This window comes from Candidatus Edwardsbacteria bacterium RifOxyA12_full_54_48 (genome assembly GCA_001777915.1).
In the GTDB taxonomy this organism is placed as follows: domain Bacteria; phylum Edwardsbacteria; class AC1; order AC1; family EtOH8; genus UBA2226.
Map to the genome: position 1 here is coordinate 57672 of MFFN01000005.1, position 115343 is coordinate 173014.

The following is a 115343-nucleotide window of genomic DNA, read 5'->3' on the forward strand; positions in this document are numbered from 1 at the left end:
CTATGGAGCGGCAGCCGGGCCATTGTCGAGCTGGGATTCAATCAGCGGGTCGACCAACGCGACAGGAATAATACAAGCATGGTTGCCAGCCTGAATTTGAAATTCAACCTTTCGAAAAAATACTTGCTGGACCTCTCCTGGTGGAACGAGAACAATATCGCCCAGGATACCGGCTTCTTCTACCTGCGCGACAGGTCGCGGCTGGGCCTTTTCGTCACCAGAAGGATCGACATCTCCGGCAACGATCTGGAGGGGTTGGTGTTTCTGGACGCCAACAAGAATGGCTTTCAGGACGCCGGGGAATTCGGATTGCCCGGGATAATCTTGAATCTTTCCAACGGCAGAAAGACCATCACCGATGCCAGGGGAAAATACTCCTTCACCAATATCAACAGCAGCAACCCAACCGTTAAAATAGACATGGCAAGCCTTTCGGCCGAATATAACATCATCGGCGCCGGAGAGAAGCAGGCTTCCCTGGGGGGCTGGCGGTCCACCCTGGTCAATTTTACCGTTTCGGCCCTGGGTGGGATCAAAGGGCGGGTATTTGTGGATAACAACAATAACGGGGTCTTTGACGGAGACGATTACGGAATGTCCGGGGTTATGGTCATAATACAGCCCTCCAACACTGCCGCAATTTCCAACGGTGGCGGCATGTTCCGCATCACCAATGCTCCCACCGGCCAGCAGACACTGAACATTGATCTCAACAGTATTCCACCGGATTACGAGCTAAAAAGCCAGCCTTCCAGATCGATAAACATCAAACAGGGGGAGATATCCAACCACCTGGAATTTGCCGTGGTAAAAAAGATCCGTCCGGTAAAGAAAGTGGTGTTCGGCGGTGTGAGCACGGTCAAGATAAATACTTCTCCAAGAGCAGAAGCGGCACCCAGGTCCGCTGGAAGCGAAAAACAAGCAGCCAGGGCCCCAAAACAGCAGGATAGAGTTACCATTAAAGCCAAAGAACCACCACCGTCCAAGCTGTCAGCCACTGAAATTGATGCCCTGTATAAGGAAGGTACGAAGCTATACAGCTCCGGGGATTATCAGGGGGCCTTAAAGATCTGGCAGAAAATATTGGCGGCAGATCCCGGACACAGCCAGGCAAAAAGAAATCTGGAAAAAACCCGACAAAAATTGGATGCCTTGAAAAAAGCCAAGGGATAAAATCAAAAATAGAGAAAGCGGCTCTATCTGGAGATAGAGCCGCTTTTTATGTGCAAAATTTTAACAAAAATTGCAAAATATCATAGTACTGGGAGTAGTTATTGCATTTGTGATTTGGTATTTAATAAGGTATTACTATCCGCCAGTCTATAGTTTATCATAACTATAATGCTTCCATAGTCTTAAATTGATATCAGCAAATTCCTGATCGTAGGTATGAAATTTGTATGATATGTAGTTAAGTAAACACAGTAAATGACGGGTATTTATGAAAAAGGCAGCACTTTTAATAATATCTTTTGCCCAGATATTTTTTGTAAAGCAAATTCTGGCCACGGATTATTCGGTCATTATAAAATGCCCCGCCTATATATCCGGCCAGGCGACGTCCGGCACCGGGAATCCCTTTGCGGTTCTGGTGGGAATTGTCCCCGATACCACCGGCGAGGATTTTGTGGGCAGATGCCGCATCGGCAGTTCCAGCACCACTGCCGGGAACAACCATTTCCACTGGCAGGACAGCACCGCCTGGGACGGGGGTGTGCGCAATACCTGGGGCGGCGATCTGACGGCATACTACAATTCCAGGCATATTGCCTCCGCCGATTCCGGAGAGACCACCAAGGTCTGGTTCGTCACCAAGTGCGATACCACCCCCCAGTCGCAATACATCCTGGCCAGGATCCGAAGGCTGGTGGATACCACGGTCACCGGTTCAAACCGCGATTCTCCCCGTCAAATTGTGACGGTGATGAACATGACCGCCCAGGGCGCCTGGATGGAAGGCCATGTATACAGCGATCCGTCATATTCTGCGCCACTGGCAAACTATGTGGTGCTGGCTTACCGGGCGGACACCATCGTCGGTTCCTACATCACCGAGAACAACACTATAGTCGAAGGATATGATTCGGGCGACCCCGGTTACGTCATGTTCACTGCCCCGGCCGGGACCATCGATTCCTTCAAGGTCAGGGATATGTCCGATAACCCGGTCAATTTCTACGTAAAAAGCACCCCGCCCTGGACCATCACCGCCGGGGACACCACAAATTTCGACATCCTGCCCAACGTTCCCACCATCGTCTACACCTCGCCGGCAAACAATGCCGCCAATGTTGCGATAAATTCCCCCATTAAGATCGGGTTCAACAAGGCCATCAATCAATCCAGCTTTGCCTATAGCTGTTCCACCGGAACCTCCGGCTGGTCGGTCTCCTGGAACGGCGCCGGCGATACGGCCACCCTGACCCATGCTAACTTCAGCTATGTGACCACCTACAAATTTCAGGTGACTGCGGCCAAGGACCTTTCCAATAACGATCTGGTCCCGGGGCCCAAACCCAACCCCTTCCGCTTTGCCACCCAGCCGGACCCGGCCACCATCCCCCTAAAGATCATCTGCCTGGATGTGGGCCAGGGCGACGCCACCTTGGTGCTTTCGCCCTCCGGAAAATCGCTGTTGTTCGATGCCGGCGAGACCGGCCGGGGGTATGGCAAGATCTGGCCTTTCTTGAGGGACAGCGTGAACCTTCACCACCTGGACTATACGGCGCTCAGCCATTACCACGAGGACCATATCGGCGGAATGGACGAGGTGATCGACAGCCTGGGGGGCCGGGATTCAATCTTAGGCTGGGGATACGACCGCGGCGGAACCTACGCCTCAACCGCCTTCACCGATTACAACACAGCTCTGGGAGCCAAACGGAAGACCATCGGACTGAGCCAGGTGATAGATCTGGGATCCGGGGTAAGCGCCAAATGCGTGGCGGTCAACGGCCAGACCTACGGAGACAACATCTCTCCCTCCGATGAGAACGATTTCGGCGCAGCCCTGCTGATACAATACGGCGGGTTCAGGATGATCGTATCCGGCGACCTGGGAGGATATAATTCGGGCGGGTACAAGGATGTGGAATCAATCCTGGCCCCGGACCTGGGCGGGGTTTCGGTGCTGCATGTCAACCACCACGGCTCGCAATACAGCAGCAATCCCACTTGGATTGCCAGCCTGGATCCCAAGGTCTCGGTCATCTCGGTGGGAAACAACGGCTACGGACATCCCACCCAGCTGGCGTTGGACCGGCTGTGCAGCGATCCCGGGGCGAATAATTATATCTACCAGACGGAGCTGGGATCGGGCGGCACCATTCCGCCGGGCCGGGGGGAAGTGGTGGGCAGCAACATCTGGATAGAGGTGACGGCCGATACCTTTACCGTCAACAGCAGCGACAAATACCCCAATCCGGTGCAGCTTTCATTTTTAACCGCAAGTGCCGATGCCCAAGGCCGGGCTGAGATCAAATGGCGCACCGAGAGCGAAAAAGACTGCGACAGATGGGAGGTTGAACGGACGGAAGATCCTTCCGCCAGTTATGTCAGGATCGGAGAAACGGCCGGGAACGGGACCACCAATCAGCCCTCGGAATATATATTCACAGATCCCCATCAACTGCCAGCGGGGGATTATTATTACCGGATCGCCCAATACGATTTCTCGGGCACGATAACTTATTATGGGCCGGTGAAGTTGCCGCTGGATGGCGGCGGGCTGCTGCCTGCCGAATTTAAACTGGGGAGCAACTATCCCAATCCGTTCAGCCGGGACACCAAAATAAACTATCAGATTCCCGGGGCCGGGCGGGTCAGCCTGGCGGTCTACAACGTGGCCGGACAGTTGGTAAGGACCTTGGTCAATGAAAACCGGGGGAGAGGGAAATATCAGGCGGCCTGGGACGGCAAGGACGGCACCGGGAAGGCTCTTCCCAACGGGGTTTATATGTTCCGGCTGTCGGCCGGAAACGCCAGCGGCTTAAGAAAAGTGATGCTGATAAGGTAGGCCATATCTGTTTTGAAAGGCACCGAGAAATATCGGTGCCTTTTTATTATATAATTTTCCTTGACAGTTTAATTATATTTGACTATACTATAAACGATATAAACCCCTAAAGTGCTAATGAACAATACCTTAAGAATAACGATCGGGCTGGTGTTGACAGCCGCCGTATTGGGTCTTTCCTATTGGGCAATTATGCCTGCCGGAAAGAAGCCCGGGGCTGCCCAGACCGACGAGTTGAAGATCCGCTCCGAGCTGGTGGCCAAGAACCTGGCCCGGGTGGTCTCGGATCCCTTTGCCAACCAAGACGACCTGGCATTATCCGAGATCATTGCCCAGACCAAACAGGATTATTCCGAGGTGGCCGACCTATATCTGATCAATCTCAAGGGCACTGTTGCCGCATCCAGCAACGAGACCGCAGTGGGGGACGAGTTGATCATTCCCTCCGGCATAAAAAAACTGGCCGGGGAATCGGTATTGGTTCAAACTGCGGGGAATCCCAAATCCCCGGACAAGGTGTACTGGGCCGCCGCCCCGGTATTGCTGGGGCGGGAGAGGATCGGCAGCGTCTACCTCCAGCTTAAAGGCAAGGCCAAGACAGCAGGGGCGGTAAAAACCCCGCAGTCCATCTATATCCTGGCCGGCCAGGCCGCAGCCCTGGTGATGATGTTCCTGCTGATGATCTTCGGTCCCAAATCGAAAGCGGCCGAGGTCTCCACCGAAGCCTTCGACAAGCTGGAACAGAAGAAAAAGGACATCGAGAAGGATCTGGAGAACAAGCGCAAGGAGCTGAAAAGGGTGGAGGCCGAGGCCGCCGACCATAACCGCTGGCTGGAGATGTTCCGTTCCGAGGAGAACGACCTGGCCGGCCAGGTCAAGAAGCTGCGCGAGGAACGGGGACAGATGGATAGTCATCTGGATGAGGGACGCAAACAGCTGATAGAATTCGAAACCCTGCTCAGGGAGAAGCAGACCAAACTGGAGGAGGTCAGCAATCATCTGTCGGACCGTATACAGGAGGGCATAGAACTGGATAAGAGACTGGAGCGGGTCCAGCACCAGGAGGCAGAATTGAACCAGCGGATGGTGGAACTCAAGAAGGGTGAGGAGAATCTGGCTCAGTGGCTCAAACAGTCCAAGACCGAGGTGCAGAACCTGGTCCAGTTCATAGCAGAGAAACGGGTGGAGGAGAGCGAACTGGAACAGACCATCGAGGAGAGACAGCGCTTGAACGCCGAGTTAGAGGAACGGGGGCAGCAGTTGCAGTCGCAGATCGCAGAACTGGCCAATGTCTGCGAACAGTGGAGCGCCGAGCATGAAAGGCTCTCCAACGAGGTCTCCGAAAAACAGCAGAACCTGACGGCCATCATGCAGCTGTTGGAAGGCTCCCGGACCAGGTTAGAGAAACTTCAGAAACAGGGATCGGAGGTATCCTCCTGATGAGCGACTATTATTCACTGCTGGGCGTCCGCCGGGAAGCCAGCACCTCTGAGATCACGGCAACCTACCGAAACATCCTGAGGGAAAAATTTCAGGAAGCGGGGTATAGTTTCCTTTTTTCCGATGTCACCCAGGCCTACCGCACCCTGTCCAACCCCCAAAAGCGCAAGGACTATGATCTACTGCTGCAAAAGGTGGTGGGCAGATACATAGTGCAGAATCCCAACAATCCTACACCGGCCGATAAGAAATATCAATCCGGGCTGAATGCCATAGAACAAAAGAGATTCCAGGCAGCGGTTGATTTTTTCACCCAGGCCATAAAAATCGACCCCGAGAAGAGTCATTTTTACAGCCAGCTGGGACTGGCCCTGGGGATGTTCAATGGCCGGCTGGCCGAGGCCGAAAGATACTGCAAAAAGGCCATAGAACTTGAGCCCGACAATCCGGAGCTGTGCTACAACCTGGGTTTTCTCTACCAGAGGCACAACCTGGTGGATGCCGCACAACAGGCCTTTCTGCAGGCCCAGCAGGCCGAGCAGGATCGATGGGGGACCGTATTTAACCCAAGCAACGCGGTGATCGAATTGCAGTGGACCGAAGATGAGGAGAAGCCAGCAAAAGGACCGGAGCCCATCGAAGATGAATTGCCGGGAGATACCGCAGCCCAAGAACCGACGGAGGCGCCGGAATTAGTAGAAGACGAGTTGTCGGAAACAACCGAACCTGCGCCCGCCGACCTGTCCGCTGCAGCGCCAGCGAAGGAGGAAGATCTTCGATCCGCCGGCGGGGCTGAAGATCTGTCGGAGGCGTCAGAGATAGACAAAGAGACTGAAACCATCGAAACGCCGGGGACTGCCCAGGAAAAGCCCACTGAAGACGAAACGATAGACTATTTTGAGGAACCGATAATACTCAATGACGGGCCTTCGATGGAAACTGCAGATACCGAATCATGGGCTGAAGAAATAAAACCCGAAAAAATACCGGAAAACAGAACATCCGAAGCCCCGGCTGTCAGCCTGGAAAATGGCCCAGCAGAGCCGAAAATAACTATTGAGCCAATTCAAGCCGAAGCGCCTGAATCAGGGGATCAGGTCAGCCTGGCCCAGATAATAGACGACGACCATGAGTATCTGTCCACTTCAGAGGTGGATGGTAAAAAGGCGAATGCTCCTGAAATCCTACCAGAGATCGGAAAGGGACCCGCCGGTCCAGAAACTGGATCCCAAAACGATTTGGAGATAGCCTCCAATGCCGTCGATGATGCCGGCCCAGATAGGGAAACCTTAACAGAGCCTGGAGGGGAATCCTCACAAGCAGAGGATCAAGTCGATTACGGGATGGTGGTGGACGATGTTTCACCCCAAGCTGGACCGGCAAAGGATCCTGATCGGGATGACGCCCTGCTCAGGGATCTGGCCTCGTTGGAGGCAGAACTGGCCGGGGTGGATGCTTCCTCCGGCATCGGTTCCGGGGATAACGGGCTTCTTTTGGAGATGAAGGGTCATCGGGAGGTCGGGCAATACCCGTCTACTGATGCCGCCGCATCAGACAAGCCCTGGCTGACATCCCAGGAAAAAATCGAGCCGGAAAGCACCAGTTTGGATGATCTGGAGGATGAAGCCTTAAACCTGCTGCGAGAGTTGGGACTGAATCCCTCTGAATATGCTCCGGATGACAACCAAGAAACGAACCAGGGTGGCGTAAAGGAAGAGGGACAACCGACTGATACCGCGGAGCGGTTCGAATCTAGTGATACCGAAATGGAGCCGGAACATGATGATCTGGAGGAATTGAAGAAGATCGAAGAAATGGAAAGAAAGATGGCCGAGGAACTGGAGCGATTGAAGCGGGAGCGGGAGAAGCTGAAGAAAAAGAAGAAAAAGAAGTAAACTTGTACCGGCAGATGTTCTTTTCGTGCGCATTTAAGCGCAAGGGTGTTGCTTTTTCATATGATGGCATACCCCATCTAAATCCTTAAATGACAAACGGCTGGATAAAACTCCAGCCGTTTGTCATTAGTTAAATTTTTACGCCGAAAGGCTCTTCAATACCATCTGCAGATTATCGGGATCGCCGGACTTGCTCATGGCCTCGTCCAGGGTGATGATATTTTTGCGGCACAGGTTGGCCAGAGACATGTTAAGGGTGGTCATCCCCTGTTTGATGCTGGTCTGGATAAGGCTTTGCAGCTGATAGGTCTTGCCCTCCCGGATCAGGTTCCGGACGGCGCCGGAGCCGGTCATAACCTCGAAGGCGGCCACCCGGCCCTTGCCGTCGGCCCTCTTTACCAGGATCTGGGAGATGACGGCCACGAAGTTCACCGCCACCTGCATTCGTATCTGTTCCTGCTGATGCATGGGGAAGACGTCGATGATGCGGTCCACCGTCTGGACGGCGTCGGTGGTATGCAGGGTGGCCAGCACCAAATGGCCGGTCTCGGCCGCGGTAATGGCCAGGGCGATGGTCTCCAGATCCCGCATCTCGCCGATCAGGATCACATCGGGATCCTGCCGCAAGACGTACTTCAAGGCATCGGCAAAGGTCAGGGTGTCGCGCCCCAGCTCCCGCTGGTTGACGATGGCTTTCTTGTCGCTATGGACGAATTCGATGGGATCCTCAACCGTCATGATATGACAGGGGTCATGGGCGTTGCGGTAATCTATCATGGCAGCCTGGGTGGTGGACTTGCCGCAGCCAGCCGGCCCGGTTATCAGCACCAGGCCGCGGGGCCTCAGGGAGACCTCTTTTACGATGGGGGGAAACCCCAGTTCGTCTATGGTGGGGATCTTCTCGGGGATCAGCCGGAAGACTATCCCCAGGGAGTTGCGCTGCTGGAAAAGGTTGACCCGGAAGCGTCCGGTGCCGGGGAGGTTGTAGGCAAAATCCAATTCCAGCTCCTGGCCGAATCTCTGGGCCTGGGCCGGGGTGATGATGGTCATCAAAAATCTCTTGACGTCATCGGGGCTGATGGATGGCATTTTGCAGGGGGACAGGTCGCCGTTTACCCGGAGCAGGGGCGGGCTGCCCACCTTGATCTGCATGTCGGAGGCCCCCTGTTCGGCCATCATTTTTAACAGGTCGGCAATTTCCATGTCTTAAAAAGCCTTCATCGCTAATTTTTCAAACTCCTGGGGGTTGGTCGACTTGGCCATGGCCTCCTCGATGGTCACCAGGCCCTTTTGGTAGAGCTCCTTGAGGCAGGAATCCAGGGTGTTCATGCCGAACTTTCCCCCGCTCTGGAGGACGCTGAATATCTGGTGGGTCTTGCCCTCCCGGATGATGCTGCGGATGGCAGGCATGCAGACCAGCACCTCATAACCCACCACCCGGCCCTTGCCGTCCACCCGGGGCAGCAGGGTCTGGGAGTAGATGGCCTGGAGGGTGGTGGAGAGTTGCAGCCTGACCTGCTGCTGCTGGCCCGGCGGGAAAACGTCGATGATCCGGTCGATGGTCTGGGCGGCGTCGGCGGTATGCAAAGTGGCCATCACCAAATGGCCGGTCTCGGCCGCGGTAATGGCCAGAGAGATGGTCTCCAGGTCCCGCATCTCGCCCACCAGGATGATATCCGGGTTCTGACGCATCACGTGTTTCAGGGCGTTGGCGAAGGAGTGGGTGTCGATGCCCACCTCGCGCTGGTTGATGCAGGCCTTTTTATCGCGGTGCAGGAACTCGATGGGGTCCTCCACCGTCATGATGTGGCAGGAACGATTCTCGTTGATATAATCTATCATGGCCGCCAGGCTGGTGGATTTCCCGCTGCCGGTGGGTCCGGTCACCAGGACCAGCCCCCGGGGCAGCATGCAGATCTTCTTCATGTTCTGGGGCAGCCCCAGGTCGTCGATGCTTTTTATCAGAAGGGGGATGACCCGGAGGACCGATCCCAGGGACTGCTTCTGGCGGAAGACATTGACCCGGAAACGGGAAACGCCGGGAATGGAGTAGGACATGTCAAGTTGGTGGGTCTTCTCGAAACGCTCCCGGCGTTCCTGGTTCATGATCTCGTAAAGCAGTTCCTGGGTGTCGTCGGGGGTCATCACCGGAAGGCTGGAACGGACCAGCTGGCCATGGATCCGGTATACCGGCGGCTCCCCGGATTTGATATGCAGATCCGAGCCCTGCTGGGTGACCAGCAATCTCAACAGTTCATCTATTTTGGGCATGTTTTCGCATAGTAAATTATCGGCTGAAAACCACTTAGCCGGCATCAAGCTGTCGGCTCAGGTTTAGTTTAACAGACTGTTTTGACAAAGTCAAGAAAAACTTATTGACTTTTAGCATAAATTTGGTATAGTTACTAGATATGGGAAAGCAGGGAAAAGACACCATCATCCTTCCGGCCGACCGGCTGCGGAAAATACTGGGGGCCATGGCCAGCAGCTGGGGCTTTGAGATAGTTTTTCTTGATGCCGGAGACGGCAAAGACAGGCAGCCGGGAGCCAAAAATATCCGGGTTGTCGAACTGGATGATTTCAGGCAGCGGATAGCGCTATCCGGGCCGGCCGAGTTGATGGACCGGATGAACGATGCCATAGTCAAGCTGGCGGACATCATCTCCGAACAGGAGCTGGAGAGCATCTCCCTGACCGAGGAGATAGTGGAGAGGTATCAGCAGCTGTCGCTGTTGTTCGAGATGAGCGACCGGCTGGGGGCGGCCAGGGATAATCAGAGCAGGATGAAGGCCATTCTGGAGACCGCCATAGATGCGGTGGGTGCGGTAGGCGGCTGCCTGTTGATGAAAAACAGCCAGGAACACTGGTGTTGGGTCAATCGGGAAAAAGTGGAGTCCGAAAAACTGGCCCAGCTGGCGGCAGAGACCATAGAACACACAAAAAATTTTGTCGAGGAAAACAGGCATTGCGCCCTGTTGCTCAGGGTCAGCCGGGGAGACATAATCGGTTCCCTGGTGCTGGGCCCCAAAGCAAAGGCCGCCTACCGCTCGGGCGACATAAAGCTCCTGACCACGCTGGGGGCCTATGCTTCCCTGCTTTTGGAGAGCGGTCGGCTTTACGAGGACCTGGAATCCCTGTTCTTCAGCACCATCAAGAGCATGATCGAGGCGGTCGATGCCAAGGATCCCAGCACCAGGGGCCATTCCGAGAGGGTGCGGCGGTACTCCCACATCATAGGCCAGGGCCTGAATTTCGGCCCGGAAGAACTGAAAAGCCTGGAGCTGGCGGCCTTGCTGCATGACGTGGGAAAGATCGGCCTGCCGGACATCATCCTCAACAACGAAAAGGAATACCTGTCCGAGACCCAGTGGGAGCTGGTCAGGATGCATCCCGAGATAGGTGTCTCCATCCTGTCCCATGTGGCCCAGCTGAAATCCATACTGCCGGCCATCGGCCAGCATCACGAGAGGTTCGACGGGCAGGGCTATCCCAACGGCATCGACGGGGAGGATATCACCCTGTTTGCCAGGATCATCGCGGTGGCCGATTCCTTCGACGCCATGACCATGAATCGTACCTACCGCACCCGTTTTTCGCTGGACAAGGCCCTAAAAGAGCTCAGCCAGAATTCCGGCAGCCAATTCGATCCGCAGCTGGTGAAGCTGTTCATAGCCAATATAAAAAAGACGGAGATCAAGCTTGATGGCTGAGAGACAAGACCCTGCCACTCTGCAAAACAAGGTGTTGAGCGAATCCCTGAGGCTGTCACAGGTTTTGTCCGGGGAACCCGGGCCGGCCAAGATATTGCAGGAAGTGGGGCAATCGATCAAGGAGGCTCTGGGATACAAGGTAATAGTCTTAAGCCTTTATGAAAATGATATCGGCGCTTTCAAGCCTCTGTGGATGGAATCGGTGGACCCGGATACAGGCACTGAACTTTTAACCAGCCCCAATCCCCTTATCAGGACCCAGCTTTTAACAGAGGACTTCCTTCGGTCGGGAAGCTATATCATCAAAGCCGATCATCCGGTCTGGGAGGGGATGAAAGCATCCCGTTACCTCCCGGGCCTGGGGGAGGAAGCACTGAACGGAAGCGGGGATGTGATACTGAATCCGATCTTCAGTTCGGGGACTGCCATGATCGGACTGATAATGGTTGTGGTGAAGGATGCTGAAACGGACACCGATCAGGTTGAGTACCTTTCCTATTTTTCCCGATTAGCCGGCTGTGCCTTGGAGAGAGGATTGCTGTATCTGCAACGGGAGGAGAACAGCAATTTCAACCGGATATTGATCCAGACCGTGGAGAAACTGGAAAAGATCAGCGACCCCGGCCATTTTTGGCAGACCATAGCCGAGAATATCGGGACGGCCCTCAAGGGGTTTGAACTGGTGGTTTCGATAGCCAATCAGGAGGGCAGTTATTATGTCCATCCCCTGGTACTGAGGGATGGGAAGCAGATGGATGGGTTGACCTCGGTTGACGGCGCCTGGCTGGACCGGGTGGCCGAACAGGGGCCCCAGACCGAGCTGATCACGGTCCATCCGGAAAAACCAGCAGTGATTAAAATGGGCTGGCCCCTGGAGATAGAAAAAGAATCCCTGGGCGTTTTGACAGTCACCGGTCTCAATTCCGGGGAGATGGACCGGCCCACCGCCGATTTTCTGGGCATGATGGCCACCCAGATCGCTCTGGCCCTGTTCCGGGTGCGTTCCGTAGACGAGTGGACGTCGCGCAAAGAGGTGCTGGAGGCCTATATCAAGAATATCGATGATGCGGTCCTGATAGTAGACTCGATCAAACGAATAGTTTTTGTCAATAACTCCGCCCAGCAGCTGACTGATCTGCGGCAGGGGGGCATCGACAAACTTCCCCTTAACCAAAGCGATAAAGAATGGCTTTCCACCGCCCTGGATGATGTCTCAAAGGGGGTAACCAAAGAAGCCGGAAAAAAGATAATCATCAAGGACAGTTACTGCTCCATTGGGATAAAAGGGTTTTTTGACGAAAAAAAATATACCGGATCCATCATTAAAATCCACAGCCTTAAGCAGGAGGGGCTGGAATATTTCAAAGAACTGGCCGGGATGGTAGCGGCCCTGGAGGACGTGGAGCTGCTTCCCCAGATACTTTTAAAGGCGGTCAGGCATTTCGTGGATTTCGATGCCGGCTCGATATTATTTCGGGAACGGGGCGACAGCTTCAGGTTTTTGGCCAGCCAGGGGACGATGATCGACCACGATCCGGACATGACTTTTAATCTGATTACCGGGTTGGCCGAAGCCGCCATCAATGAGGGGCGCACCCTGGGCTTGGCGGGGAAAGAGGGGTCCCTGGCAGAGGGGCTGGGAATTTCCGGGATGGAAAAACCCCTGGCCGGAGCCCGCTCGGTGCTGGTAACCCCCTTGATATTCAAGGGCCAAAATACCGGATTGATGGTCCTTTCCAAAAAAGATCAGGCCGCCTACCCCGAAACCAACGTGGCCATGATAGATGAATTAAGCACCGGGCTCTCTAAAATATTATGGCAGATAGGAGTAGCCAGCAAGCTTAAGCAGGAAAATGCCCTGCGAACCAAACTGTACGAAATAGGTTTTGCTTCGGGCTCGGTGCTTCAGGTCGGCAGCCTGCTGAACCTGATGATCAGGACCATCGCCAAAGAGCTTAAGATCGACGAGATGGGCATTTATTTTTTCGACGAGGTCCTGGGGGAATGGAACGGCAAAGCCATTCAGTCCACCGGCAAAAACGGCGGTTTTTTGGAATTGATGAAGAGTTCTGGAATAAAGCTGGATTACGAGAGGTTGTCGGAGATCAAGGAGATCACGGCCACGGTCATAGCCCGGGGAGAACCGGAGATAGTTCCCGACCTTAAATCTGACCCCCGTTTTCTGTCAGCCGGGCATTACCAAGGCCTGCGGTCCGGGCTATGGCTGCCGCTGAAGCTGAAGGATAAGCCGATAGGTGCGATCAGCGCCCTGTCCAAGCAGATCAGCTATTTCGGACATGATGATCTGACCCTTCTCCAGGAGCTCTCCCCCTTGGTCACTTTCGCCCTGAGGAGCGCCGTTCTTTACGAGGAGATTCGCCGGGAAGGCAGCCGGGTAGGGGCTATCATAAACTCCATGCCCGAGGGTTTGCTGATGGTGGACTCTCATTTCAAAGTGATCATGAGCAATGAGGGGTTTGAGGGATTGTGGGGTTTGAAGCAGACCATCCGGCCGGGGGCCGCCCTGCAGGAGGGTATTTTATCTTTATTGACAAACAATCTGGCGAACCCCAGGGGTTTGATAGATTTTTTCCAGGATTGCGCCATTTCCACCACCGGTGTGGTCACTCCGGTGGAGTTGGAGCTTAAGAACGGCAAGCACCTGAAGATCAGCTCCTTTCCGGTGGAGGAGCTGGATCGGCCGCGAACCGGCCTGGTGATACTGAGCCAGGACATAACCACCGAACACCAGATCGCCGAACTGAGGCAGGAATTCGTGGGCATGTTATCCCATGATCTGCGAAACCCGCTGGCCGCCATAATTGCCACCCTGGAGCTGGCCCTGGACGGGAGCCTGGGAGAGCTGAACGAAAATCAGAACCAGTTCTTAGGCAACGCCATGAACGACAGCCGGCGGATGCTTGAGATGCTTAATGACTTTCTGGACGGTTATAAATACGATGCCGTTGAGATCAAACTGGAGAAAATAAACTTTGACATCGCCCAGCTGATATCCAAACTGGTGGCCGATTTCTCCCCCCTGGCCCGAGAGCGGAATATCGAGCTTCTACAGGAAACGTCCCCCACTATCACAATTACCGGGGACGAAGGCAAGCTGGCCCGGGTGATATCAAACCTGCTCTCCAATGCGCTGAAATTCACCCCCCGGGGAGGAACCATCATTCTTAAGAGTGCTGAACGTACCGACAGCGTTGAGATCGCCGTCAGCGATACCGGGGAAGGCATTTCCGCCGAGGACAAGGAAAAGGTGTTTGAAAAATTCTACCAGGTTGAGAAACGCCGGCACGGACGGAAGACCGGCACCGGCCTGGGTCTGCCGCTGTGCAAAAAACTGGTTGAGGCCCACGGCGGAAAAATATGGGTGGAGAGCCAGGTGGGGAAGGGCAGCAGATTTATTTTCAGCCTGCCCCGATAATAACCAAGTACAAAATTTCTAAATAAAAGATCAAGAGGTGAGATAATGGCCAAAAAAATCATGGTGGTGGATGATGAACCCTACATTGCCAGGGTGATCAAATTCAAGCTAGAGCAGGAGGGGTATACCGTCATTTCAGCCAATGACGGCCAGAGCGGCCTGCAGAAGATCAAGGAAGAGAAGCCGGACATGGTTTTGTTGGATGTAATGATGCCCGGGCTTTCCGGTTATGAGGTATGTCAAAAGATCAGAGAGGATGCCGAGCTGGCCGGCATTCCAGTGGTAATCCTGACCGCCAAGGGCCAGGAGCGGGACCGGGAGCAGGGGTTATCGATGGGGGCCAGCGACTATATCACCAAACCATTCAGCCCCAACCGGCTTCTGGAACTGGTGAAAAGCATGATAGGGGACGCCAAGCAATAATGTTGCACCTTTTATGGCTTTTATCCCTGCCCTTTGCGGCAATGATGCTTTTTCTGCCGGGAAGCCTGCTCCTGAAGATCTCGGCTTTTAGCGCTGCCTCTTTGCTGGGCGGGTGGGGCCTGATCTTGTTTTCCAGGCAAAAGAAACAGCTCTATGCTTTGCAACAGGCGCAAAGGGAATGCGACGCTCTTAAGGAGAATATCCAAAACCAGCAGCGCATCAGCGGGCAGGAGGTGTCAAAACTAAAGGAGATCGTCGGATCGTCAAAGAAACAACTGGAGGAGGCCAGCAAATACGAGCAGGTATTGAACCAGCAGCCGATCGGCCTGATACTGGCGGATTACGAAGGCAGTATTTTGTTTGCCAATCCCGGCATGGAAGATATTACCGGGTGGACGGCCAAGGATATACTGGGCAAAAACTGGAATAGAGTATTCAAGAATTCCGGGAACGACATTACCGCCAAAATAGAGTCCTGTCTGGCTGATCAGGATAAGGCCGAAAAGGAGCAGGAGACGATCGTGGCCAAGGACGGCAAGGATATCACCATTAATTCCCGGCTCTGGAAATATGATTCGGGAAAGAACCTGGGTTGGGTTTTCATGCCCACCAGCCCGGCGGTGGATTTCAACAAATTAAGGGATGAATTCGTCACCAACATCTCCCACGAATTGCGGACTCCCTTGACGGTGATAAAGGGCTATGCGGAAATTTTGTATGACGAAGCGAAGAAAACCGATCAGCAGAATGCCGAGTTGACGAAAGTGGTGCTGGACGAGAGCGAACGCCTGGCAAACATCCTTGATTCGATTTTGAATTTCCGCTATGCCAGCTCGGGACAGATAGGTTTGAGGAAGGAAAAGGTTGATGTTCTGGGCCTGCTGAATACGGTGGTCAACGACCTGAGCCATAAGGCCCAGAAAAAGAACATTAAAATTATAAAAAAATTCCCGGAGAGCGTTTCCCCGGCCAAGGGAGACATCAATGCCTTAAGATTCGCCTTCAGTCAGATACTGGACAATGCCGTGAAATTCACCAATGAAGGCGGCAGCGTGACCGTTGAAACCGGCGGCTGGCGGCTGGAGGAAGGCCTTTGGAAGATGGAGATAAACTTCATCGACACCGGAGTGGGCATCTCGGCCCAGGATCTGCCGCATATTTTTGAAAAATTCTACCGCACCGACCAAAAGGTGCACACCCTTCAGGGCACGGGCATCGGGCTGTCGCTTTGCAAGGAGATCATAGAGACCAACGGCGGCAGCATAGCCGTGGAAAGCATCGTCGACAAGGGCAGCCATTTCTCGGTAAGCCTGCCGATGTCGGATTAGAGACGGCATATCAGGAGCAACATTTGAAGTCCGGGGCCAGCGTCCCGGATTTTAAAATATCCTTGTCACCGGATGAGAGAATACCAAATCAGGGTCATGATTTCAGAGGATAAAAAAAATAAATTTCGGGAGTTAGTTCCCTTGGGGGCTATCTTTCTGGCGGCTTTCGCGGTCCGGTTAATTTACCTGCTCAAAGTAAAGGACCTGCCTTTCTATATCTTCCCCCTGGGAGATTCCGCGGTATATTACCAGAGAGCCCAGGAAATATTGTCGGGGAAGATACTAAGCCCAGAAGTCCCGTTCCTGGGCTCGGTCTTTTACCCCTATTTCATGTCCGCCATTCTCCTGCTCTCCCGGCACAGCCTTTTTTGGGTGTCCCTGATCCAGATAATCATCGGCAGTCTTACCTGCCTGTTCACCTATCAGCTTTCGCTGAAGCTGTCGAAAAGCAGGATCGCAGCCTTACTATCGGGTTTTACGGCCGCTTTTTACGGGCCCCTGGTTTTCCTAGACGCCGACCTGCTGATGATATCCATCACCGTGATGGCAGTGGCCGGAGGTTTGCTGCTTTTGCTGAAGGCCCGGGAGGATAAAAAAGCCAGATGGGCACTGGCAGCCGGGCTGCTGCTGGGGCTGGCCTGCCTGGACCGGGCCAACCTAATGTTATTCATACCGGTGGCGGCGGCTTGCCTTTACTCCCGTCGGTCAGAGGAAAAATTTAATCCGGCTTTTGCAGCGCTGTTCTTGACGGGACTGCTGGCGGTGATCCTGCCGGTGACCATCAGTAATTCCCTGCATAATAGGGACCTGGTGCTGACTGGTTCCAACCTGGGGGTGAATTTTTACATCGGAAATAACCAGGAGGCCCGGGGGGTTTTTCTGCTGCCGGAAGGGTCCGGTCTGGAGAATTCCGATCTTTACCAAAGCTCCAAGGCGGTTGCCGAAAAGGAGGCCGGGCGGGAACTGAAACCGTCCCAGGTCTCCCGCTATTGGCTGGGGCGGGGGCTGCAGTTCGTCAAGTCCCATCCGCTGGAGGAGGCCCGGCTGATCCTTCGGAAGGGCGGACTGTTCTTCAACGCCTACGAGATACCCAACCACCTAAATTTCTATTTCATTAAAAGAGAATATGCCCCGGTTCTTAACATCGCCTTTTTGGGGTTTTGGCTGATTGGTCCCCTGGCTCTGGCCGGTATATTCTGGCTGATAAGGGGGGGGATCAACCGCGCCGGAATGCTGGGCCTGTTGTTTTTGGCAGCATATCTGATATCCCTGTTGCCATTTTTTATAACCGACCGTTACCGTCTTCCGATAGTGCCGGTGATGATAATATTTGCCTGGGATCTGGTGGCCAGGATGGCCTCCCATCTCCGGCTCCGACATTACAGTGTTTTAGCCGCCCAGCTTTTGACCATAGGGCTGATGGCCCTGTTGGTCAACCTGCCGGTCCAGGAGTTCCCCTACAGTTCTGACCGGATAGAGGTCTCCCGGACTTATCTGGAAAGGGCCATGGCTCAAAAGGACCCCGGGGGGAGCGACATCCGCCGGGCGGTGGAGGGTCTCAAATGGGCCTTGGAATCCTCCCAACCCTTCGATCCTTGGATGGCCCCAGGGCACTTCCATATGGCCCGGGCCTATGCCTACTTGGGATATTATTCCGGTGCTGTTGGGGAGTTGGAGAAATTGAAGCGGCTAAAGGGGGAAAATTCCCCGGCCGATGAGGCTCTACGGCTGGTGCGGGAGGAATATGAGCGCACCGGCGATCTGGTAACGGTCGGAGAGATCCCCCAGACCCCCTTTGAAAGGGCCCGGGAACTGACATCTGCCGGAGACTATCTTGCTGCCATTTCTATCTACCGGGAGATCCTGGAGCGGGACCCATTCCACCTGGGGGCCATCAACCACCTGGGACTGATATTCTATGATCAGGGACAGTACCACCTGGCCCTGGGGGTACTGGACCGGGGCTTGGAAAATCTGCCGGACAGCGAGCTGCTGACTAAAAACATCTGCCAGGTCTACCGCCGAATGGGCCGGGAACAGACAGCCCAGGATATCTGGAAAAGGTTCAGGGAAAGAAACCAGAATACAAATGAAAAATCCTCCGCCATATAAAAGCGCTGCCATTATCGGGGTCTTTCTGACGATCCTCGCGGCAGGCAGCATTGCCGGGGCCGCCGTGGTGGTCAACGAATTCTGCTACCATCCCCACCCCAGCAACGACACCGGACTGGAGTGGATAGAACTTTACAATTCCGACTCCACCGAGCAGGACCTCTCCGGCTGGGACCTGTACCCCTCGCGCAGCCCGCATTTTGTCCTTCCTGCCGGGATCAAGATCGGGCCGCAGTCTTTTATCCTGATATATCTGCGGAGGGATGGCATCAATACCGGCGCCGAGATCTACGAGGGGACTGCCGGCATATCAAGCAACATGACCAACACCAGGGGCTCGATCGCCCTGTTCAGCAACAGCGAAAGGGATTCCATAATCGATTTCGTTGAGTACGGCGATGACAGCATGACCTACGAAGCCACCGCCGCCGCTGCCGGCATCTGGACCAGGGGCGTTTTCCTGGACACCGCCTTATGCAGCAATTCACTAGGGCTTATAAGCGACGGTTCTGATTCCAACCGCAAGGCCGACTGGAAGGAGTTTGTCAGGCCAACTCCCGGGCATACCAATCAGCCCTATCCGGTAGATATCGCTGTTTCAAGCATCCTTGTCTCTCCCGAAAGCATCCTGCCGGAAGGGGAGTTCACCCTTTCGGCCGAGATAGTCAACATGGGGCTGGACACCGCATATCTGCCGGTGATCGAAGTGTTCGAGGACAGGAACGGCGATTCCGTCCGGGATGCCGGCGAAAAACTGTTCGCTTCTTTGTCCTGGGACCTTTTAAGCGACAAGCGCACCGCCCTGGCCCAAATATCCGGGCTGGCCGAGGGACAATACGATCTGGCGGTGGCGGTCCGCTGCAGCAGCGAGAATTACACGGCCAATAATTACCGCAGTATCAGGATATGCGCCGGCAGTCCGGTGGCCATCAACGAGTTCCTGTATTATCCGGTCAGCGGCGCCGCCGAATGGTTAGAGTTATACAACCGTTCCGCCGGCCCAGTTAACATCAAGGGTTGGACGGTGGAGGACAATACCGGAGTTCTCCATACCATCGATCATTACGATCAGTTCATCCAGCCGGGCGGCTATTTGATCCTGACCTCCATAGACAACCAGCCGCTGGCCGGTTGTCTCCGCCTGGTGCCGGACGGCGGGCTGCCGTCGCTGAATGACGACGGGGATGTTTTAAAACTGAGGGATTCACGCCGGGTGCAGGATGACATGGTGCAGTACGACTCCGACTGGGGAAAAAGCCGGGGCAAGGCACTGGAAAGGGTCAACCAGTTTCTGCCCACGAACGCCTCTGCCAGCTGGGGATTGTCCCTGGATCCATTCGGTTCCACTCCCGGCAGGCAGAACAGCATCTACGCGGAAAATAATTGCGGCAATGCCGAGATCTCCGCCGGGCCAAACCCCTTTTCGCCCGACAACGACGGGCATGAGGACCGCACCATTTTCAGCTACCGGCTGCCGTGGAACCAAGGGGTGGTCAATATCTCTGTATTCGACCGGATGGGACGCCGGGTGCGGAGCCTGCTCAGCAATTATAGGTCGGTCAGGGAGGGGAATTACGCCTGGGACGGAAGGGACAATGACGGGAGGAAATGTCCCATGGGGATCTACGTGATCCTGCTGGAGGCCGGGGAGGCTTCCGGGAACGGCACCATCAAGGCAAAGGCCACGGTGGCGTTGGCCGGCAAATTATGATATTATTAATATAAGGATATTATCAAATGAAGGGCATGATCCAGGTTTACACCGGCAACGGAAAGGGCAAGACCACCGCTTCATTGGGGCTGGCCCTGCGGGCCTCGGGACAGAAGAAAAAGATCCTGATGATCCAGTTCATGAAGGGCAAGGTCAACTACGGGGAGCTTCGTTCCGCCAAAAAGCTGCCGGGCTTCACCATAAAACAATTCGGCCGGCCCAGCTTCGTGGACAAGAAGAACCCGGCCCCGGCCGACATCAAAGGGGCGGGCCAGGCGCTGGAGTTTGCCCAAAAATCCTTTGCCTCCGGCAAATATGATATCATCATCCTGGACGAACTGAACGTAGCTTTGGATTTCAATCTTGTTTCTCTCAAAGATGTGCTGGACTTGATAGCTACAAAGCCAGAGAAGGTGGAACTGATCATCACCGGGCGTTATGCCCATCCCAAGGTGATCAAACTGGCCGACCTGGTCTCGGAGGTCAAAGAAGTGAAGCACTATTATATGCAGGGGGTGCCGGCCAGGAAGGGGATAGAGTTTTAATACAAATTGCAAAAATCAAAATTCAAATATAAGTGTCTGAAAAAGGAGTTTCATGGAGAATCTGATCAAAAAAGCCCTGGGACTGGGGACGGTGGATTACCTGGAGATACGGCTGGAGGAGAGGGCCGTCACTTCGGTCAACTATGTGGGGCGGGAGTTGGAGAACGTCGGGGTCAACAACTTCTTCGGCGGCAACGTCCGGGCCCTGCACAAGGGCGGCTGGGGATTCTCCTCGTTCAATTCCCTGGAACAGCTGGACCAAAAGGTGGCCCAGGCTTGCCAGGCGGCCAGGCAGGTGGGCAAGAGCCGGTCCCAGCTGGCCAAGGTCAAGCCGGTTCGGGACCATGTCCGGGTCAGCTTGCCGGACGATCCCCGCAAAATATCGCTGGCCCAGAAAAAAGAGCTGACCGAGAGGTACAACGGCCTGATCATGGACTCGCCGGGCATCATCAGCTCCAACACCCGGTACGAGGACGTCTTCAAAAAGCAGACCTACGCCAACAGCGAGGGCAGCTATATCACCCAGGAAAGGATCTACTGCGGGGCGGCCTTTGCCGCGGTGGCCAAGGAGGGGGCCAACGTCCAGCGGGCCCATGCCTCGGTGGGAGACACCAGGGGATATAACACGGCCCTGGGCCAGGAGCCCAAGGCCGAGCAGGCGGTGCGGGACGCCTTAGGACTGGTCAAGGCGGAAAAGGTCTCCTCCGGTAAATATACGGTGGTGATAGATCCCATAATGTGCGGGGTTTTCGCCCACGAAGCCTTCGGGCACCTGTCCGAGGCCGACGAGATCTACCAGAACAAGGAGCTCCAGAAGCTGATGAAGCTGGAAACCCGTTTCGGCAACGACGACCTGACCATTCTGGACGACGCCACCCTGGTGGGCGAGCGCGGTTTCTACGCCTACGATGAGGAGGGGGTTCCCTCCGGCAAGAACTACCTGGTGAAGGACGGCTTGCTAGTGGGCCGTCTGCACTCCCGGGAGACCGCCGGGATAATGGGCGAGAAGCCCACCGGAAGCTCCCGGGCCATCAGCTACCAGTTCAAGCCCATCATCCGGATGGGCTGCACCTATATCGAGCCCCGGGGCTATGAATTCGAGCGGATGATCGGCGAGATAGAGAATGGACTATACGTGGTGTCGGCCCTGGGGGGTATGACCGAGACCGAGATGTTCACCTTCTCGGCCATGAAGGCCTACCGGATCATAAAGGGCAGGATCGGCCCGATGGTGCGGGACGTCATCCTGACCGGCAACGTCTTCACCACCCTCAAGAACATCGACGCCATCGGCAACGACCTGCAGCTGCACGGGGGCCTGGGGGGCTGCGGCAAGGGCGGGCAGATGCCCCTGCCGGTCTCGGATGGCGGGCCGCATATCAGGATAAAAGACGTAGTGATCGGAGGCAAATAGATGAAGAACATCATCGATACAATACTGTCCAAGTGCCGCAGCAGGGTACAGTCGGCCGAGGTTATAGCCTACCACGGGCAGTCGATGCCGGTGGAGTTCAGGGCCGGCAAGCTGCATTCGGTGGAACACAAGGAGAGTACCGGACTGGGCCTGAGGGTCATAAAAGAAGGTCAGATAGGCTTTTCCTCCACCACCGATCTGTCGAAATTAGACCAGCTGGTGGAAAATGCGGTGGCCAGCGCCGGTTTCGGGCAAAAGGCCTTCTTTGAATTTCCGGGCAAATGCGCCGTGCGCCGGGCCAAAATGTACGATCCCCGGCTGGAAAAGTATTCCTCCGATTCGGCCATCGCCGAGGGAAAGAAGAACATTGAAACACTCAAAGAGAAGGCCCCCAAGCTCAAACTGGATGTCACCCTGCGCAAGGACCTGACAGAGGTCTACATTGCCAACAGCAAAGGGCTGGATGTTTCCTACCGGAAGAGCGGTTTCTCCCACAGCATCTCCGGGATGGCGGTCACCCCCAACGGCCTGCTGTACGTGGGCGACGGCAGAAGCAGCTGCCAGCTGGTCCGGGAGGGGTCCAAGATGACCGGCAAGATCGCCAAACTCTACAGGGAGGCCCAGAAGCCGGCAGCGGTCGCCACCGGCAGCATGCCGGTGATCTTCTCCACCGACGCCGCCTATCTGCTGTGGCTGGCCATAGGGATGGGGGTCAACGGCAAGCAGGTGCAGAAGAAGGCCTCGCCCCTGACCGGCAAGATCGGCCGGAATATCCTGAATAAAAAGATCACCATCACCGACGACCCGGGCTACGAATATGCCGTGGGCTCCTCGCCCTACGACGACGAGGGGGTGTGCACCGCCAAAATGAAACTGTTCAACCAAGGGGTGCTCCAGGGCTTTATTTACGACCTGCAGACCGCTGGGATCCTGGGAGAGAAGTCCACCGGGCACGCCCAGCGGGATTTCAACAGCCTGCCGTCGCCGGGGGTCAGCAACCTGGTGATAAAACCGGGCACTGCCCGGCTGGCCGGGATGATAAAGGACATCAAATCCGGCATCATCGTCTACGATTTTCTGGGGGCCGGGCAGAGCAACCTGCTGGCCGGAGATTTTTCGGCCAATATCGCTTTGGGCTACAAGATAGAGAACGGGAAGATCGCCGGCCGGGTGAAGGACGTGATGATCTCGGGCAATGTTTACCAGATGCTCAAGGACCAGTTGGTGGAGCTGTCCGAGGACCAGGAGATGGTGGTGTCGCGGGGGAGTTTTGTCACCCCGGCGGTGATGTTCAAGGATGTGAATATAGCGGGGAAATAAGAGACCGCCCCTGATGGGGCGACCTAACCCCTGCCCCTTCCCGATGCGGGAAGGGGTTTTTTGTCGGCCAAATTACCGTAGGGGCAATTCATGAATTGCCCCTACCTGCATGCCCGCCCAATGTGTCATTCCCGTGGAAATGGGAATCCAGGATTTATTACCACAAAGCGCACAAAGAACACAGAGAATTTTATTCTGGCAAATAATCATTGCAAGAGAAACATCTAAGGTTGGCAAATTATCGTAGGGACACGATGCATCGTGTCCCTACCAGCATGCCCGGCAGGGTTGACCGCCCCTGGCGGGGCGACCCCTCCCTCGTCCCCTCCCCGCGACGGAGAGGGACCTTTTATGCCCCTTCCCGTAGCGGGAAGGGGTAGGGGTTGGGTCATAATACCACGCCCGGCGGAAACCGGCCCAAAATAAAATAGCAACAAAACCAAGATTCCCCGTTGACTTTTATTAGGGTTTGGATATATCATATGTTAACTTTGTTTGCGGAGATATTATGGAAAACAGGCTTTACTATGGCGACAACCTTGACATTTTACAGCGGCACATAGCCGATGAAAGCGTGGATCTGGTTTATCTTGACCCGCCGTTTAACAGCAATGCCAATTACAACGTGCTTTTTAAGGAGAAGGACGGCAGCCAGGCGGCTTCGCAGATAAGGGCTTTTGAAGACACCTGGTCCTGGGACCAGGAAGATGAGAGCGTTTTTGCCGAAATGGTTACCAAGGGCGGCAAGGTGGCCGATTGTTTGCAGGCCTTTAGAACCTTCATGGGGCCGTGCGACATGCTGGCCTATTTGGTGATGATGGCCCCCAGGCTGGTTGAGTTGAGAAGGGTGATGAAAAGCACGGCCAGTATTTATTTGCATTGTGACCCAAGCGCTTCTCACTATTTGAAAATGCTATTGGATGCTGTCTTCGGGCCTGAAAAATTTCTAAATGAAATAATATGGAAAAGAACAAGTGCACATTCAGGCTCAAAAAGGTGGGGGCCGGTACATGATGTAATTTTATACTATTCTAAAGACAAGGATGTTCTTTGGAATACTATCTATCAGGATTATACGGAAGAATACCTTGAAAACTTTTACAACCATACTGATGAAAAAGGCAGGTATAGGCTTGGGGATTTAACAGGCGCAGGTACACGGACTGGAGATTCTGGAAAGCCTTGGCGTGGTGTAAACCCAACAGAAATTGGTAGACATTGGGGTGTACCTAATAAAGTAATTGAAATCATGCTCGGCAAAAAAGGGCTTGCACTTTCTGTGCAGGAAAAACTAGATGTTCTTGATAAAGAAGGGTTAATATATTGGCCACCGAAGGGTAAAACACCTGCTTTCAAAAGATACCTAAATGAAAATGCTGGTGTACCTATCGTAGATGTAATAACAGATATTAATCCAATAGGGGCACAAGCAACTGAGCGACTTGGTTACCCAACACAAAAACCAGAATCTTTACTGGAACGTATTATTCTGGCTTCCAGCAACGAGGGCGATATTGTACTTGATCCCTTCTGCGGGTGCGGCACAACCATTGCGGCGGCGCAGAAGCTGGGCCGAATTTGGATAGGAATAGATATCACCCATATGGCCATAACCCTGATGAAGAAACGCCTGCTGGACACCTTTGGCGGAGAAGCAAAGTTCAAGGTTTTGGGCGAGCCGACCAGTCTGCCGGATGCGGCGGCTTTGGCCGAGAGCGACCAGTACCAGTTCCAGTGGTGGGCCTTGGGCCTGGTGGACGCCCGTCCGGTGGAGCAGAAGAAAGGCGCCGACAAGGGCATTGACGGCAAGATAGTCTTTCAGGGTGATGCGCCGGGGGTGTTCGAGAATGTGGTGATCTCGGTAAAGGCCGGGCATTTGAACGCCAACCATATAAGGGACCTGCGGGGCGTGGTGGAACGTGAGAAGTCGGCCATTGGGGTGCTGATAGCCATGGAGGAGTTTACCAAGCCCATGCAGACCGAGGCGGCCACGGCGGGGTTTTACGAATCTGCCACCTGGGGCAAGAAATATCCCAAGATACAACTGCTGACCATTGAGGAACTGCTGGCAGGGAAGAAGATTGAGATGCCGCCGATCAAACAGGTGGAGGCGACCTTCAAGAAGGCCGGGAAGGTGAAGGGGGGGAAGGGCAAGCAGTTGAAGATGGTGGATGGGTGAGTTAATGGTGAGGTATAGATATGAATGATAAATATTTAAAAACCGATGATTTTATTCAATATGCAAAATCATTGAATGTTGATGCATCAGAATATCAATTGGAAAAATATGAAGAAATAGGTTTGTTGTATCCTTCGTATCGTGTTGTGTTGCCAATTGATTATGTAAAACAGTGCACAATTTCTTTGCTCAAAAATCCATTAAATTGTAATGTTTATAAAAAATACCAAGAAGCTGATAAGGCAAATAACGTATGTTCGTTTTTTTCTTATTATCCAAAATATTTTTCTACGGCATTAAAATACGGACATCCCTTAGATTATTATTACCAAAATAATAAACACATTGTAAAGCCGTGTAAATCAAATTATAAACCATGGAAGGAGTATGAATTCTATGATTGTGAATATAAATACTACGCCGATATAAAGCAAAAATATGCAGTAAACTATTATGCGGAATGGCAGGTTTTCGTTTTGTACGAATTAAACAAGTATAATTCATATCTTGTAAATGATTGCATTAAACATAAAAGCGGTTATGGGTTCACAATTAAAACGCCATATGTGTCGCGATTTGCTAATATGGCTAAAATGTTAGGTAATGTTTATGATTACATGAACATAATTGATTATTTAACCAGTGTTGTTACTACTGACAAAGCTATGAATTTGTGCTACGCAAAGGTTTACAACGCTGAAATAAAACGGGTGGCTAAAAGAATATATTTGAAACAATGTAAAGACGAATGGGTACGGTTTATACGCAATATTGTTCAATGTCACAAAACTTATGAAGAAAATGAAAAGTATAAATTAGCAACAGAAGTTAAATCTATATTGACAAATACTATTAGGCTGATTGCATTGGCAACGGGCAAGACAATTGTAGAAATAAGCGATTTCTACGAGGGGAAGTTTAAAGGTTCGCGCTATTCTTCATGCATAGATGATGATAAAAGTTTAGTAAGTGTTGGTGCTTTAAGGGAAATATACAAAAAAGAATACAGCCACACAAAAGAAAATATTCTGGATATATTGTTAAACTACTCAAATGGCTATGCACCTTTGGAAAAATATAACAGAAAAGATTTATGTGCAAACCTGGTTGATGATATAATGTTAAAAGGTTATGAATATTTTATTATTTATTTGGCAGAAATTAGAAGTTTATGGAATGACAAACCATTGTATTGGGAAGCTGCTATATGGTCACAATTGAGATCATTTAATACGGCGGCAGAAGCATTAAGTAAAGAGTGGTTTAGTGAGAAGCATTTAAATAATAATATACAAAAAGCCTTCGGCAAAGATTATGACAAATTAGTAAAATCAATATCAAATAGTAAAACTATAACTGATGCTAAAACATTAGATGAATTTAAGGCCAACTATTTTGGGATTATTAAGTACAGTAATGAAAAGCTTAATAACGAAAAATTGCTGTGCAATAGAAATTTAGTTATCATGCATTTGGCACGTAATTATCTTTCGCATAATATCAAAACGGAGGGTACACAGTTAAGGTCAGAAGAATTTGGAACGATATTTGATAGCATAATTTATGCTGTATTATCGCTTTATTGTAAACATCTTTACCCAAGGAATCAGTTAAGCATACATTATCCTGCTCAACGCTGTTAGATAGCATTCCTCTAAGCAAGCACATTACATCGGTAAACGATCATATTTTACCCTATTATTCGAAAAGCCCCCATCGGGGGGCTTTTTTATTTCCCCCCACCCGTCCCAAAAATAATTCCAAAAATCTTCACCCGGGTCATTGACAAAAATTTGACAAAACGACTATTATTAATAAAAGAACCAGGCATAAAATATATGTTAGGTTAAAATACACCGGCAACCGGTAAAATAACACGGGCCAATGCCCCGTAACCGCATTTCACCGCCGCAGGGCCGCATTTTACCGGAACAATGCCAAGTATCACCGTATACCAATGCCCGTTTACCCGGCCGGAAGAACCTGGCACCACCCCGACAGGGCATAACCCCGGTCCACCCCGGCAGGGAACCTTTACCCCGGCGCATTTTACCGGTACAAAAGAATATTTCACCGGAACAATTTGGCGTTTTACCGGAACAAGGGAACGGACCACCTAAACTCCTTCTCCGTATCTGCGGGGCGGGGGGGCGGTCCTAAACCACAAACCACAACATACAAGGAGCCTGTATGCCAGTCAAAACCAGCCGCACTATCGCCGCCCAGCTCAATTCCGCCCAGGTGGCCGTATCCAACGCCCTGGCCGACGCCGGCATGCTTAAACTGCTGGCGGAATACGGCTACACCGCAGCCAGGATCAAGGAGGGCCAAAAACTCTACGAGGCCGCCCGCCTGGCGGTAAACGCCCACAAATCGCTGGTCGGCAGCCAGCAGGACAAGACCGCCAAGGTCAAAAAGGTGACCAAAAAAGCCTACGACGCCTACCAGGCGCTGGCCAAGGTGGCCCGGGCCATCTGGCTAAAGGATAAGGCCCGGCTGGCGGCCCTGGGCTTGCAGGGCAAGATGCCCAAAACCACCGCCGGATTCCTGACTGCGGCCTATATCCTGTTCGACAATGCGGCCAAGGGCGGCCTGGCCGCCGCTTCCAACCCCACCGGCCTGCTGGGTGACTACGGATATACCACGGCCAAGCTGACGGCCGAGCGGGCCAAGATCGCCGAACTGGACAAGATCAACCAGGCTCAGGAGGCGGCCAAGGGCATGGCTCAGGATGCAGCCCGCGCCCAGGACAAGGCATTAAAGGCCCTGGCCGAATGGCTGGCCCGGTTCGTGAAGATCGCCAAGGTGGCGTTAAGGGACCAGAGGGAATATCTGGAGAAGCTGGGGGTGCTGGCCAGGACAGGCAAGACCAAGGCCCAGAGGGCGGCGGCGGCCAAGGCCAGCGCGACTAAGAAGGCCAAGAAATCCGGGGCGTAGGGCTGGCCGTTATTAACCGCAAAATTCACAAAGGGTTTTTATCTGGTCACGAATTACCGTAGGGGCACGACACGCCGTGTCCCTACGGCAGAAAACCGGACCACCGATAACCCCACAGCCTGCGCCCTGCTGCTATCGGGGCAACGGCGGACAAGATGTGTGAAACGATAAAATACCAATAAAAGCAAGATTTCCCGTTGACTTTTATTAGGGTTTGGATGTAATATGTAATTAATATTATTCATAATCATTTTGAAAATAAGGTGCAGTAAATGGATATTATTAGCATAATAAATATTTCTCTGTCATTTGTGACAGTAATAGTTATTATATGGTACACATGTGAAACTAGAAAGATGCAATTACGAATAAAAGAGCAAATTGAACTTTCATTGATACCTATGATTGATATAAGTATTAAAAACAGAGAAATTATAAATGTAGGTCATGGGACCGCAATAAATATAGTTTTTACGGACATTATCGAAGGTGATCATAAAGTTGAATTATTTGATATTCCACAAGCATTATTTTCAAGATGTAGCAAGAATTTTGGATATAATAAAAGACATAATAAGAATATATATGTATATGCTAATAGAATTGACGAGCACCCAATGATTGGACTCGCAACAGATGATATTAGCAATCCTAAAACAATTACTGAAACAAAAATTAGTTTTGAAGATTTGCATAATAAAAGATATGAACAAATATTAAAATACGATTGGAAGACAGATGAAATTAATTTAGGGTATCCAAAATTAATTGATATAGATAAAATATAATTATTCATTATAAAAGCGGCTGGAGTTTTCTCCAGCCGCTACTCGTTTTCCAATATAAAACACACCGGTATCACTTTTACTCTCTTCAGCCCGAACTTCAGCGGCAAAGACATGGCGATGCCCGACGACAAAAGAGCATACTTCGCCGCAGTAGCCCCTGTAAAAATAGGCTATGTAGGCTGAATGCGGTGAGGGATAAAATATCCCTCTCCTAATGCGTTAGGAGAGGGAAGGGTGAGGTCCCCCGGTGGTAACCGGCCCAAAATAAAATAGCAATAAAATGAAAAACCCCGTTGACTTTTTTAGGGGTTTGGATGTATTATCTCTTATTCTTTTCGGATGGCAAGCAACTTAAAATACTGTCAATAAAGCAGGTTCATGTTACTTTTAATTAGCAAGGCTAAATTATTAAAAGGATAATATGTTTATTAGTAATATTCTTGCAAGTTTTATAGCAAATCTAATATTTGGCGCATTGCTATTTCTTGTAGGTTTAATTCCATTTCTTTTAATTAAAAGAGCAAGATTGTTGAATTTTTTCGGTTTATCGAAGCATAAAATGCTGTATGTTTATATTTCTAATATAAGTGTTATTGAAGGCGGCAGCATTGGTGTAGATAATGTACAGCGTTTATATGCGGGCCTTGTGGTAACCTATGGTGAATCACTTTATGCAAATAACTTTATATCACTATTTAATCAAATTATACCAAGTTTGTCAAACCAATATGGTGTATTTAAGTATCTGCTTCTATCTGATATTAGTACAAATATTTATCCTGCGCATCCAAGATTTACAATTCCCAGTAATGGTACTATTGTTTCGATAGGTTCCCCAGGTTATAATTTTGTTTCTGGTTGGATACAAAATACATATCAAAATTCAATAAAATTTTCAGAAAACAATACATCGTTTTTTGTTAATTCTTTGCCAGAATATAGTTCACCACGATGCGGTTTTATACAACGTTTGATTGATAGTTCAAATAATAGACATATTTATTATATTGCCGGCATAAATGAATATTCAACCGTAAATGCTTTTAACTATTTTACAAAAAATTGGAAAACCTTCAATAAAAAGTATTCTTTTTGTCAGTCATTTTTAGTCTTAGTGAAGTTTGAAGATCATAGATCTGAAATTATTTTAGAAAGGAATATTTAAGAACATTAAATAAAAGTGTGTGTTCGCGATGTTTTCAAAAGGGTAGGTACATTATACAATTGGTGTTTTTATTTTTATAAAATTAAAAAACTAATAAGGAATATATTATGGCTTATAGTTTTCCTGTAATTAAATTAACAGCCCCACAAAAGCTTTGGCTTGAAACAAGTGTGGCGTTCTTTTTGAGGGGTGAACCAAATGACCGTATTAAAATGAAGATACACCTATTCGGCAAGTTGGGGGAAGAATTTAATGTAGATGATATAGATGATCGTTTAATTGGTTTTGGCATGGCACCAACAATTTTGGGATTATGGCATGTTGAGCCAAATAATAATTTGTTGCCGCTAACAGATAAAGTTATTAAATGTATACGCAATAATATAATTAAGGATTATGTAAAAAGAAAATATAGTGCAGAGGAAATATCTAATGAATTGGATGTTAATATAGATGATATTGAAATGGTTTTCAATTTGATGGGGTCCTTGCGTGGTTTTTGGGATGGCGCTAGTGGCAATAACATTGGTCGGTATTCCTCAATTGACATTAATCGAGAAGAAACAATAGACAATTATTTAAATTATGTTAATTTAGAGAAAATATATGATAGAAAAGAACAACAAGTAAAAACGAGTACATATAAATTATTAGATGAAGTGTTTAACGAGCAGCCCGTTAAAGAAGAAAAGAATACTGCATTTATAATCATGCAGATAGATAAACAGCAACCCGATTTGGAAGATACATGTAATGCCATAAAAGAGGTATGCGGTTTGTTTGATTTAAAAGCAATAAGAGCAAATGATATTGAGCACCAAGACAAAATAACAGATGTCGTTCTTCAATATATTCGCACATCTGAATTTTTAATAGCTGATTTAACGGGTGAAAGACCCAACGTGTATTATGAAGTTGGCTTTGCTCATGCCATTGAGAAAAGGCCAATATTATGCAGAAAATATGGAACAAAATTGCATTTTGATCTTTCAGTACATAACGTGCCAGAATACAAAAATAATACAGAGTTAAAAGAAATATTGACAAAAAGATTTGAGGCAATTTTAGGCAGACTACCTAAGGGAAAAGCATGAAATAACAGAATAAGATTAAGCCAAACCATTGTGGAGTATTTCATTTACCTGCCTGACCTAAAAACATTCATTTGCCAATCATAAAAGCGGCTGGAGTTTCCTCCATCCGCTTTTTGTTTCCCAAATTCCTCACACCTGCATCTCTTTTATCTTCTTCAACCCGAATCTCAGCGGAAGATACATGGCGATGCCCGATAATAATAAAAATATCCCGAAGGATATCACCAGCGCCTGGCCGTAGTTCACCCGGCTTCTCCATTGATTCAAGGCAAACAAATAAGCCGGCCAGGCCAGCACCACAATGGACAGGGCCACATAGGCCAGGCCCGCCAGGGCCGCCAGCAGGCCGCCCAGCCCGGAGGCGATCTTGCTGGGGTTGCGCTCCTTGAAATCCGGTATCATCGCCCCCAGGCCCAGGGTCAGACTGGTCAGCACCAGGCACATCAGCCCCAGGCTGATATGGCTGATCACCTTCAATCCCGGCATGGTGTGCAGCAACTGGTTGGATATCAAACTCAAGGTCTCGGTCAACACCAGGGCCACGATGATGCTGACGAAGGCCTTTTCGGCGAACAATCTGTATCCTTTTATGGGGGAGGATTTGATGAACCAAAGGGTGGGCCCCTCCAGGCTGATCACCGGGAAGACGAAACGCACCGAGAGGGTGGCCAGGATATACCCGGCAAAGGCGAAATTGATGAAGGTGATCACCACCTTCCACATGGGAAAGGTGAAGAACATGGGATATCGGCGCAGGCTGCCCAGGTAGATCACCAGCAGGGAGATGAAGATCAGGCCCTGGGCCCACTGGGTGGGGTCGCGCAGGAACAGCAGGCTGTCCTTGGCGGCGATGGGGAATTTTCGGGCCCACCAGGAGGTCAGCCGGCGGTTGGAGCCGTAGCTCTCCATTTGGGAGCCGGTCACCCGGGTGGTCAGGCTGTTAAGATAGAACCTTTGGCTCAGGTAATAGCACAGCGAGGTCAGGAACAGGGCGGTGATGGCCAGCAGCCACAGCCGGCCCAGAGCCGTGGAGATCCCGCCCCCCACCCCGGCCATCAGTCCTTCGGTGATCCAGGTGCTGGGCAGCAGCGGGGAAGTGACCACCGCCAGGGAGGACATATAGCTCTCCAGTTCGGGCATGGTGTTTATCTGGGAGATGGACAGCCCCTGGGGCCGGGCAAAGGCGAAGAAGGTCCAGGAGGCCAGGGCCAGGAAGGCCAGCAGGCCGGCCAGCAGATGCCGCAGGCTCAATCTGGGGAAGACCCTTACTGCCACCAGCAGCAGCGAGACCGCCAGGGCGGCCGGGATGGCCACAAAAGGCGGCAGCAGGGCCAGGCCCAGCAGGATCCCCCAGGGGCCGGCTTTAAGGGTCGCCAGCAGGGCCACGGTCAGCGGAAGCCCCAGGATCAAGGTGGCCCAGGAGCTGTAGAAGAAGGTCTTGTAGAAGCTGTATTCAAAAAGTGCCCGGGAGGGCAGGGGGGTGGACAGCAGGAAATCCACCTCCCGGGAGCGGAACAGGGTGGACAGCGAGGTGATCAGATTGCTTAAAAAAAGCATGATGAAGAAGGTCAAAAAAGACGAGGACAGCAGGCGGAACAGCAGGGACCGCCCGATGTCCTCCAATGCCAGCAGGTAGGCGAACAGCCGGTGGAACAGCAGGTAGCCGCCGGCCAGGAACAGGGTCAAAGCGAAGAGATAGGAGGCCAGCTGGAGCAACTTTCCCGGCCGGGGCTCCAGCAGTTTCCTGAAGGAGCCCCTAAGATTCTGCCGGCTGATGTAGAGCGGCAGGTTCATTTTTTTTTCGGGCCGGCAAAGATGCGGTCGAACTGGTCCCGGGAGATGGCCGCCACGTTGTCCAGCTGGAACAGCCAGCGGACATCGTTGACCTTGCGCTTCAGGAAGGCCAGACGGGCGGCGGGCGGCAGGCGCATCAGCACCTGGACGGTCTTCTCGATGTACTTCTCCCGGCCCCCGCGGCTGTAAACTCCAAAGGCCTTCTCGGCGGAGTTCTCGGCCTCCTCCAGTTTGAGGCTGTCCTCCGGGGCCAGGGGCGGGGCCGGGAATTGTATCACCTGCTTGAGGCTTTCAAAAAGATGCCGGCTGTCCTTCTGCCTGATGGCCTCGTTATCCTGGTCGTCCAGCAGCTCCATGAAGCGGCTGGGGATCACGAAGACCCGCTCGCTCTGCATCAGTGGCTCCAGGCGCTGCCGGGAATGCTCGATCCGGATGTGCGGCAGGTGGTGCCCTTTTATCAGCGCTGCCGGCCCGTCCAGCATCTGCACCAGGTCGGAAGGCATGGCCAGCAGGTAGGCGAAGGTCCGCAGTTCGTCGCTCTTAAGCTGGGGCAGCAATTCCAGCTTTTCTATCTGGCGCTGGCTCAAGTACAGGCCGAATTGGGTTATCAGGTCATGCCGGGGATCTATCAACTGTCCGTTGATCCTGGCGCCATCCAGGCCGGGAATGATGGACAGACCCTCTTCGGCCAGCCCCAGGCCGTTGAACAGGTAGAAGAATTCCTCCAGGGCCGACAGCACCCGGGGATTGTTGAAGGGATAGATGGACAAACGCCGGATCAGCGAGCCCAGGTGATTGAGCATCAGGCTGATGACGCTGGCCTGGGTGGCGGCGTTGAACCCCTGGACACCCGATTTGGCCGGCTCCGGCCGGGTCTGAATGATGTTGATGGCGCCCATCTCGGCCAGCTCGACGATGGTCTGGCAGGTGATGAACTTGCCCAGGCCGCTGATCTCCACCAGCTTGCCGGCCGCCAGATGCCGGGATCCCAGAAATTCCAGGACCTTCTCCTGCTCGGGATTGAGCCCCTCGGGCCGGAATCCCGGTTTGAGATGGACCATGGTCTCGGAGGAGGGGATCAGCACCCGGATCCTCATCCATTCGTCCAGCCGGCGCATGCCCTCCAGCAGAAAGCCGTCGGTATCCAGCTTGACCGGATATTTGCTCTGGGTATAGAGCCGGGTCTTCAGGTCGAAGGTATAATGCCCCTCCACCCAGATGAAGACCTCGTCCATGATCTCCTGGATCTTGAAGCGGATGACCTCGGTGAAATCCTCCTCCGAGATGAAGCCCTTCTCGATCAGCACCTCCTCCAGCGGGATGTTCAGCCGTTCCTGCTGGGCCTCGGCCTGGGCCAGGGCGCTCTCGGTGATCAGCCCGGTCTTGAACAGGTAGCCGCCCAGGAATTCCTGGCGGTCCTTCCGGCGGTAGAACCCGCCGGTGATCTTTCCTTCCTCGAAATCGAAAGCGGCGCTGTCGCCCTCCTGCTCCAGCTGCAGCACCCCGGTCTTGCGCTGGCTGGACAGCAGCTGCAGTATCTCCGGCAGGCTGAATTCCGATATGTTGCCTTCAAGAGCCATTTAATATTTTATTTATTGATTCAGAAATTTGGTAATTTGGATTTGGTTGCAAACCAGGTTTCGTCATTCCTGCGGAAGCAGGAATCCATAAAGTAAAATCATACCGTGAATTCCAGGTAAAGATCCTCCAGGCCCTGGTGCTTCTTCTGGGAGAGCTCCCGCAGTTCGTCCAGGGTCCCCAGGGCCACCAGCCTGCCCTGGGCGATGATCCCGATCCGGTGGCAGACCGCCTCGGCCAGGGACAGGGTGTGGGTGGAGATCAACAGGGCCTTGCCCTTGGCGGCCTCCCGCTTGAAGATATTGCGCACCGTGATCATGCTGGCCGGGTCCAGGCCCACCATCGGCTCGTCTATCAGATAGACCAAGGGGTCGTGCAGCATGGCCGCGGCGATCACCACCTTCTGGCGCATGCCGTGGGAATAGCCCTCGGTGCGCTGGTCCAGCCAGGCCAGGGCGTCCAGCTCCTCGGCCAGGCGGTTTATTCGGGGCTCGATATCCTCCTTGGGGATCTGGTAGATATGGGCCACCAGCCTTAAAAACTCCCGGCCGGTCAGCAGTTCGTAGATGAAGGGATCATCGGGTATGTAGCCCAGCTGCATCTTGGCCTTCTCCGGATCGGCATGAATATCCATCCCGCAGATGGAAGCCTGGCCGCTGTCGGGCTTCATCAAACCGGCCAGCATCTTCAGAGAGGTGGTCTTGCCGGCGCCGTTGGGGCCCAGCAGCCCGAAGATCTCCCCCGGCGCCACGCTGATGCTGAGACCGTCCACTGCCGTCTTGTCGCCGAATTTTTTTAGGGCTTGGTTTAACTCTATTCCGGCGGTCATCGGGACTCCAATATCTCGATCCTTAAATTCCCCAGCGCCGGCAGCAGCCGGTTCTGCTGGGAGAGGTCGCCCTCGATGATACGCAGCCGGGCGGCATCGGCCGGGTTAAGGCCGAAGGTGGGGTCCAGCTCTATCCATTTGTAGCCGCAGTATACGGCGTCCCAGGCGTGATAATAGAACCGTCCGTCCATATAAACCACGCCCAGGCACAGCTTGGTCGGGATGCCGGCGGCCCGGGCCAGGGCGGCGAACAAGGTGGCGTGCTCGTTGCAATCGCCCCGCCGGGACGACAGCACCTCCACCGCCGAGGGCAGGCTGACGGTCATCTGCTTGGCCAGGTTCTTATTGACCCACCGGCTGATGACCAAAGCCTTTTCCCAAGGGGTTTTTTTCCCCGAGATGATCTGCCGGGCGGTCGTTTTTATCCTTGGATCGTCCGATTGGATCAGGGCGGTGGATGCCAGGTATTTTTCCAAGCTGTCGGGCCGAATAGCATCCAGTATATTGCCTTTTAATTCCGATATGGAAACAATCTGTTGTACACTGTCCAAAACCTTTTGCCGGCCTCCGGCAATATCCATGTTGGTTATATCCAAGCCGGCTATTTTGATCTTAAGATACTCAATATCCCGGGGATTGTCCAAAGCCATCCCAGTGACCGGGACCGAAAGCTGGGTCAGCAGGTCTATCCCGGTGTCATCAGCCGGGATCTGCAGGGCTGATTCCTTGGTCTCCCGGACCAGTGTTATGCCCAGCGGCCCGTTCTCTTTAAGGGTATTTCCCGCCGAGTCCACCCAGATGGTGCTGGTGGTGCCGGCCATCTCCAGGCTCAATTTGGTGGCCCAGTGGGATTGGTCATCGATCCTAAGGCTCTCCTGGGACTGAACCTCGATCACCGCCGGCTGGAGCGACAGGGAGGTGGGGTCGAAGGTGGAGAAATTATATTTACTGCCTTTTTTTATGCTTTTATTGGCGATCATCGGCTCGATGGCATCCGGCAGGTATACCGGCCCGTCTAATTTAATGGTCTGCCGCTGTTGCTGCCCGCCGGTGACCACCTCGATGTCCAATTGCCGGCCGTTCACCCGGCCGTGGACGTTTATCTCGGCGGCCCCCTCTATTACGAAGTTGAAGTCCTGCAGGTAAAAGTTCCTATCCAGCTGGTAGCTGGTGGCGGTCTTGATCTGCTGGGGGGTGTCCATCATGCTGATCCTTAAAAAAGCCCGGTTACTGACCTGGCGGCCGCCGCCGTCCAGGCTTTGGGAGACGGTCACCGAATAGCCGGCCTTCTGCCCGGAGAAATAGATGCCGTGCCAGATCTCCTTGTAGGCGGTGGTGTCGCCCTGCAGGGTGGCGAGCGGTCTCTGGCAGCTGGCCTTTTGATATCCGAACCATCCCAGAGATACGATCCACAGGAATCCGAATATCATCAAGGGCAGAGTTTTTTTCATAAATCTAAAAAATTATCAATTTGTTTTATTATTATACCATCTGGGAGAAAATAGTCAATAATTTTATAAATTAATGCTTGACATGGATGTTATCTAAATGTATTATTATAGCATTAAGTACGAAAGGGGGTGAGGTGCCAATTCATCGTAATTTTTAGGTTAGGTATAAATTTAACTTACATTAATATCATCAACCTAAAGCTAAATCAATAATTGGAGGAAAAATGAGAGCAAAAGTTTTGACCATCCTGGTTTTACTAGCGATAGCGTCAGCAGCTTTGGCCCAGGCGCCGATCGTGCAGACCTATCCTTGGTACAATTCGTTCCGCAACCAGTCGACCGCCGGGTTATTGGAGGATAACCTGGACCTGATGCTGGGCCGCTGGGGTTTCCTGGATCCGGCCCGGATCGATTTGATCGACGGCAAGTACCTGTACACCAACCTGGCCAACATCTACAACAAGAACGAGGAGCAGTTCAACCCCTCCGATGCCGGCACTTACGTGGTGGGCGGAACCTCGGACATCTTCGGCTACGGCAAGCTGGGTTTGCTGTATTCCCGCAACTATATAATGGAGACCGACAGCCAGGTCGTTGAAAATGTGACCCTGACCGATATCGATCCCGGGACCAATCCCGGATACGATTTCAGGGAAACCACCAAGGAAGAAGACCAGTGGCAGGGCCAGGAAGGCAAGACCGATTATTTCCTAGGATGGGCCAAGCAATTCAACGACATGAGACTGGGCCTGGCCTTCAAGCGCACCGCCCAATCATACAAAGAGGATGCTTTCAGCAACTGGGACCTCCTGGAGCAGAACATCATCACCGGCCAGACCATCTACACCGAGACCGGCAGCGATACCGGCAGCTTTGCCGAGATCCTGACCGAGAACTGGATCGGCACCTCGGTCTGGAAGCCGATGAATGACAAGATGGATCTCAGCCTGCGGCTGGCCATCGGCATGGGCGGTATTGATATGTTGGAAGAATATGATTATATTTACAATGAGGCCGTCCCCGGCGGCGACAGCTACGGCGAGACCGAGACCGAGACTCGCGACATCACATACTCCGGGACCGCTTTTTCCGGCGGCGGTGCCTATGTCTACAAGTGGACCGATGACGTCAATACCCGCTTTGACCTGCAGTTCACACATATGGGTTACACCGCGGAGGATGCGACCTTTGAGGGAACTTATCATGAACAAAGTGTGTCTGTAAACTCGGATTATTACACCGACAGCTATACCGAAGCGGTCACCGGGGAATACACCCAGAACCAGATAGACTTTCGGATGGTCAACACCGCCAAGCTGGAAAAAGCGGTATTCGCCATCGGGCTGGGCTTCAGCACCACCGGCACGGAGATGACCGAAACCAGTGACCGGGCAGATCGGACAGTATCCGAGTATCGCTTTATGAACAACACCTCCTTGCCCACCAGCTATGTGGCGACCACCACCCGGGGGGAGACCTGGGAATACAAGGCCACCGAGGCCGGATACCTGCTTTCACTGCCGGTGGGCGTCGAGTTCAACCTGACCGACAATATCGTCTTCCGGCTGGGAGCCGATCACAATATCAGCAATTTTGACTTCACCGACAACGAGACCCTGACCGGCGGCAGCGAGATGGAGACCACCGTCACCCGCATGGGCGACGGCTCCACCACCACCACCTATACCCCCAATCCGCTGAACGATGTGACCGGAGAATCCTGGACCTACAAAGAGAACTACAGCTACACCAACTACACCTACGGCGCCGGATGGAAGGTCACCCCCAACCTGCAATTGGATTTCATGGGCTTCGCCCAGTTGAACGACCTGACCAATTGGAAGCTTTCAGCCGTATTTAAATTCTAAAAGAGAGGAGCAAAAGAGATGAAAAAAGCCTTATATACTCTGACTGTTGTCCTTTTGATCGGGGCCGTCATCGTGGGATGCGGCAAGAAGGAAAATCCGTTCGAACCGATCACCAGTTCCTACCTGCCGACCACCGCCATGGAATCCCAGGGCCCGACCGTGCTGAGCATCAACACCCGGGACGGCAACAATGCCCTTTATGAGTCGCCGACCTACGATGAGATCGTGGTGCTGTTCGATGCCGACATGAATCCTTCAACCATCACCACTAGCACCATCCTGCTGCAGGAGGTGGAGCATTTGACCACCCCCCTGACCTATACCGTAAGCTATGACAAGGCCTCCAAGAAGGCCACCATCAAGTCGCCCAACGGCTGGGATGATGACGCCAGATACCTAGTGACCGTCACCACCGGGATCAAAGACATCCACGGACACGCCCTGGACGGCAACGACAACGGCTGGGTGGACCCGCAGGACTTTTACCGCGAGCAGTTCACGGGTTTTACCACCACCACCGCGGCCTACGATGTCACCCCTCCCATGGTGACCATGGCCAATCCCACCAACGATGCCATCTATTTCAGCACCACCGATTCCATCGAGATATGGATCTTTGACAACGACAGCGTCGACCGGGCCAGCATCACCCAGGACGCTTTTGTGCTGACCAAGGCCAACGGCCAGGTGGTCACCCTGCCGGCCATGTATGTTGAAGAAAGTTTCGCTCCCGCGTTGTATATCGTCAGGTTCCGTCCTTTGGCCACGGTTCTGGTGGATTCCAACGATTATTTCTTCACCGTCAAGACCTCCATCAAGGACATGAAGGGCAACATGCTTGATGGAAATAACAATGGAGACGCCGAGAACGAGTTCCTGGACCGGGAGCGGATCAAATTCCGCACTTACGATCCCCGCAACGGAGGCATTCCCACCCAGGCCACCAACCTACGGGTGCTGTCCACCGCCTATGTGGATGCCAACCGGGGCCTGGTGATCAGGTTCACCCGCAAGATGAACCCGGCCACCCTCAATACCTCCAACATCAAGATCTACAATAACTCTAACTACACAGATTATATCCCGGGCAGCATCACTATACTTCCCGATACCATGGGGGTGCGCTATTCCCTGGAGAACTACGATGGCTCGGGCTACCTGTGGGTCAGCCGCCTGGTGCGGGATACCGCTGGATTCTATCTGGACCAGAACAATAACGGCATCTCCGGCGAGGCCGCCTATACCACCGGCGAGGGCACTTTCCAGGCTTCGGATGACCTGTTTGCCTCTATCGCCTACAATTCCGGCCTGGAGATGATCCTGTTCAATGATATGGCAGAGGATGGAAACGTGGGTTGGACCACCCGGGGGACCACTCCCCAGCTATGGCATCGCAGCACCCGAAGTGTGGCTGCAAATCCTAATAATGGCGGGCTATATGCCTGGCATTGCGGGGTGGATGCCGACTCCAGCTATCTGGTGACCGGGCCCACCGCGGTTCACGATACCCTGATGATGCCGGAGATAGACCTTACCTCCTACAACATCTACAGCAACTGCCGCATACGGTATGATAGATGGTATCGTACTGATGGCGCGGCCGACGCCTGCCGTATGATCGCCTCCACTGACAATGGAGCAAACTGGAGTACAGTAATAACCTGGTCGGGCACAGATACTCCCTGGACTACCAACACGAGCATGGGCCTTAATGGTTATCTGGGCACCAAGGTGCGCTTGGCTTTGGCCTTTGACACCGATGCCGTGGGCAACGTTTGGCCGTCGGAAGGCTTTTATATCGACAACATCCGTTTAGTGGTATACTAGTAAGGTATCCTTTCAAAAAGCCCCCCGCCTTGGGCGGGGGGCTTTTGCTATTTACAATCTTAAAAAAATATGAGATAATTAAAAACAGTTATGAGAAAAGCGATTCTGATAGTGCTGGACGGGTGCGGGGTGGGCGAACTGCCCGATGCGGCAAAATACGGGGATAGCGGCAGCAATACCCTGGGCAATCTATCCCTTAAGATACCGGGGGGATTTAATCTGCCCAACCTGCAAAAACTGGGGCTGGGCAACATCATTCCCCTGGCCGGGATGGAACCATCAGACAAACCATCGGGCAATTTCGGCAAGATGGCCGAAAGATCGCCGGGCAAGGACTCCACCGACGGGCACTGGGAGATGGCCGGGCTGATAACCGAAAAACCATTTCCCACCTATCCCCGTGGCTTTCCCCCGGAGGCCATCGAACCCTTCAAAAAGGCCATCGGCCGGGATATTCTGGCCAACCAGACCGCCTCAGGGACGGAGATCATCAAGGAACTGGGCGATGAGCATGTCCGGACCGGTTTTCCGATAATCTACACCTCGGCCGACAGTGTCTTTCAGATAGCCTGCCACGAGGAGGTGGTCCCTCTGGAACAGCTTTATGATTGGTGCCGGATAGCCAGGAATATTTTGGCCGGCGAGCATGCGGTGGGGCGGGTCATCGCCCGGCCGTTCATTGGCGCCTCCGGCAGTTACCAGAGGGTGGGCGGGCACCGGCAGGATTTTTCGCTCCAGCCGCCCCGGCCAACCATTCTTGATCATATTAAAAAAGCCGGGCTGGAGGTGGTGGGGGTGGGCAAGATCCACGACCTGTATGCCGGCCAGGGGCTTACCCAGAGCCTCCACAGCGACGGCAACCATGACGGCATGGCCAAGATCCTTGATGCCTGGCCCAAGCTCTCCCGGGGCCTGCTGATGGCCAACCTGGTGGAATTCGACATGACCTGGGGGCACCGCAACGATATGGCGGGCTTTTACCAGGGCCTGCGGGATTTTGATGCCTGGCTGCCCGGGCTGCTCAAAACAATGACCAAAGACGATTTATTGTTCATCACCGCCGATCACGGCAACGACCCCACCACATCATCCACCGATCATTCCCGGGAATACGTGCCGCTGTTGGTCTATGGTCCGGGGATAAAAAGCGGCATCGATCTGGGCATCAGGGAAAGTTTTTCCGATATAGCCGCCACCCTGGCGGAGATGTTCGGAATAACCAGCACCGGGCAGGGAACAAGCTTCTGGCCACAGGTCAGGTCTTAGACAGGATTTACATGATTTCAGGTTTAAAAACAGAGTAATCAGTCTTTATTAACCAGAGCTGGATATTGATTGCATACATATTTGGTTGATTGCGTTCGTTTGTCATTCCCGCGTAGGCGGGAATCCAGTGTAATTCTTATGGATACCTGCTTTCGCAGGTATGACAAGAAGACGCAATGATTCATTGGTGTCATCAGCATGCGTGATAAATGCAATCTTTTAACCGCTCCCATTAATAACCGCTTCCAATCGAAAAATATGACTCAAAATAAAAAAACAAATCAAACCGAACTGATAATTGCCGCCCAGGCAGCAAAACAAAAGGCCTATGCGCCTTATTCCAAGTTCAAGGTGGGCGCCGCCCTGTTGGGTAAAAGCGGTAAAATATACGCCGGCTGCAATGTGGAGAATGCTTCCTATGGGCTGGCCTGCTGCGCCGAAAGGAACGCGGTTTTCAAGGCCGTTTCCGAAGGGGAGAAGGATTTTCTGGCCATTGCCATAGTGTCCAGCAGCAATGAACCTACCGCTCCCTGCGGGGCCTGCCGCCAGGTGCTTAACGAATTCGCCCCGGATATATCGGTCATCATGCCGGGCAGGAAGAGGACCATCAAAACGACCCTGAAGAAATTACTGCCGTTTGCCTTTGGACCAAAATCACTGAAATAAATATAAAAGGAGGAGACCAAATTGTTCGGAATAGCATTTGCATTGGGCCAGGGCGGAGCGCCCTCCGGAAGCAGCTCGGGCGGGGGGCTGATGGGCCTGCTTCCCATCATCATCATGTTCGTGATAATTTATCTGCTGCTGATACTTCCCCAGCAGAAACAGCAGAAGAAGCACAAGGAGATGCTGAACACCCTGCAGAAGGGCGACAGGGTGGTGGCGGCCGGGGGCATCCACGGCACCATCGTCGGGGTCGACGAACAGAGGAACATCGTGGTCCTGAAGATCGACGAGAACGTCAAGATAGAGGTCCAGAAGTCAACCGTGGCCTCCAAGATCGAAAATAAGTAGGGCTTTCCCGTGACCGGGCAAGGCAATAAAATAATGCCCATCAGGATCTTCGGCGATCCGGTGCTGCGAAAAAAGGCCCAGGTAATCGAAAATATCGACGGCTCGATAGACCGGCTGGCCAGGGGTATGGTGGAATCCCTCAGCCAGGCCCGGGGCCTGGGGCTGGCGGCCCCGCAGGTGGGGCAATCCAAAGCGATCTGCATCATCAACCTGCCGCTGTTGGACGAGAAGGTCAAACAGCCGCTGGTGGTGATCAACCCCCGGATACATCTGAGGGAGGGCGAGGTCATTTACGAGGAGGGGTGCCTGAGCTTTCCCGGCATCTATGCCGAGGTAAGCCGCCCCAAGAAGATCGCCCTGACGGGTTTCGACCTTGACGGCAATGCACTGGAGTACGAGGCCGATGACATCCTGGCCCGGGTGTTCCTGCACGAGGCCGACCACCTTGACGGGGTGCTGTTCATAGATCATTTGAGCATCATCAAAAGGCAGCTCCTGAAAACCAAATTGAAAAATTTGAATCAAGACTAGAAGCAATCCATGTTCGGCCGTAAAAAAGGTTTGATCATCAAGGTGGAGTCCGGGCAACCGGGCTCTTTTGCCGTTGAGCGGGCGGCCAGTGTCCTTAAGGAAGAAGGGGTCATAGCCTTTCCCACCGACACCGTTTATGGCTTGGGATGCCGGGCCGATTCGGCCAAGGCGGTTCGGGCCATATTCAAATTAAAAGGACGGGATTTCAAAAACCCCCTGATCCTGTTCATCGGTTCGGCCGGGGAGATCCAGCGATATTCCAAAGAACTTCCGGCCTATGCCGAAAAGCTGCTCCGGGCATTCTGGCCCGGGCCGCTGACCCTGGTGGTGAGGGCTTCCGACCGGGTGGTTAACTGGAAGCTTGACAAGGGAGGGACCATCGGACTCCGGGTCCCGGACAACGCCCTGCTGCAGGAGATCATCAATTCAGCCGGGCTGCCGCTGGCGACCACCAGCGCCAATCGCAGCGGGGCTGAAGAATCCTTTTCCGCCCAGGAGGTGATGGGTTCATTGCCGGGTCCGGCGGACCTGATGCTTGATGGGGGCCAGATAACCAGAAGTTGTCCTTCGACCGTGCTGGACATCACCGGAGATCATCCGGTGATCCTTCGGAAAGGGGCCGTCCCTTCAGAACGGATCCAGCGGGAGCTGGGTCTTCCGGTCAAGCTCAGCAGGATGCAGGTGCTTTTCGTATGCACCGGCAACACCTGCCGCAGCCCCATGGCCGAGGGCTACCTGAGGCACATCCTTCCCGGAAAGTGGAGGGAGCGGGTGGCGGTGAGCTCCTGCGGGACCGGAGCCATGCCGGGAATGCCGGCCATGGGCAACTCCCAGCAGGCCTCCTCCAGGAACGGTTTTGACATCAGCCGCCACCGGTCATCGTCCTGCACCCAAGGCTTGGTGCGGCAGGCGGACCTGATAATAGCCATGGAAGAGAAGCACCGCCGGGACGTCAAAAAATTGGTTCCCGAAAATGAAGTGAAGCTATTATCTCCTGACGGGGTCCCCGATCCCATCGGGGGAACCCCGGAGGATTACTTAAGGACCATGGATCTCATCAAGGCCGAGATGCCGGATGTTCTGGAGTTGATAAAAGAGAAGCTGGACTGACAGGGCGTTTTAGCGCCCTGTTTTTCAATTTTGAAGACAGGAAAAAGATCGATGGAAAAAAAATATTGGACCTCTGCGATGCTGGCGGCGGCCATTTGTACCTCGCTGTCATTTGCCCGGCCCGGGGCCCATCTTCCAAAGCCGCCGGAGGCCGCAATTGCCCGCATGTCGGACACCCTGTTCAGCGATATCAGGAGCGATGATTACCGCTGGCTGCGCCAGCGGGAGGACCCCGAGGTCATCCGGTATCTGAATTCGGAAAACCAATACGCCGAAACGGTGATGGCGCCCACCCGGGCACTGCAGGAAACCCTGTACCAGGAAATGCGGGGCAGGATCAAGGAGACCGACCTGACGGTGCCGGAAAAAATGGGAAGCTATTTTTATTATTACCGGACCGAACAGGGCCGGCAATATTCCTTGTTTTGCCGGAAAAAAGACAGGCGGGCTGCCGGCGAGGAGATAGTTTTCGACGAAAATGCCGCTGCCCACGGGCATCAATACTTCGATATCGGTTCCTACCGGATCAGCCCCGATCACAAGATGCTGGCCTATACCCTGGATACCACCGGATCGGAATACTACTCCCTTCATATTAAACACATCGCTAAGGGGCGGGTCCTGGCAGACAGCATCGCCCGGGTCGACAACAGCCTGGAATGGGGCAACGATGCCAAGACCCTGTTCTATCTGACCCTGGATGAATCCCACCGGCCCTATCGTCTCTACCGGCATGTCCTGGGGACATCACAATCGGGCGACGATCTGCTTTACCAGGAGGACGACCCTAAATACTCCTTGGAGCTGTTCAAGACCCGTAGCCGGAAATACATCGTGCTCCATATATCCAGCAAGAGCACCGCCGAAGAGCGCTACATCGAAGCCGACAAGCCCCGGAGCGGACTGAAAATATTATCGCCCAGAAGGCCGGGGATCGAATATTACCTTGAGCATCAGGGCGGGTATTTTTATGTTCTGACCAACCAAAACGCCGTCAATTTCAAGCTGCTGAGGTCTTCCACCCAGGACGGCGGGGTATGGCAGGAAGTCATCGCCCCAAGCGACTCCGTATTGCTGGAAGGAGTGGATGCATTCAAAGATTTCATGGCGGTATATGAACGGCGTAACGGCCTGAAGAATATAAGGATCATCGACAGTAAAAACGGAACCGAGCATTATGTGGAATTCCCGGAGCCGGACTACAGCTTCTGGCCCAGCCGCAACTGGGAATACGATTCATATAAACTGAGGTTCTCCTACACCTCCTTTGTCACTCCCCGCACGGTTTATGACTATGATGTCAGGAAAAGGGCCAAGGAAACCCTGAAACGACAGGAGGTGCTGGGCGGCTATAACCAGGATGATTACCGGTGTGAACGTATCTTTGCCCGGGCCGGGGATGGGGTCCTGATCCCGGTCTCGCTGGTCTATAAGAAGGGTCTGGCGACGGATGGCAAGAGCCCCCTGGTGTTGGAAGGTTACGGGGCCTATGGGGCCAGCAGCAATTCTTATTTCTCCAGCGCCCGCCTGAGTCTGCTGGACCGGGGATTTATTTATGCCATAGCCCATGTCAGGGGAGGCGGGGAGATGGGCCGCCGGTGGTATGACCAGGGAAAGTTGCTGAACAAGAAGAACAGCTTCACCGATTTCATTGCCTGCGCCGAATACCTGATTTCTCAAAAGTATAGCTCGCCGGACAAACTGGTTATCACCGGAGGCAGCGCCGGGGGGCTGCTGATGGGGGCGGTGGCCAATATGCGCCCCGATCTTTTTAAGGGAGTGGTGGCCAATGTTCCGTTCGTGGACGTCATCAACACCATGCTTGACCCTTCCATCCCCCTGACCACCGCTGAATACGAGGAATGGGGCAACCCCGGAGACCCTGCCTATTACTTCTATATGAAATCATATTCGCCCTATGATAACGTAAAAAGGCAGAACTATCCGAATATGCTGATAACCGCCGGGCTGAACGACCCCCGGGTGGGCTTCTGGGAGCCGGCCAAATGGACGGCAAAGCTCAGGGCCCTTAAGACCGATAATAATCTTCTGCTGCTTAAAACCAACATGGCGGCCGGCCACGGGGGCTTGACCGGAAGGTTCGATTACCTTAAGGAGGAGGCCTTTGAATATGCCTTTATTCTAGGCCTTTTCGGGATCAGGAAATAAACCGGGGGAGATATCTTTGAATATCAAGGGGAATGAACTGATATGAGCATGGAATTAAACAGATCACAGGAAAGCGCCGTCAAGCATGGGAATGGGCCGCTGTTGATAATTGCCGGGGCCGGCACCGGCAAGACCAGGGTGATCACCGAGCGGATAAGATATCTGATAGAATCAAAGAAGGCCAAGCCCTCGGAGATACTGGCTCTGACCTTTACCGAGAAGGCCTCCCGGGAGATGTCCGACCGGGTGGACGCCGGACTGCCCATCGGGCACGAGGAGATCTGGATATCAACCTTCCATTCATTCTGCGAGAGGCTGCTGCGCCAGGACGGCCTGGAGATAGGATTGGATACCAGTTACCGGATATTGGCCGAGCCCGAGGTCTGGCTGTTCGTCCGGCAGAACCTATTCAAATTCCATCTTGATTATTACCGGCCGCTGTCAAATCCGGCCCAGTTCATTCATGCCCTGCTGAGGGTCATCTCCAGAGCCAAGGACGAGGATATTTCAGCCGAGAGATATTTAAAATGGGCAGAGGACAACAATAAAAAAGCGTCGGATCTTAAAAGCGATGATAAGGCCACCCTGGAGGACGCTTCGAAGCAGCTAGAAGTGGCCCGGGCTTATCTTGATTACCAAAAACTGATGCTGGATCAGGGTTTCATGGATTTTGCCGATCTACAGACCTATTGCCTGAAGGCCCTCAGAGAAAAGCCCAGCCTTGGCATGAAATATCAGAAACGGTTCAGATACATTCTGGTGGACGAGTATCAGGACACCAATTACAGCCAGAATCAGATGCTGAAACTGCTGGTGGGACAGGAAAAAAATATAACCGTCTGCGGAGATGACGACCAGTCCATTTACAAATTCCGGGGGGCGTCCATCAGCAATATCCTGCAATTCCGACGGGATTATCCGGAAGCTGAAACGGTGGTGCTAACCGACAACTATCGCTCGGGCCAGAAGATATTGGATGCCGCCTATCGTTTGATACAGTTCAACAACCCCGACCGCCTGGAGGCATCGGAGAAGGTGGATAAAAAGCTCGGATCCCTGGCTGGAAAGGCGGATAACGACATCCGGTATCTGTCCTTTAAATCAGCCGAGGATGAGGCCTCCTGGGTGTCCGAAGAGATCTGGCGGCAGCTGCAGGCCGGAGAGCGGAAACCGTCGGATTTCGCCATTCTGTCGCGGAACAATGATTACCTGCTGCCGTTCGTAACCGCCTTGAAACAGCGGGGCATCCCCTACCAATTGGTGGGAAATCGCGGACTTTATGACCTGGAAGAAGTGAAGAACCTGATAGCCTACATTCAGGTGCTGTACAATTTTTACGATAACCCCGCCCTGTTCAGGTTGTTGACCCTGGAATGCTTTGAACTGCCGATGGAGGATATCACTCGACTACTGGGCCATTCCCGGCTGATAAACCAGCCATTGTATGAAACAATATCTGCAACGGTCAATCCTGAGCCGGGGGGGGGTGATGGTGCTGATGCTTCGATTTACAAAGCTGCACAGAAAAAAGAATTTTCAGCATTGAAAGCCATTCCTTTGGAAAGCATCGAAAAGATCAAGAAAATAAAGGATCTGATAGAAACCCACCTGGAGCTGTCCCGGAGACAGCCGGCCTCCCTGGTCCTGCTGGATTTCATCCGGCAGACCAATTATGCCCGTATCGGGGGCTTTCCCGAGACCCCGGAGGAGGAACTCAGGATCAAGAACATCGGCTTGTTCCTGGCCAAGCTCAATCAGTTCGAATCATTGAGCGGAGACCGGACGGTAAAGGGATTTGCCGAGTGGCTAAAGCTGATGGACGAGGCCGGGGACGATCCGGCCCAGGCGGTGATAGAGGATGTTGACGTGGTGACCCTTTCCACGGTCCATTCGGCCAAGGGCCTGGAATATCCGATGGTGTTCATGGTGCAACTGGCGCAGCTGCGTTTTCCGGGCAGGAACCTGGGCGACCAGATAGAACTGCCCGATGAATTGGTCCCCGAGGATAGGCCGGCCGGTGATTTTCATATTCAGGAGGAGAGGCGGCTTTTCTATGTGGGGCTGACCAGGGCCAGGGAGCAGCTGTATCTGACCGCGGCTGAAATGTATACCGCCAAAAAGGTGTTCAAGCCGTCTGCCTTCATTGCCGAGGCTTTGGGAGAAACTCCGCCCCAAATGATCCCGGCCGGGGTGGGGCTGCTGCCAGAGGCGGCCCAGACCAAAGCCTTGGTCTGGGAGCAGAGACCCCTCCCATCGCCAGCAGAGGTAAGGCGTTTTTCCTACAGCCAGTTTAAGGATTATGAAAAATGCCCCAGATTCTACAAGCTGAAATATATCCTCAAGATCCCGGAGACCCCGGCCCACAATGCCAGCTTCGGAAAAAGCATCCACGATGCCTTGAATGAATATCACCAAAACCTAACTGCCGGCAAAAGCATCAGCGGAGAACAGCTTAAGGAGATATACCGGAAACGCTGGGTGCCGGTGGGATACAAAAGCCAGGAACACGAACAGGCCATGTACCAGGAAGGCCTGGAATTATTGGAGAAATACTGCCAGATGGATGCCCGCCGGGATTCGACCCCGGAGATGCTGGAGAAGGAATTCTCCGTAAGGCTGGCAAGCTGCCAGCTGGTGGGGCGGATAGACAGGATAGACCGATTGCCTGACGGTGATTACGAGGTAATAGACTACAAGACCGGAAAAAGCCGGCCCCAGAAGGAGGTGGACAAGGACGAGCAGCTTACGGTGTATGCCTTGGCCTGTCACCAGGCTTTGGGCCTTAAACCCAAAATATATTCGCTGTACTTTGTTAAACAGGGGGAGAAAATAAGCACGGTAAGGAGCGAAAAACAGATGGAAGAGATAAAAAGCGCGGTCAACCAAACGGTGGAGGATATCCGGGCGGGCAATTTCAAACCGGTCAAAAACGAGCGCACCTGCGGACAATGCCAATACCAGATCATATGCGGGTGATCAGATGAAAACAGAGATTGCGGGCAATCGGGGGGTAATGTATCTTGGCGGCAAAGGCCTTGAAGAATAAACTACTGATATACTCCTGTGCGGTAATTCCGTCTTTTTTCTGGGGGTTCTCGTTCATTTGGATGAAGCAAACCTACCAGTATTATCAGCCGATAACGACGGTATTCATCCGGGTGGTGCTGGCGGCTGTATTCTTGGGGATTTTCATATGGGTCTTTAAGAAGGAGCAGAAAATCCGTTCCGGAGACCTGAAAAAATTCCTGCTGCTGGCTTTTTTTGAGCCATTCTGTTATTTCCTGGGCGAGAGCTATGGGATAAGGCTGGTTTCCCCCACCACCGCTGCCATTATAATCTCGACCATCCCTGTTGTGACGCCGGTAATAGCCTTTTATTTTATTAAGGAAAAACTCAGGGCGGTCAATATAATTGGTCTTATCCTATCTTTTGCCGGGGTAGTGCTGATGATCAGCGGTCCGGAAAGCTCTTTATCCGGTTCGCTGAAGGGAATTCTGCTATTATTTTGTGCTGTAATAAGTGCGGTATTTTATGGCATAATGCTCAAGAAACTTTCGGCAGTCTATTCCCCTTTGGTAATAGTAAGGAACCAGAATATCATCGGAGGGCTTTTGTTTTTACCGATCTTTATGTTGTTGGGATTTAAGAATTTCATCAGCATTGTTCCCGGAAGGGACCTTATAATAACCCTGCTTAACCTGGCCCTTTTTGCTTCTACCCTGGCTTTTTTGCTGATAACCGTGGCGGTTCGGGAACTCGGATTAAGCCGGACCAACATTTTTGCGAATATCATTCCGGTTATTACTGCGGTGTTTTCTTATTTATGGTTCAGGGAGAGCTTCGGCTGGCAAAAGATAATAGGAATGGTGGTTGTTTTGGCTGGGCTTTTTATTTCCCAGGCCGAAGGTAATTGGCAGGTTATGAGAGCGGATGAATGAAACCATCATATAGGTTGGCCCAAAATAAAAAAAAGACCGGTATTTTATGCCGGTCTTTTCCGTTAGGGCGGACTGATCAATTGTCGTTCTCTACCGTGATCTTGATGATGCGTTCTATGTTCTTCAGTTTGATGTTGTCTATCTTGTTCAAGTGGCGCATGATCTTGGACAGGGTTTTCTCCCGCTCGGTGACTTGGGCGGGAACGCCCTTTTTGTTCTTGATGAGATCCTCCTGACTGGGACAGAGGTCGCAAAGGTATACATTAAGGGCATTAGCCACCTTCTCCAGGGTCTTGATGGTGGGGTTGACCCTGGCCTGCTCGATAAAGCCGATGTAACGGTAATCAAAACCGGCCTTCTCTCCCAGTTTCTCCTGGGAAAGCCCCTGGGCTTTCCGCAGCTTGCGGACCCTGTCGCCCAACAATCTGATGAAAGTATCCATGATGTCATCCTTATTTATGGTTAAAATATATCTATTATTGATGGATACCAATCCAGCAAACACTTGCCTTATCATTATAAGGGGGAAATTGTAAATGTAAATAGGCGGTAAAATCATTATTTATAATAAAGGGATGCCGCAAGAGGCATCCCTTTATGTGGTAGCGCTACGGGGAATCGAACCCCGGTTTGATGGCTGAGAACCATCCGTCCTAGGCCACTAGACGATAGCGCCGCAGATTATGTGTGAGATCCCGCCTCTTTTATGGTCAAGCAAACCCAGTATTTTAATTGAACAGATATATATTCTATAATATTATCCCCCAAAAGTCAATAGTCAAAAAACCGCGGGCCTTACCCGGTGCCGGTCTGCAAAAGTCGGCAACGGCCCCCTATCCATTTAGGCTTGTAATTAAGGCTCAACCGGTGTATACTTACCTCAAAGGGGTGGCCGGTATTGATGGCCCTGACCTTAATTAAATAATAGATAATGGAAGAAAAAATGAAAAAATTCGATCGCGATAACAAATTTGAAAAAAAGGGTTCCAGCCGACCCCCCAGCCGGGGCCCCAAAAAGTTCGGCCCCCGCGGGGGGAAGGATTTCGGCAAAGGGAGCTTTGATAAACAGATGCACCCGGCCACCTGCGATAGTTGCGGAACAAGCTGCGAGGTCCCCTTCAAGCCCACCGGAGGCAAGCCCATCTACTGCCGTGACTGCTTCAGGAAAATGGAGGGTTCGGAGGCGCCCCGGCGCTTTGACCGGCCCGAGCGCCCACGGTTTTCCAGACCTGACCGGTTCGCCCCCCGGGAGCATTCCAGCCCGGGCGGCGGAGACCAGGTGCAAAAGGAGCTGGATAAGATAAATATCAAGCTGGATAAAATACTGCGGGCCCTGGAGGGTGAATAACTTGTTTTGTAGAAGCGGGCCGAAGCAATTTGCTTCGGCCCGCTTAATTTTCAAGATAGAAAATGATGCGACTTTATGCTGGATTTATAGTTGACAAATGCTGTATGGAGTGATAGCATTAAATGAACAAAGCAAAGAAAAGATCAAATAAGACCCAGTAGGGGTTTAACCCCGCCCTTCTTCAGAACATCGTATCAGCGATGTTGTTTATCGGAGCATGATCATTGTGAAGATCGAGATCAAAAAGAACTATTTTCCGTTGCTGGCCCTGCTGGCAGGGTCGCTGATAGGCCTTCTGGAGGTCTATCAACTGGTGCATACCCGCCAAACTCTGATCGAAAACGCCAAACAGCGGAATGCCAATATCGCCAAGATCTCCGCCCAGCGGTTATCGGGTGCACTCAGGGAGATCGACTACATCATGCGCGGCATCCACGACGATGTCAACGGCATGATGCCCCGTCTTATAGACGGCCCAAATAAAGAGGCCACGGACAAGCTGAATGCGGTTCTGTTGAAGAAGATCAACACCCATCCCTGGATATTCGGGCTGGGTATCATGAATGCCAAGGGCGTCTTTGTCAGCGGGGTTGACCGGTCCGGGCCGGTCAAGGAAAGCATCGGGGCCGACCGCTCGTTCCGGGAGTACTTTTCCTATCTATCATCACATCCCGATGAGGATATCCACTGTTCGGGAGCGTTCGAGGAACTGAACACCAAGGACATATGGTTCGCCTATTCCCGCGCCATCCGGGTGGAGGGGCGAAATAGCCTGTTCGGGGTCATCTATGCCGGCCTTTACGCAAAACAGATGGCCGGTCTTTTTGGGGACGCTGATTTTGCAAATACCGGGGCCATAGCCGTGGTCGATCCGGTCGGGATCTTGTTGCTGCACATACCCAAGATCGCCAAGGCCGAAGGCAAGAAAGCAAACTATCCGGTCTTGGAGGTTTTTTTATCCAAAAGTATAAAAATGCTGCAGTCCTTAACTGTGTCTCCCTGGGACGGACAGGAGAGGATTAGCGCATTTTATAAGGTAGGGGATTATCCCTATACGGTGATAGTGTCTTCGACCGTCAAGGAGGACCTTGAGCAATGGAGGGAGCAGTGCCTCTATCAGATCGCCGGCCTGATCCTGATCTTCGGACTGCTGCTCGGCATTGCTCTGCTGGCCGGCCGGCTATTGAAAATAAAGGATCAACTGGTGGAAAAATCCAAGGAGCTTGAACGGCAGGCCCAGACCGACCATTTGACCGGCATCAGTAACCGACGCCATTTCTTCGAACTGGCCGGGCGGGAGCTGTCGCGAGGCAAGCGATCCAGCAGACCGATGGCTTTTCTGATGCTGGATATCGACAAATTCAAAAAGGTCAACGACACGCACGGGCATGATATCGGAGACCAGGTGCTTAAGGCGCTCTGCAAGACCTGCCTGGGCATGATCCGCAACATAGACATTTTTGCCCGCATGGGCGGGGAGGAGTTTGCCATAGTTCTTCCCGAAACCAACAAAATCCAGGCCCAAACGATAGCCGAGCGTATACGGGAAAAACTTTCCGAGACATCGGTCACCCTCCCCGGGGGCGATGCCGTCTTCTTCACGGTATCGATAGGCATATCCGCTACGGCATCCAAGGAAGCAACAGTGGACGGGCTGTTAAAATCGGCCGATGTGGCCCTCTATAAGGCCAAAAGATACGGCAGGAACCGGGTGTGCGTTTATAAGGAATGATAGGTGATAAAAACACAAGCGGCAATCTGTAGGATTGCCGCTTCTTTATTACTGGCTGCCATACTGGACGAGTTTCATAATGGGGTGCTATTCGAAGAAAATACAAAGTATAATCAAAATAACCAAATACTCCATGTTTTATCTAAAAGGCAGAAGAACTGCTGGACCAGTTTTAGGAGGTGAGTCAGGCATATATAGTTTTAAAGTATTACACCAAAGCTATGGGGTTTATTTTACTTGATATTATTAGATTGAATTGTTACGCTTAAACAAATAAACAGACAAACTGAAATGAAAATCAATTGGATAACTACAAATACAAGATAGATCACTGCAGAGTCGTCTACATCCTTTTGAACCGGTCCCGGGTGTTGTCGCTTTCAGGCAAAAACGAGCGAGCTCTGGCCGACCTGGGAAGGGGCCTGGCCATCTCAGGGAAACTGGGGGACCAGAAGGGCCAGGGGGAATGCTGGCTGGAGATGGGGGACGTTTACTCCGAACTCGGCAACCATGACCTAATGAAGGCGGCGGCGGAAAAGTCCCTGCTGATATACCAGGCATTGGGAGACCGCAAGGGCCAGGCGGAAAGCCTTAACAACCTCGGGCTGGTCTGCACCCGGAAGGGGGATTATGCCGGAGGTCTGGAGCATTACGGCCGGGCCTTGGCGATCCACCAGGAGCTCGGTAACCAGCCGGGCCAGTCCGTGAGTCTGGGCAACATCGGGGTGGTGCACAAAAACCTGGGGGATTACCACAAGGCCCTTGAACATTATGAAAGATCCCTGGAAATGTGTGAGGTCGAGGACCTGGTGGGGCAGGCGTTGATCCTTAACAACATCGGGGATGTTCATAACTCGCTGGGGGATTTCTCCCGAGCTTTGGAATGCCACAATCGGGCCTTGGGGATTCGGAAGAAGATCGGGGACCGGTTCGGCCAGGCGATGAGCCTGAACAACATTGGGGTGGTAAATGACAGGCTGGGGAATTATCTCCGGACCCTGGAGTCCCACCGCCTATCGCTGAAGATACGAGGCGAGCTCGGTGACCGGCGTGGTCAGGCGATGAGCCTGAACAACATCGGCACGGTCCACAACGGACTGGGAGATTATCCCACGGCCCTGGACCATTTCACCCGGTCGCTGAAGATCCGGGAGGAGTTGGGCGACCGGCTGGGCCAGGCCAACACGCTGAACAATATGGGCCGGGCCTGCCTAGAACAGGGCAGGCTGGGCGAGGCCCGGGAACATTTGGCCCGGTGCCGGGACATAGCCGCCGGAATCAGGGCCAAGGAAACGTTGCGCCGAGTTTCCACCTCCTTCGGGATGCTGGAACTGGCCGAGGGGCATAGGGAGGAGGCGGTGGAATACGCTGAGACAGCACTGCGGCTGGCCGGTGAGTTGAATTCCAGGGCGGGCAGAGCCGAGGCCTTGCTGATCTTGGCTCGGATATGGAAAGACGAAAGCCGATTCGGCGAGGCAGTGACGATTTACCGGGAGCTGGGCCAGCAACCGGCCCTGGCCAACTCCCTCTATTACTGGGGGCAGGTGATGGGCAGCGTCACTAAGCTGAAGGAAGCCAGGGATATATATGACCGATTGGGGATACAAAACCGGGTTGACAAAGTCGATAGAGCCTTGGCCTGACTAAAAATAACGGGAAGCACAAGATTGATCGGCCAGTATAAATGTTATTGTCCATCAGATCCGAACCGCAATCTGTGAACACCAAGGCCATCACTGCATCCCAGACCTCCGAAAAGTGGGCATTATTCAATTTGATGAAAAATAATTCTGTCCCCCGCTCCTGCTCACAGTCCCATCTCTTAAATGAGGTGGGTTTTTTTTGATTATTTGGCCATATCGTGTTGGAAGGGTATAACTAATTCCCAAAAATAAAAAAAATATATTTTCAGGGAACAAATAAAACAGGACTTGACAAACTTGAATTATTTGGTTATAATGATAATCATTATCAATAACATATAAGGTGATTAATATGCATTGCCGACGTGCAGGAAAGCAGGGTCCCTTTTGGCCTTCTACGGGGTGCGGTGAAAGAATGACCGCTCCCAGGAAAGCTATTTTTCAAACCCTGCAGGCAATGGATGGCCATCCAACGGTCGATGAGATATTCAGCCGGTTGCGCAGTCAGTTCCCCGGAATTGGCCTGGCGACGGTTTATCGCAATCTGGAGCTTTTGCGCAACAACGGCCATGTGCTAGCCTTCGATTCCGGGGATGGAAAGCTTCGCTATGAGTTGCGGGAAAGGGCCGATCGCCCTGGGCACCACCATCATTTGGTCTGCCGCAACTGTCATGAGGTGGTTGATTATATGAATTTTGAGCAGCAGGAGCTGGATCTGGTTAAAAAGCTGGAAAATCATTTGATTACCAAATACCAGTACCAGATTGTCGATCATGATTTTACTTTTTATGGATTATGCCCAAAATGCATCAAGAGTAACGCATAATTGCCCGGCAGCAAATAAATCGGAACACTAAATCTGCGGCTCCAAAAGCCCAGTGACCAGAAGAGAAATAAATAATTATAGGAGGAAATCACATGCCAAGAGGCGACGGAACAGGTCCGCAGGGCAAAGGCCCGGCCACTGGCCGGGGCATGGGGCGTTGCGATAGCAAGGCAACCCAAAAAACAACAACCCAGCAAGGGCAGGGACAGGCCTTAGGCCGGGGGCTTGGCCAGGGCCGCAAAGCCGGCCACGGACAGGGGAAACAATCGGAAACAAACAAGTAATCATAGGAGGTAAGATCATGCCACGTGGTGATGGAACAGGCCCCATGGGGATGGGGCCGATGACCGGACGCGCAGCCGGTTTCTGCGCAGGATCTGGTATACCGGGATTTATGAATTCCGGATTGGGAAGGGGGCTGGGAATAGGCCGGGGTTTCGGGCGTTCTGGCGGCGGCCGGGGATGCAGGAATCAGTTCTATGCCACCGGCCTGCCGGGCTGGAAGCGATTCGGAGTGGACCAACAGGTCATGTCCGAGTTTACCCCGGAACAGGAAAAATCAGCCCTTAAAAGCCAGGCAGAAGCGCTTCAATCCCAAGTTAATGCCATTCAAAAACGTCTGGCCGACCTCGGGGTAAAGGAAGAAAAGACCAGTAAGTAAGGCATTCTGCAAATCACGGCCGCACCTGGCAACGTGGTACGGCCGTTGGTTTCTTGTCCATTAAGGCTAATTATATTTATTTTGGAAGCAATAAATGAAGATTGGAATCATCATCTGTGCCCGCTACCGGGACTGCGGCGGGGGAAAGTGTTTCAGGTCGGTACGGGAGAGAAAGGGCGGGTTCGCACGATATGCCCAGTCCGAGCCGTTGGAGGTGGTGGGTTATTCCAACTGCGGCGGGTGCCCCGGGGGAAACATCGAATACGTCCCGGAGGAAATGGTAAAGAACGGCGCCCAGGCCATCCATCTGGCCACCGGACTGGTGGTGGGCTACCCACCGTGCCCAAATATCAGGAGGTTCAAGAGCTTTATCGAAGAACGGTACGGTGTTCCCGTGGTGATCGGAACCCACCCCATCCCCAAAAAATACATGGATGTCCACCAGCGGCTGTCTTTTTGGAAGGAAACCAAGATGGAAGAGATCGTGGGCGGGTTGATGGAGGAATCCGAAGTCGTAAAAGAAGATTATAATTGATGAATTTTAAACTTGACCCTAAAATAAAAGGAGCAGCATGAAGATAGCCTTCACCACCTCGGGAACCGAGCTGAGCGGGCCGCTTGACAGCCGATTTGGCCGGGCTCCCAAGTTTCTGATCTACGACACTGAAACCAAGGGCTTTACAATCATCGACAATGTACAGAACCTCAACGCGGCCCAGGGAGCCGGTATTCAGTCGGCCTCCGCCGTATCGCAGTCAGGCGCCCAGGCGCTGGTAACTGGGCACTGCGGCCCCAAGGCTTTTCAGGTACTAAAAGCCGCTGGGGTAAAGGTCTACAACACCGACGCACCGACGGTGGAAGAAGCTTTACAACGGTTCATCAACGGCCAGCTGGCCGAGGCAAAAGATTCCGATGTCGAGGGGCATTGGGTTTGAACTGTTCGAAAATAGTTCACCGCTCCGGGGCGATCGAAAACCGTCGCCTGAACGGAATAGATATCGACAGGGGAAAGATATGATACTTGCCATTGCCTCGGGCAAGGGCGGAACCGGCAAGACCACGGTCTCGCTGAACCTGGCAAAATCGCTGGGCCGACCGGTTCAGCTGCTGGATTGCGACGTGGAGGAGCCCAATGCCCACCTGTTCCTTTCCGGTAAGCCGGGAGCCGAGTCCGTGGTAACCGTGCCGGTGCCGGTGATCGATGCCACCCGGTGCGATCTGTGCGGTGAGTGCGGCCGGGTCTGCCAGTTTCATGCCATAGCCGTGGTCAAACCCGGGCCGATCGTTTTTCCGGAACTATGCCATGGCTGCGGGGGCTGCGTCCTGGCTTGCCCGCAGAAAGCCATCAGCGAAAAGGACCGCCGGATCGGAGCGGTGGAAACCCTGAAATCCGGAGACATCACCTTGATCATGGGGCGGCTGGATGTTGGTGTCTCCCTGGTGCCCCCGTTGATCCGGGCGGTGAAGTCGCGCCTGAACCCGGAGATTCCGGCAATACTGGACGCCCCGCCCGGGACCTCATGTCCGGTGGTGGCCACCATCAGGGACACTGATTACGTCCTGCTGGTCACCGAGCCGACACCGTTCGGGCTGAACGACCTGGCCCTGGCCGTTGACATGGTGCGGGAGTTGAAGATTCCCTTCGGGGTGGTCGTCAACCGCGCCGGTTCGGGCGATGACGGAGTGAACGCCTACTGCCGGGAGCAGGGCATTCCCATTCTACTGGAGATCCCGGACGACCGGAGGATCGCCGAGGCCTACTCCAGGGGGGTGCTGATGGTGGATGCGCTACCAGAGTACCGGAAGATGTTTGCGGATCTGGCAGATACATTGGCGGCGACCAATGGTAAAAAATGATGGGGATAGCCTAAGACAAATTTCAAATATTTAAATATTGCTAAAACAGGAGTAAATAATTATCACAGAACTTGTTATCATCAGCGGAAAGGGCGGCACCGGAAAGACCAGCGTAACCGCCTCGCTGGCGGTCCTGGCCGGCCGGCCGGTCATCGCCGACTGCGATGTAGACGCGGCCGACCTGCACCTGGTGCTTGCTCCCCAGGTAAAAGAGACCAATAAGTTCAGCAGCGGGCATGAGGCAATGATCATCCGGGAAAAATGCACCGGCTGCGGGGAGTGTCTGAAGAATTGCCGGTTCGGAGCGGTAAAGAAAACCGCAGGGGAGGCCGGGAAAGGATTGAAATTCCATATCGATCCGGTGTTCTGCGAGGGCTGCGGAGTCTGCGTCAGGATCTGTCCGGCCCAGGCCATCGATTTCCCGGAGCGGGTCTGTGGTCAGTGGATGGTCTCGGATACCCGGTGCGGTCCGATGGTCCACGCCAGGCTGGGGGTGGCGGCGGAGAACTCCGGCAAGCTGGTGTCGATGGTCCGTAACCAGGCCCGGATGCTGGCCCAGGAGACGGGAAGAAATCCGATAATAATTGACGGGCCCCCGGGCATCGGCTGCCCGGTGATTGCCTCGATAACCGGGGCCTCACAGGTGCTGGTGGTGACCGAACCCACGGTATCGGGGGAGCATGACCTGGAGAGGGTTCTCAAGCTGGCCGGACACTTCGGGGTTCCGGCGGCCGCCTGCGTCAACAAATGGGACATCAACCCCGGCATGGCGGAAAAGATAGAGGAAAAAGCCCGACTGGCCGGAGCCGGGATAGCCGGACGCATCAGATATGACCCCGGGGTCACCCAGGCCCAGATCCGGAAAAAGGCCGTGGTTGAGACCGACGCCCCCTCGGCCGAAGACATTAAAAATATCTGGGATAAACTCGGCATAAAGGGATGAGTCTAATGGATTGCACTGACCTGAACTGTTTTTCCGAAACAGCGCGCGATCATGCCATTAAACCCCGCAATTACGGCCCCCTGAAAAAGTACGATGGTCATGCCAGGATAACCGGCCCCTGCGGAGACACCATGGAATTCTGGGTGGCGCTTCAAAACGGGCGGGTCGCCCAGGCTTCTTTCGTCACCGACGGGTGCGGCCCTTCTTTGGCCTGCGGCAGCATGGCCAGCATTCTAGCCATCGGAAAAACCGCCATTGAAGCTGCAGCCCTAAGCCAGCGGGATCTCCTGAACTTTCTGGGAGGCCTGCCCAAAGAACACCAGCATTGCGCGCTGCTGGCCGCCAATACTTTAAAAACAGCCTGTGAGGATTTATGAAACAAACGTCTGACAATCACGCTCCTTCGTCCAGCCCTGAAACCGCCGGTTTCAGCTGCGACAGCTGCAGTGATAAAAACTGCGATGCTTCCAAGCGCAAGGGAAACGAAGGCGATGCGGATTTCCAGAATCGCCGCAAGCTCCGGTCACGCCTCTGTCATATCAAGCATAAGATAGTAGTGATGTCCGGCAAGGGCGGGGTGGGCAAGAGCACGGTGGCGGTCAACCTGGCGGCATCGCTGGCCCTGGCCGGGAAACGGGTCGGCCTGCTGGATATCGACATCCATGGGCCGAGCATTCCCACCATGCTGGGGCTGGAGGGTTCGGTCGTCGCCGGTCCGGATGGAGAGATGCAGCCGCTGGAGGTTGACGGGATAAAAGTCATGTCCATCGGCTTTTTCCTGGAAAACCAGGATCATGCCGTGGTCTGGCGCGGCCCGATGAAGACCACCATGATCAGGCAGTTCCTCAAGGATGTGTCCTGGGGGATCTGGACTATCTGATCATCGATTCGCCTCCGGGGACGGGAGATGAACCTTTATCGGTCTGCCAGCTGATCGGTAACCTTGACGGAGCGCTGATCGTCACCACCCCGCAGAAGGTGGCGGCGGTGGATGTCCGTAAGTCAATAACCTTCTGCCGGCTGATCGACGTTCCGGTGCTGGGGATGGTGGAGAACATGAGCGGATTTGCCTGTCCCAAATGCGGCGAGGTCACCCCGATCCTGGGCGCCGGAGGCGGCAGGCAGATAGCCGCGGACATGGGGGTGCCGTTCCTGGGATCGATACCCATCGATCAGGCGGTGGCTGAAAGCGGAGATGGCGGCCGGGCCTATGTTAGCCAGCATGCCGGTACCGCCATGGCCGCAATCATGCAAAAGATCATTGATCCGATAATTTTAAGACTTGAAAAAACTTGGGGTCAGATAAAATAAACCAAAAATAAAAGGAGCATCATTCATGAAAATAGCAATTCCCCTGGCTGAAGGAAAACTGACCATGCACTTTGGGCATTGCGAGAGCTTTGCCCTGGTAGATGTGGATGCGGCCGAAAAGAAAATCATGGGCCGGGAGGACATCAAGGCCCCGCCCCATGAACCGGGCCTGCTGCCCCGCTGGCTGGCGGAAAAGGGCGCCAAGGTGATCATTGCCGGCGGCATGGGACAAAGGGCCCAGGGGCTGTTTGCGGAACAGGGCATCAAGGTGATAGTGGGCGCACCGGCAGAGGCGCCGGAAAGACTGGTGGAAGATTATTTCAAAGGAACCCTGCAGACCGGCGCCAATGCCTGCGATCATTGAGGCCGCTATGGGACCTGCTAACAGCAGGCTGATGATTCCGAACCGATGACCAAAAGAGTAAACTCTAAAACCAGGAGACCAACATGGAACAGAACCCCCAAACTCCTTCCCCGGCCATGCCCCGGATCGGGGACAGGGCCCCCTCATTCAAGGCGGTGACCACCCAGGGCCAGATCACTTTTCCGGAGCAGTTTGCCGGCAGCTGGGTGATCCTTTTTTCGCATCCGGCCGATTTTACCCCGGTCTGCACTTCGGAGTTCATGACCTTTGCCACTCTGGAGGGGAAATTCGGCGAGGCCAACTGCAGGCTGGTGGGCCTGTCCATCGACGGGCTATACAGCCACATCGCCTGGCTGAGGACCATCAAGGAGAAGATCGAATACAAGGGAATGAAGAACGTGGAGGTGAACTTTCCGCTGATCGAGGACATCACCATGGAGGTGGCCAGGAAGTACGGGATGATCCAGCCCGGCGAGAGCCAAACCAAGGCGGTGCGGGCGGTTTTCGTCATAGACCCCAAGGGGATCATCCGGACCATCATCTATTACCCCTTAAGCCTGGGCCGGAATTTCGAGGAACTGTACCGGGTGGTGGTGGCACTGCAGACGGCGGACGCCTTCTCCATCGCCACCCCGGCCGACTGGCAGCCGGGCGATGATGTCATTGTGCCGACGGCGAGTTCCTGCGGCGCGGCCAAGGAACGCATGGAAAGCAAGGACGAAATGCACTGCTACGACTGGTTCTTCTGCACCAAGAAACTGTCCAGGGATAAAGTGATGGAATCACTTAAAAAGGGATCAAAGAAGTAAGCAGACGAAAACCCGGAGAATTGTCGAATCTGAACAAATCATCTGAAAATCAAAAAGGACTGAGGCAAAAGCTTCAGTCCTTTTTACTTGGCTGGGGGTAGTGGTGTACGTTCGTAAAGCGATCTGTGAACACCAAGGCCATATCTGCATTCCAGACCTCCGGAAAGGGGGCATTGTTCAATTTGATGAAAATTAATTCTGTCCCACACCCTAGTTCACAGCCTCATCTCATAACTGAGATGGGGCTGTTTTGTTTCCCGCTCCATTTGATATTATCGGAATAAAAGCCAGTGAGACCGAACTTGGCGTTATATCGGCAATTCTGCCCAAAATTCGCTACCTTTTCCGATCTGGCTTGAGACACCAACTTTTCCCTGATGCATTTCTACGATATGTTTGACGATAGCCAACCCCAGGCCGGTTCCCCCCATTTCGCGGGATCGCCCCTTATCAACCCGGTAAAATCTTTCGAAAATACGGGGCAGGTGCTCGGAAGATATGCCCGATCCGTTATCTGATACCATGATACGAACTATATTATCCTTGAGTTCGACAGAAACCTCTATCCGTCCGCCTTCCGGAGTATATTTGGAGGCATTATCCAAAAGGTTGGTCAGGGCCTGTATCATTTTGATCTCATCGGCCATTATTTGGCAGCTGTCGGGAATATCCTTCACCAATATTGCCTGCTTCTTTTGGCCGGCCGGTTGCTGTATGTTATCAACAGCCCGCTGCACCAGGTCTTTTAGCGGGACCGGCTGCAGATTGATGGCATAACTTCCCGTTTCAAAAGACGACAACGTCAGAAGGTCGCTCACTATCCGATTCATGCGCTCCGATTGACTGTATATCCGCTCCAAAAAATCACGCATCTGGTCTTGGTTCTGATAATTGCCGTCATTGAGCGCCTGGCTATAGCCTATTATGGCCGACAGGGGTGTTTTTAGCTCATGAGAAACATTGGCCACGAAATCCTTGCGGATGTTCTCCAGCCTTTTATAGTAGGTGATGTCGGTGACGACGATTACGATATCCGAATCCTGCTTATTGCTTTCCAGGGGCGAGCCGTGAACCAGATAGCTCTTATTGCCGACCGCAAATTCGAGGCCGGAGGAACAATGGCGAGACCATTCTCCTATGTCGGGATGGCGTATGACCTCAATGAGCAGTTTGCCCTGGCAATCGGAATGTTCCAGGCCGAACATGCGGCAGGCCGGAGCATTTATCATCGTTATTCTTTGGCGATTGTCAATCACCAGCACTCCTTCGGACATGCTTTGCAAGACCGCTGATAGACGGAGTCTTTGTCCGTCACGGTCGGACAGGGTATTTTCCCATGACCGGGCCAATTTATTCAGTGACTCGGCGATAAAATTCAATTCCGCGCTCCCTTGGTTGGTAGATGCCCGGGCGGAAAGATCGCCGCCGCTTATCCGGGCCACCGCCTCCTCCAGTTTATTTATCGATTTGATGACCGCATTCCAGTAGGCGTTATAAATAAAAATTAAAAGGGAGGCAGCTATCAGAAATCCGGTTAGCAACGAAAAGAACAGGTGCCAGCGGTAGGAGGCGAAATCGGTGAACGGCCAGGCAATGCGGCAATAGCCCCAAGGCGTGCCTCGTACAGAGATGGGGACAGCCAGATAGATCAGCTCTTTTTTAATCGTTTGGCTGTAGCGCAATGAATGCCCGCTTCCGGTTCGGGAAGCGGTTCGTATTTCTGGCCGGCCCAGATGGTTGTCCATGGCGGCCAAGTTCGCGCCGTCCTCCTCGGAATCACCCAGGACCCTGCCGGCAGAATCTATGATGGTTATGCGGTACCCGGTGATTCCGGAATAACCATCAGCCAGAGAATCCAAATCGACAGAAGCGGGGCCGGTCAAGGAAATGGAGATATTCTCCGCAGTCAGTCTGGCCAGCGGTTCCATCCCCTTGAGGGTTATATTAAGCAGGTAATGGCGGCTGACCATCGAAAGATATATGCTCAGCAGGCCTATCATACAGACGATGGTCAGAAGGGTGATGGAAAGCAGCCTGGCCTTGAGGCTTTTGGCCATTATTTTTCGTCCTTCAATTTGTAGCCGAATGATTTTACGGTGACCAGGGAGGCTTTCAAGAGGGGAATCTTTTCGCGCAGGTGGCGGATATGGACGTCGATGGTGCGGTTGCCCCCGTAATAATCCATGCCCCAAACCGCATCGAGTATGTTGTCGCGCGACACCAGCTTGCCCTTGCGTTGCAGCAGATATTCCAGCAGGGCGAACTCCTTGGCGGTCAGGGTCACTTCTTTATTATTGACGGTTACGGTATGGGTCTCGATATCAAGGAAAAGCTTTCCATATTGAATATTCTTTACCGCTTCCAGATCCGGTTGGTTGCGGCGGAAAAGGGCCTTGACCCTGGCCACCAATTCCTTGGGGCTGAAAGGTTTGGTGATATAGTCGTCGGCCCCCATCTCCAGGCCGACGATCTTGTCGGTCTCCTCGCCCTTGGCGGTCAGCATGATTATGGGCAGTTTTTTTGTCGGCGGCTCAGATCTCAACAGGCGGCAAATCTCCAGGCCATCCATGCCGGGCAGCATCAGGTCCAACAATAAAAGATCCGGGACCGAAAGCCGTACCCTCCTTAAAGCTTTTTCTCCATCTTCAAAGACCTCTACGCCATAGCCGGCATTCTTGAGGTAATGCTTGACGATATCGGCGATGTCCTTTTCGTCCTCCACAATATATATCTTCTTGGGCATATCTTAAACATCTCCATATGTTCGGTTAAATAATAATGTAAATTATATATAAAGTAAAGAGAAAAAAGGTTAAGAACTTGTTAATTTCCGGTTAAATCATATTTAATATTAAATTAACATTACTGTAATCATTTCATAACTGCAGAAGGTTATATTTAGGCAGAATTAAAAAAAGAATATGGGTAAATCAGATCTACATATCCATACAGTATATTCGGACGGCTCCGGAACAATTGAAGAGGTGCTGCGAAAATCAATCTCCGCCGGGCTGGATACGATCGCCATAACCGACCACAACGAAATAGAGGGTGCCCTTAAGGCCCGGGAGCTGGCGGTAAGGTGGGGACTGAATATTGATGTGGTAGTCGGCGAGGAAATAACCACCTCGGACGGGCATGTGGTGGGCCTTTTTTTAAAAGACCGGATCCGGCCGCTATTGACCGCCGAGGCCACGGTGGATGAGATCCACCGGCAGGGAGGCCTGGCCGTGGCGGTGCATCCGTTCTCACTATGGCTTAAATTGTTCAAGTGCGGCGGGGTGGGAACTCTGGTGGAAAGCCTGCAGTTCGACGCCATTGAGACGGTTAACGGCTCTCCCACCGAAGGATTCAGCAATGCCTATACCCAAAGATTCAATTCCAAAATCAGGCTGGCGGGGGTGGGGGGATCCGATGCCCACACTCCGGAAGCCATCGGCCAGGGATATACGGTTTTCCCGGGAAGGGGATCAGCCATGCTGTATTCAGCCATCAGGAACAAGGCGGTACGGGCCAAAAGCGGCAGATCGGCCGGCAGGGCCTTATGGGACTTTCTGATGAAATACCTATGGGGCAAAATGGCCCTGTACGGGCCCAAAGGAGGGGCTATTGACCAGATGACGGCAAGTTAACGCATTTTTAACTTTGACGCAATCTATGCCCAACGTTCGAAATGTATAATGGCAAAACAAAATCAAAATTAAGTAAACACAAGGAGCAGAAATGAGCAAGGTAAAGGTGATGGTAACCAGTCTGGCAGTAATGATGGTCTGTCAGACAGCATTTGCCCAGAGGTCAAGAACAGCCAAGCCAGACACTGCGGTGATAAACCTTCAGCAGAGGATGGAGGCCCTGACCTTGCAGGTGAACAGCCTGGGCCAGGAACTGAGCGCCGCCAAGGATCAATTGAACAAACAGGAGCAGACCCCGGTCCAGGCGGTGGAAGAAAAAGTATCGGCCGCCCACGACAAGCTGGCCGGTATTGACGAGAGGATGCTGACCGCCGAGAGCGATATCGCCGGGATCAAGAAGCTGAAAGTCTCCGGGTACATCCAGACCCGCTTCGAGTACATCAACCATGACAAGATCGACACCGCCGCCGGCTCCACCGACAGCCGGACCGATTCCAGCTGGTTCTATGTCCGCCGGGGCCGGGTGAAATTCGTTTATACTCCAGCCAAGACCTCCCAGTATTTTCTGTACTTTGATGGAGCCAAGGACAAGGTCTCTCTCAAGGAGGCCTGGATCAAACTGAGCGAGCCTTGGACCGCCATGAAATTCAACCTGACCATGGGACAGATGAACTGGCCGTTTGGGGTGGAGATCGAACGTTCCTCAACGGTGCGTGAAGTTCCGGAGCGGAGCATCATGTCCAATACCCTGTTCAAGGGTGAGCGGGATAGGGGCGTCAAGCTGAATTTCACCCCGGTCAAAAACCTTGACGTAGATCTGGGCGTTTACAACGGCTATGGAGTGGACAACTCCACCTTCACTTGGACCGATCCCACCAAGCCCAAGGATTTTGTGGGCCGGGTGCGCTACGACTTCGGGCTGGTGGCCCTGAGCGGCTCCTGGTACGAGGGCCGGGAGAAGTTTTCCTCCAACAAGGATTCGGCCGACCATTACAAGGGCCGGATGGGCGGGACCCTGGAGTTCTACCACCAGTTCCTGCCGGTGGGCGGCACCGGCCTGCTGGCCGAGGTGGTCAAGGGCGAGTCCCGGGAGAAGGAGGTCATGGGCTTCTATGTGATGGGCATCCAGAACATCGGAGACAAGCTGGGGCTGGCCTTCCGGGTGGACAGCTATGACCCCAACATCTCATCCGACACCACCACCTTCAATACCACCGCCGCGGCCTTGGAGTACGACCAGAAGTCCAACATCTCCCTGGCCGTCAACTACTGGTGGGATGCCGCCGTCCGGCTGACCCTGGCGGTGGACCGCACCCTGTACCATACCAACATGACCCTGGCCCAGGACCCCGATTCCCGGTATAAGAGCTACCAGGACGACAAGATCACCGCCCAGATGCAGATCAAATTCTAAGCAATATTTAATTAAAGGAGATATTTAGATGAAAATCAAGACCATAATATTCTGGGCGTCGCTGGCGCTGGTGGTCATCACGGCCAGCAGTTTTGTGATGGCCGGGAAAGCCATCACCCTTAAGGGTTCCGATACCCTGCTGATGCTGGGGCAGAGATGGGCCGAATTGTACATGCAGAAGAACCCCGGGGTGGTGATCCAGGTGACCGGGGGCGGCTCGGGAGTGGGGATCGCCGCGCTGATCAACGGCTCCACTGACATCTGCCAGGCCTCCCGCAGCATGAAGGATTCCGAAAAGAAGAAACTGCGCGAGCGCTATTTCAACATGGGTACCGAGATCCCGGTGGCCAAGGACGGAGTAACCATCTATATCAACGAGAAAAACCCGGTGGACGAACTGACCCTGGACCAGATCCGGGACATCTACACCGGCAAGACCACCAATTGGTCCCAGCTGGGCGGGCCCGATGCCAAGATAATCGTCTACGGGCGCGAGAACAGCTCCGGCACCTACGTCTTCTTCCGGGAATCGGCCATGAAGAATGCCGACTATACTTCCAGCATGCAGTCCCTGCCGGGGACCGCGGCGGTGGTCAATGCGGTGGCCAAGGATAAGTTCGGCATCGGCTACGGCGGGGCTGCCTACGCCAAGGGGGTCAAGGAAGTGGCCATCAAGACCGCCCAGGGCAGTTTCCGGCCCACCACCGAGACCGTCAAGAGCGGACAATATCCCCTGTCCCGCGATCTTTACTGGTACCTGAGGGGCAAGCCCAGCGGCGAGATCAAGAAGATGATCGATTGGGTGCTTTCCCCCGAGGGCCAGGAAGTGGTTAAAAAGGTGGGATACTTTACCGTAAAATAATATCACCGTCATTCAGGGGCTTGATCCAGGGGGTTTCGTGACCAAAGAGACCCCTTGGATTTCCCGTTATCAAAGGAATCAAGAACATGAGCCTTAAGAAAAGGAGATTCAAATACCTCACTGAGTCTCTGATCGAGGGAAACATCAAGATCACCGCCACCTTCGCCATCGTGGTGGTGTTCCTGATATTCATATTCATCATGAGGGAGTCGCTGCCGATATTCTTCAACAGCGAGGTGCAGCAGGAGATAACCTTCGGCCAATTCTTCAACAGCATCGCCTGGCGGCCGGTGTCGGATAATCCCCGGTTCTCGCTGTGGCCCATCATTCTGGGCAGCTTAAAGGTGACCCTGATCGCATTGTTTTTCGCCGTTCCGGTGGCGATCGCCGCCGCTCTTTATAGCTCGGAGTTCGCCGGGCGCCGTTTGAAGGAATTCATCAAGCCTACAGTGGAACTGCTGGCCGGGATCCCTTCGGTAGTGCTGGGCTTCTTTGCCCTGATGGTGATGGCCTCCTTTTTGAAAAACATCTTCGGCTGGGAGATCCGGCTCAATGCGGTCAATGCCGGGATCGCCCTGGGCTTTGCCGTCATTCCGTCCATCTATTCACTGGCCGAGGATGCCATCAATGCGGTCCCCCGGTCGTTCCGGGAGGCGGCCCTGGGGCTGGGGGCCTCCCCTTGGCAGACGGCCCTAAAAGTGGTTCTGCCGGCGGCCCTGCCCGGGGTGTCGGCAGCGGTATTGTTCGGCATGGGACGGGCGGTGGGCGAAACCATGGTGGTGCTGATGGCGGCCGGGAATGCCCCGCTGTTCTCATTCAATCCTCTTAATTCCACCCGCACCATGACCGCCACCATCGCGGCCGAGCTGGGAGAGGTGGTCTTCGGCAGCGGACACTACCATGCCCTGTTCTTCATCGGGCTGGTCCTGTTCCTGGTCACCTTCGTGATCAACATGACCTCCTGGGCGCTGTTCGACGGGCTGATGAGCAAGCTTTACGGGGCCAAGAAATAGGTGATATATGGCAAATAAGATGAACCTGCGAAATATAAAAGATAGGCTCAAAATTGGCCTGACCGGATCGGCGGTGCTGCTGATCCTGGCAATTCTGGCGGTTATCCTGGGCACGGTTATCATTGGCGGCTATAAAAGCATCAGTTGGGAATTTCTGACCCAAGCGCCCACCGAAGGCATGACCAAGGGCGGGATATTTCCGGCCATATTCGGGATGGTGTTCTCGCTGCTGCTGATGCTGATCGCGGTGGTGCCGGTAGGCGTGGCCACCGCAGTCTATTTACATGAATACGCCCGGCCCGGTTTCATCCTGACCAAGCTGATCCGCGGGGCGGTCAACAATCTGGCCGGCGTCCCCTCCATCGTCTTCGGCCTGTTCGGGCTGGGTTTTTTCATTCAGTTCATCGGCAGGGGGCTCGACCACTCGCTGGCACAGAACGGTCTGTTCGGGCAGCCATGCATACTTTGGGCCTCGCTGACCCTGGCCTTGATGAACCTGCCGATGATCATAGTGGCCACCGAGGAGGCATTAAGGGCCATTCCCCAGGCGGAACGGGCCGGAGCTTTGGCCCTGGGCGCCACCAAGTGGCAATCGATAAGGCATGTGGTGCTTCCCCAGGCCATCCCCGGCATCCTGACCGGAGTGGTGCTGGTCATCAGCCGGGGGGCCGGTGAGGTGGCTCCAATCATGTTCACCGGGGCGGCCTATTACCTGCCGTACCTGCCCAAGCTGCCCACCGACCAGTTCATGACCCTGGGCTACCACATATTCGTAATGACCACCCAATCGCCGGACATAGACGCCACGATGCCGATAGCCATGGGAGCCACCCTGGTACTATTGGCCCTTACCTTCTCGCTAAACATCATCGCCATAATCATAAGATCCCGCACCAGAAGCCAGCTTAGAAAGGGAAGATAATATGCCGACCGGAAACAATCGTTTGGAGATAAAGGAATTCAACCTATACTATCACCGCACCAAGGCCCTGGAGGATATTTCGATGATGGTCCCCGAAAAGAAGGTGACCGCCATCATCGGGCCGTCGGGCTGCGGGAAGTCTACCCTATTGCGGTCAATAAACCGGATGAACGAAATGATTGACGGCGTGACGGCAGAGGGGAAGATCCTGCTGGATGGGGAGGACATCTATCAAAAGGATATAGATGTGGTGGAGCTGAGACGCAAGGTGGGCATGGTGTTTCAAAGGCCCAATCCCTTTCCGAAATCTATATTCGAGAACGTGGCCTTCGGGGTAAGGATGGGCGATAACGTTCCGGCCAAGGAAAAATTGGAAGAGGTGGTGGAACGGTCATTGAAGGAGGCCGCCATCTGGGACGAGGTAAAGGACCGGCGGCACCGTTCGGCCATGGAGCTGTCCGGCGGGCAACAGCAGCGGGTATGCATCGCCCGCGCTTTGGCGGTCGAGCCGGAGGTCATCCTGATGGACGAGCCGGCCTCGGCCCTGGATCCCATTGCCACCGCCAAGATCGAAGAGCTTATATTCCGCCTCAAGGAAAAATATACCATCGTCATCGTCACCCATAACATGCAACAGGCCGCCCGGGTGTCAGATTTCACCGCTTTTCTGATGCTGGGCAAACTGGTGGAATTCGGCCCCACCGAGAAGATGATGACCAATCCAGGCAACAAGCTGACCGAGGAATATATCACCGGAAGGTTCGGATGATTTGAATGATATTCAATAAATAAAAGCAAAAGGAGCGGCATTATGGAACAAACAAGACACGTCGACCGTGAGCTGGAGCATATAAAGGAAAAACTGCTTTTGATGGCGTCCAAGGCCGAGCATATCATCAGCCAGGCGGTGGAATCGCTTTTGCATAGGGACCTGGTCAAGGCCGAGCAGGTCATGGCCTTGGACAGGGAGATCGACAGGCTGGAGATAGAGATAGAGAACGATGCCATCTCGTTGATAGCCTGCCACCAGCCGGCCGCCAAAGATCTGAGACTGCTGATCGGGATAATAAAGATAAACAACGATATCGAGCGCATCGGCGACCACGGAGTGAATATCGCCCAATGTACGCTGAAACTGGGCCAGGAGCCGCCGTTGAAGCCCCTGGTAGATATACCCCGGATGGCCCATTTGGCTGCTTCGATGCTCAGGGATAGCCTTGATAGCTTTGTCCATGAGGATGCGGAAAAGGCCCGTCAGGTTTGCGCCACCGACAGCCAGGTGGACCAGCTGAAGGATCAAACACTGAGGGAACTGATGACCTATATGTTCGAGAAGCCGAAAGCCATCAGCCGGGCCCTGGGCCTGATACTGATCAGCCGCAATCTGGAGCGGATAGCCGATCTGTCGACCAATATCAGTGAAGAGGTGATCTACATTTGCCAGGCCAAAGTCATCAAACATAATCAGGAAAAGATAAAAGTTCTGTTCATCTGCCGCCATAATGCGGCCCGCAGCCAGATGGCCGAGGCCCTGCTCAATCACCTGGCCGGGGATCGTTTTAAGGCCGATAGCGCCGGCCTGGAGCCGGGGGAACTGAATCCCTATGCTATACGGGCCATGGCCGAAATGGGAATAGATATATCAGCTAAAAACACACAAAGCGTTTTTGATCTATACCTAAAGGGGCAACTGTATAATTATGTAATAACGGTGTGTGATATAAAAGAAGAAGATAAATGCCCGATCTTTCCCGGCATAGCCCAGAGCCTGCAATGGAGTTTTCCGGACCCCGCGTCATTTGCCGGCAGCGATCAGGAGAAGCTGAAAAGGACCGTTGAGGTCAGGGACAGCATAAAAAAAGCCATCGAAGATTTCATCAAACCGATCAATAAACCAAACCATCATGATACGGGAGGAGTTTCCGAGTAGGTTTAAACCCTCTAGTCTGGTCTACTATGTGTCTTCTAACGAGAAAGCCCATTGGCATATCGCCTATGGGCTTTATGTTTTACCGGTGAACCAAAAATAAAAATCGTGACGGGGGGGACAGGGATTCACCGCCTAGGCATGATATGGGATATAAAATGCGGCGGATCAGCCGCCGCTGGGCTTCTTGCCTAACATCAGGCTGAGAACCCCGCCATTTATCGGTAGCGGGGTTTTTTTACGGGCAAAGCAAAAAGACTGCGGATTTAACCGCAGTCTTTTTATGGCTGACCGTAGTGGACCAGATACGAACCGCCATCTGTGAATATGATGGCCATATCTATATTCCAGACCTTCGGCAACGGAGCATTATTCAATTAGCGGAAAAATAATTCTACCCCCCACCCCGGCTCACAGCCCCTGAGCTATAAAGCTTGGGGGCTTTTTGTTAAATTACTTGATATTTTTAGCTGAAATTGCTATTATAAAACATTAAATTGTATTAATCCCAAACAGTTTAAAGAGTAAACGAAAAGAGAAGAATATGAAAAAAATATTTACATTGCTAATCTTTGCGGCTAACCTTTGCTTAGCGCAAGATATTATGATCAGTAATCCCACTGAACCCTGCGGCCCGGTAAGGCAGGACTACTGGCTCAGCAAGAAAGCGGACATCGGGCAACGAACAAGGGCCGGAGCGGAAACCGAGAAAGCTGTACCGCGTTCGAAAGCTTTTACGGCTGCTGCCCTGGACAGCTACGATTTCGGCACCAACGTGCGGGTTAACGACAACCCAGCCGGCACCAGCTTTGAAAGCGTGTACAGCTCTGGCGGGCACAGCATGGCTGCAAGGGGCGATACAGTGTACCTGGCCTGGCGTTCTGACCGGAACCCGCGCAGCACAGTATACTTTGACAAAAGCACCGACGGCGGGCAAACCTGGGGAACTGACGTGCGTATAACCGACAGTGACAGCGGGGCGATAATGCCAGCTTTGGCAGTGGGTAAAGACGGCACCATATACGTGAGCTGGACTGACTACCGTGATCCCAGCGGGTATAGGCATATATACTTTGCCAAGAGTACTAACGGAGGAACCAGCTTTTTGCCCAGCGTGAGGGTAAGCGCCGAGAGCGGGGAGATGCCGCAACAAAAGAGCAGTATTGCGGTAAATGACAGCGGGTATGTATTTATAGCTTACGAGGACTGGCGGAATTATACTGCAACAGCGATGGATATATATTGCTCGCGTAGTACAAATGGCGGCAGTAGCTTTGAACCTGCGGTGCGGGTTGATGATTGTACAGATAGCGTAGATCAATGGTTGCCAAGCATAGCGGTAAAAGATAGTATTGTTTTTATATCGTGGACTGATTTTAGGAATACTTCTGATTTATATAGTGACATATATTTTGCAAGGAGTATTGATAATGGAGAATCTTACGAAACCAACATCTTGGTTAATGATACAATCGGTCAAGTGAATAGGTCACAGTGGAGTTCGAGTATAGCAGTTGATGAATATATATATATAGGTTTTGCAGATAACCGTGACGGTAATTATGATGTTTACTATGCCAAGAGCAATGACGGCGGGTTAACGTTTACCACGCCCAACCTGAACCTGATCGATGCTGCTGGCCAACCATACGCTCAAGGGTATCCCAGTCTTGCATGCGACGACAGCGGCGGGGTGTATTGCGCCTGGGAGGATATACGCAATGACTATAACAATGCCCGACAAATTTACTTTGGGTTCAGCAAAAATTATGGTGATAGCTTTAGTTTTAATATCCATGTAGATGACAGGCCATTGGACGACAGCGCCTGGTTGTTTACACCCACTATTTGCGTTAACAAGGCAGGCAAAGTATTTTCAGCCTGGGACGACGGAAGGAATAATATTGGCGGGACAAAATATGATATCTATACGACGGCCGGAACGTTTGTCAATGGTGTAGCGGGACAACCGATAGAAAACAACCCGAATCCAGTATTTCGTATTCAGTGTTACCCTAACCCTTTCAACAATAGAACTACCGTTGATTATCAAATACCAAAAACGGGTATGGTGACCCTTAAAGTTTATAACATATCCGGGCAGGTCGTCAGCGTGCTGGTAAATAACATACAGCAAGGTGGGCCGCACAGCGTCAAATGGGACGGCAAAGATGATCAGGGCCGGGAAATATCAAGCGGCATTTACTTCGCGCGCCTAATGACTGATAACAGTACCCGAACAAATAAAATAACCCTAATAAGATAAGGGAACACCGCAATGAAAATCAGAAGTTTGCTGATTTTAGCAATCGCAGTCCTGTGGCCGTTAACGGCAACTGCGCAGATAAACTTTCCCATCGGGGTCTGGAGCGGCTGGGTGGACAACGATAAGGCGGAAACCGTTTACCGGGGCGCGGATACCTGCGGCATAAATATAATAAATTTATGCGCCGCGCCGGAGGAACTGCAGAACAGATTAAGTCTATTGAAAAGCATCGGCCAGAAAGCAATGATCACGGCGGCCTGGGCCGGCGCCGGGGACAGCTCTGTAACCCGGCACAACCTGATGAGGTTGTCCGGCGGAGTGTACCGTCGGCAGGAAGACAACAACACTTATTACGGCCGGGCAGACCGTACCGGGTATTATAAAAGATTCTGGCTGCCTGAACCCGATTCCCAGCTTTTGACCCGGGTGGGCCACTACGACGGTAATGCCTGGGCTTGCACCACAGCCGATACCGGCTACGCCCTGTTTTGGGACGCCGAATCGTCGGCCTGGCACCCCAACAGTAGCGATTATGTAAAGTACCGCAATCACAATTGTCGCGAGCCTTGGCAGAACATGCCGTGGTATTATGAATCCGAAAGAAGCTACACGGTCAGGTTCGGTTTGAAGTACGTTGGGACCAACGACGGTCAGCCGGTCTGCCGCATTGGCGTCGTGTCCATAAACGAGTATTTGCCCATCCGGCGAAGTGACAGCGTGATGGTAACCCTGACCACAGACAGCTTTCCCGGCTCGAACATTTATAAGGCTTTCAATGTCAAATTCACCCGGTCCAGGACCGATTCCACCCAATGGCGGGACTTTGTTGTGTACACTTATGGCAGCAAGGATCTATATGTGGATTACGTGCAGGTGCAGGATGCAGTGTATGATTCGTTGGCAAGTCAAGAATACGACATACCGATTGCTAACATTGCTAATACATATTCCGGCCTCACGGCACCTAACCGGGAAGCCGTATTCCGTTATTACCTTAGCGATGAGCCGTTCAGAAGCCAATTTGAGTCAACCAGATTAATGCTGCGCCGTCTTGAACAATCAGCACAAGACAACGGCACCGCCACCGGCATGGCGCAAGTGGCTCCTTGCGAGCCCGGTTCCTATGGCGAGGATACGGCCATTTACTACGACTACATCAATGCCACCAGCCCCACCGAGCTTTCCATAAACCTGCTGCCCGTATTCGGCAACGGGGTCAGCCTGCCCCAAACCCGCACTCCGGTGGATTCCGGGTTTGGCCTGCAGAAACAATTCGACACCATGACAGTGGCCCTGGCGGCAGCCAAGCACGCGGCAGCCAATGCTGGTATACCTTTATGGGTGCAAACCCAAAGCTTTGGGGACTACAAAGTAAACCCGGACAGTTCACTGGATACTACAATTCTGGGCGAAGGGGTCTGGCGCATACCCACGCCCCGGGAATTATCTTGTCTGGTAAACCTGTCATTATGTTACGGGGCCACTGGTATCTATTATTACGTCTACGTGGACGGACAAGTAGAATATGCCGCCGGAGGCCAGCAGTGGTACCAAATGGGCCTGGCCGACCACACGGGCGCGCACCGGGAGCCGCAATGGTCGGCGGTTAAAAATCTAAATACCCAAATAAAAACCCTTGCCCCTGGCTTGTTGAATCTCGCTTGGGAAAACGCCTACAGAAGCGTTGCGCCGACCGGCAGTTTTATAACGGCCATTTCGGACTCATTTGTCCAAGTTGGCTTATTCCATGCGAAGGAAAATGCCAGCGACAAGTATTTTTACCTGGTCAACCGGCACTGCCTGCCTACCGACACTTTAACCGTAACTGTCAACGTCAGCAATGCCGAACCGTTCTTCATCTGCGATGTGCTTACCGGCCAGGCAGTGTCTCTGCAGCTTGCCGCCGGAACCTATGTGCCATTTAGCTATAAACTGCAACCGGGCGAGGGCAGACTGTTCCGCATAGTACCTTTCACGGCGCAGATAAAGATAAACCAAAATGCAACTTACACTAATTTCAGGTTTATACAAGTGGACGACCCGGCCAGTTCCAGCCTGCATTCGGTGGATTCGGTTCAAATAACGCAGAAATATTACACCAAAACCGTGGAAGATACTTCGGCCCGACCGGATTTCGGCACATATTTCTGGGAGACGAATACCTCGGCTTGGTTGCCTTACTCCACATCGTTCATTCAATATCTTGCTAATTCTCTAAACAATAACTCCAACATCTTCGATCTACAATTCAAGATTGGCGGCGGCAAGATACTGACCCCAAAATATTCCTCGCAGATATTCTTCAACGATGTTTCCCCTGTGAATGGCGCTATCACGATCAACAACAATGCTAACTATGCGAACACTCAAACTTTAAACGTGAAACTGTCTGGAACTGATCTGTTCCCAGGTTTGTCCCAAATGCGCTTTGCCGAAGCGCCGTTCGGTAACAATTCCGGCTATGTTAACCTAGTTAAAAACGGTTGCTTTGAAGATACCACCGACTGGATAAAACAAGCGGCAAATTTGGATAGCGGTTATGCCGTTATCAGCCGAAGCTCGGTATTGGGCGTGCCGAACTATGAGGATTACGGAAATTATATAGCCCAGGAAGTCCCCATGCCTGAAGCCGGACAGCTTGTCAGATTAAAGGCCGACCTTTATGGCAAGATAGATGAAATCCCGGCGATTCAGGTATATGGCATCTACAACGATACTTTAGAACCAAGGATAAAATATTACCTGAATAAAAACATTTATGATGCCGAGTTCTTGTTTGCCGGGAATACGGTTCTAAACGACACATTCACATTTATTCCGCCCACAGACGGCGCTATTGCCAAAATGATGGTTCTAATAGGCTATCCCGGTATTATGGCAGTCCAAGTACCAGCCCTTGCCACCAGCATTCCGCCGCAGCCTGTTATTTTGCATTCAAATATTTATGTCGATAACATCTGCCTTGAGCCGGTGGAATTGAAGACCGGAGCTCAGCCTGATGCGATTCCTCCGATAGGTTCTTATATTTACGACGGATGGGATTACGCAGATACCAATTATTCGCTAAACTGCCAATTGTCGGACAGCGATGGCACCAAAAGAGTTTATATGCAGCTTAGTGATCTGGCCGGCAATATAAGTCTCTGCCCCGGCTGGTCCGATGATATTGTCCTGGATATGACTAAACCGCTTGTAGGGGTAACCAGCCCGGTAAACATGAGCTACGTAAATGGGACAATAAGTATAAGGGGGCATGCCTGGGACCTTCACTTTGCCAATTGGGTTTTGGAGTTCAAAAAAAATAACACGGAAACATGGGGACAACTGAGCAGCGGGATAACCCCGATACATTATAAATTTCCCCAAACATTGTGCCTTTGGAATACTGAAACGATAAGCGATGGTCTTTATCTTTTAAGGCAGACTGGATATGACCTTGCCGGTAATTGTAAGGCGGAAACGGTCTATGTCTATGTTGCCAATAATACATTACCCCGTGAAGCAATTACCGCTGACTTTGCCTTATTCAACAGTCTGCCAGTGGACGGCACGGTTGATGCTTTCGGCAATATCTATGCTACCGATACCCAGGACGATAAAATATGGAAATTCTCGCCGGATGGTGATTCCCTGTTATGCTTCGGGTATAAATATACCTGCACCGATACCTTGGGCCTTAACCATCCAAAGGGTATTGCGGTTGACGATTCGGGCTATATCTGGATCACCGATTGCTACCAGTCAAAGGTTAAAAAATATGACGGGCAGGGAAATTATATCAACACCATCGGCCAGCATGGAAACAAGGCCGGCGAGTTCAACCAACCCACCGGGATTGCCGTTAAAGATAGTTATATCTATGTTTCAGACCATTTGAATAACCGGGTGCAGGTATTCAATAAAGCCGGTGGTTTTGTAAGACAGTTTGGTGATAACATACTCAAACAACCGGCGGGAATAGCTATACGGGAAGATGGCGATGGTTATTTGATCTACGTCTCAGATTCCAAAAATTACAGGGTTGCGATATTTGACACTTTGGGCAATATGGTAGACAGCTTGGGTGCTGGTTTGGATTTAAGAGAACCTTGGGATATCTGCTTTGACTACAATAATAATCTTTATATTGCCGACGTATACAACAACCGGGTTGTCCAATTGGATGCCTGGGGCAATAAACTGCTTACTTTCGGCATACAGGGTCAGGAAGCCGGTGAATTCAAACTGCCCCAGGGCTTGGCCATAAGCCCTGATGGCAAATATGTGTATGTCATAGACACCCACAACGATCGGATACAGAGGTTCAAGATGTTCATCGATATCGGCACAGGTGGGCCGCAACTGGTAGGCCAGAGAAAGAAGGCACTAATGCCGCTAACTTATATTCTCGGCCAAAGCTATCCGAATCCTTGGAAACAAACGACAAGCATTAATTACCAGATTGCCAATGCTGGAAATGTAAGCCTAAAGGTCTACAATACTTTGGGCCAGGTGGTAAAAACTATGGTCAACCAAAATCATTTACCAGGCTATTACAGCGTCAAATGGGACGGCAAGGATGACAACGATAGGAAGGTATCTTCGGGTATCTATTTCTACCGTATAGTATCAGGCGAGTTTAGCGATACTAAAAAAATGATTGTCCTGAAGTAAAAACATCTGTTCTTACTAAAATTTACTAATAACGCTGAATCAAGAAAAGCCGAGCATTTCTGCCCGGCTTTTCTGTTTACTTTTTGTTGGCTGATCAACAGTATGCAATATTATAAGGAAAAGCAAGGCAACCCATTGGATTACCTTGCTTTATAAAGTGCTGGCTGGGGGACAGGGATTCGAACCCCGATACCATGGTCCAGAGCCATGTGTCCTGCCGTTGGACGATCCCCCAGTATGTGCATGATCAAGAAAAGTAATTATATATCAAATCATGACACTTGTCAATTGAGAAAATCATACTGGGACTATTTAGGATGTCGAATCTGGTGGGTTGACACTAGCCGATAATTCTGTTAAAATATAATGCTTTAGCAAGTAAATTTACAATATCATATAGAAGGGATCCTGCCATGAAAGTATTGAAAAAACCGATATTAAAGGGTGCTTTGCCCGGGCCCAAGGCCAGGGCCATCGTGGAGCGCGACCATAAGTCATTGTCCCCTTCCTACACCCGTTCCTATCCGGCGGTCATCGAAAAGGCCCAGGGCGTCTGGATGACCGATGTGGACGGTAATGTGCTGCTGGATTTCTGCGCTGGCATCGCCGTGAATTCCACCGGGCACTGCCATCCCCAGGTGGTGAAGGCCATCACCGAGCAGGCCAACAAATTCCTACATTACTCTGGAACCGATTTCTATTACTCTCCGGAAGTGGAATTGGCCGAGCGGTTGAACTCCATATCTCCCACTGGTCGGGACAACCGGGTGTTCTTCTGCAACTCCGGGGCCGAGGCGGTCGAAGGGGCCCTGAAGCTGGCCCGCTATTACACCAAGCGTCCCCAGTTCATCGCTTTTATCGGAGCATTTCACGGCCGGACTTTGGGGGCGGTCTCCTGCACCGGCTCCAAGACCACCCAGAAGAAGGGCTTCTTTCCCACCATGCCGGGAGTGACCCACGTGCCCTACCCCAACTGCTATCATTGTGTCTTCAACAAGACCTATCCCGGCTGCAAACTGGAGTGCATCAAATACATCGAAGATGTGGTGCTCAAGACCATCCTTCCTCCCGAGGAAGTGGCGGCCATAGTGTTCGAGCCCATTCAGGGTGAGGGTGGATATGTGGTGCCCCCCAAGGAGGCGGTGGTGGCTCTGCGCAAGCTGGCCGACAAACACGGCATGCTGCTGATCTCCGACGAGATCCAGTCGGGAATGGGGCGGACCGGCAAGTGGTTCGCCATGGAGCATTTCGGGGTAAAGCCCGACATCATCACCATGGCCAAGGGCATAGCCTCAGGGATGCCGATGGGAGCCATCATAGCATCGTCCAAGGTCATGAGCTGGAAACCGGGCGCCCACGGCAACACCTTCAGCGGCAACCCGGTGTGCTGCGCGGCTGGCATCGCCACCTACGAGATCATCAAGAAGGACCTGATGAAGAACTCGGCCGCGGTGGGCAGCTACATGATGGCCGAGCTGAAGAAGATGCAGAAGAAGCACCCGGCCATCGGCGACATCCGCGGCAAGGGGCTGATGATCGGAGTGGAGCTGGTCAAGGACCGCAAGACCCGGGAGAAGGACCACGACCTGATGGAGGCGGTGGTCCAGGAGGCCTTCAAACGCGGCCTGCTGATGCTGGGCTGCGGCACCAACACCCTCAGGATCTGTCCGCCGCTGATCATCACCAAGGAAGAGGCCAAGGTGGGCCTGGAAATCCTGGACCAGGTGCTGAAAAAGGTCGCCAGGAAGAGATAACGGCCGATACAACAGATCATTCAATCCCGGGGGCAGAGTGCCGTTATAATGCAAATGGACTCTGCCCTTCGTTCTAATCTGGGCGCCAAAGAAGCCTCCACCCAATTCTAAAATCAAGCAATAATAAATAAAAATATCTATTACAGGAGAAAAATATGACCAGCAGCAAAGAGCTGATCAGGATCACCGAGAAATACGGGGCCCACAACTACCATCCCCTGCCGGTGGTGATATCCAAAGCCAAGGGCATCTGGGTGTGGGATGTGGAGGGCAAGAAATACCTGGACATGCTTTCCGCCTATTCGGCGGTCAATCAGGGGCATCGCCATCCGGCAGTGCTTAAAGCTTTAAAGGACCAGTTGGAGAGGGTGACCCTCACCAGCCGGGCCTTTCATAACGACAGGCTGGGACCCTTCCTGCAGAAGCTCTGCAAAGTATCGCAGATGGAAGTGGCCCTGCCGATGAACACCGGTGCCGAAGCGGTGGAGACTGCCATCAAGCTGGCCCGCAAATGGGGCTACGAGGTCAAGCGGGTGCCCAAGAACCAGGCCGAGATCATCGTCTGCGCCGAGAATTTTCACGGCCGGACCACCACCATCGTCGGTTTTTCCACCGACCCCGATGCCTATACCGGATTCGGGCCGGCCACCCCGGGGTTCAAGGTCATACCTTATAACGACATCAAGGCCCTGGAGAAGGCCATTACCAAGAATACCGTTGGGTTTTTGGTGGAGCCCATCCAGGGAGAGGCCGGGGTCAAGGTTCCGGCCAAGGGATATCTTACCAAGGTCAAGCAGATCTGTAAAAAGCACAATGTCCTGTTCATCGCCGACGAGGTTCAGACCGGCTTCTGCCGCACCGGAAGGTGGTTCTGTTGGCAGCATGAGAACGCCAAGCCTGATATCATGATCGTGGGCAAGGCCCTGGGCGGGGGAGTGTATCCGGTCTCCGCCATTATCAGCTCCTGGAATATCATGAAGGTCATCAAGCCCGGCCAGCACGGCAGCACCTTCGGAGGCAACCCCCTGGCCTGTGCGGTCGGCACCGCGGCCCTGGAGGTCCTGGCCAAAGAGAGGCTGGATGTAAGATCACAGCAATTGGGCGATTACTTCCGCTCCCAGCTGGCCAAGATCAAGACCAAAAAGATCAAGGATATCAGGGGCAAGGGATTGCTGACCGGGATGGAACTGCATGCCTCGGCCGGAAAGGCCAGGCCCTACTGTCTGAAAATGAAGGAGATGGGGATGCTGGCCAAGGATACCCACGAGCAGACCATCCGTTTTGCCCCGCCGCTGGTGATAACCAAAAAGGAAGTGGACTGGGCGATCAAGGTAATAGCCAAAGCCCTGGAAGGATGATACCCCACGCAGCCCAGGCTCAGGCCTGGGCTGCGTAGTTAATCAAATGCAACTTATTTATCATTGCGGAGACTCTATGAAAATGTTTCTATCGGGAAACGAGGCGGTGGCCCGTGGGGCCTGGGAGGCCGGGGTCAATGTGGTATCGGCCTATCCCGGCACGCCATCCACCGAGATCCTGGAAAATCTGGGGAAATATAAGGAGATCTACGCCGAGCTGGCCACCAATGAAAAGGTGGGGCTGGAGGTGGCGGCCGGGGCCTCCTTTGCCGGGGCCCGGGCCCTGACCTGCATGAAGCATGTGGGATTGAACGTGGCGGCCGATCCGCTGTTCTCCATGGCCTATATCGGGGCCAGGGGAGGTTTGGTGGTGGTCAGCGCCGATGATCCCGGAATGCATTCCTCCCAGAACGAGCAGGACAACCGATATTACGCCAAGATGGCCAAGATCCCCTGTCTGGAGCCGTCGGACAGCCAGGAATGCCTGGAGATGGCCAAGCTGGCCTTCGACCTCTCCGAAAAATTCGACACCCCGGTGTTGTTGCGCTTGACCACCCGCATCTCCCATTCCAAGGGGGTGGTGGAGACCGGGGAAAGGACTGAACACCAGCCCACCGGCTACGTCAAGGATGTGGCCAAGAACATCACCATCCCGGCCCATGCCAGGAAGATGCATGTAAAGGTGGAGGAACGGCTTAAAAAGCTGGCTGAATATGGTGAGCAGTTTTCATATAATAAAGTGGAAAAAGGCGAAAAGAAACTGGGGATAATCACCAGCGGTATTTCCTATCAATATGCCAAGGATGTCTTTCCCAAGGCATCCTTCTTAAAATTATCATTGACATTTCCGCTGCCGATCAGAATGATCTCCGAATTTATCAACTCGGTCGAAGAGATATATGTGATAGAGGAGAACGACACTTTTCTCGAGGAACAGATAAAAGCCGCCGGTTACAAGATCTCCGGCAGCTGCGCCTATGATAAGGAGATCACCGGCAAGGCTAAAATTCCCATCGCAGGGGAGTTGGATCCCACCGTGCTGGCTCGGGCCTTCGGCCTGCAGAAAGAATCTCCCTACAAGCCGTTGGAACTGCCGGCCCGGCCCCCGGTGTTGTGTCCGGGATGTCCCCACCGCGGGGTCTTTTATGCCCTCAATAAGCTCAAGTTGACGGTTACCGGAGACATCGGCTGCTATACCCTGGGCATGATGGAGCCGCTTAATGCCATGGACACCGTGATCTGCATGGGAGGAAGCGTTACTGCGGCCATGGGGTTGGAGAAGGCCCTGGGCCCGGAGATGGCTCAAAAGACCGTGGCGGTGATCGGCGACTCCACCTTCTTTCATTCCGGCATCACCGGGCTGGTGGACATGGTCTACAATAACTCCCAAGGAACGGTCATCATTCTCGACAACCGGATCACCGCCATGACCGGGCACCAGGAGAATCCGGGCACCGGCAAGACCCTGCAGGGACAGGAGGCGCCGATAGTCGAATTGGAGCCGCTGGTCAGGTCTTGCGGAGTAAAGCATGTCCAAATTGTCGATCCGCTGAACTTAAAGCAGACCGAAGCGGCCATCAAAGAAGCCATCAGCAATCCCGGGGTCTCGGTGATCATCGCCAAGTCGCCCTGCATCCTGATAGAGAAGAAATACAAGCCAGCTCTGAAGGTGGATCAGGATAAATGCGTGGGCTGTAAGATCTGCCTGAAACTGGGCTGTCCGGCCATTTCATTTGACAAAGACAAAAAGAAATCGAAGATCGACCCCATGCTCTGCATCGGCTGCGAGGTCTGCGCTTCGCTGTGCCCCAAACAGGCCATGGGTCATAAATAGCAAAAGGAGTAATGATGAAAACGGTGAATATACTCATCTGCGGCGTGGGCGGCCAGGGGGTGCTGCTGGCCGGGGACATCATAGCCGAGACCGCCATCGCCAGCGGGTTCGATGCCAAAAAGAGCGAGGTCCATGGCATGGCCCAGAGGGGCGGCAGCGTGGTCAGCCATGTGCGTTACGGTGACAAGATCAACTCCCCATTGATCCGTGAGGGGGAGGCCGATGTCATCCTGTCGTTCGAGGAAATGGAGACCGCCCGATACCTGCAATTCCTAAAATCCGAAGGTTGCCTTATAATCAACCAACAGCAGGTGATCCCCATGTCGGTGGCCACCGGGAAGGCGGAATATCCGGTCGACATTGTCGAAAAGATCAAACAGCATATTAAGGACACAGTGCTGTGTCCAGGGATGGCGCTGGCCGAAAGGGCCGGCAGTCCCAAGGCCGTCAATACTGTCCTATTAGGGGCACTGGCCAGGAAATTGGAGCTGGCTCCCGAAAAATGGCAGAGTGTCATCTCCCGGAGGGTTCCGGCCAAGACCGTGGAACTGAATAAAAAAGCCTTTGAAACGGGGTACGGTCAGAAATAACAGGCAGGATAAGAGTGAGACCGTTTGGCGATATATCGCCCTACTACGACCTGCTGATGCAGGATGTGGATTATCGAGAATGGACAGATTATATCATGCATTTGGCCCAGCGGGCGGGTATATCCAAAGGCAGTGCCCTGCTGGACCTGGCCTGCGGCACCGGGACATCGGCCCTGCTATTTGCCAAGGCGGGATATAATGTAAAAGGGATGGATCTGTCCCCAGGAATGCTGTATGCTGCCCGGGCCAAAGCAAGAAAATCCGAAGTCAAAATAAAATTCTTTCCGGGTGATATCCGGGATTTTCCTGCCAAAGAGGAGTATTCAATAATTACCTGCCTTTTCGACAGCATGAATTACCTGCTTAAAGAAGAAGATTTCCTTAGCGCCTGCAGCTGTGCCCAGTGCGCCTTGTCCGGGCAGGGGGTGTTCATATTTGATGTTAATACCATCTTTGCCCTCACCAAATATTGGGATCAGCGGCTGGAGGTCAAAGAAGCCGAAGGGATGGTCTCCATTTGGCGGAACAGCTACGACTTCGTCCGCCATTATGCCAATTTGTCCCTGACGCTGTTCATCCCGCGGGAAAGGGGATATAAGAGAATAGATGAATTCCACCAAGAGAAAGCTTTCCCCTTGGACGATGTGAAGTCAATGCTTAAAAAAGCAGGTTTTGGGAAAATAGAGATATTCAAGCATTTGACCCTGAAGCCACCCCAACCCAATACTATCCGGGCCACCATAATCGCCTATAAGAAGTAATATGCGTTTCATCGCCGACCTCCATATACACTCCAAGTACAGCCGGGCCACCAGCCAGGACATGGACCTGGAGCACATAACCGAATGGGCCCAATATAAGGGCCTGGGCCTCTTGGGCAGCGGGGATTTCACCCATCCCGATTGGTTGAAGGAGTTGAGGTTCAAACTGGAATCCAAGGACAACGGAATCTACCATTATCGGGGGGTAGATTTTATGCTGACGGCCGAAGTCTGCAACCTATTCACCAAAGACGGAAAGAGCCGCAAAATACACAACATGATCTTCGCCCCGTCATTCGAGGTGGTGGAACAGATCAACCGGCAGCTTAAACGCCATGCCGATCTTTCCATGGACGGACGGCCCATAGTCAACTTATATGCCTCCCGCTTGGTGGAATTGGTGATGGGCATCTCCCCGGATTGCTTGGTGATCCCGGCCCATATCTGGACCCCGCATTTTTCGCTGTTCGGGGCAAACTTCGGTTTTAACAGCCTGGAGGAATGCTACGAGGATCAAGCCGAGAACATTCATGTGCTGGAGACCGGGCTTTCCTCCGATCCGGCCATGAACTGGCGGCTGAGCGAACTTGACAGGCATTCCCTGATATCAAATTCCGATGCCCACAGCCCTTCAAAACTGGGACGCGAGGCCAATGTTTTCGACTGCGACATGGATTATAAGACCATCTGTCAGGCTTTAAAAAGACAGGATATCTCCCGGTTATTGTATACCATCGAATATTTACCCGAGGAGGGAAAGTACTTCCATGACGGACACCGTAAGTGTCTTTCCCGCCTGACCCCAAAAGAAGCCAGGGACGGCGGTAATGATTGTCCGGTTTGCGGCAAAAAACTGACCATCGGGGTTATGCACCGGATAGAAGAGTTATCTGATAGGCCGCCGGGGATAAAGCCGGCCAACGCCATTCCCTTCAGGCATCTGGTGCCGCTGGAGGAGATAATAGCCATGGCCTTTGGGCTGGGAACCGGAACTCAAACCGTGCTTCATGAGTATCACCAGCTGGTAAAAGCTTTTGGCAATGAGTTCACCGTTTTGCTGGAGGCCACCAAGGCTGAGCTGAACGAAGTGACCAACAACAAAGTAGCCGACGGGATAGTAAGAGTGCGGCAGGGAAAGGTCACCATCACCCCCGGCTATGACGGGGAGTACGGGAAGCTGAACATATTTGACGGGGACCGCCGCCAGAGCCATAAAACAAATGAACCGGAAGAACAGCTGGAGATATTTTGATGGATACCTGGGGAAACAGCAAAGGTGAAAAATGGGTGTTCCTTGATGTGGGGAATGTGATATTTTACGACCTGCCCCTGTTGGCCAGGATCTGGAGATATTTTTATCTGACATTGAAAGAGGGCGGGCTCAGCCTTTCCTTCGAGGAGGTGCTCCGGGAAAGGGAGAAGCTGCTACAGAACAACCCTCCGGAGATGAACCCCAGGAAGATGATCGCCGATAAATATGCCGGGCATATCGACCGGGAAATTGTGGACCGGGCGGTAAATCAATGGCGGTCGGTCTATCCGGGTTCGAATCATCCGGTATCCGGCATATTTGACCTGTTAAAAAGCCTTCAGGAAAATTACAACTTAGGAATAATTGCCAATCAGCCGCCCCTGGCCATGGATGAACTTAAAAAATACCAGCTGGAAGGGTATTTCAAGCACATCATAATCAGCGATATGGTGGGTCTTCACAAGCCGGATCCCGAAATATTCCGGCATGCCGTTGAACTGGCCGGGGCCAGGCCGGAACAATGCCTGATGGTGGGAGACCGGATAGACAATGACGTCCGCCCGGCCAAAATGGTGGGAATGAGGGCCGTCTGGCTGAATATGGACTTCCACCTGATGAATTACCAACCGGCGGACGACTATGAAAGGCTTTATATCGAAAGCTATCTGCGGATAACGGGGATAGACCAGTCTTATAAGGGCTCGGGCTATGAACCCGATGGCGTCATCGCAAGCCTGGGTGAGCTTCCGCGGACAATTGGATCAATAATGACCGAGCAGGAGGTGGCTGGATGAAAAAGCTGTGGGCCCCCTGGCGCATGAAATATATCACCGGTGCCGCTGACAAAAACCAGGCAGGCTGCATTTTCTGCAAAAAATCCAAAAGCAAAGCCGATCATGATAATTACATCCTGCACCGCGGCAATAGGGGGTTCATTATGATGAACATCTTTCCCTACAACAACGGGCATCTGATGATCGCTCCCTACCGTCATGTGGGAGATTTTTCCGCCCTGAACGATGCGGAGCTTCTTGAGATCATGCAGCTGGCGCAGGCTTGCCAGAAGGCCATGACCAAGGTTATGAAACCGCAGGGGTTCAACCTGGGATTCAACCTGGGCCGGGTGGCGGGAGCCGGGATAGAGGATCATGTCCATCTCCATCTGGTTCCGCGCTGGAACGGTGACACCAATTTCATGCCGGTGCTGGCTGATACCAAGGTGGTGTCGGAGGCCCTGGGGGATACTTTTAAAAAACTGAAGAAAGCCCTTAAGTGATGTTAGCAAATGGAGATGAATACGATAAAGACGGACGAAAACATCGGACCTGACGTATTTGTCCGATGTTAAATAATACAAAACAGGCACAAGTGGCGGTGGCTATGTCCGGTGGGGTGGACAGCACCGTGGCCGCAGCCCTGCTGGTGAAAAAAGGCCTCCGGGCCATCGGGCTGACCATGAAGCTTTTTTCTGCATCCGAGGCGCATTCGTCAACCAATTGCTGCGCCAATGAAGCAATAGAGGCGGCCGAAAGGGCGGCATCAAAGCTGGGTATTGAGCATCGGATAATCGATTGCCGCAAAGAATTCAATGAAATGGTGATAGGCAATTTTCTCAGTGAATACGCCAAGGCCCGGACGCCCAATCCCTGCGTAGTATGCAATAAAAGCATCAAATTCGGGCTGCTGATGGAGACAGCCCTGGCTATGGGCTGCACCCATCTGGCTACGGGTCATTATGCCAGGATCTGCAAAAGACAGGATAGGTATATTCTGGCTAAAGCCAAGGATAAGCAGAAGGATCAGTCATATTTTTTATGGATGCTAAGCCAGCGGCAGTTGCAATCAACCATGTTCCCTTTAGGCAATTATGAGAAACAGCAGATCAGGAGAATGGCCGCGGCCCTTGGCCTTGAGGCGGCAGATAAACCGGAGAGCCAAGAAATATGCTTTATTCCCCAGGGGCATTACAGTCAGTATCTGAAAAATAAAATGGATGTCCCCGGTGGGGACATAGTTGACAGTAGTGGGAAAATCATTGGCCGTCACCAAGGAATAGCCAACTATACCATAGGGCAACGGGAGGGGCTGGGGATAGCATTGGGAAAACCGCAATATGTAATAGGCCTTGATCCATTAAAGAATCGGGTGATTATAGGGGACGACCAATACCTTTATAAGGATATCATGGATGTTGAGACTGTGAATTGGTCTATCAAAATTCCCAGCCGTCAGATAAAGGCTGAGGTAAAAATCAGGAACCAACATAAAGGCTCACCTGCCTTTATCAAGCCTGCCGGCGGGCGATCGGTTCAAATAAGATTTATAAAAAGCCAAAGGGCCATCAGCCCGGGCCAGTCCGCGGTATTCTACCGGGGAGATCTGCTTCTGGGGGGCGGGTTGATAAAATAAAAGGTTCGGTCAACTTGACCGAACCTTTTTGAATACTCCCGGTTACTCTCCCCCGGGAACCATCCCCTTGAACATATCCTTGAATCCGGCCTTCTTTTCGCTCTTGCCGATCACAAACAAAGCGTCGTCCACCCCTTTGTTGATATCGACCGACTTCACTATGATGGTTGAAATGGGCTGTTTGTCCTTCTCGTAGAACAGCTCGGTTTTGAACGGCATCACCCAATTGCCGATCACCTTGCGAAAATCGGAATAAAGGGCGAAGGCTTTTTTCTTCTTTTCAACCGTCATTTCAGCCTTGACCTGCACCAGATTATCGGCATCTATCCAAATTCTGTCAAAGGGGACCTGATCTTCCTTTTGGCCTGAAACATACTCTATGATATAACAATTTCGATCGCCGATCTTTTCTGTTCCGGTGATCTTGCCGTTCTTGACCAGGTCCGCCCACCATTTCCAGGATCTGTCCTTTTGGTATTTTGCCTGATCCTTTTCGGAGAGCTTCTTTTTGCCCATGAAGGGGGCTATCATCCACATATCGGTGCCGTCGAAAAGTATTGTGGTCTCCATTTTCATGCCCTTCTCCTGGCTGGCATTAACCTTAGTGTCCAGCCTGAATTTATCCCCCTTGTAGCAATAGGTGGCATCGCTTATAATGTTGCCATCTTTGCTGACCAGGGTTATTTCCTGAACCATGGTCATATCCTTGATCTGCCTCTCCAGCTTGCCGTAGCGGTCCTGGAACTTTTGGGCCAGTTGGGAAATATCTTGCGCCAAAACATGCGTTGCGGTGAGGGCTGCCAGTGTGGTCGTTAGGACGGGTAACAGTAAATTGTATCGCATGGCTTACTCCATTTGTTATTTGTTTGCAATCTTATTGATCATGTCGTTGTGATAATATATATTATTTTTGATCAAAACGCAACAGCTTATTTCAACATACTCCTGTTAGAAATTAACCCGGCAAATATATATTTGGGGTGAATCGGATATAACAATCTGTCCGGGTATTTCCCGGATGTCTTCAAGGCTGGGCAGGAAGGGCTTGTAGACCTTTTGTTTGAAAAATATCAAAAAACTACCGTTCCTGCTGCCCGGCGCATTCCCCGGGACGGCTGATTTTACCAGACTGGAAAGCTGGTTATTGTTTAAAAGGGAGGGCTCCTTGCCGGTCAGGGCATATAAAAGCTCTGGATCGTTTGTCAAAAAAGCGCCATCTTTCGGCAATTCATCCAGAATTTGTATGGAATCCATTTTGTGCCAATTGAATCGTTGGTAGGCATCCCATTTAACGGAATTGGTCCGATCTACTCCCCACCAGATCCCAAAGGCGGTGGAGGAGGTTATCCAAAATACAACGATCGTTGCTAAAAATAGATTCATTTGAATTGGTTTTGAAAACAAGGGAAACATAAGCAGCAGCAGGACGTAGGCCGGAGACAGTATCCGGTAATCGAGCATGATGGCGGGATCTAAAAAAAGGATAGAGGCAAACAGGGAGATGATGTATGAAGCCAAGCATAAAAGAATAAAAAGGTGTGATTTCGAAAATTTTGACAATAACCGTTTCTGGGACATGGCAGTTATTTGAGGGGCCCAATATTTAAACAAAAGGAACAAGATCAAGAAAAAAGAAATAAATCTTACATAACCCAAATAATTCATATCTACTTCAAACATCAGCCACCACAAGATCGTCTGAAGGCCCTTAAGTAGGGATAATTTGACCAGCGGATAAACATCGAATGACCGGTCGGCAGCGGAAGAGGTGTAATGGATATTTCTTGCAACCCAGAGCATCAAACCGGAAAAGGAGACAAGAATAAAAGAAATAACCCGAAGCAAAGTTGTTTTATTTGCTCCGGCCCTGAATGAAACAAGAAATATAAGTACGGATATTATGAAGGCAACGCCGATATATCGGGAGAGGGCGGCCAGGCCCAAGAAAAATCCCGAGAGTAAAAGTACTGGAAATGTCCCCCTCTCTGCGTAACGCATAACGCACCAAATCGCAAGCAGTATAAGCGAAATAAAAAGAGGTTCGGAAACGGCCATCATGTGAAGCAAAAGCAAATGGGTGGAAAAAAGGAAAAGCAAAGAGGTGATAACTGCAGCGCATCTCCACTTGGTCAGCATTGAGGAAAGAAGGCCGGTTAAAAAAATATTGGATCCAAAAAGGAGAGCATTCAGCCATCTTGATGCAACCAGTATGTCAAAACCAAGTTTGTCGGCAAAAGCCAGCATCAGGGGATATAGCGGGGGAAAGTGGGTCATGGGTTTCAGCTGCCCGTTGGCGGACCATTCGCTCAGCCCTGCGCCGCGGGAATAATTCAGGGCCGAAGACAGGTATACCGTGGAGTCGTTATTTATGGCGACACCCCACCGGGTAAGCCAGAGAATGATAAATAACCCGGCAAAGGAAGCCAGTGGCAGGAAATAGAACGGGAAAATAGCCGGGCAATATTTGTCGGTTCTATAAAGCATGACCAATGATAATATATTTCAGCTCGGGAATACAAGCCCAAAATCCATGGATCATTTGCACAAGCAAATAAATATATTTATGACTTGAAATTATGATATATAAATTGTATAGTTATTGCAACGAAGATGGTATAAGCGTATTATGGTTACGCGTTTGAAGAACATATGGGACGATTTTGTCAGTAGCGGGCTGGGCGAAGAGATTGACCGCACCTATTTAAGGAGGGTCAAGTTTGCCAATGCCCTTTCTTTTTTGGGGGTCCTGACCCTGCTGGGATTTGGTGCCGCCAGGATGATTTCGGGAGATTACCCGATAGGTTTGGCTGACCTGGCAGTAGGGATCTTCATGGTGTTGAACCTGATCTTTCTCAGGTTAAGTAAAAAGGTAATGTTGGCAAGCTCACTGGGCATCGGCTGTCTGCTGGTCCTGATCTTGTTCCTTTATGTCTCCGGGGGTGTGAACCGGACCGGGATCTACTGGATATATTTTTTCCCGGTTGTTTCGTTTTTTTTATACGGGATGAGGGGGGGTCTCATCTGGATGGCAATTTTATATATCTCTATTTTGGGTCTGCAGGTAGCGGCACGTGCTGGGGGTATTCCCATGGCCTACGATGCTGGCACGAGCACACATATGCTGGCCAGCCTTTTGATGGAATCCGCACTGGTTTGTTACTATGCCAAGGTGATGGAGAACGAAGAAAAAGTTGTGGTGGCACATAATGCGAAGCTGCGGGAGACCAGCCAAATAATACAGAACGAAATGTCCCAAAGGAAGAAAGCGGAGGATGAACTGCTCAGGATCAGTCAGGCGGTAAGAAGTTCCAGTGACGCCATTGCCATTGAAGATGTCGATGGTACGCATTTATATCACAATAAGGCCTTTTACAACCTTTTTAATTATTCAATTTCAGGTCTCAATGCATATGGGGGGTTTGCCAATTTGTTCAACGACCCGTCCCTGGGAAGGTCCATCCTGGAAGTGGTGAAAACAGGAGGTTCTTGGACCGGGGAGGTGGAGGTCAAGAAGAAGGATGCTGGCACTGTCCAAACCTACCTGAGAATAAATGCCATCAATGACCACGGCGGCAAAACCATCGGCAGCGTATTCATATATACCGATGTAAGCGAAAGGAAGAAATGGGAAAATGCCCTGGTCGCAAGCGAAGAGAGATTTCGAAAGGTGATCGCTTCGATAAGTGATCATATATACATGACGAATTATTCAGCGGATGGCAAGCCGATTAACGGCTATATTTCTCCGAACGTGGAAAAGCTGACGGGATATCCTTATTCCCGGTTCCTTGAGGATTGGGGATTTTGGGCAAATGACCTCATACATCCAGAGGATCGGGCTGCCGCCAGTGTCCAGGTGGAGAATTTTAAGAAGGGGTGGGACAGCCAGGTGGAGTACCGCATTATCCGGAGTGACGGGAATACCATCTGGATAAGGGACAGCGGGCGGGTGGAGAAGCAAAACGGCAATATTACGGTTTATGGGGTGGTCAGCGATATCTCCGCCAATAAATATCAGGAGGAGATTAAGGAGACCCTGCTTGAAGAACTGCAGAAAGCCAACCGGGAGTTGGCGGAATTTGCCTATATAGTCTCCCATGACTTAAAAGCTCCGCTGCGGGCCATATCCTCGCTGGCTCAATGGCTGAGCGAAGATTACCGGGATATTCTGGATGAAGCGGGGAAGGAAAAAGTGGGACTTCTCCTGGGACGCACCAAAAGAATGCATAACCTGATCGAAGGAGTACTGGCCTATTCCCGTTTGGGGCGCATGAAACCGACCATGTGCCGGATAGACAGCCACGAAGAGACCAGGCAGATAATCGATCTTCTGTCACCGCCCGGACATATAAAAATAACCATCGTTGGAAAGCTCCCGACAATAGTATGCGACAGGATCCACTTTAACCAGGTTATGCAGAATCTGCTAAGCAACGCCATAAAATATAGCGATAAGGAATGTGGTTTGATAACCATCTCCTGCCGGCAGTACCAAGGGTATTGGGAGTACCTGGTCTCGGATAACGGTCTGGGGATCGAGGAACAGCATTTTGACAGGATCTTCAAAATATTCCAAAGTCTTAAATCAAGGGATGAATTTGAATCTACCGGCATTGGGTTGACCATCGTCAAGAAGATAGTCGAATATTATGGCGGAACCATTAAATTGACCTCGCAGCTCGGCAAGGGAAGCGAATTCCGGTTCACTATCCCCGGTAACCTGCAGCCGGAGCCCGGGGATAGCGCTAAACAATTATTGGGAGGACAATAAAATGAGGGATAACATTCCGGTCCTTTTGGTTGATGACGACCAGGTCGATATCATGACCGTCCAAAGGGCATTCAAGGTCAACAATATAGTCAACCCCCTTAAAATAACGGGAAACGGCCGGGAGGCGCTGGACTACTTGAAGCGGGAGGGAAAATATAAAAATCCCCAAGCCTCTCCCCGTCCCGGCATAATCCTGCTGGACTTAAACATGCCCATTATGAACGGGATTGAATTCCTGAAAATCGCCAAAGCCGACAGCGAATTGAGAAAAATCCCGGTAATAGTACTAACGACCTCTAAAGAAGAAAACGACAGGGTGGAAAGTTTCAATTTGAGCGTGGCGGGATACATCATCAAGCCTGTCGAGTTTGAAAAGTTTGTCGAGGCGGTAAGGGTGCTTAACCTGTACTGGACCCTGAGCGAATTACCGTAACAGGAAGGTGTTTTATGGAATTAGATAAACTGAGGATACTTCTCCTGGACGATGATGAGGTCGACAGGATGGCCATAAGCCGTTATATTCAAAAGGAGGACCTGCCGTATGAAGTAGAGATGGTCACTTCGATATCGGAGGCCCGCCAAAAATTAAGGGACAATGAATATGACCTGGCCTTGCTGGATTATCTGTTGCCTGACGGGAAAGGCCTGGATCTCTTAAAAACGGCGAAGGGGGTCCCCGTGATATTTGTGACCGGAAGCGGCGACGAGAACATAGCAGTGCAGGCTTTGCGAGGCGGAGCATATGATTACCTGATAAAAGACCCGGAAAGGAACTATCTGATAGTGCTGCCGGCGACTATAAACAATGTCATGGAAAGAAAAAAGGCCGAGAGTGCTCTTAAGGAAAGCGAGATCAAACACCGGGTTCTTTTGAATTGCATCAAAACGCCGATACTGGCCCTAAAGGAGGATATCACCATATTCTACTGCAACGATACTTACGCAGAATTCGTAAAACTGTCCATTGAACAGCTGGAGGGCAGGAAATTAATTGAAGTTTTTCCCAGAATTAACGGTTCAGAAACCTATAAAGCCTACCTTGATGTCTTGCAGACCGGCAAGACCATGGTGGTTGAGGGCAAATATGAAAATCGTTATTTGAGCTCCAGCATCTATCGTACTCCCTGGGGGATCCTGGCAGTGGCCGAGGACATAACCGAACGCAAAGCTGCCCAGGAGGCGCTGGTTAAGGCAAATGAGGGACTGGAAAGGCGGGTGGCGGAGAGGACGGTTGAATTGGCCAGGGCCAACGATGAATTGCAAAGAAGCTACAATGATACAATTATTGCCATCACCGCCGCCATGGACGCCAAGGATTCGTATACCAGGGGCCATTCGGAAAGGGTCAGAGATATAGCCATGTGCATTGGCGATAAACTCGGCCTCCCGGCAGAATCTCTTAAAAAACTTTCCTATGCGGCCCTGTTGCACGATATCGGCAAGATAGGGGTCAGCGATCTGCTTCTTACCAAAAAGGGCGGATTGACAAAGGAGGAATATGAGGAGGTCAAGATGCATCCGGTGATTGGCGGAAGGCTGGTCGGTGAGATCGAACTTTTAAAGGACGTTGCCCCGATAATTTCCGCCCACCATGAACATTTTGATGGCAGTGGATATCCGAAGGGGCTGAGAGGCCAGGAGATCCCCATTGAAGCCAGGATAATCGGAGTGGCCGATGCTTATGAATCCATGATATCGGATCGGCCGTATAGGAAGGCATACGAAATGAAGGAGGTGATAAAAAGACTCGACCAAGCCTCCGGGACCCAACTCGATCCGTTGATGGTTGAAAAATTAAAAGAGACCATCTGAGGCGGAAAACAAAAGCGCCCCGTTTTTTACGGGGCGCTTTTCAATAGATTTTTTCCAAGGCTTCTTTATTTAACCAGCCTCCGGCTCCTCCCGGTAGTTGTACCAAGACAAAATCATTTCGTTTATCCTTTATCAGAACTTCGGTGCCGTCGTGCAACAGGAGGATCTGCTTGAATTCATCGCCGGGGCCGCTTAGCGCACTTACCTCGGGAACTACGACTACTGCCGGCAGGGTGTTTTTTTCATTTTGCCAGAGCGAGAAAGAAAGTAAGAGATAAAAGAAAACAAAGCCGGATATAAAGACAAAGATCAGAATCTTGCCCTTGCGGGACAATATATAAAAAGAAATAAAAAGTGATAGCAAACCAAAAGAAACGATGGAAAACCAGAATGATTCACTGTTTGAAAACCAGTGGAATAAAATATACAGATACCGCTCGATGGGGCCCCGGCCAGTGAGAATCTTATCCACCCTGTAGTTTCTGGCATACACCAGGTTATTGTTTATATCGGCATCTCTGGGCTCAAGAAAATATGCCCGGCGATAATTTACGATCGCCTTTCCAATCTGCCCACTCTTGAAATAAGCATTACCAAGATTATAAAACAGATATGGAGAGTTAACCTTATCCAAGGCATTGCTGTACGCCTCGATGGCTGCAGGATAATTGCCAACCCGATAAAGCTCGTTTCCCCGATTGTATGAATCAACCGGTGCAAATCCTAATACAGCCATAATGATCAATTCCATCATAATCTGCTAAACACCTCCTTGGCTTTTTCCAGCATGCCTGGCGGATCCATTTCCGAGGCGGAAGAGGGCGAGAATCGAACCCGGTCGCAAGCGTCCATCAATGCCAAGATATCGGATAAAATATCATCAGGAACGCCATTTCTTGATAATTCTTGGTGTATCTGTTCCTTGGTTCTGGCTCCCATATCCATATTGTAACGATCGCCGATAAAGCCAAAAACGGCTTGCGAAAGGGAGGAGTAGAAATTACTCAAATCGTTAACCTTAAGGCATTTTTCGGAAATTTGCAGCCGTTTTTTAACCAATCCGTTTGATCTGTGTTTGCGAGCATAGCCCCTGTCGGTTGACAGCCGGTCAATATGACCCCGATACCAGAATGCTGATAAGATTGTTGCCGGGAACAGTAAATATAAAAGCCAGGCTAATTTTGGAATTTCGAGAGATGCATTTTTTAAGACGGATGCGTCGGGCTTGATATAGTTGATATCCGTTCCCAATACCTTCAGGCCGGTAGCTTCCACCAGCGGGGTGTTTTGATTACAGCCCGAAACAGAGCATTCAAGCGGCTGGGTCTGGATGGTATGGTAGCTTTTGTCGGCTGGGTCAAAATAAGCCAGCTTTACCGCTGGTATGACATACTTGCCGTCGGATTGGGGAATTATTGGAAAGGTGAAGGTCTTGCTGCCCTTGATGACATCCCCGGAAACATGGATGTTTTCTTTCACTTCGGGGTCCATTATCTTGAGGCCTGATATGGCGGTTATGGCCGGTTTTCCCACCAAGCGTATGTTCCCGGTGCCGGTTATCTTGACGCTAAGGTTTATTGGTTCATTTCCGGTAGCAGTATTTCTATCCAAAGAAGCCTGAATGGAGAATTTGCCGACCCCGCCGGTGAATTCAGCCGGTTTATCACCTGGCAGGGGTAGGGCCGTGATGGTGATGGATTTGGACTCAATTTTAACGGCTTTGCTGTTTCCAAAGAAATCAAAAAAATCACGGGAAGCTAGGACTATGGCAATGTCAAGCGTCATAGGACTTACGGCCAGCTCTCCGCTGGACATGGGAAACAAGGCCGCTTTTTTTAGTATCATATATTGATACTGTTTGCCGTCAAGAGTCTTTTGCTGCCAACTGAGCTTTTCAGCATCGAACACTTTTTCCGGCCAGAAGCCATTGAAAGTCGGCATTTCTGCGATGCGGGCATCCGATATCTGAAAACGATTGTAAAGAGTAAAATCCACCATCACCTGTTCGCCGACATATACCGTCTTTCTGCTGGCAGCGGCAGAAAGGAAAAGGTTCCCCTCGATGGGTATATTTGGTTGCGCGGCCGATGCACGTCCCGATGGTGCCGGCTGGGCTCTGGCAGTGGAGGATTTTACCACCTCGATCTCAATGGGCTGGGAGCGGTATTCCTGATCCTTGTATTTTATCAGACAGGGGCCGATGCTCAGTTTGCCTAATTTTTTGGCGCTCAGGTAATAGATGTAATTGACGGAAGCCTGCTTGGACATTTTGCCGTTGATAAACTGGATATTGGTGGACTGGGATGATGAACTGCCCAGCAGGTTGAAGTCAGGCATATCCGGCAGTTCCGGCTTGGGAACGCTGGTCATGTCCTGCCCCTGAACGGTTACGGTGAGAGTGAACTGATCGCCCAGCCCCACGGTGGACTGGTCCACCGTGGCGTTGAATTCAATTTCGGCGGCATCAACCAGAGAAATGCTCAGGACGCTCAGAAGGGATATCAGAATATATTTCAGTTTTAAGTCGGCCATTATTAAAAAATCAATTATTATTTAAGCCCGGATACCCATCTGCATGGGAATGGCATTGTGATTATAGCCATTTTACCAGTCTTTGTCCACCTTTTCCGGCTGGGCAGGCTGCTCCTTCTGCTTTTTCATGTTCTCCTTCTCCTTGTTTTGGAGCGCCTGCATGATGCGGTCAGCTTCATCTTTATTCATCTGCCCTTTTTGGGGCTGTGGTTTAGGTTGTTGAGCCTGCTGTTGTTTTTGGTCTTGGTTTTGTTGCTGTTTTTGCTGTTGATCCTGCTTCGGATGATTTTGGTCTTGCTTGGTGGAATCGCTTTGAGATTGTTGTTGTTCTTTTTGCTTCAAGCAAAATTCCAAATTCTGTTTGGCTTTTATGTCATTGGGGTTCAGAAGGAGAGATGATACATAGCTGTTGATGGCTTCATCGAGTTTATTTTCTTTAAACTGGCAGTTCCCGATATTATAAAAGGATTTGGCCTGAAAGATTTTGTCCTTGGTCAGCAAGCCCAGTTGAAATTCGGATATGGCTTCGGGATATTTCTGCAGTTTGTACAAGGCCCGGCCGATATTATAATGTATCTTCTCGTTATCCGGCTCCCGAACCAAGGCTTCCTGGTATTTCTCCAGGGCCTGATCGATATTCCCCTTATTTAGGGCTTTATTGCCGGCCCTCATGTTCGAACCGACTTCGGCGTTTGCGGAGGAAGAATGTAAAATACAGAAGGTAAAAAATATAAGGAATAACTTGAAGCGGGACATTCCCACAGTCGGAAACCATTCGCCACGGCGGTCGCTTATAAAAAGGCCCAGAAAAATGAATATGAACGAGATCACCAGGAAATACTGATACCGTTCCACATAATCCACATACTCCCCGCCATCCAATTCCCTCTTTTTCAGGCCCTCCAGCTCGAAGACCAGATTATTCACATTGAACCCCTCGGCCCGGTAATAACGTCCGTCGGTGGCCTTGGCCATTACCAGCAGCAGGCGTTCGGCCAGCCGGGAGACTACGATCTTGTCTTCGCTGTCCTTCTTATAGGAAACCAAATTGCCTCTGGAATCGGTCTCGGGGATGGTGGAGCCCTGCAAGGTTCCGATGCCAATTATGTAAAGCCGGATGCCAAGCTCAGCGGCCTGCTTTACGGCGGCCATGGGGTCGCCCTCGAGATTATCGCCATCAGTGACCAGTATCAGCGCCTTTGAGGTTCCCTGCTTGGGGTTGAACAGCGCACCCGATACTTCCACCGCTCTTTGAATATTAGTGCCCGGCTTGGGAATGTTGTTGGGCTCGATGATATCCAGGAACAGCTTGGCCGCCTCGACATCGGATGTCAGGGGACACATAACATAACAATCTCCGGCAAAGGCGGTGATGGCCACCTGGTTGGTGCTCAGATTGTCCAACAACGAGGAGGCCTGCATCTTGGCCCACCCCAGGCGCGAAGGTTTTATATCCTGGGAATTCATGCTCTTGGATGCATCCAGGCAAAGCACTATGTCGATGCCGCGCCCCTTGTATATCTGAAGCTTTTCACCCCATTTGGGGCGGGCCAGGCCGAGGATCAGGAACATCAGTCCCATGGTCAACAGGGCCGACTTAATCCACCAAAGTTTGGCATTGAGCGTATCCGCCAATTGCGGAACCAGATGGGCATCGGCCAAGGCCCTGAAAGATCGTTTTTTCATGGCATAAGCCACAAATATCCCCAGGATCAGCAGGGGGAGGGAGAACAATAAATACAGGTATTGTGAAGCGGCCCACTTGATCATGGCAGCCTCCGGAGCAGGGTGAATGATAAAATCAGGTTCAGCAGAAAAAACACCAAAGCAGCCAGCATGAATATTCCGGCCTTTTCGGAATATACGGTATGGCGGGTTACTTTGTAAGTAGTGGGTTCCATGCGGTCGATCTCGTCGTAAATCAGCTTTAATGCTTCGGCATCGCTGGCCAGGAACGACTGTCCACCGGTCAGCCGGGATATCTCCTCCAGGGCGGCCATGTCCAGATCGAGCTGGACATGGGCATAGCGGCGGCCGAAGACAGGGTCGTCGACCGGGAACGGCACCGGGCCCTTGGAGCCAACGCCAACGCTGTAGATCTTAATCCCATAGATCTGGGCCAATTTTGCCGCCGTCAGGGGATCAACCTCTCCGACGTTGTTCAAGCCGTCGGTCAACAGCACTATGATCCGACTCTTTGATTTGGAATCCTTCAGACGGCCCACCGCCGAGGCCAGGCCCATTCCGATGGCCGTCCCATCGGCCACCAAGCCGAAGTCGATGCGGTCGATCAGATCGGCTAGAATCTTTTTATCCGAGGTCAGCGGGCATTGGGTGAGGGACTGCCCGGCGAAGACCACCAGACCGATCCGATCTCCCTTTCTCTTACCAATGAACTCCTTGGCCCGTTGCTTGGCCACGAACAACCGGTTCTTGGGGCTGAAATCCTCGGCCTGCATGGTTCCGGAGACGTCCAGGCACAGCATGATATCGATGCCTTTGTCTTCGATCTCCTCATACACCCGGCCTTTTTGAGGGCGAGCCAGGGCGATGATCATGAAGAACAAAGCAGCAATGCTCAAAACAAAGGAGGCGTGCCTGATATATCTGCCTGAACCGGGATTCTTTTTAAAGAAATCAGTGTTGGAAAATCTCACTGCGGCGGTCCGTTTCTTTAATTCCAGCCAGATCAGGCCAACCAGAGGGATCAGCAGCAGCAGATATAAAGGGGAAGCAAAACGCATGTCTAATTCCTACCCTTCTTGTTATCATCGATCCCTTTGGGCTTTTCTTCGGGAGTGGTCTTTTGCACCAGTTCTTTGGCCTGCTGCAGGGCTTGGTCGATCTCCTGATAGGTGGGGATCAGCTTGGCGTATTTTACCCGGTCGGCTTTGTTCAAAAAAACGCCGAATTCTTCCCGATATGGGATCTTGTTTGCTTTGAGATCATTAATTATCTCGGTGGTGGTCTGTTCTACCGCATTGAATTCGAACCGCCGTTCGAGGTATCTCTTTACTATCTCGGAAAGGGCGTAATAGTATCTCTGGACCTGCCCTTTATTGATCCATTCCTTAAAAGGCAGGCTGTTCAGGGAATTCATGGCCTCGACCCAGGGGGACAGGGGAGCCTGGGCCAGTTCTTTCAGTTTCTTCAGCTGCAGGTATAATCGATACCCCAAATATCCGAGTATTGACAACAGTATAATTATTCCCGGGATCAGCCACAGCCAGTGATTGGGAAATTTAACCTCGGGCTTGATATCGTTGATGTCGGACATTTTTTCCGGCATGACGCTGGATATATTGACTTTTAGGGTATCGCTATAAAGGGTGTCGACGCTGTCTTTGGCGCTGATCAGAAACTTGAAGCGGGGAAGGGACAATTCGCCGGTCCTGAAGCCGGCCATTTTCAACCGGTAGGAATTTGTATTGAATCCCTTGTGGCTTTTGGTCTTCACCTTCTGATCGATGACCAGAAATGAACCGGTGGAATCGGCAATTGGTCCCAATGGTTTGGCGGTGTTGGAGTAATTGACGTCTATCACCAATTCAAAAGGGGTGCCCACTGAAAGTTTACGGGCAATGACCTTGGTGCTCAAAGATGGCTGTCCCTGCAGTTGGGAGGCTATAAGGATAGTTAATAATATTTGATGCATAAAAGTACTGTTATTTAATGGAACCTTCTGGACCGAAGCTGGAAAAATTTATGCAACTTGGGGACAAAATCCTCGTTGGTGGAAAGGCTGATGTTGTCTATGCTCAGGGACTTGAAAAGTCGCTCCCGTTTTTGTCTTTCGAGCAGATTATACTGCAGGTATCCCTTCTGCAGAGAGGGATCGGAGGTATTGATGGTCATCAACTGGCCGGTCTCCAGATCCTCGAAGTCGACCAACCCAGCCATGGGCAGGCGGCTTTCGGCCGGGTCGGAGATCTCGATGGTCACCAGGTCGTGTTTGCGGGCGGCTATGCCCAGAGGGGTCTTGAAATTTTCCAGTGAAAACCCATTGCCGGAAAAATCGCTGATGAAAAAGATGATGGCCCGGTGCTTCAGGATGTGCATCAGCGACTCCAGGGCGGCTGACGGCTCGGTGCCTTTGTTCTGCGGCGTAAAGTACAGGATGTCCCTGATCAGGCGCATCACATGAAGCCGGCCTTTCTTGGGAGGTATGTATTTCTCCACCCGGTCGGCGAAGAACATCAGGCCGACTTTGTCGCTGTTCTTGACCGCCGAAAAGGCCAGGGTGGCCGCTACCTGGGCCGCCTGCTCCAGCTTGAACCGGGTTTTGGTGCCGAAATATCCCGAGCCGGAGGCGTCCAGGCACAGGATCACCGTCAGCTCGCGCTCCTCCACGAACTTTTTGACGAAAGGACGGCCCATCCGGGCGGTGACCTTCCAGTCGATGGAGCGTACATCGTCTCCGGGCAGGTATTCCCGCACATCTACGAATTCCATGCCGGTGCCCTTAAAGGTGGATTTGTATTCCCCGGCAAAGGTGGTGTTGACGATCTTTTTGGTATGAAGCTCGATCTGGCGGATCTTTTTTATGAATTCGGGTGACAGCATAATTTTTTCTTTTTCCCGCTAAAAACGCGAAATTACATTAAATACTTTTATGCGTATTCGTCAGTAAATATATTTCCCTAGATTCCCGATGACTCGGGAATGACAATTTCCGAATAACGAATAACTATTAACGAAATAGCATCACGGCACCTCAACGCCGGCCAGGATCTTCTGTATGATATCGTCGGTGGTAATATCCTCGGCCTCGGCCTCGTAGGACAGGATTATCCGGTGCCGCAGGATGTCGGCGGCCAGCTCCTTGATGTCCTCCGGGATCACGAATCCCCGGCGTTTCAAAAAGGCCAAGGCCCGGGCGGTGGTGGTCAGGTTGATCGAGGCCCTGGGAGAGGCCCCGAACCGGATCATTCCCTTGAGCTCGGGCAAGCCGTATTTCTCAGGCTCCCGAGTGGCGAATATCAGGTCGATGATGTAATCCTTGATCTTCTGGTCTATATAGATCTCCTGGCACAGCTCTCGGGCCTTGATTATCTCGGCCGGGGTGATGACCGGCTTGATGGATGGCTCGCCCTGCACGGCGATGCGCTCCACGATCTCTTTTTCCTCTTCTTTAGAGGGATAATCGATCTTGATCTTTAGCAAAAAACGGTCCAGCTGGGCTTCCGGCAGGGGATAGGTACCCTCCTGCTCGATGGGGTTCTGGGTGGCTAGCACCAGGAACGGATCATCCAGCTTGAATGTCTGCTCGCCGATGGTTATCTGACGTTCCTGCATGGCCTCCAGCAGGGCGCTCTGAACCTTGGGCGGGGTGCGGTTAATCTCGTCGGCCAGGATCAGGTTGGCAAAGATGGGGCCCTTGCTGGTGATGAACTCGCCGGTCTTCTGATTATATATCATGGTGCCGATGATGTCGGCCGGCAGCAGATCCGGGGTGAACTGAATTCTCTGAAACTTGGCTTTGATGGCGGAAGAGACAGTCCGGACGGCATAGGTCTTGGCCAAACCGGGCACACCTTCGATTAGGATGTGGCCGTTGGCCAAAAGCCCCACCAACAATCGGCTGACCAGATAATTCTGGCCGACAATGGCTTTGCCTATCTCCGCAGTGATGGTCTGGATGATGATGCTTTTTTTTTCGATCTCTTCGTTTATGCGCTTGATCTGGTCGCTGTGGTTTTCCATGAAAGTCCCCTCCGGAAATGTATTGAACTGTTAATTATTAAACAAAATTTGACACAACAATATATTATAAAAAATTGATCCCCAAGTGTCAAGTAGCGCCACATTATTTGTTCAGGGATCGGCGGATTCCTTGGAATACCAGGGGAACAGGGGGGCATTATAATTTAGCTGCCGAGAGAGCAAGAACAGTAAAAGGCAGGTATACTTTTAATCAACCTTAAATGCTGAACGGAGTTAGGGATGTTTTTATGAGCACAGCCATTTTGACCCTTTACCCTATTAAAAGGTTTAAAATAAATCAACAAAATTCACAATTCAATAAAAAGGGGGCAGTATTCACCTGCCCCGTAGGTCTGGGATACAATTATCCGATTCGGATCCGTTCCTTTAACACAAAGCCCCGTTTTTTGAAATCGACCACAAAGGAATCAGAATCGATGGCCAGCTCCAGGGGTATGGCTCCCTTGGGGGCCTTGCCCTGCACCAGATGGTGGGCTACGATAGCGGCTGGAAAGCCAGTGGTACGCTCCATGGCGGTGAAGCCGGTTCTGGCATCCTGGTAATCTATCAGATCATACACTATTTCCGTCTCCTGGCCGTTCTTTTTGCCCAAGGCCGTCACCCTTAGCACTATCAGGTCCTTGTCCCTGGGAAAATCTATCTTTTTGGTCAGAAGAACATGGCTCAATTGGCGCGGGATTACTTTGCAGCCATTGACATCCACCGGCTCCTGTTCGAAGAATCCCAGTTCCAGCAGGGTCTTGATCTTTTCATAATGGCCGGCATAACGGACAGTTTTATAATCATATTCCTTGACTATTCCCTCCAGGGTCCAGGGGCAGGTTGAGCTGCCGCCGCTGGTGACGAAGGCCTCGCATCTGCCCACGGGTTTGGGAAAATCGATCTGCTCCAATTCCGAAAAGGTGGGGATCTCGGCGGCCTTTCCTTTCCTGATTATATGAGCGGTGCCGAAATATTCATTGATCAGCCCTTCCACGGAAAAGACCAGTTTATAATTCAAGGGCGGTTTTGGATTTTGGGGCAGGCCGCCGCAGCGGATATGGATCTCCCGGGGCTGGTCCAGTTTTTTGATGGCGTGCACCGCCAGGGTGTTGCCCATGCCGGGCATCAGGCCGGTATCCGGCACCAGGGTGACCCCGGCTTTCTTGGCCTGCTGGTACAAGGAAAGCTCCTTTAATACCACGCCGGTATTGCCGCCCAGATCGCAGAAATTACAGCCGGAGTCTATGGCGGCCTTGGCCACGCCGTAGTTGAAATGATAGGGGACGGCGCTGACCACGCAGTCCATTCCTTTGAATAGTTTCTTCAATGATACCGGGTTTCCGGCATCGGCTTTCTGGGCTTTGACGATCTTTTTTGTCAACAGGGCATTGACCTTTTTGGCCCCGGCGGAGGAAACCTTGCCGTCAAAGTCGGCCACGGTGACACTTTTAGCCTGGCAGAATTTTGCCAGGTCATAGGCGATGGCCAAGCCCTGCCTCCCAGCCCCCAGGACCACATATTTGTAATTCATGGTTTTGCCTTTCGCATAAATTGGACTTAAAAATAATCTGAGCCCTGATTATATGGCATTGTAGGTTTGTTTGCAAGGCAATTGTGCTTATGCTCCGGGACGATCCGGTTTTCCTGATATTTATGTTGACAGAAAACCAGGTTGAATGCTATATTTATTGCCAAGTGTTAAAAAACATTTAAAACCAAAGACAGAGGGGCTATGTTCAGCATCAAATTGAACAAGTGGGTCTATCTGAGGATCGCAGGGCTGCTATTGACAGTAATAATGGCAGCCGTTTTCTTTTTCTTTCGTAGCAAGGAAGTGAGCGGGCGACGGGAACGGGGGCTTGAGGTGACCGCCCAACCCGGGGGTGAATTACGTGACATTCCGGGGGAAATGTCGTTTTATTTCTCAAGGTCATTCGTGGGAGCCGAAGGCATAGGGATTCCGGCTGACAGCATGGGCAATTATATTGAGATTGACCCGCCGTTGCCGGCATCTGGCATCTGGGCCTCGGAAAGGCGGTTCGAGATGAGGTTCCTTAAAAACCCCCTTCCTGAGGTCAGGTATGATATCAAAATGAAAAGGCTGCCCCTGATGATAGAGGCGCCCAAAATGCCAACCTATAAATTCTGGTTCGCCACCCCAAAATTCGGACTGAACAGCATTGTGTTGAAATCGGTGGTGAACGAAATGGCCCAGATCACCATCTGTTTCAATTATCCTCCGGAAACCGACAACATCGAAAGATTCATTGAAATCAGGGATTCAAAAAAGCAGAATGTCAAAATATCAAATGTCAGGATAGTAAACGAACATCAGCTGATAATCACGGTTCCGGTGGCCAGTGCCCCGCAGCAGTATGCCGTAACGGTTAAGAAGGGACTTAAAAGCAAACTGGGGGTGTCGTTGCGGGATGAAACCGAAAAGCTGATACCGGTGGGGTTCAAGACAGGCCCAATGACCGTTGAGAATGCCCGGGCCGAAGAAATTGACGAAGGATTCATGCTGTCATTCCGCATGTCCGCCATGGCAACTCATGATGGAGAACTGGAGATATACGAGGACAACCTGGTCGATCTGGTGGTGATCGATCCTGAGATCGATTACCAGGTCACTGCCTCCAACGCCGGCGTTTTCGTGACGGCCGATTTCATGCCGGACAAGAGCTACAAGGTCACCCTTAAGGCCGGCGTCTCTTCACTGACCGGGGATATCCTGCAGCAGGATTATACCCAGGAATTTACCATGCCCAAGAGAAAAGAGAAACTCCAGTTCGTATATCGCGGTCGTTATTTCGGCAAGAACGGGGCATGGAATCTGCCGCTGAAGGTCTCCCAATTCCCGGAGGTTACCATAGACGTCATTTATATGCCCCCGGAGAATGTTCTGTTCTGGCATCTCAAGGAATACGGCAACACCAGAAATATATCCAACCTGGGGGAAGCAGTTGTCACCGGTTACAAGGTAACCTTGGAAAACGGCGCCAAGGAACAGGTGGCCGACATTGACCTGAGGGAACTGATAAAGGACCTGCATAAAGGACTGTATCTTATAGAAGCTTCCGGTCGGAACAAGAGCAAATACGGTTCCGACCGGGTGGCGGTGGTGATATCGGACATTTCGCTGATAGCCAAATGGAATGATCGGACCATCTTCATCTGGGCAATGAATTCGGCCACGCTGAAGCCGGAAAGCGGAGTGGATATTGAAGTGCGCAGTTCCAAGAACTTTCTGGCCGGAAAGGGCAGCACCGACAACGGAGGTTTTTGCGCCATTCCGGTGCTCAAAGAAGGCCGCGATCCTTACGTGATCTTTGCCCAAAAAGGGAACGAGTGGACCTACGCTCACGTCAGTTCGCTAAGGCTGCCCATGGAGGCTTACGATGTATCAGGCGAGTCCCCGGATGCCCCGTACAACGCCTACCTGTATCCGGAGCGCGACCTGTACCGACCGGGAGAGGAGGTAAAATTCGGGGTCCTGGTCAGGGAAAAGGGCACTTATCGCGGCCTTGCCATTCCGGTCAGGGTCAATGTCAGAGACCCGCAGGGAAGGGATTACCTGTCGCTTTCCGGGACCACCGACAACTGCGGGCTTAGGGAGTTTCGCTTTCCCACCGCTCCATCTTCACCTACCGGAAAATACATGTTGCAGCTGGTGATAGGAGATAGGACCATATATTCGAGCCATGTGATGGTGGAGACCTTCGTGCCGGAAAGAATGAGGGCGGAACAGAAATTCTCGGAGAAGCCGGATATATACAAAAAGATAAACATGAAAATAAACGCAGAATTCCTGTTCGGGGCGCCAGCATCGGATGAAGAATATACCATCAAGCTTAGGGCAGAGGAAACGCCGATGGCCGTTTCCGGGTATTACGGTTATTTCTTCGGACGAGTGCCGTTCGGAAAAGACAAAGCACCGTCATGGGAATCGGAAACAGAATCCGGCAGCCTAGACAGCAAAGGCAAGGCAGAGGTCGATTTTCTGGTGGGAAGTTCTATCAAATTCGACCAGCCAGTCAGGCTCAGGAGCCTGCTGACCGTGACCGAAGGAGGCAGTGGCCGGGTCACTTCCAGGATGACTGAGAAAATGGCCTACACCAGGCCGTTCTACATCGGGATCAAGCCGACCGGCAGCAGGATAGCGGCCGGAGTGCCGATGGAGGTCAAGGGCATCCTGCTGGGCCAGGACCATTCGCTTTATACCGGGAAGGCCAAGCTGTATTATCGGGTATATCGGCTTTCATATTATTACAACTACGGCTATGATGACGACTATTATTATGACGATTATTACTGGAGTGCCCGGGTAAACAAACTTCCGGTGACCTCCAAGAAACAGGTGACCGTGGCGGACGGGAAGTTCAGCTTCAACTTCACTCCCAACACCAACTACAACGATTATCTGGTGGAAGTGGTGGACGAGGGCAACGGGACGGTGTCCCAGGCTAAGATCTCCGGCTGGGGCTGGTGGTACGGCGGCGAGGAGAAGGTGCAGTCCCCCGAGGTGATTCCGATCCGTTTGGATAAGAAGGAATACGATGCCGGCGATGAGGTGAAGGTCGAAGCCCTGGTTCCCTTCGATGGGAACGTTCTGTGGACGGTCGAGTTGGACACGGTGTACATCACCGAGTGGAGCCAGGCCAAAGGAGAGGTGGCTTCGTGGAGCTTCAAGGTCCCCAAGGGAGTTTCCACCGTCTATGTCAGCGCGTTGCTGGTCAGATCGGGCGGGAACTACATGGTCCAGCGCGGTTTCGGGGTGCAGAGGGTCAGGATCCGTCCTGCCAGCCTGAAGCTGGACATGACCTTGGAGACACCGGATAAGATAAAACCCGGAGAGGAACTGACCGTCAAGGTCAGGACCGGCGGCCAATTCAAGGGAACCATCGCGGTGGTGGACGAGGGCATCCTCCAGATAACCGATTTCCAGACGCCTGACCCGTTCAGCGGCATCCTGAGGGACCTGCGGCTGTATATCAACTCGGCCGAATCCTTCGGTTGGATCATGAAAAAATTCATGGACAGGACCGGTGGGGACTTCGCCGCCAGAGAGAAAGAATTCCCCGAAGCCAGGTTCGCCAGGATAGTGTCATCGTGGAGCGGTATTCTGGAAAGCGGCCGGGACGGGGTCATTATCTATAAGGTGAAGATACCTGAATATAACGGAAAACTTAGGGTGATGGCGGTGGGGGCCAGCGACAGCAGGTTCGGCTCCTGCCAGGCCGATGTCATTGTAAAGAGCGACGTGATAGTAACGCCCACCATCCCGCGTTTCATGTACACCGGCGATGAGTTCAGCTTCCCGGTGACCCTGATTAACACCACCAGCACTTCTCGAAGTGTCTCGCTTTCAGTCACCCCCAAAGGTTTCAGTGTGAAAGGCGACAGAAAGGCGTCTGTAGCGCTGAAGGCTCAGGAGAAAGTCACCCAATGGGTGGAGTGTATTGCAGGCGAGGATCCCGGTTCACTGGAGATGACGATCGACGCCTCAACGCAGGGCATGAGCTATAAAGACCAGTTTACCATTCCGCTGTACCCGAGCGTGCCGTTCATCACCGAGACGGAATACCACGATATCAAATCCGGGGGAAAGCTTGACTTAAAAGAATATTTCAACGACTGGTACCCCCGGGCCCATCAGGCCAGGGTGATGGTGTCGGTGCTGCCGGGCCTGTCCAGACTGAACCATTTCCAGTATGTGATCCATTATCCCTACGGCTGCATAGAACAGACATCGACATCGACCCTTGTGCTATTGCGGCTGTCCTCTCTTCTTCCGGCAATAGCCCCGGAGATCGAAAAGGAGAAATATACCTCCATGGTAAATCACGGCATCAATCGCCTAGTATCCATGCAGACCATCTCTGGAGGATTTGCTTACTGGCCGGGCAATAGCGAGCCGTGCAACTGGGGCAGCGGTTATGCCGCTCTGGTACTGTTGGAGGCCAGGAAGGCAGGTTTTGTGGTGCCGGAGGGAGCCCTAAATGCGGCCCTGAACTACCTTGACGCCATGCCGGAAAAATCCGGCCTGATTTATTATGTGCTGGCACGCGGCGGAGTCCTTCAGAAAAAGCCAGAAGCCGTTGACCGGGTAATAACCCTGGCTCAGAAGGGCGGTTACAACGCCTTGGGAATGCTATGGGCCGCAGGGACGGCCTTTGAGTCGGGAAGGACCGAACAGGCCAAGTCCATCCTCCGGGCCGCGCTTAGCAGGACCCCGGAGAATACCCGCCGATATAGCGACGATTTCTACAGCCGGATGCAGTATGACGGAATCAAACTGTACATGATAGAGAACATAGAGCCCGGGACCGAGGCCGAGAAGCAAGCAGTGCTTCAGGTCTCCCAAGACCTTTCGGGCAAGTGGAGCTGGTATTATTCCACCCAGGACCTGGCTTGGAACCTGCTGAGCCTGGGGCTGTATGCCGATAAACATCCGGCCGGTGGCCAGCTGGGCGAACTTAGGATGAACGGCAAGGTCCAGAAGCCCAGAGACCAGAAGGCGGTCACTTCGTGGACGCTATCCAATCCGGGAAACAGCGGAGAGATCGAGATCAAGTCGCTGTCCGGATCCGACCTGTTCGTCAGCATTGAGAACAAGGGATTTTCCAAGACCAGGAGGGCTTTTGAGGCTTCTTCCACTGGCCTTGTCATTGAAAAAACCCTGCTCTCTTATTCGGGTTCGGCGGTGACCTCGGCCAGGCAGGGCGATATCCTGCTGATGAAGATAGCGGTGAAGACCGTCAGCGGATATTATGATAACGTGGCTGTGGAAGCCTCACTGCCGGGGGGCCTGGAGATAGAGAATCCCCGGCTGGGCAGAGGCGACCTGCCGCAATGGACCAGCGACAGCCGCAATATGTGGATGCCTGATTATGTCGACGTCAGGGATGACAGGGTGATTATCTTCGGGCGTCTCTCCTACGGCCTCCAGTATTATTATGTTCTGCTCAGGGCGGTCACCCCGGGCAAATATTTCCTGCCGCCGGCCAGTGCGGTTATCATGTACGATCCCGAAAAAAATGCCCGTACAGGTGCGGGTAGTTTTGATATCTATAAACGGTAACATGCCCAAACTGACGGCATATTGCCTATCGGCACTGGCGGTTTCCTGTTCGCTTGGTCTTATGCTTTGGCCGTTGCCAAAATCAATCGACCCATCCTATTCCAGGGTGGTCCGGTTTTCCGACGGCAGCGTGATGAGGACCTATATCTCTGCTGACCAAAAGTGGAGGATATTTCTGCCACTGGAGAAAATCGACCCGCTGTATATCAGGACCGCGTTGACCTATGAGGATCGGTGGTTCTACTGGCACCAGGGAGTCAATCCGTTGTCATTGGCCAGGGCCCTCTACCTTAATTTAATGGCCGGGCGTGTGGTCTCCGGCGGGTCTACCATCTCCATGCAGCTGGCCAGACTTTCGGAGCCTAAACCCCGCACGGTCGTTTCAAAATTATGGGAGATCTTCAGGGCTTTCCAGTTCGAGCTACGCCTGGGCAAGAGGAGGATACTTGAGCTCTATTTGAACCTGGCCCCGTACGGCGGGAACGTTGAGGGGATCGGGGCAGCCTGCTTGGGCTATTATGGACGGCTGCCGGACAGGATGACCCCTGAGGAATCGGCTTTCCTGGTATGGCTGCCGCGCTCGCCCTCGCTGAAAAGGCGCAGGGATAAGACCTCGCCTATCGACGGACGCGATAAGGTGCTGGACGTTATGCGCCGGCGCGGCCTGATCGATGACGGGCAATACCGGCGAAGCCTGAAAGCCGCCATACCGTCGAAATTCAGGCAGTTCCCCTGCATGGCCCCGCACATGGCCGATTATATAGTACAGTCATATTCGGAAAAGAACGATATTACCAGTACCATTGACCGAAATGTACAGCTCAAGTCCGAGAGCATACTCAGATCCTATGACAAGAAAATGGCGCTGGCCGGAGCCTCGAATGCCAGCCTGGTGGTCATTGACAACCGGACCCGCCGGGTCAGGGCGGCGGTGGGATCGCTGGATTATTTCGACAGCCAAAGGCAGGGACAGGTGCGCGGCTTCGCCTCGTTCCGTTCGCCGGGATCGACACTAAAACCTTTCCTTTACATACTTTCGCTTGAAAGGGGGCTGTTAAATCCGGAAATGCTGCTGGAGGACGCTCCCTACCAATTCGGAGGGTTTTCCCCTGTCAACTTTTCTGAGGACTGGAGCGGATTGGTCCGGGCCGAGGACGCCCTGTCCCGTTCGCTGAACCTTCCCTTCGTGATGATGCTCCGAAGGTACGGATATTCCCGGTTCGAAAAAAAGATACGGGAACTGGGGCTGATCGGGCCGCTGGCATACGGCAGTTACGGGCTCCCGATCATAACCGGTGGCATGGATGTCCGGCTGCTCGACCTGACCAACGCCTATGCCAGCCTGGCAAAGGGGGGAGGGCACGGAAAACTGCTGCTGCTGGAAACCGATACTGACGGGATCGAAAAACAGGTATTCAAGTCTGGTGCGGTTTGGCTGGCCCTGCAGGCGCTGGGAAAGAAGGATAGACCGGATGCGCCCAATGTCTCCCGTTACACCATGCCCAAAGCCAGGATATTCTGGAAGACCGGCACATCCTTCGGCCGGCGGGATGCCTGGAGCCTGGGTTTTCTCAATGACTACACCGTGGGGGTCTGGGCGGGCAACTTCTCCGGAGAGGGTTCGGACAGTATTGTGGGAGCGCTGGCTGCGGCGCCGGTGATGTTCGATGTCCTCAGGGCGCTGGAGGATAATTTCCCTCGAGAACTGCCCTGGGAAAGAGAAGCCAAATCCGAGATAGACATCATTCCGGTCTGCGCCTATTCGGGATATAAGGCGGGACCGTACTGCCCGAAGACCAAGCTGGTAAAATCCCTTAAGAATGCCGAACCTTTCCAGACCTGTCCCTTTCACCAGAATTTCATCGTAGAAAAAAGAACCGGCTACCGGGCCAGTCCCTGGAAGAGCTACCAAAAAGGGGAACTGACCGAAAAGGTATTTTTGGTCTATCCCTCGCAGGTTCAGTTGGTGATGGCAGGGCAGGGGCGGGAGCCCCAGTTTGGACCACAGCAAAGAATACCTCAGAATAAAAAGAGCCTGGAACTGATCAGCCCGATCGATGGATCCCTCTACCTGGTACCGTTTGGGGTCAGAAACACCGGTAGCATTCCCCTGCAAGCTTTCACCTCGGCCGGTGGAGGGAAGATACACTGGTTCGTCAACGATGTCTACGTAGGTGACACGGAATCCTGGGAGATACTGGAGTTGGAACCCAAAGGATTGATAGTCAGAATAACGGCCCAGGACGATATAGGCACCAGCCGGTCGGCCAGCGTGGAAATACGAGCGGAGAGATAATGCATTTTCCGGCTTGATTAGGACTTGCTTTTTTTGCCTTTTAAGTGTATAGTTACCATACAACAGTCGCACTTCTATTGGATGGGCCGGCGGATAATTCGATGGGTGATTTCCGGCAATACCAGGCAGTGGGGCAATATCACCCATAGCCTGTCGGATATCATCATAATAACCGCCGGCCTGCTATACATAAGCCTTCAAAGGAAAATTTGCATATGAATGAAATGAAAGAATTAAAGATAGGCGGTCTGGTCATAAAACTCCCCATAATTCAGGGCGGCATGGGGGTGGGCGTTTCTCTGGCCGGCCTGGCTTCAGCGGTGGCCGATCAGGGCGGAGTGGGCACCATTGCTACCGCCGGCATCGGGATGTTCGAATCGGACTTCAACAACAATTACCTGGAAGCCAACATCCGGGCCTTAAAGAAGGAAATTAAAAAAGCCAGAAGACTTACCAAAGGCGTTCTGGGGGTGAACATAATGGTGGCGCTTTCCAACTATGCCGATCTGGTCAAGGCCGCCATCGAGGAGGAGATAGATATCATCTTCTCCGGAGCCGGCCTGCCATTCAATCTGCCGGAGTTTTTAAAGAAGGATTCCAAAACCAAACTGGTGCCGATCGTCTCCTCCGGCCGGGCGGCGGCCATCATCGCCAAAAAATGGTCCGACAAATACAACTACCCTCCCGATGCCATAGTGGTGGAGGGTCCCAAAGCGGGCGGGCATTTGGGGTTCAAGGAAGAGCACCTGGACGATCCCCGTTACACCCTGGAGAAACTGATCCCCGAAGTGATCGAGGCTATTAAACCTTATGCCGAAAAATACGGCAGGCCCATTCCAGTGATCGCCGCCGGCGGGATATATACCGGCCAGGATATCTGTAAATTCCTGTTGATGGGAGCCGCCGGAGTCCAGTTGGGCACTCGTTTCGTCACCACCACTGAGTGCGACGCATCCATAAAATTCAAGCAGGCCTATATCGATTCGAGCCAGAACGATGTGACCATAATCAAAAGTCCGGTGGGAATGCCGGGCCGTGCCATTCGCAACAAGTTTATCGAGGATGTCAGCCGAGGGGAGAGGAAGCCGTTCACCTGTCCGCATCATTGCATAATAACCTGCGACTTCAAGAACACCCCGTATTGCATCGCCCTGGCCCTGATAAACGCCCAGAAGGGCCTGCTGGACGAAGGATTCGCCTTTGCCGGCGCCAACGCCTACCGGGCCACGGAGATCATATCGGTCAAGGATTTGATGGATACTCTAGTGGAGGAATACCGTCAGGCTTGCCAAAACTGATCAGGCCCTGGTTCATATGCCGGCAAAAGACCGATTTGTATCTACGCCGAAAGTTCTGCGTTTTAACTACGCAGGGCTTTTTTGTTGGGCTTTTCTGGCCAGACCAGGAAACCTGGAGGATAAAAAGTAACCTGATCCACGCAGATTTTACTGATCTTTGAATTATAAACAATTTGCGCCTGCTACGTAGCTACCATTGATAGTGTCTAATATTCGCTTGATTTTATCGTCACTTTAAGTGTATATTTATGCCAACTTAATCGTTAGGATTGAAATGCAACGGGGACAAATCGAGGTTATCTGTGGATGCATGTTCAGCGGCAAGACCGAGGAGCTGATCCGCCGGCTTAAGCGGGCCACCTATGCCAGGCAGAAAGTACAGATATTCAAGCATTCGTTCGATACCCGGTACGATGAGTTGTGCATTACCACCCATTACGGCCTGAAACTTCCCACCGTCACCTGCCTGACCGCCGGCGATATCATAGGCGCAGTGGATAATAAAATTCAGGTGGTGGGCATAGACGAGGTGCAATTTTACGGGGACGATATAATTCCGGCCATCGAGGAGATAGCCCACCAGGATATCCGGGTGATAATCTCCGGGCTGGATATGGATTTCCGGGGAGAGCCCTTCGGGCCGATGCCGCAGCTGTTGACTCTGGCCGAAAAGGTGGACAAGCTCTCAGCCATCTGTTCAATATGCGGCGAGCCGGCCACCCGCACCCAGCGTTTGCTGGACGGCCATCCGGCGCCGTATGACAGCGAGGTGGTCTCGGTGGGCTCCGCCGAGAAATACGAGGCTCGCTGCCGCAAGTG

85 protein-coding genes, 2 tRNA genes and 1 pseudogene (2 of these 88 cut by a window edge) are annotated in these 115343 nt (G+C 52.3%); 67 read left to right on the forward strand and 21 right to left on the reverse strand.

All coding sequences use genetic code 11. The annotated features are described in order from the left end of the window. The 4 genes from A2273_08725 to A2273_08740 all read left to right on the forward strand — a co-directional run. Positions 1 to 1173: the 3' end of a hypothetical protein gene (locus A2273_08725; GenBank protein OGF07013.1), read on the forward strand. Its footprint begins 1269 nt before the window's first position; 1173 of the gene's 2442 nt are visible here — the last part of the coding sequence; the start codon falls outside the window, past its left edge; the stop codon is at positions 1171 to 1173. Between the two features lie 268 nt (positions 1174 to 1441). Continuing rightward, on the forward strand, positions 1442 to 4015 hold the full coding sequence (locus A2273_08730) for a hypothetical protein (GenBank protein ID OGF07014.1): 2574 nt from the start codon (positions 1442 to 1444) through the stop codon (positions 4013 to 4015). Between the two features lie 192 nt (positions 4016 to 4207). Continuing rightward, positions 4208 to 5455 carry a hypothetical protein gene (locus A2273_08735; protein ID OGF07015.1) on the forward strand — a complete coding sequence of 416 codons (1248 nt, stop codon included), beginning with the start codon at positions 4208 to 4210 and terminating at the stop codon, positions 5453 to 5455. After that, entirely contained in the window at positions 5455 to 7350 is a 1896-nt protein-coding gene (locus A2273_08740; protein OGF07016.1) for a hypothetical protein, read from the forward strand. The genes A2273_08735 and A2273_08740 overlap by 1 nt, the downstream gene beginning before the upstream one ends. 138 nt (positions 7351 to 7488) lie before the next feature. On the opposite strand, the gene A2273_08745 is transcribed toward A2273_08740, so the two are convergent. Then, positions 7489 to 8553, reverse strand: coding sequence for a type IV pili twitching motility protein PilT (locus tag A2273_08745; protein ID OGF07017.1), 1065 nt, complete (start codon positions 8551 to 8553; stop codon positions 7489 to 7491). A gap of 3 nt (positions 8554 to 8556) precedes the next feature. After that, positions 8557 to 9621 carry a type IV pili twitching motility protein PilT gene (locus tag A2273_08750; GenBank protein ID OGF07018.1) on the reverse strand — a complete coding sequence of 355 codons (1065 nt, stop codon included), beginning with the start codon at positions 9619 to 9621 and terminating at the stop codon, positions 8557 to 8559. A 140-nt stretch (positions 9622 to 9761) separates the two neighbouring features. Between A2273_08750 and A2273_08755 the strand changes: the two genes are divergently transcribed. The 14 genes from A2273_08755 (at position 9762) to A2273_08820 (ending at position 31512) form a co-directional block, all read left to right on the forward strand. Further along, entirely contained in the window at positions 9762 to 11060 is a 1299-nt protein-coding gene (locus tag A2273_08755) for a hypothetical protein (protein OGF07019.1), read from the forward strand. Continuing rightward, a complete protein-coding gene (locus tag A2273_08760; protein ID OGF07020.1) occupies positions 11053 to 14496 on the forward strand; it encodes a hypothetical protein in 3444 nt (1147 codons plus the stop codon). Before A2273_08755 ends, A2273_08760 begins: the two co-directional genes overlap by 8 nt. 45 nt (positions 14497 to 14541) lie before the next feature. Beyond that, positions 14542 to 14919 carry a hypothetical protein gene (locus A2273_08765; GenBank protein ID OGF07021.1) on the forward strand — a complete coding sequence of 126 codons (378 nt, stop codon included), beginning with the start codon at positions 14542 to 14544 and terminating at the stop codon, positions 14917 to 14919. Beyond that, positions 14919 to 16247 (forward strand): hypothetical protein, encoded by a 1329-nt coding sequence (locus A2273_08770; GenBank protein OGF07022.1) that lies wholly within the window; start codon positions 14919 to 14921, stop codon positions 16245 to 16247. Before A2273_08765 ends, A2273_08770 begins: the two co-directional genes overlap by 1 nt. A gap of 96 nt (positions 16248 to 16343) precedes the next feature. Then, positions 16344 to 18359: a hypothetical protein gene (locus A2273_08775; GenBank protein ID OGF07023.1), complete on the forward strand. Its 2016-nt coding sequence runs from the start codon at positions 16344 to 16346 to the stop codon at positions 18357 to 18359. After that, the gene (locus tag A2273_08780) at positions 18337 to 20070 is read left to right on the forward strand and encodes a hypothetical protein (protein ID OGF07024.1); all 1734 of its coding nucleotides are present in this window, start codon (positions 18337 to 18339) and stop codon (positions 20068 to 20070) included. Before A2273_08775 ends, A2273_08780 begins: the two co-directional genes overlap by 23 nt. A 26-nt stretch (positions 20071 to 20096) precedes the next feature. Continuing rightward, on the forward strand, positions 20097 to 20615 hold the full coding sequence (locus tag A2273_08785) for a cob(I)yrinic acid a,c-diamide adenosyltransferase (GenBank protein ID OGF07025.1): 519 nt from the start codon (positions 20097 to 20099) through the stop codon (positions 20613 to 20615). A 52-nt stretch (positions 20616 to 20667) separates the two neighbouring features. Next, positions 20668 to 22029: a hypothetical protein gene (locus A2273_08790; GenBank protein OGF07026.1), complete on the forward strand. Its 1362-nt coding sequence runs from the start codon at positions 20668 to 20670 to the stop codon at positions 22027 to 22029. Further along, entirely contained in the window at positions 22030 to 23349 is a 1320-nt protein-coding gene (locus A2273_08795) for a hypothetical protein (protein OGF07027.1), read from the forward strand. A gap of 508 nt (positions 23350 to 23857) precedes the next feature. After that, positions 23858 to 25528: a DNA methylase gene (locus A2273_08800; protein ID OGF07028.1), complete on the forward strand. Its 1671-nt coding sequence runs from the start codon at positions 23858 to 23860 to the stop codon at positions 25526 to 25528. A gap of 20 nt (positions 25529 to 25548) precedes the next feature. Then, entirely contained in the window at positions 25549 to 27171 is a 1623-nt protein-coding gene (locus A2273_08805; protein OGF07029.1) for a hypothetical protein, read from the forward strand. A 547-nt stretch (positions 27172 to 27718) separates the two neighbouring features. Further along, positions 27719 to 28465, forward strand: a complete 747-nt coding sequence (locus A2273_08810) for a hypothetical protein (protein ID OGF07030.1) — start codon at positions 27719 to 27721, stop codon at positions 28463 to 28465. A gap of 272 nt (positions 28466 to 28737) precedes the next feature. Then, positions 28738 to 29253, forward strand: a complete 516-nt coding sequence (locus A2273_08815) for a hypothetical protein (GenBank protein OGF07031.1) — start codon at positions 28738 to 28740, stop codon at positions 29251 to 29253. A gap of 1272 nt (positions 29254 to 30525) precedes the next feature. Then, positions 30526 to 31512 (forward strand): hypothetical protein, encoded by a 987-nt coding sequence (locus A2273_08820; GenBank protein ID OGF07032.1) that lies wholly within the window; start codon positions 30526 to 30528, stop codon positions 31510 to 31512. Between the two features lie 129 nt (positions 31513 to 31641). On the opposite strand, the gene A2273_08825 is transcribed toward A2273_08820, so the two are convergent. From A2273_08825 to A2273_08840, 4 genes are all read right to left on the reverse strand, one after another. Then, the gene (locus A2273_08825; GenBank protein ID OGF07033.1) at positions 31642 to 33306 is read right to left on the reverse strand and encodes a hypothetical protein; all 1665 of its coding nucleotides are present in this window, start codon (positions 33304 to 33306) and stop codon (positions 31642 to 31644) included. Then, positions 33303 to 34886 (reverse strand): hypothetical protein, encoded by a 1584-nt coding sequence (locus A2273_08830; GenBank protein OGF07034.1) that lies wholly within the window; start codon positions 34884 to 34886, stop codon positions 33303 to 33305. The genes A2273_08825 and A2273_08830 overlap by 4 nt, the downstream gene beginning before the upstream one ends. A 98-nt stretch (positions 34887 to 34984) precedes the next feature. Then, positions 34985 to 35713 carry a hypothetical protein gene (locus tag A2273_08835; GenBank protein ID OGF07035.1) on the reverse strand — a complete coding sequence of 243 codons (729 nt, stop codon included), beginning with the start codon at positions 35711 to 35713 and terminating at the stop codon, positions 34985 to 34987. Next, positions 35710 to 37164: a hypothetical protein gene (locus tag A2273_08840; protein ID OGF07036.1), complete on the reverse strand. Its 1455-nt coding sequence runs from the start codon at positions 37162 to 37164 to the stop codon at positions 35710 to 35712. The genes A2273_08835 and A2273_08840 overlap by 4 nt, the downstream gene beginning before the upstream one ends. Positions 37165 to 37460: 296 nt before the next feature. Between A2273_08840 and A2273_08845 the strand changes: the two genes are divergently transcribed. The 10 genes from A2273_08845 (at position 37461) to A2273_08890 (ending at position 50887) form a co-directional block, all read left to right on the forward strand. Next, entirely contained in the window at positions 37461 to 39032 is a 1572-nt protein-coding gene (locus tag A2273_08845) for a hypothetical protein (GenBank protein ID OGF07037.1), read from the forward strand. 18 nt (positions 39033 to 39050) lie between these two features. After that, entirely contained in the window at positions 39051 to 40859 is a 1809-nt protein-coding gene (locus A2273_08850; protein ID OGF07038.1) for a hypothetical protein, read from the forward strand. A 90-nt stretch (positions 40860 to 40949) separates the two neighbouring features. Next, the gene (locus A2273_08855) at positions 40950 to 42125 is read left to right on the forward strand and encodes a phosphopentomutase (protein OGF07039.1); all 1176 of its coding nucleotides are present in this window, start codon (positions 40950 to 40952) and stop codon (positions 42123 to 42125) included. A 258-nt stretch (positions 42126 to 42383) separates the two neighbouring features. After that, positions 42384 to 42791, forward strand: coding sequence for a cytidine deaminase (locus A2273_08860; protein ID OGF07040.1), 408 nt, complete (start codon positions 42384 to 42386; stop codon positions 42789 to 42791). A gap of 21 nt (positions 42792 to 42812) precedes the next feature. Then, positions 42813 to 43139 (forward strand): preprotein translocase subunit YajC, encoded by a 327-nt coding sequence (locus tag A2273_08865; protein OGF07041.1) that lies wholly within the window; start codon positions 42813 to 42815, stop codon positions 43137 to 43139. 33 nt (positions 43140 to 43172) lie between these two features. Continuing rightward, on the forward strand, positions 43173 to 43670 hold the full coding sequence (locus A2273_08870; GenBank protein ID OGF07042.1) for a peptide deformylase: 498 nt from the start codon (positions 43173 to 43175) through the stop codon (positions 43668 to 43670). Between the two features lie 9 nt (positions 43671 to 43679). After that, positions 43680 to 44780 (forward strand): threonylcarbamoyl-AMP synthase, encoded by a 1101-nt coding sequence (locus A2273_08875; protein OGF07043.1) that lies wholly within the window; start codon positions 43680 to 43682, stop codon positions 44778 to 44780. Between the two features lie 78 nt (positions 44781 to 44858). Next, the gene (locus A2273_08880; GenBank protein OGF07147.1) at positions 44859 to 46949 is read left to right on the forward strand and encodes an oligopeptidase B; all 2091 of its coding nucleotides are present in this window, start codon (positions 44859 to 44861) and stop codon (positions 46947 to 46949) included. 42 nt (positions 46950 to 46991) lie between these two features. Continuing rightward, a complete protein-coding gene (locus A2273_08885) occupies positions 46992 to 49925 on the forward strand; it encodes a hypothetical protein (protein OGF07044.1) in 2934 nt (977 codons plus the stop codon). A 131-nt stretch (positions 49926 to 50056) separates the two neighbouring features. After that, entirely contained in the window at positions 50057 to 50887 is an 831-nt protein-coding gene (locus A2273_08890; GenBank protein OGF07045.1) for a hypothetical protein, read from the forward strand. A gap of 76 nt (positions 50888 to 50963) precedes the next feature. Here A2273_08890 and A2273_08895 read toward each other — a convergent pair whose 3' ends face one another. Continuing rightward, positions 50964 to 51329, reverse strand: coding sequence for a hypothetical protein (locus A2273_08895; protein ID OGF07148.1), 366 nt, complete (start codon positions 51327 to 51329; stop codon positions 50964 to 50966). Positions 51330 to 51487: 158 nt separating this feature from the next. Then, a tRNA-Glu gene (locus A2273_08900) sits at positions 51488 to 51563 on the reverse strand. Between the two features lie 267 nt (positions 51564 to 51830). On the opposite strand from A2273_08900, the gene A2273_08905 reads away from it, so the two are divergent. From A2273_08905 to A2273_08970, 14 genes and pseudogenes are all read left to right on the forward strand, one after another. Further along, positions 51831 to 52235 carry a hypothetical protein gene (locus A2273_08905; GenBank protein ID OGF07046.1) on the forward strand — a complete coding sequence of 135 codons (405 nt, stop codon included), beginning with the start codon at positions 51831 to 51833 and terminating at the stop codon, positions 52233 to 52235. Positions 52236 to 52452: 217 nt separating this feature from the next. Further along, positions 52453 to 53967 carry a hypothetical protein gene (locus A2273_08910; GenBank protein ID OGF07047.1) on the forward strand — a complete coding sequence of 505 codons (1515 nt, stop codon included), beginning with the start codon at positions 52453 to 52455 and terminating at the stop codon, positions 53965 to 53967. A 302-nt stretch (positions 53968 to 54269) separates the two neighbouring features. Further along, positions 54270 to 55610, forward strand: a complete 1341-nt coding sequence (locus A2273_08915) for a hypothetical protein (GenBank protein ID OGF07048.1) — start codon at positions 54270 to 54272, stop codon at positions 55608 to 55610. Positions 55611 to 55962: 352 nt separating this feature from the next. Continuing rightward, positions 55963 to 56436, forward strand: coding sequence for a hypothetical protein (locus A2273_08920; GenBank protein ID OGF07049.1), 474 nt, complete (start codon positions 55963 to 55965; stop codon positions 56434 to 56436). A gap of 92 nt (positions 56437 to 56528) precedes the next feature. Then, positions 56529 to 56720 carry a hypothetical protein gene (locus A2273_08925; protein OGF07050.1) on the forward strand — a complete coding sequence of 64 codons (192 nt, stop codon included), beginning with the start codon at positions 56529 to 56531 and terminating at the stop codon, positions 56718 to 56720. 17 nt (positions 56721 to 56737) lie between these two features. Next, entirely contained in the window at positions 56738 to 57097 is a 360-nt protein-coding gene (locus A2273_08930; GenBank protein OGF07051.1) for a hypothetical protein, read from the forward strand. Positions 57098 to 57191: 94 nt separating this feature from the next. Then, positions 57192 to 57632 (forward strand): CGGC domain-containing protein, encoded by a 441-nt coding sequence (locus A2273_08935; GenBank protein OGF07052.1) that lies wholly within the window; start codon positions 57192 to 57194, stop codon positions 57630 to 57632. A 37-nt stretch (positions 57633 to 57669) separates the two neighbouring features. Then, on the forward strand, positions 57670 to 58032 hold the full coding sequence (locus A2273_08940; protein OGF07053.1) for a dinitrogenase iron-molybdenum cofactor biosynthesis protein: 363 nt from the start codon (positions 57670 to 57672) through the stop codon (positions 58030 to 58032). 79 nt (positions 58033 to 58111) lie between these two features. Beyond that, entirely contained in the window at positions 58112 to 58954 is an 843-nt protein-coding gene (locus A2273_08945; GenBank protein ID OGF07054.1) for a (4Fe-4S)-binding protein, read from the forward strand. A gap of 61 nt (positions 58955 to 59015) precedes the next feature. Continuing rightward, complete coding sequence (locus A2273_08950; protein OGF07055.1) at positions 59016 to 59897, forward strand: (4Fe-4S)-binding protein; 882 nt, start codon at positions 59016 to 59018, stop codon at positions 59895 to 59897. Then, the gene (locus A2273_08955; GenBank protein ID OGF07056.1) at positions 59894 to 60274 is read left to right on the forward strand and encodes a hypothetical protein; all 381 of its coding nucleotides are present in this window, start codon (positions 59894 to 59896) and stop codon (positions 60272 to 60274) included. Before A2273_08950 ends, A2273_08955 begins: the two co-directional genes overlap by 4 nt. Continuing rightward, positions 60271 to 61208, forward strand: a pseudogene (locus tag A2273_08960) (ATPase). Before A2273_08955 ends, A2273_08960 begins: the two are co-directional and overlap by 4 nt. Before the next feature lie 25 nt (positions 61209 to 61233). After that, positions 61234 to 61572: an ATPase gene (locus A2273_08965; GenBank protein ID OGF07057.1), complete on the forward strand. Its 339-nt coding sequence runs from the start codon at positions 61234 to 61236 to the stop codon at positions 61570 to 61572. An 83-nt stretch (positions 61573 to 61655) separates the two neighbouring features. Continuing rightward, a complete protein-coding gene (locus A2273_08970) occupies positions 61656 to 62381 on the forward strand; it encodes a peroxiredoxin (GenBank protein ID OGF07058.1) in 726 nt (241 codons plus the stop codon). Between the two features lie 308 nt (positions 62382 to 62689). Here the strand turns inward: A2273_08970 and A2273_08975 are convergent, their stop codons facing one another. Both A2273_08975 and A2273_08980 read right to left on the reverse strand, forming a co-directional pair. Beyond that, complete coding sequence (locus tag A2273_08975; GenBank protein ID OGF07059.1) at positions 62690 to 64438, reverse strand: hypothetical protein; 1749 nt, start codon at positions 64436 to 64438, stop codon at positions 62690 to 62692. Then, the gene (locus A2273_08980; protein OGF07060.1) at positions 64438 to 65124 is read right to left on the reverse strand and encodes a DNA-binding response regulator; all 687 of its coding nucleotides are present in this window, start codon (positions 65122 to 65124) and stop codon (positions 64438 to 64440) included. The genes A2273_08975 and A2273_08980 overlap by 1 nt, the downstream gene beginning before the upstream one ends. Before the next feature lie 241 nt (positions 65125 to 65365). On the opposite strand from A2273_08980, the gene A2273_08985 reads away from it, so the two are divergent. The 9 genes from A2273_08985 (at position 65366) to A2273_09025 (ending at position 79070) form a co-directional block, all read left to right on the forward strand. Continuing rightward, positions 65366 to 66013: a hypothetical protein gene (locus tag A2273_08985; GenBank protein OGF07061.1), complete on the forward strand. Its 648-nt coding sequence runs from the start codon at positions 65366 to 65368 to the stop codon at positions 66011 to 66013. Positions 66014 to 66104: 91 nt separating this feature from the next. Next, positions 66105 to 67427: a hypothetical protein gene (locus tag A2273_08990; GenBank protein OGF07062.1), complete on the forward strand. Its 1323-nt coding sequence runs from the start codon at positions 66105 to 66107 to the stop codon at positions 67425 to 67427. 34 nt (positions 67428 to 67461) lie between these two features. Beyond that, a complete protein-coding gene (locus A2273_08995; protein OGF07149.1) occupies positions 67462 to 68289 on the forward strand; it encodes a phosphate-binding protein in 828 nt (275 codons plus the stop codon). Between the two features lie 86 nt (positions 68290 to 68375). Further along, the gene (locus A2273_09000; protein ID OGF07063.1) at positions 68376 to 69302 is read left to right on the forward strand and encodes a phosphate ABC transporter permease subunit PstC; all 927 of its coding nucleotides are present in this window, start codon (positions 68376 to 68378) and stop codon (positions 69300 to 69302) included. Between the two features lie 19 nt (positions 69303 to 69321). Next, the gene (locus tag A2273_09005) at positions 69322 to 70224 is read left to right on the forward strand and encodes a phosphate ABC transporter, permease protein PstA (protein OGF07150.1); all 903 of its coding nucleotides are present in this window, start codon (positions 69322 to 69324) and stop codon (positions 70222 to 70224) included. Between the two features lies 1 nt (position 70225). Next, positions 70226 to 70993, forward strand: coding sequence for a phosphate ABC transporter ATP-binding protein (locus A2273_09010; protein ID OGF07064.1), 768 nt, complete (start codon positions 70226 to 70228; stop codon positions 70991 to 70993). A 42-nt stretch (positions 70994 to 71035) separates the two neighbouring features. Further along, a complete protein-coding gene (locus tag A2273_09015) occupies positions 71036 to 72154 on the forward strand; it encodes a phosphate transport system regulatory protein PhoU (GenBank protein ID OGF07065.1) in 1119 nt (372 codons plus the stop codon). A 541-nt stretch (positions 72155 to 72695) separates the two neighbouring features. Then, positions 72696 to 74417: a hypothetical protein gene (locus A2273_09020; GenBank protein OGF07066.1), complete on the forward strand. Its 1722-nt coding sequence runs from the start codon at positions 72696 to 72698 to the stop codon at positions 74415 to 74417. A gap of 12 nt (positions 74418 to 74429) precedes the next feature. Further along, on the forward strand, positions 74430 to 79070 hold the full coding sequence (locus tag A2273_09025; protein OGF07067.1) for a hypothetical protein: 4641 nt from the start codon (positions 74430 to 74432) through the stop codon (positions 79068 to 79070). Positions 79071 to 79231: 161 nt separating this feature from the next. Here the strand turns inward: A2273_09025 and A2273_09030 are convergent. Further along, a tRNA-Gln gene (locus A2273_09030) sits at positions 79232 to 79305 on the reverse strand. 178 nt (positions 79306 to 79483) lie between these two features. Here A2273_09030 and A2273_09035 point away from each other — a divergent pair. From A2273_09035 to A2273_09075, 9 genes are all read left to right on the forward strand, one after another. Beyond that, on the forward strand, positions 79484 to 80824 hold the full coding sequence (locus A2273_09035; protein ID OGF07068.1) for a 4-aminobutyrate aminotransferase: 1341 nt from the start codon (positions 79484 to 79486) through the stop codon (positions 80822 to 80824). Positions 80825 to 80979: 155 nt separating this feature from the next. Beyond that, positions 80980 to 82182 carry an ornithine--oxo-acid transaminase gene (locus A2273_09040; GenBank protein ID OGF07069.1) on the forward strand — a complete coding sequence of 401 codons (1203 nt, stop codon included), beginning with the start codon at positions 80980 to 80982 and terminating at the stop codon, positions 82180 to 82182. Between the two features lie 76 nt (positions 82183 to 82258). After that, complete coding sequence (locus A2273_09045; protein ID OGF07070.1) at positions 82259 to 84016, forward strand: indolepyruvate ferredoxin oxidoreductase subunit alpha; 1758 nt, start codon at positions 82259 to 82261, stop codon at positions 84014 to 84016. 11 nt (positions 84017 to 84027) lie between these two features. After that, positions 84028 to 84606, forward strand: coding sequence for an indolepyruvate oxidoreductase subunit beta (locus A2273_09050; GenBank protein OGF07071.1), 579 nt, complete (start codon positions 84028 to 84030; stop codon positions 84604 to 84606). 14 nt (positions 84607 to 84620) lie between these two features. Next, entirely contained in the window at positions 84621 to 85367 is a 747-nt protein-coding gene (locus A2273_09055) for a hypothetical protein (protein ID OGF07072.1), read from the forward strand. Between the two features lies 1 nt (position 85368). Next, entirely contained in the window at positions 85369 to 86619 is a 1251-nt protein-coding gene (locus A2273_09060) for a DNA helicase UvrD (GenBank protein OGF07073.1), read from the forward strand. Next, the gene (locus A2273_09065; GenBank protein OGF07074.1) at positions 86619 to 87413 is read left to right on the forward strand and encodes a hypothetical protein; all 795 of its coding nucleotides are present in this window, start codon (positions 86619 to 86621) and stop codon (positions 87411 to 87413) included. Before A2273_09060 ends, A2273_09065 begins: the two co-directional genes overlap by 1 nt. Further along, entirely contained in the window at positions 87410 to 87895 is a 486-nt protein-coding gene (locus A2273_09070; protein ID OGF07075.1) for an HIT family hydrolase, read from the forward strand. Before A2273_09065 ends, A2273_09070 begins: the two co-directional genes overlap by 4 nt. A gap of 65 nt (positions 87896 to 87960) precedes the next feature. Beyond that, positions 87961 to 89028, forward strand: coding sequence for a tRNA 2-thiouridine(34) synthase MnmA (locus tag A2273_09075; GenBank protein OGF07076.1), 1068 nt, complete (start codon positions 87961 to 87963; stop codon positions 89026 to 89028). A gap of 42 nt (positions 89029 to 89070) precedes the next feature. Here A2273_09075 and A2273_09080 read toward each other — a convergent pair whose 3' ends face one another. Beyond that, positions 89071 to 89805: a hypothetical protein gene (locus A2273_09080; GenBank protein OGF07077.1), complete on the reverse strand. Its 735-nt coding sequence runs from the start codon at positions 89803 to 89805 to the stop codon at positions 89071 to 89073. Between the two features lie 171 nt (positions 89806 to 89976). Further along, the gene (locus tag A2273_09085) at positions 89977 to 91512 is read right to left on the reverse strand and encodes a hypothetical protein (protein OGF07078.1); all 1536 of its coding nucleotides are present in this window, start codon (positions 91510 to 91512) and stop codon (positions 89977 to 89979) included. A gap of 154 nt (positions 91513 to 91666) precedes the next feature. Here A2273_09085 and A2273_09090 point away from each other — a divergent pair, with 154 nt between their 5' ends. Genes A2273_09090 through A2273_09100 form a run of 3 tightly spaced genes read left to right on the forward strand, consistent with a single transcriptional unit; the run spans position 91667 to position 95611 of the window. Beyond that, a complete protein-coding gene (locus A2273_09090; protein OGF07079.1) occupies positions 91667 to 93799 on the forward strand; it encodes a hypothetical protein in 2133 nt (710 codons plus the stop codon). Between the two features lies 1 nt (position 93800). Beyond that, positions 93801 to 94232 (forward strand): two-component system response regulator, encoded by a 432-nt coding sequence (locus tag A2273_09095; protein ID OGF07080.1) that lies wholly within the window; start codon positions 93801 to 93803, stop codon positions 94230 to 94232. A 14-nt stretch (positions 94233 to 94246) separates the two neighbouring features. Beyond that, a complete protein-coding gene (locus A2273_09100) occupies positions 94247 to 95611 on the forward strand; it encodes a hypothetical protein (GenBank protein ID OGF07081.1) in 1365 nt (454 codons plus the stop codon). Positions 95612 to 95651: 40 nt separating this feature from the next. On the opposite strand, the gene A2273_09105 is transcribed toward A2273_09100, so the two are convergent. From A2273_09105 to A2273_09140, 8 genes are all read right to left on the reverse strand, one after another. Continuing rightward, on the reverse strand, positions 95652 to 96365 hold the full coding sequence (locus A2273_09105) for a hypothetical protein (GenBank protein ID OGF07082.1): 714 nt from the start codon (positions 96363 to 96365) through the stop codon (positions 95652 to 95654). Continuing rightward, complete coding sequence (locus tag A2273_09110; GenBank protein OGF07083.1) at positions 96362 to 98143, reverse strand: hypothetical protein; 1782 nt, start codon at positions 98141 to 98143, stop codon at positions 96362 to 96364. Before A2273_09110 ends, A2273_09105 begins: the two co-directional genes overlap by 4 nt. A 72-nt stretch (positions 98144 to 98215) precedes the next feature. Further along, positions 98216 to 99913: a hypothetical protein gene (locus A2273_09115; protein ID OGF07084.1), complete on the reverse strand. Its 1698-nt coding sequence runs from the start codon at positions 99911 to 99913 to the stop codon at positions 98216 to 98218. Continuing rightward, positions 99910 to 100887: a hypothetical protein gene (locus tag A2273_09120; protein OGF07085.1), complete on the reverse strand. Its 978-nt coding sequence runs from the start codon at positions 100885 to 100887 to the stop codon at positions 99910 to 99912. The genes A2273_09115 and A2273_09120 overlap by 4 nt, the downstream gene beginning before the upstream one ends. A gap of 2 nt (positions 100888 to 100889) precedes the next feature. Beyond that, a complete protein-coding gene (locus A2273_09125) occupies positions 100890 to 101741 on the reverse strand; it encodes a hypothetical protein (GenBank protein ID OGF07086.1) in 852 nt (283 codons plus the stop codon). Positions 101742 to 101812: 71 nt separating this feature from the next. After that, complete coding sequence (locus A2273_09130) at positions 101813 to 102706, reverse strand: hypothetical protein (GenBank protein ID OGF07087.1); 894 nt, start codon at positions 102704 to 102706, stop codon at positions 101813 to 101815. Between the two features lie 141 nt (positions 102707 to 102847). Further along, the gene (locus A2273_09135; protein OGF07088.1) at positions 102848 to 103846 is read right to left on the reverse strand and encodes an ATPase; all 999 of its coding nucleotides are present in this window, start codon (positions 103844 to 103846) and stop codon (positions 102848 to 102850) included. A gap of 364 nt (positions 103847 to 104210) precedes the next feature. Next, positions 104211 to 105380, reverse strand: coding sequence for a hypothetical protein (locus tag A2273_09140; protein ID OGF07089.1), 1170 nt, complete (start codon positions 105378 to 105380; stop codon positions 104211 to 104213). Positions 105381 to 105758: 378 nt separating this feature from the next. Here A2273_09140 and A2273_09145 point away from each other — a divergent pair, with 378 nt between their 5' ends. The 4 genes from A2273_09145 to A2273_09160 all read left to right on the forward strand — a co-directional run. Then, positions 105759 to 110930 carry a hypothetical protein gene (locus tag A2273_09145; protein OGF07090.1) on the forward strand — a complete coding sequence of 1724 codons (5172 nt, stop codon included), beginning with the start codon at positions 105759 to 105761 and terminating at the stop codon, positions 110928 to 110930. A 61-nt stretch (positions 110931 to 110991) separates the two neighbouring features. Continuing rightward, positions 110992 to 113226 (forward strand): penicillin-binding protein 1C, encoded by a 2235-nt coding sequence (locus tag A2273_09150; GenBank protein OGF07091.1) that lies wholly within the window; start codon positions 110992 to 110994, stop codon positions 113224 to 113226. Between the two features lie 215 nt (positions 113227 to 113441). Beyond that, the gene (locus tag A2273_09155; protein ID OGF07092.1) at positions 113442 to 114524 is read left to right on the forward strand and encodes a 2-nitropropane dioxygenase; all 1083 of its coding nucleotides are present in this window, start codon (positions 113442 to 113444) and stop codon (positions 114522 to 114524) included. A 274-nt stretch (positions 114525 to 114798) separates the two neighbouring features. Then, positions 114799 to 115343, forward strand: the 5' portion of a protein-coding gene (locus A2273_09160; protein OGF07093.1) for a thymidine kinase. Its footprint extends 64 nt past the window's final position; 545 of the gene's 609 nt are visible here — the first part of the coding sequence; it begins with the start codon at positions 114799 to 114801; its stop codon lies beyond the right edge, outside the window.

What these genes read in the sequence shown, in the direction of transcription:
- A2273_08805 (OGF07029.1), top strand. Translation starts at nt 25,549, where the DNA reads ATGAATGATAAATATTTAAAAACCGATGATTTTATTCAATATGCAAAA.
- A2273_08885 (OGF07044.1), top strand. Translation starts at nt 46,992, where the DNA reads ATGAGCATGGAATTAAACAGATCACAGGAAAGCGCCGTCAAGCATGGG.
- A2273_08810 (OGF07030.1), top strand. Translation starts at nt 27,719, where the DNA reads ATGCCAGTCAAAACCAGCCGCACTATCGCCGCCCAGCTCAATTCCGCC.
- A2273_08890 (OGF07045.1), top strand. Translation starts at nt 50,057, where the DNA reads ATGAAGCAAACCTACCAGTATTATCAGCCGATAACGACGGTATTCATC.
- A2273_09070 (OGF07075.1), top strand. Translation starts at nt 87,410, where the DNA reads ATGAAAAAGCTGTGGGCCCCCTGGCGCATGAAATATATCACCGGTGCC.
- A2273_09130 (OGF07087.1), bottom strand. Translation starts at nt 102,706, where the DNA reads ATGCTGTCACCCGAATTCATAAAAAAGATCCGCCAGATCGAGCTTCAT.
- A2273_09020 (OGF07066.1), top strand. Translation starts at nt 72,696, where the DNA reads ATGAAAAAAATATTTACATTGCTAATCTTTGCGGCTAACCTTTGCTTA.
- A2273_08905 (OGF07046.1), top strand. Translation starts at nt 51,831, where the DNA reads ATGAAAAAATTCGATCGCGATAACAAATTTGAAAAAAAGGGTTCCAGC.
- A2273_08815 (OGF07031.1), top strand. Translation starts at nt 28,738, where the DNA reads ATGGATATTATTAGCATAATAAATATTTCTCTGTCATTTGTGACAGTA.
- A2273_08755 (OGF07019.1), top strand. Translation starts at nt 9,762, where the DNA reads ATGGGAAAGCAGGGAAAAGACACCATCATCCTTCCGGCCGACCGGCTG.
- A2273_09150 (OGF07091.1), top strand. Translation starts at nt 110,992, where the DNA reads ATGCTTTGGCCGTTGCCAAAATCAATCGACCCATCCTATTCCAGGGTG.
- A2273_09145 (OGF07090.1), top strand. Translation starts at nt 105,759, where the DNA reads ATGTCGTTTTATTTCTCAAGGTCATTCGTGGGAGCCGAAGGCATAGGG.
- A2273_08970 (OGF07058.1), top strand. Translation starts at nt 61,656, where the DNA reads ATGGAACAGAACCCCCAAACTCCTTCCCCGGCCATGCCCCGGATCGGG.
- A2273_08825 (OGF07033.1), bottom strand. Translation starts at nt 33,306, where the DNA reads ATGAACCTGCCGCTCTACATCAGCCGGCAGAATCTTAGGGGCTCCTTC.
- A2273_09105 (OGF07082.1), bottom strand. Translation starts at nt 96,365, where the DNA reads ATGATGGAATTGATCATTATGGCTGTATTAGGATTTGCACCGGTTGAT.
- A2273_08745 (OGF07017.1), bottom strand. Translation starts at nt 8,553, where the DNA reads ATGGAAATTGCCGACCTGTTAAAAATGATGGCCGAACAGGGGGCCTCC.
- A2273_08860 (OGF07040.1), top strand. Translation starts at nt 42,384, where the DNA reads ATGACTCAAAATAAAAAAACAAATCAAACCGAACTGATAATTGCCGCC.
- A2273_08730 (OGF07014.1), top strand. Translation starts at nt 1,442, where the DNA reads ATGAAAAAGGCAGCACTTTTAATAATATCTTTTGCCCAGATATTTTTT.
- A2273_09025 (OGF07067.1), top strand. Translation starts at nt 74,430, where the DNA reads ATGAAAATCAGAAGTTTGCTGATTTTAGCAATCGCAGTCCTGTGGCCG.
- A2273_08880 (OGF07147.1), top strand. Translation starts at nt 44,859, where the DNA reads ATGCTGGCGGCGGCCATTTGTACCTCGCTGTCATTTGCCCGGCCCGGG.
- A2273_08780 (OGF07024.1), top strand. Translation starts at nt 18,337, where the DNA reads ATGAAAAATCCTCCGCCATATAAAAGCGCTGCCATTATCGGGGTCTTT.
- A2273_09085 (OGF07078.1), bottom strand. Translation starts at nt 91,512, where the DNA reads ATGCTTTATAGAACCGACAAATATTGCCCGGCTATTTTCCCGTTCTAT.
- A2273_09115 (OGF07084.1), bottom strand. Translation starts at nt 99,913, where the DNA reads ATGATCAAGTGGGCCGCTTCACAATACCTGTATTTATTGTTCTCCCTC.
- A2273_08800 (OGF07028.1), top strand. Translation starts at nt 23,858, where the DNA reads ATGGAAAACAGGCTTTACTATGGCGACAACCTTGACATTTTACAGCGG.
- A2273_08790 (OGF07026.1), top strand. Translation starts at nt 20,668, where the DNA reads ATGGAGAATCTGATCAAAAAAGCCCTGGGACTGGGGACGGTGGATTAC.
- A2273_09045 (OGF07070.1), top strand. Translation starts at nt 82,259, where the DNA reads ATGAAAATGTTTCTATCGGGAAACGAGGCGGTGGCCCGTGGGGCCTGG.
- A2273_08740 (OGF07016.1), top strand. Translation starts at nt 5,455, where the DNA reads ATGAGCGACTATTATTCACTGCTGGGCGTCCGCCGGGAAGCCAGCACC.
- A2273_09015 (OGF07065.1), top strand. Translation starts at nt 71,036, where the DNA reads ATGGAACAAACAAGACACGTCGACCGTGAGCTGGAGCATATAAAGGAA.
- A2273_09135 (OGF07088.1), bottom strand. Translation starts at nt 103,846, where the DNA reads ATGGAAAACCACAGCGACCAGATCAAGCGCATAAACGAAGAGATCGAA.
- A2273_09005 (OGF07150.1), top strand. Translation starts at nt 69,322, where the DNA reads ATGAACCTGCGAAATATAAAAGATAGGCTCAAAATTGGCCTGACCGGA.
- A2273_09140 (OGF07089.1), bottom strand. Translation starts at nt 105,380, where the DNA reads ATGAATTACAAATATGTGGTCCTGGGGGCTGGGAGGCAGGGCTTGGCC.
- A2273_08910 (OGF07047.1), top strand. Translation starts at nt 52,453, where the DNA reads ATGATCATTGTGAAGATCGAGATCAAAAAGAACTATTTTCCGTTGCTG.
- A2273_08990 (OGF07062.1), top strand. Translation starts at nt 66,105, where the DNA reads ATGAGCAAGGTAAAGGTGATGGTAACCAGTCTGGCAGTAATGATGGTC.
- A2273_09095 (OGF07080.1), top strand. Translation starts at nt 93,801, where the DNA reads ATGAGGGATAACATTCCGGTCCTTTTGGTTGATGACGACCAGGTCGAT.
- A2273_09040 (OGF07069.1), top strand. Translation starts at nt 80,980, where the DNA reads ATGACCAGCAGCAAAGAGCTGATCAGGATCACCGAGAAATACGGGGCC.
- A2273_08940 (OGF07053.1), top strand. Translation starts at nt 57,670, where the DNA reads ATGAAGATAGCCTTCACCACCTCGGGAACCGAGCTGAGCGGGCCGCTT.
- A2273_09065 (OGF07074.1), top strand. Translation starts at nt 86,619, where the DNA reads ATGGATACCTGGGGAAACAGCAAAGGTGAAAAATGGGTGTTCCTTGAT.
- A2273_08980 (OGF07060.1), bottom strand. Translation starts at nt 65,124, where the DNA reads ATGCCCAAGAAGATATATATTGTGGAGGACGAAAAGGACATCGCCGAT.
- A2273_09050 (OGF07071.1), top strand. Translation starts at nt 84,028, where the DNA reads ATGATGAAAACGGTGAATATACTCATCTGCGGCGTGGGCGGCCAGGGG.
- A2273_08895 (OGF07148.1), bottom strand. Translation starts at nt 51,329, where the DNA reads ATGGATACTTTCATCAGATTGTTGGGCGACAGGGTCCGCAAGCTGCGG.
- A2273_08930 (OGF07051.1), top strand. Translation starts at nt 56,738, where the DNA reads ATGCCACGTGGTGATGGAACAGGCCCCATGGGGATGGGGCCGATGACC.
- A2273_08835 (OGF07035.1), bottom strand. Translation starts at nt 35,713, where the DNA reads ATGACCGCCGGAATAGAGTTAAACCAAGCCCTAAAAAAATTCGGCGAC.
- A2273_08875 (OGF07043.1), top strand. Translation starts at nt 43,680, where the DNA reads ATGTTCGGCCGTAAAAAAGGTTTGATCATCAAGGTGGAGTCCGGGCAA.
- A2273_09120 (OGF07085.1), bottom strand. Translation starts at nt 100,887, where the DNA reads ATGCGTTTTGCTTCCCCTTTATATCTGCTGCTGCTGATCCCTCTGGTT.
- A2273_08840 (OGF07036.1), bottom strand. Translation starts at nt 37,164, where the DNA reads ATGAAAAAAACTCTGCCCTTGATGATATTCGGATTCCTGTGGATCGTA.
- A2273_08850 (OGF07038.1), top strand. Translation starts at nt 39,051, where the DNA reads ATGAAAAAAGCCTTATATACTCTGACTGTTGTCCTTTTGATCGGGGCC.
- A2273_08920 (OGF07049.1), top strand. Translation starts at nt 55,963, where the DNA reads ATGCATTGCCGACGTGCAGGAAAGCAGGGTCCCTTTTGGCCTTCTACG.
- A2273_09100 (OGF07081.1), top strand. Translation starts at nt 94,247, where the DNA reads ATGGAATTAGATAAACTGAGGATACTTCTCCTGGACGATGATGAGGTC.
- A2273_08770 (OGF07022.1), top strand. Translation starts at nt 14,919, where the DNA reads ATGTTGCACCTTTTATGGCTTTTATCCCTGCCCTTTGCGGCAATGATG.
- A2273_08855 (OGF07039.1), top strand. Translation starts at nt 40,950, where the DNA reads ATGAGAAAAGCGATTCTGATAGTGCTGGACGGGTGCGGGGTGGGCGAA.
- A2273_08975 (OGF07059.1), bottom strand. Translation starts at nt 64,438, where the DNA reads ATGGCCAAAAGCCTCAAGGCCAGGCTGCTTTCCATCACCCTTCTGACC.
- A2273_09110 (OGF07083.1), bottom strand. Translation starts at nt 98,143, where the DNA reads ATGGCCGACTTAAAACTGAAATATATTCTGATATCCCTTCTGAGCGTC.
- A2273_08795 (OGF07027.1), top strand. Translation starts at nt 22,030, where the DNA reads ATGAAGAACATCATCGATACAATACTGTCCAAGTGCCGCAGCAGGGTA.
- A2273_08870 (OGF07042.1), top strand. Translation starts at nt 43,173, where the DNA reads ATGCCCATCAGGATCTTCGGCGATCCGGTGCTGCGAAAAAAGGCCCAG.
- A2273_08830 (OGF07034.1), bottom strand. Translation starts at nt 34,886, where the DNA reads ATGGCTCTTGAAGGCAACATATCGGAATTCAGCCTGCCGGAGATACTG.
- A2273_08735 (OGF07015.1), top strand. Translation starts at nt 4,208, where the DNA reads ATGCCTGCCGGAAAGAAGCCCGGGGCTGCCCAGACCGACGAGTTGAAG.
- A2273_08820 (OGF07032.1), top strand. Translation starts at nt 30,526, where the DNA reads ATGGCTTATAGTTTTCCTGTAATTAAATTAACAGCCCCACAAAAGCTT.
- A2273_08925 (OGF07050.1), top strand. Translation starts at nt 56,529, where the DNA reads ATGCCAAGAGGCGACGGAACAGGTCCGCAGGGCAAAGGCCCGGCCACT.
- A2273_08955 (OGF07056.1), top strand. Translation starts at nt 59,894, where the DNA reads ATGAGTCTAATGGATTGCACTGACCTGAACTGTTTTTCCGAAACAGCG.
- A2273_08965 (OGF07057.1), top strand. Translation starts at nt 61,234, where the DNA reads ATGAAAATAGCAATTCCCCTGGCTGAAGGAAAACTGACCATGCACTTT.
- A2273_09035 (OGF07068.1), top strand. Translation starts at nt 79,484, where the DNA reads ATGAAAGTATTGAAAAAACCGATATTAAAGGGTGCTTTGCCCGGGCCC.
- A2273_09155 (OGF07092.1), top strand. Translation starts at nt 113,442, where the DNA reads ATGAATGAAATGAAAGAATTAAAGATAGGCGGTCTGGTCATAAAACTC.
- A2273_08935 (OGF07052.1), top strand. Translation starts at nt 57,192, where the DNA reads ATGAAGATTGGAATCATCATCTGTGCCCGCTACCGGGACTGCGGCGGG.
- A2273_08760 (OGF07020.1), top strand. Translation starts at nt 11,053, where the DNA reads ATGGCTGAGAGACAAGACCCTGCCACTCTGCAAAACAAGGTGTTGAGC.
- A2273_08945 (OGF07054.1), top strand. Translation starts at nt 58,112, where the DNA reads ATGATACTTGCCATTGCCTCGGGCAAGGGCGGAACCGGCAAGACCACG.
- A2273_08785 (OGF07025.1), top strand. Translation starts at nt 20,097, where the DNA reads ATGAAGGGCATGATCCAGGTTTACACCGGCAACGGAAAGGGCAAGACC.
- A2273_08775 (OGF07023.1), top strand. Translation starts at nt 16,344, where the DNA reads ATGATTTCAGAGGATAAAAAAAATAAATTTCGGGAGTTAGTTCCCTTG.
- A2273_09000 (OGF07063.1), top strand. Translation starts at nt 68,376, where the DNA reads ATGAGCCTTAAGAAAAGGAGATTCAAATACCTCACTGAGTCTCTGATC.
- A2273_09010 (OGF07064.1), top strand. Translation starts at nt 70,226, where the DNA reads ATGCCGACCGGAAACAATCGTTTGGAGATAAAGGAATTCAACCTATAC.
- A2273_09075 (OGF07076.1), top strand. Translation starts at nt 87,961, where the DNA reads ATGTTAAATAATACAAAACAGGCACAAGTGGCGGTGGCTATGTCCGGT.
- A2273_08765 (OGF07021.1), top strand. Translation starts at nt 14,542, where the DNA reads ATGGCCAAAAAAATCATGGTGGTGGATGATGAACCCTACATTGCCAGG.
- A2273_09060 (OGF07073.1), top strand. Translation starts at nt 85,369, where the DNA reads ATGCGTTTCATCGCCGACCTCCATATACACTCCAAGTACAGCCGGGCC.
- A2273_08750 (OGF07018.1), bottom strand. Translation starts at nt 9,621, where the DNA reads ATGCCCAAAATAGATGAACTGTTGAGATTGCTGGTCACCCAGCAGGGC.